This is a genomic window from Bacillus sp. AFS055030, assembly GCF_002574545.1.
GTDB lineage: Bacteria > Bacillota > Bacilli > Bacillales > Bacillaceae_G > Gottfriedia.
Genome location: NZ_NUGT01000077.1, coordinates 1 through 115,343 on the forward strand (window position 1 = coordinate 1; position 115,343 = coordinate 115,343).

108 protein-coding genes, 3 pseudogenes, 3 riboswitches and 3 other annotated features (1 of these 117 running past the window's edge) are annotated in these 115,343 nt (G+C 33.0%); of the genes and pseudogenes, 75 read left to right on the forward strand and 36 right to left on the reverse strand.

Annotated elements, in window-relative coordinates:
- Nucleotides 1-120: 120 nt before the first annotated feature.
- Nucleotides 121-1,707: a phosphoenolpyruvate carboxykinase (ATP) gene (gene pckA / locus CN925_RS16035; RefSeq protein ID WP_098847369.1), complete on the reverse strand. Its 1,587-nt coding sequence runs from the start codon at nucleotides 1,705-1,707 to the stop codon at nucleotides 121-123.
- A 312-nt stretch (nucleotides 1,708-2,019) separates the two neighbouring features.
- Nucleotides 2,020-2,134: riboswitch (SAM riboswitch) on the forward strand.
- A 209-nt stretch (nucleotides 2,135-2,343) separates the two neighbouring features.
- Between pckA and metK the strand changes: the two genes are divergently transcribed.
- Together metK and CN925_RS16045 are read left to right on the forward strand one after the other, a co-directional pair.
- Nucleotides 2,344-3,540 (forward strand): methionine adenosyltransferase, encoded by a 1,197-nt coding sequence (gene metK / locus CN925_RS16040; RefSeq protein ID WP_098847372.1) that lies wholly within the window; start codon nucleotides 2,344-2,346, stop codon nucleotides 3,538-3,540.
- A 151-nt stretch (nucleotides 3,541-3,691) separates the two neighbouring features.
- A complete protein-coding gene (locus CN925_RS16045; RefSeq protein WP_098847374.1) occupies nucleotides 3,692-4,672 on the forward strand; it encodes an NAD(P)-dependent alcohol dehydrogenase in 981 nt (326 codons plus the stop codon).
- A 74-nt stretch (nucleotides 4,673-4,746) separates the two neighbouring features.
- Here CN925_RS16045 and CN925_RS21370 read toward each other — a convergent pair whose 3' ends face one another.
- Nucleotides 4,747-4,911 carry a hypothetical protein gene (locus CN925_RS21370; RefSeq protein ID WP_180232989.1) on the reverse strand — a complete coding sequence of 55 codons (165 nt, stop codon included), beginning with the start codon at nucleotides 4,909-4,911 and terminating at the stop codon, nucleotides 4,747-4,749.
- Between the two features lie 102 nt (nucleotides 4,912-5,013).
- A complete protein-coding gene (locus CN925_RS16050; RefSeq protein ID WP_098847376.1) occupies nucleotides 5,014-5,988 on the reverse strand; it encodes a glycoside hydrolase family protein in 975 nt (324 codons plus the stop codon).
- Nucleotides 5,989-6,146: 158 nt separating this feature from the next.
- Here CN925_RS16050 and CN925_RS16055 point away from each other — a divergent pair, with 158 nt between their 5' ends.
- Together CN925_RS16055 and CN925_RS16060 are read left to right on the forward strand one after the other, a co-directional pair.
- Nucleotides 6,147-6,602 (forward strand): MarR family winged helix-turn-helix transcriptional regulator, encoded by a 456-nt coding sequence (locus CN925_RS16055; RefSeq protein WP_098847377.1) that lies wholly within the window; start codon nucleotides 6,147-6,149, stop codon nucleotides 6,600-6,602.
- A gap of 70 nt (nucleotides 6,603-6,672) precedes the next feature.
- Nucleotides 6,673-6,772, forward strand: a riboswitch (purine riboswitch).
- Between the two features lie 97 nt (nucleotides 6,773-6,869).
- Entirely contained in the window at nucleotides 6,870-8,177 is a 1,308-nt protein-coding gene (locus CN925_RS16060) for an amidohydrolase family protein (RefSeq protein ID WP_098847380.1), read from the forward strand.
- 49 nt (nucleotides 8,178-8,226) lie between these two features.
- Here CN925_RS16060 and CN925_RS16065 read toward each other — a convergent pair whose 3' ends face one another.
- On the reverse strand, nucleotides 8,227-8,736 hold the full coding sequence (locus tag CN925_RS16065) for a DinB family protein (RefSeq protein WP_286138420.1): 510 nt from the start codon (nucleotides 8,734-8,736) through the stop codon (nucleotides 8,227-8,229).
- Between the two features lie 172 nt (nucleotides 8,737-8,908).
- Here CN925_RS16065 and fosM point away from each other — a divergent pair, with 172 nt between their 5' ends.
- From fosM to CN925_RS16080, 3 genes are all read left to right on the forward strand, one after another.
- Nucleotides 8,909-9,331 carry a FosM family fosfomycin resistance protein gene (fosM, locus tag CN925_RS16070; protein ID WP_098847385.1) on the forward strand — a complete coding sequence of 141 codons (423 nt, stop codon included), beginning with the start codon at nucleotides 8,909-8,911 and terminating at the stop codon, nucleotides 9,329-9,331.
- Nucleotides 9,332-9,518: 187 nt separating this feature from the next.
- Nucleotides 9,519-10,214: a pirin family protein gene (locus CN925_RS16075; protein ID WP_098847387.1), complete on the forward strand. Its 696-nt coding sequence runs from the start codon at nucleotides 9,519-9,521 to the stop codon at nucleotides 10,212-10,214.
- Between the two features lie 35 nt (nucleotides 10,215-10,249).
- Entirely contained in the window at nucleotides 10,250-10,675 is a 426-nt protein-coding gene (locus tag CN925_RS16080; RefSeq protein WP_098847389.1) for an OsmC family protein, read from the forward strand.
- 91 nt (nucleotides 10,676-10,766) lie between these two features.
- Here the strand turns inward: CN925_RS16080 and speE are convergent, their stop codons facing one another.
- The 4 genes from speE to CN925_RS16105 all read right to left on the reverse strand — a co-directional run bounded on the left by speE (nucleotide 10,767) and on the right by CN925_RS16105 (nucleotide 15,427).
- A complete protein-coding gene (gene speE, locus CN925_RS21475) occupies nucleotides 10,767-13,097 on the reverse strand; it encodes a polyamine aminopropyltransferase (protein ID WP_218937235.1) in 2,331 nt (776 codons plus the stop codon).
- Complete coding sequence (gene speD, locus CN925_RS16095; RefSeq protein ID WP_098847391.1) at nucleotides 13,094-13,930, reverse strand: adenosylmethionine decarboxylase; 837 nt, start codon at nucleotides 13,928-13,930, stop codon at nucleotides 13,094-13,096. Before speD ends, speE begins: the two co-directional genes overlap by 4 nt.
- Before the next feature lie 216 nt (nucleotides 13,931-14,146).
- Nucleotides 14,147-14,680, reverse strand: coding sequence for a phosphatase PAP2 family protein (locus CN925_RS16100; RefSeq protein ID WP_098847393.1), 534 nt, complete (start codon nucleotides 14,678-14,680; stop codon nucleotides 14,147-14,149).
- A 219-nt stretch (nucleotides 14,681-14,899) separates the two neighbouring features.
- Nucleotides 14,900-15,427, reverse strand: coding sequence for a gamma carbonic anhydrase (locus CN925_RS16105; RefSeq protein WP_098847395.1), 528 nt, complete (start codon nucleotides 15,425-15,427; stop codon nucleotides 14,900-14,902).
- Nucleotides 15,428-15,584: 157 nt separating this feature from the next.
- Between CN925_RS16105 and CN925_RS16110 the strand changes: the two genes are divergently transcribed.
- Nucleotides 15,585-16,679, forward strand: coding sequence for a tetraprenyl-beta-curcumene synthase family protein (locus CN925_RS16110; protein WP_098847397.1), 1,095 nt, complete (start codon nucleotides 15,585-15,587; stop codon nucleotides 16,677-16,679).
- Nucleotides 16,680-16,750: 71 nt separating this feature from the next.
- Here CN925_RS16110 and CN925_RS16115 read toward each other — a convergent pair whose 3' ends face one another.
- The 4 genes from CN925_RS16115 to mnmL all read right to left on the reverse strand — a co-directional run bounded on the left by CN925_RS16115 (nucleotide 16,751) and on the right by mnmL (nucleotide 20,905).
- On the reverse strand, nucleotides 16,751-17,893 hold the full coding sequence (locus CN925_RS16115; protein ID WP_098847399.1) for a cation:proton antiporter: 1,143 nt from the start codon (nucleotides 17,891-17,893) through the stop codon (nucleotides 16,751-16,753).
- Nucleotides 17,894-18,715: 822 nt separating this feature from the next.
- Nucleotides 18,716-19,192 (reverse strand): hypothetical protein, encoded by a 477-nt coding sequence (locus CN925_RS16125; protein ID WP_098847403.1) that lies wholly within the window; start codon nucleotides 19,190-19,192, stop codon nucleotides 18,716-18,718.
- A 178-nt stretch (nucleotides 19,193-19,370) separates the two neighbouring features.
- Complete coding sequence (mnmM, locus tag CN925_RS16130) at nucleotides 19,371-19,946, reverse strand: tRNA 5-(aminomethyl)-2-thiouridylate-methyltransferase MnmM (RefSeq protein ID WP_098847405.1); 576 nt, start codon at nucleotides 19,944-19,946, stop codon at nucleotides 19,371-19,373.
- Nucleotides 19,943-20,905 (reverse strand): tRNA modification radical SAM protein MnmL/YtqA, encoded by a 963-nt coding sequence (gene mnmL, locus CN925_RS16135; RefSeq protein WP_098847407.1) that lies wholly within the window; start codon nucleotides 20,903-20,905, stop codon nucleotides 19,943-19,945. The genes mnmM and mnmL overlap by 4 nt, the downstream gene beginning before the upstream one ends.
- A 192-nt stretch (nucleotides 20,906-21,097) precedes the next feature.
- On the opposite strand from mnmL, the gene CN925_RS16140 reads away from it, so the two are divergent.
- From CN925_RS16140 to CN925_RS16165, 6 genes are all read left to right on the forward strand, one after another.
- On the forward strand, nucleotides 21,098-21,361 hold the full coding sequence (locus CN925_RS16140) for a DUF2524 family protein (RefSeq protein WP_098847809.1): 264 nt from the start codon (nucleotides 21,098-21,100) through the stop codon (nucleotides 21,359-21,361).
- Nucleotides 21,362-21,423: 62 nt separating this feature from the next.
- The gene (locus CN925_RS16145; protein ID WP_098847811.1) at nucleotides 21,424-21,573 is read left to right on the forward strand and encodes a glycogen biosynthesis protein GlgD; all 150 of its coding nucleotides are present in this window, start codon (nucleotides 21,424-21,426) and stop codon (nucleotides 21,571-21,573) included.
- 209 nt (nucleotides 21,574-21,782) lie between these two features.
- Nucleotides 21,783-22,982, forward strand: coding sequence for an MDR family MFS transporter (locus CN925_RS16150; RefSeq protein ID WP_098847410.1), 1,200 nt, complete (start codon nucleotides 21,783-21,785; stop codon nucleotides 22,980-22,982).
- A gap of 65 nt (nucleotides 22,983-23,047) precedes the next feature.
- Nucleotides 23,048-23,264, forward strand: a binding site (T-box leader).
- Nucleotides 23,265-23,343: 79 nt separating this feature from the next.
- Complete coding sequence (leuS, locus tag CN925_RS16155) at nucleotides 23,344-25,761, forward strand: leucine--tRNA ligase (RefSeq protein WP_098847412.1); 2,418 nt, start codon at nucleotides 23,344-23,346, stop codon at nucleotides 25,759-25,761.
- A 276-nt stretch (nucleotides 25,762-26,037) separates the two neighbouring features.
- Nucleotides 26,038-26,334, forward strand: coding sequence for a rhodanese-like domain-containing protein (locus tag CN925_RS16160; RefSeq protein WP_098847415.1), 297 nt, complete (start codon nucleotides 26,038-26,040; stop codon nucleotides 26,332-26,334).
- Between the two features lie 194 nt (nucleotides 26,335-26,528).
- A complete protein-coding gene (locus tag CN925_RS16165) occupies nucleotides 26,529-26,744 on the forward strand; it encodes a DUF2553 family protein (protein ID WP_069034724.1) in 216 nt (71 codons plus the stop codon).
- Nucleotides 26,745-26,979: 235 nt separating this feature from the next.
- On the opposite strand, the gene CN925_RS16170 is transcribed toward CN925_RS16165, so the two are convergent.
- Nucleotides 26,980-28,251, reverse strand: coding sequence for a BaiN/RdsA family NAD(P)/FAD-dependent oxidoreductase (locus CN925_RS16170; protein ID WP_098847417.1), 1,272 nt, complete (start codon nucleotides 28,249-28,251; stop codon nucleotides 26,980-26,982).
- Nucleotides 28,252-28,400: 149 nt separating this feature from the next.
- Here CN925_RS16170 and CN925_RS16175 point away from each other — a divergent pair, with 149 nt between their 5' ends.
- Together CN925_RS16175 and CN925_RS16180 are read left to right on the forward strand one after the other, a co-directional pair.
- The gene (locus tag CN925_RS16175) at nucleotides 28,401-30,020 is read left to right on the forward strand and encodes a putative polysaccharide biosynthesis protein (RefSeq protein ID WP_098847420.1); all 1,620 of its coding nucleotides are present in this window, start codon (nucleotides 28,401-28,403) and stop codon (nucleotides 30,018-30,020) included.
- Nucleotides 30,021-30,173: 153 nt separating this feature from the next.
- A complete protein-coding gene (locus CN925_RS16180) occupies nucleotides 30,174-30,896 on the forward strand; it encodes a pseudouridine synthase (RefSeq protein WP_098847423.1) in 723 nt (240 codons plus the stop codon).
- Nucleotides 30,897-30,988: 92 nt separating this feature from the next.
- On the opposite strand, the gene CN925_RS16185 is transcribed toward CN925_RS16180, so the two are convergent.
- The gene (locus CN925_RS16185) at nucleotides 30,989-31,189 is read right to left on the reverse strand and encodes a DeoR family transcriptional regulator (RefSeq protein WP_056473526.1); all 201 of its coding nucleotides are present in this window, start codon (nucleotides 31,187-31,189) and stop codon (nucleotides 30,989-30,991) included.
- Between the two features lie 307 nt (nucleotides 31,190-31,496).
- On the opposite strand from CN925_RS16185, the gene pepV reads away from it, so the two are divergent.
- The 5 genes from pepV (at nucleotide 31,497) to CN925_RS16210 (ending at nucleotide 38,069) form a co-directional block, all read left to right on the forward strand.
- Complete coding sequence (pepV, locus tag CN925_RS16190; RefSeq protein WP_098847426.1) at nucleotides 31,497-32,900, forward strand: dipeptidase PepV; 1,404 nt, start codon at nucleotides 31,497-31,499, stop codon at nucleotides 32,898-32,900.
- A gap of 127 nt (nucleotides 32,901-33,027) precedes the next feature.
- The gene (locus CN925_RS16195; RefSeq protein ID WP_180232990.1) at nucleotides 33,028-34,215 is read left to right on the forward strand and encodes an MFS transporter; all 1,188 of its coding nucleotides are present in this window, start codon (nucleotides 33,028-33,030) and stop codon (nucleotides 34,213-34,215) included.
- Between the two features lies 1 nt (nucleotide 34,216).
- Nucleotides 34,217-34,768, forward strand: coding sequence for an RNA 2',3'-cyclic phosphodiesterase (gene thpR / locus CN925_RS16200; protein WP_180232991.1), 552 nt, complete (start codon nucleotides 34,217-34,219; stop codon nucleotides 34,766-34,768).
- A gap of 206 nt (nucleotides 34,769-34,974) precedes the next feature.
- Nucleotides 34,975-37,140 (forward strand): type I pullulanase, encoded by a 2,166-nt coding sequence (gene pulA, locus CN925_RS16205; RefSeq protein ID WP_098847431.1) that lies wholly within the window; start codon nucleotides 34,975-34,977, stop codon nucleotides 37,138-37,140.
- 140 nt (nucleotides 37,141-37,280) lie between these two features.
- Nucleotides 37,281-38,069: a phosphotransferase family protein gene (locus CN925_RS16210; protein ID WP_286138422.1), complete on the forward strand. Its 789-nt coding sequence runs from the start codon at nucleotides 37,281-37,283 to the stop codon at nucleotides 38,067-38,069.
- 31 nt (nucleotides 38,070-38,100) lie between these two features.
- On the opposite strand, the gene CN925_RS16215 is transcribed toward CN925_RS16210, so the two are convergent.
- Entirely contained in the window at nucleotides 38,101-38,379 is a 279-nt protein-coding gene (locus tag CN925_RS16215; protein ID WP_056473344.1) for a YtzH-like family protein, read from the reverse strand.
- Nucleotides 38,380-38,529: 150 nt separating this feature from the next.
- On the opposite strand from CN925_RS16215, the gene trmB reads away from it, so the two are divergent.
- Together trmB and CN925_RS16225 are read left to right on the forward strand one after the other, a co-directional pair.
- Nucleotides 38,530-39,171 (forward strand): tRNA (guanosine(46)-N7)-methyltransferase TrmB, encoded by a 642-nt coding sequence (gene trmB, locus CN925_RS16220; protein WP_098847432.1) that lies wholly within the window; start codon nucleotides 38,530-38,532, stop codon nucleotides 39,169-39,171.
- A 185-nt stretch (nucleotides 39,172-39,356) separates the two neighbouring features.
- A complete protein-coding gene (locus CN925_RS16225) occupies nucleotides 39,357-40,199 on the forward strand; it encodes a YtnP family quorum-quenching lactonase (protein ID WP_098847435.1) in 843 nt (280 codons plus the stop codon).
- A gap of 14 nt (nucleotides 40,200-40,213) precedes the next feature.
- Here CN925_RS16225 and CN925_RS16230 read toward each other — a convergent pair whose 3' ends face one another.
- Nucleotides 40,214-40,525 (reverse strand): PepSY domain-containing protein, encoded by a 312-nt coding sequence (locus CN925_RS16230; RefSeq protein ID WP_098847438.1) that lies wholly within the window; start codon nucleotides 40,523-40,525, stop codon nucleotides 40,214-40,216.
- Between the two features lie 161 nt (nucleotides 40,526-40,686).
- Between CN925_RS16230 and CN925_RS16235 the strand changes: the two genes are divergently transcribed.
- The 8 genes and pseudogenes from CN925_RS16235 (at nucleotide 40,687) to murC (ending at nucleotide 50,456) form a co-directional block, all read left to right on the forward strand.
- Nucleotides 40,687-41,757 (forward strand): M42 family metallopeptidase, encoded by a 1,071-nt coding sequence (locus CN925_RS16235; protein ID WP_098847441.1) that lies wholly within the window; start codon nucleotides 40,687-40,689, stop codon nucleotides 41,755-41,757.
- A gap of 96 nt (nucleotides 41,758-41,853) precedes the next feature.
- A complete protein-coding gene (locus tag CN925_RS16240) occupies nucleotides 41,854-42,369 on the forward strand; it encodes a DUF84 family protein (protein ID WP_098847444.1) in 516 nt (171 codons plus the stop codon).
- Nucleotides 42,370-42,439: 70 nt separating this feature from the next.
- Nucleotides 42,440-42,757, forward strand: a complete 318-nt coding sequence (locus CN925_RS16245) for a thioredoxin family protein (RefSeq protein WP_098847447.1) — start codon at nucleotides 42,440-42,442, stop codon at nucleotides 42,755-42,757.
- A gap of 17 nt (nucleotides 42,758-42,774) precedes the next feature.
- Complete coding sequence (locus CN925_RS16250) at nucleotides 42,775-43,590, forward strand: DUF1444 family protein (protein ID WP_286138424.1); 816 nt, start codon at nucleotides 42,775-42,777, stop codon at nucleotides 43,588-43,590.
- Nucleotides 43,587-44,192: a YtpR family tRNA-binding protein gene (gene ytpR, locus CN925_RS16255; protein ID WP_098847450.1), complete on the forward strand. Its 606-nt coding sequence runs from the start codon at nucleotides 43,587-43,589 to the stop codon at nucleotides 44,190-44,192. Before CN925_RS16250 ends, ytpR begins: the two co-directional genes overlap by 4 nt.
- A gap of 1,637 nt (nucleotides 44,193-45,829) precedes the next feature.
- A pseudogene (locus tag CN925_RS16265) lies at nucleotides 45,830-47,647 on the forward strand (DNA translocase FtsK); the annotation flags it as partial.
- Between the two features lie 97 nt (nucleotides 47,648-47,744).
- On the forward strand, nucleotides 47,745-48,860 hold the full coding sequence (locus CN925_RS16270) for a nicotinate phosphoribosyltransferase (protein ID WP_098847459.1): 1,116 nt from the start codon (nucleotides 47,745-47,747) through the stop codon (nucleotides 48,858-48,860).
- Nucleotides 48,861-49,163: 303 nt separating this feature from the next.
- Complete coding sequence (gene murC / locus CN925_RS16275) at nucleotides 49,164-50,456, forward strand: UDP-N-acetylmuramate--L-alanine ligase (protein WP_098847462.1); 1,293 nt, start codon at nucleotides 49,164-49,166, stop codon at nucleotides 50,454-50,456.
- Nucleotides 50,457-51,075: 619 nt separating this feature from the next.
- Here murC and CN925_RS16280 read toward each other — a convergent pair.
- Nucleotides 51,076-51,849: an SDR family NAD(P)-dependent oxidoreductase gene (locus tag CN925_RS16280; RefSeq protein WP_098847465.1), complete on the reverse strand. Its 774-nt coding sequence runs from the start codon at nucleotides 51,847-51,849 to the stop codon at nucleotides 51,076-51,078.
- A 118-nt stretch (nucleotides 51,850-51,967) separates the two neighbouring features.
- Between CN925_RS16280 and CN925_RS16285 the strand changes: the two genes are divergently transcribed.
- Nucleotides 51,968-52,342, forward strand: coding sequence for a MerR family transcriptional regulator (locus tag CN925_RS16285; protein WP_098847468.1), 375 nt, complete (start codon nucleotides 51,968-51,970; stop codon nucleotides 52,340-52,342).
- A gap of 40 nt (nucleotides 52,343-52,382) precedes the next feature.
- On the opposite strand, the gene CN925_RS21620 is transcribed toward CN925_RS16285, so the two are convergent.
- The 3 genes from CN925_RS21620 to CN925_RS16300 all read right to left on the reverse strand — a co-directional run bounded on the left by CN925_RS21620 (nucleotide 52,383) and on the right by CN925_RS16300 (nucleotide 54,156).
- Nucleotides 52,383-52,850, reverse strand: coding sequence for a WGxxGxxG family protein (locus tag CN925_RS21620; protein ID WP_286138426.1), 468 nt, complete (start codon nucleotides 52,848-52,850; stop codon nucleotides 52,383-52,385).
- A gap of 72 nt (nucleotides 52,851-52,922) precedes the next feature.
- On the reverse strand, nucleotides 52,923-53,696 hold the full coding sequence (locus CN925_RS16295) for a cytochrome c oxidase assembly protein (RefSeq protein ID WP_098847471.1): 774 nt from the start codon (nucleotides 53,694-53,696) through the stop codon (nucleotides 52,923-52,925).
- Nucleotides 53,686-54,156: a DUF2243 domain-containing protein gene (locus CN925_RS16300; protein WP_098847817.1), complete on the reverse strand. Its 471-nt coding sequence runs from the start codon at nucleotides 54,154-54,156 to the stop codon at nucleotides 53,686-53,688. Before CN925_RS16300 ends, CN925_RS16295 begins: the two co-directional genes overlap by 11 nt.
- Nucleotides 54,157-54,312: 156 nt before the next feature.
- Between CN925_RS16300 and CN925_RS16305 the strand changes: the two genes are divergently transcribed.
- From CN925_RS16305 to ligD (CN925_RS16320), 4 genes are all read left to right on the forward strand, one after another.
- Complete coding sequence (locus tag CN925_RS16305; RefSeq protein ID WP_098847473.1) at nucleotides 54,313-55,557, forward strand: MFS transporter; 1,245 nt, start codon at nucleotides 54,313-54,315, stop codon at nucleotides 55,555-55,557.
- A gap of 117 nt (nucleotides 55,558-55,674) precedes the next feature.
- Nucleotides 55,675-56,511 carry a non-homologous end joining protein Ku gene (gene ku / locus CN925_RS16310; protein WP_098847476.1) on the forward strand — a complete coding sequence of 279 codons (837 nt, stop codon included), beginning with the start codon at nucleotides 55,675-55,677 and terminating at the stop codon, nucleotides 56,509-56,511.
- Between the two features lie 13 nt (nucleotides 56,512-56,524).
- Nucleotides 56,525-57,469 carry a non-homologous end-joining DNA ligase gene (gene ligD, locus CN925_RS16315; protein ID WP_098847479.1) on the forward strand — a complete coding sequence of 315 codons (945 nt, stop codon included), beginning with the start codon at nucleotides 56,525-56,527 and terminating at the stop codon, nucleotides 57,467-57,469.
- Between the two features lie 11 nt (nucleotides 57,470-57,480).
- Nucleotides 57,481-58,722 (forward strand): DNA ligase D, encoded by a 1,242-nt coding sequence (ligD, locus tag CN925_RS16320; RefSeq protein WP_098847482.1) that lies wholly within the window; start codon nucleotides 57,481-57,483, stop codon nucleotides 58,720-58,722.
- Nucleotides 58,723-58,760: 38 nt separating this feature from the next.
- Here ligD (CN925_RS16320) and CN925_RS16325 read toward each other — a convergent pair whose 3' ends face one another.
- From CN925_RS16325 to CN925_RS21380, 3 genes are all read right to left on the reverse strand, one after another.
- Nucleotides 58,761-60,434, reverse strand: coding sequence for a ribonuclease J (locus CN925_RS16325; protein ID WP_142339245.1), 1,674 nt, complete (start codon nucleotides 60,432-60,434; stop codon nucleotides 58,761-58,763).
- 141 nt (nucleotides 60,435-60,575) lie between these two features.
- Nucleotides 60,576-60,782 carry a hypothetical protein gene (locus CN925_RS16330; RefSeq protein ID WP_098847488.1) on the reverse strand — a complete coding sequence of 69 codons (207 nt, stop codon included), beginning with the start codon at nucleotides 60,780-60,782 and terminating at the stop codon, nucleotides 60,576-60,578.
- 425 nt (nucleotides 60,783-61,207) lie between these two features.
- Nucleotides 61,208-61,384: a hypothetical protein gene (locus CN925_RS21380; protein ID WP_180232993.1), complete on the reverse strand. Its 177-nt coding sequence runs from the start codon at nucleotides 61,382-61,384 to the stop codon at nucleotides 61,208-61,210.
- Nucleotides 61,385-61,867: 483 nt separating this feature from the next.
- Here CN925_RS21380 and CN925_RS16335 point away from each other — a divergent pair, with 483 nt between their 5' ends.
- From CN925_RS16335 to CN925_RS16360, 6 genes are all read left to right on the forward strand, one after another.
- The gene (locus tag CN925_RS16335; protein ID WP_098847490.1) at nucleotides 61,868-62,485 is read left to right on the forward strand and encodes a DUF6944 family repetitive protein; all 618 of its coding nucleotides are present in this window, start codon (nucleotides 61,868-61,870) and stop codon (nucleotides 62,483-62,485) included.
- 282 nt (nucleotides 62,486-62,767) lie between these two features.
- Nucleotides 62,768-63,484 carry a sigma-70 family RNA polymerase sigma factor gene (locus CN925_RS16340; RefSeq protein ID WP_098847493.1) on the forward strand — a complete coding sequence of 239 codons (717 nt, stop codon included), beginning with the start codon at nucleotides 62,768-62,770 and terminating at the stop codon, nucleotides 63,482-63,484.
- A gap of 30 nt (nucleotides 63,485-63,514) precedes the next feature.
- Nucleotides 63,515-64,099, forward strand: a complete 585-nt coding sequence (gene clpP, locus CN925_RS16345; RefSeq protein ID WP_098847495.1) for an ATP-dependent Clp endopeptidase proteolytic subunit ClpP — start codon at nucleotides 63,515-63,517, stop codon at nucleotides 64,097-64,099.
- 153 nt (nucleotides 64,100-64,252) lie between these two features.
- The gene (locus CN925_RS16350) at nucleotides 64,253-64,744 is read left to right on the forward strand and encodes a quercetin 2,3-dioxygenase (RefSeq protein WP_098847498.1); all 492 of its coding nucleotides are present in this window, start codon (nucleotides 64,253-64,255) and stop codon (nucleotides 64,742-64,744) included.
- Nucleotides 64,745-64,825: 81 nt separating this feature from the next.
- Nucleotides 64,826-65,545 (forward strand): nucleotidyltransferase domain-containing protein, encoded by a 720-nt coding sequence (locus tag CN925_RS16355; protein WP_098847501.1) that lies wholly within the window; start codon nucleotides 64,826-64,828, stop codon nucleotides 65,543-65,545.
- A 543-nt stretch (nucleotides 65,546-66,088) separates the two neighbouring features.
- On the forward strand, nucleotides 66,089-69,619 hold the full coding sequence (locus tag CN925_RS16360) for a S8 family serine peptidase (protein ID WP_098847504.1): 3,531 nt from the start codon (nucleotides 66,089-66,091) through the stop codon (nucleotides 69,617-69,619).
- Nucleotides 69,620-69,703: 84 nt separating this feature from the next.
- On the opposite strand, the gene CN925_RS16365 is transcribed toward CN925_RS16360, so the two are convergent.
- On the reverse strand, nucleotides 69,704-70,822 hold the full coding sequence (locus tag CN925_RS16365; protein WP_098847507.1) for a GerAB/ArcD/ProY family transporter: 1,119 nt from the start codon (nucleotides 70,820-70,822) through the stop codon (nucleotides 69,704-69,706).
- 168 nt (nucleotides 70,823-70,990) lie between these two features.
- On the opposite strand from CN925_RS16365, the gene CN925_RS16370 reads away from it, so the two are divergent.
- The 3 genes and pseudogenes from CN925_RS16370 to CN925_RS16380 all read left to right on the forward strand — a co-directional run.
- Nucleotides 70,991-71,446 (forward strand): GNAT family N-acetyltransferase, encoded by a 456-nt coding sequence (locus CN925_RS16370; RefSeq protein ID WP_098847510.1) that lies wholly within the window; start codon nucleotides 70,991-70,993, stop codon nucleotides 71,444-71,446.
- 165 nt (nucleotides 71,447-71,611) lie between these two features.
- The gene (locus tag CN925_RS16375; RefSeq protein WP_180232994.1) at nucleotides 71,612-72,595 is read left to right on the forward strand and encodes a ketoacyl-ACP synthase III; all 984 of its coding nucleotides are present in this window, start codon (nucleotides 71,612-71,614) and stop codon (nucleotides 72,593-72,595) included.
- A 423-nt stretch (nucleotides 72,596-73,018) separates the two neighbouring features.
- Nucleotides 73,019-73,122: riboswitch (purine riboswitch) on the forward strand.
- 272 nt (nucleotides 73,123-73,394) lie between these two features.
- Nucleotides 73,395-74,153: pseudogene (locus CN925_RS16380) on the forward strand (5'-methylthioadenosine/S-adenosylhomocysteine nucleosidase); the annotation flags it as partial.
- Nucleotides 74,154-74,205: 52 nt separating this feature from the next.
- Here CN925_RS16380 and CN925_RS16385 read toward each other — a convergent pair.
- Nucleotides 74,206-74,784 (reverse strand): DUF2087 domain-containing protein, encoded by a 579-nt coding sequence (locus CN925_RS16385; protein WP_098847516.1) that lies wholly within the window; start codon nucleotides 74,782-74,784, stop codon nucleotides 74,206-74,208.
- Nucleotides 74,785-75,261: 477 nt separating this feature from the next.
- Here CN925_RS16385 and CN925_RS16390 point away from each other — a divergent pair, with 477 nt between their 5' ends.
- Nucleotides 75,262-76,539, forward strand: coding sequence for an MDR family MFS transporter (locus CN925_RS16390; RefSeq protein ID WP_098847519.1), 1,278 nt, complete (start codon nucleotides 75,262-75,264; stop codon nucleotides 76,537-76,539).
- Nucleotides 76,540-76,638: 99 nt separating this feature from the next.
- Here CN925_RS16390 and CN925_RS16395 read toward each other — a convergent pair whose 3' ends face one another.
- Nucleotides 76,639-77,124: a GNAT family N-acetyltransferase gene (locus CN925_RS16395; RefSeq protein WP_098847522.1), complete on the reverse strand. Its 486-nt coding sequence runs from the start codon at nucleotides 77,122-77,124 to the stop codon at nucleotides 76,639-76,641.
- Nucleotides 77,125-77,313: 189 nt separating this feature from the next.
- Nucleotides 77,314-77,544: a binding site (T-box leader), on the forward strand.
- A gap of 45 nt (nucleotides 77,545-77,589) precedes the next feature.
- Nucleotides 77,590-77,816: a binding site (T-box leader), on the forward strand.
- Between the two features lie 57 nt (nucleotides 77,817-77,873).
- On the opposite strand from CN925_RS16395, the gene CN925_RS16400 reads away from it, so the two are divergent.
- Nucleotides 77,874-79,202, forward strand: coding sequence for an amino acid permease (locus tag CN925_RS16400; RefSeq protein WP_098847524.1), 1,329 nt, complete (start codon nucleotides 77,874-77,876; stop codon nucleotides 79,200-79,202).
- 233 nt (nucleotides 79,203-79,435) lie between these two features.
- A complete protein-coding gene (locus CN925_RS16405; RefSeq protein ID WP_098847527.1) occupies nucleotides 79,436-80,308 on the forward strand; it encodes an AraC family transcriptional regulator in 873 nt (290 codons plus the stop codon).
- A gap of 489 nt (nucleotides 80,309-80,797) precedes the next feature.
- Here CN925_RS16405 and CN925_RS16410 read toward each other — a convergent pair whose 3' ends face one another.
- Nucleotides 80,798-81,298, reverse strand: a complete 501-nt coding sequence (locus CN925_RS16410) for a GNAT family N-acetyltransferase (RefSeq protein ID WP_098847530.1) — start codon at nucleotides 81,296-81,298, stop codon at nucleotides 80,798-80,800.
- Nucleotides 81,299-81,795: 497 nt separating this feature from the next.
- On the opposite strand from CN925_RS16410, the gene CN925_RS16420 reads away from it, so the two are divergent.
- The 4 genes and pseudogenes from CN925_RS16420 to CN925_RS21625 all read left to right on the forward strand — a co-directional run.
- Complete coding sequence (locus CN925_RS16420; RefSeq protein ID WP_098847536.1) at nucleotides 81,796-82,212, forward strand: GNAT family N-acetyltransferase; 417 nt, start codon at nucleotides 81,796-81,798, stop codon at nucleotides 82,210-82,212.
- A gap of 106 nt (nucleotides 82,213-82,318) precedes the next feature.
- Nucleotides 82,319-83,101 carry an arylamine N-acetyltransferase family protein gene (locus CN925_RS16425; RefSeq protein ID WP_098847539.1) on the forward strand — a complete coding sequence of 261 codons (783 nt, stop codon included), beginning with the start codon at nucleotides 82,319-82,321 and terminating at the stop codon, nucleotides 83,099-83,101.
- A 98-nt stretch (nucleotides 83,102-83,199) separates the two neighbouring features.
- Nucleotides 83,200-83,574 carry a DoxX family protein gene (locus tag CN925_RS16430; RefSeq protein WP_098847541.1) on the forward strand — a complete coding sequence of 125 codons (375 nt, stop codon included), beginning with the start codon at nucleotides 83,200-83,202 and terminating at the stop codon, nucleotides 83,572-83,574.
- A 74-nt stretch (nucleotides 83,575-83,648) separates the two neighbouring features.
- Nucleotides 83,649-83,760: pseudogene (locus CN925_RS21625) on the forward strand (pyridine nucleotide-disulfide oxidoreductase); the annotation flags it as partial.
- On the opposite strand, the gene CN925_RS21805 reads toward CN925_RS21625, so the two are convergent.
- A complete protein-coding gene (locus CN925_RS21805; protein ID WP_180232995.1) occupies nucleotides 83,708-83,869 on the reverse strand; it encodes a hypothetical protein in 162 nt (53 codons plus the stop codon). The pseudogene CN925_RS21625 and the gene CN925_RS21805 overlap by 53 nt on opposite strands.
- Before the next feature lie 34 nt (nucleotides 83,870-83,903).
- Here CN925_RS21805 and CN925_RS16435 point away from each other — a divergent pair, with 34 nt between their 5' ends.
- The gene (locus tag CN925_RS16435; protein WP_098847544.1) at nucleotides 83,904-84,740 is read left to right on the forward strand and encodes a DUF2935 domain-containing protein; all 837 of its coding nucleotides are present in this window, start codon (nucleotides 83,904-83,906) and stop codon (nucleotides 84,738-84,740) included.
- A 99-nt stretch (nucleotides 84,741-84,839) separates the two neighbouring features.
- On the opposite strand, the gene CN925_RS16440 is transcribed toward CN925_RS16435, so the two are convergent.
- Nucleotides 84,840-85,313, reverse strand: a complete 474-nt coding sequence (locus tag CN925_RS16440; protein ID WP_098847547.1) for a pentapeptide repeat-containing protein — start codon at nucleotides 85,311-85,313, stop codon at nucleotides 84,840-84,842.
- Nucleotides 85,314-85,558: 245 nt separating this feature from the next.
- Here CN925_RS16440 and CN925_RS16445 point away from each other — a divergent pair, with 245 nt between their 5' ends.
- From CN925_RS16445 to CN925_RS16455, 3 genes are all read left to right on the forward strand, one after another.
- Nucleotides 85,559-86,449, forward strand: coding sequence for a PhzF family phenazine biosynthesis protein (locus CN925_RS16445; protein ID WP_098847549.1), 891 nt, complete (start codon nucleotides 85,559-85,561; stop codon nucleotides 86,447-86,449).
- A 139-nt stretch (nucleotides 86,450-86,588) separates the two neighbouring features.
- A complete protein-coding gene (locus CN925_RS16450) occupies nucleotides 86,589-87,263 on the forward strand; it encodes a GNAT family N-acetyltransferase (protein ID WP_098847552.1) in 675 nt (224 codons plus the stop codon).
- Between the two features lie 156 nt (nucleotides 87,264-87,419).
- Nucleotides 87,420-88,745 (forward strand): Na+/H+ antiporter NhaC family protein, encoded by a 1,326-nt coding sequence (locus tag CN925_RS16455; protein ID WP_098847555.1) that lies wholly within the window; start codon nucleotides 87,420-87,422, stop codon nucleotides 88,743-88,745.
- Nucleotides 88,746-88,792: 47 nt separating this feature from the next.
- Here the strand turns inward: CN925_RS16455 and CN925_RS16460 are convergent, their stop codons facing one another.
- Nucleotides 88,793-89,086, reverse strand: a complete 294-nt coding sequence (locus tag CN925_RS16460) for a hypothetical protein (RefSeq protein ID WP_098847558.1) — start codon at nucleotides 89,084-89,086, stop codon at nucleotides 88,793-88,795.
- Nucleotides 89,087-89,403: 317 nt separating this feature from the next.
- Here CN925_RS16460 and CN925_RS16465 point away from each other — a divergent pair, with 317 nt between their 5' ends.
- Nucleotides 89,404-89,664 carry a DUF1292 domain-containing protein gene (locus CN925_RS16465; RefSeq protein ID WP_098847560.1) on the forward strand — a complete coding sequence of 87 codons (261 nt, stop codon included), beginning with the start codon at nucleotides 89,404-89,406 and terminating at the stop codon, nucleotides 89,662-89,664.
- 214 nt (nucleotides 89,665-89,878) lie between these two features.
- A complete protein-coding gene (locus CN925_RS16470; protein WP_098847562.1) occupies nucleotides 89,879-91,087 on the forward strand; it encodes a dicarboxylate/amino acid:cation symporter in 1,209 nt (402 codons plus the stop codon).
- A gap of 132 nt (nucleotides 91,088-91,219) precedes the next feature.
- Here the strand turns inward: CN925_RS16470 and CN925_RS16475 are convergent, their stop codons facing one another.
- Nucleotides 91,220-92,335 carry an aminopeptidase gene (locus tag CN925_RS16475; RefSeq protein WP_098847564.1) on the reverse strand — a complete coding sequence of 372 codons (1,116 nt, stop codon included), beginning with the start codon at nucleotides 92,333-92,335 and terminating at the stop codon, nucleotides 91,220-91,222.
- 199 nt (nucleotides 92,336-92,534) lie between these two features.
- Here CN925_RS16475 and CN925_RS16480 point away from each other — a divergent pair, with 199 nt between their 5' ends.
- The 12 genes from CN925_RS16480 (at nucleotide 92,535) to CN925_RS16535 (ending at nucleotide 105,756) form a co-directional block, all read left to right on the forward strand.
- On the forward strand, nucleotides 92,535-93,032 hold the full coding sequence (locus tag CN925_RS16480; RefSeq protein ID WP_098847567.1) for a DUF948 domain-containing protein: 498 nt from the start codon (nucleotides 92,535-92,537) through the stop codon (nucleotides 93,030-93,032).
- Nucleotides 92,998-93,327 (forward strand): bacillithiol system redox-active protein YtxJ, encoded by a 330-nt coding sequence (ytxJ, locus tag CN925_RS16485; protein ID WP_098847570.1) that lies wholly within the window; start codon nucleotides 92,998-93,000, stop codon nucleotides 93,325-93,327. The genes CN925_RS16480 and ytxJ overlap by 35 nt, the downstream gene beginning before the upstream one ends.
- A gap of 329 nt (nucleotides 93,328-93,656) precedes the next feature.
- Nucleotides 93,657-94,937 (forward strand): type 2 periplasmic-binding domain-containing protein, encoded by a 1,281-nt coding sequence (locus CN925_RS16490; protein ID WP_098847572.1) that lies wholly within the window; start codon nucleotides 93,657-93,659, stop codon nucleotides 94,935-94,937.
- 137 nt (nucleotides 94,938-95,074) lie between these two features.
- Nucleotides 95,075-95,971, forward strand: coding sequence for a carbohydrate ABC transporter permease (locus tag CN925_RS16495; RefSeq protein WP_098847575.1), 897 nt, complete (start codon nucleotides 95,075-95,077; stop codon nucleotides 95,969-95,971).
- Between the two features lie 16 nt (nucleotides 95,972-95,987).
- Nucleotides 95,988-96,818: a carbohydrate ABC transporter permease gene (locus CN925_RS16500; RefSeq protein WP_098847578.1), complete on the forward strand. Its 831-nt coding sequence runs from the start codon at nucleotides 95,988-95,990 to the stop codon at nucleotides 96,816-96,818.
- A 48-nt stretch (nucleotides 96,819-96,866) separates the two neighbouring features.
- A complete protein-coding gene (locus tag CN925_RS16505) occupies nucleotides 96,867-97,811 on the forward strand; it encodes a glycoside hydrolase family 43 protein (RefSeq protein ID WP_098847581.1) in 945 nt (314 codons plus the stop codon).
- A gap of 56 nt (nucleotides 97,812-97,867) precedes the next feature.
- Nucleotides 97,868-98,851, forward strand: coding sequence for a LacI family DNA-binding transcriptional regulator (locus CN925_RS16510; protein ID WP_098847584.1), 984 nt, complete (start codon nucleotides 97,868-97,870; stop codon nucleotides 98,849-98,851).
- Between the two features lie 205 nt (nucleotides 98,852-99,056).
- Entirely contained in the window at nucleotides 99,057-100,853 is a 1,797-nt protein-coding gene (locus CN925_RS16515) for a glycoside hydrolase family 2 protein (protein ID WP_098847587.1), read from the forward strand.
- 145 nt (nucleotides 100,854-100,998) lie between these two features.
- The gene (locus tag CN925_RS16520) at nucleotides 100,999-102,180 is read left to right on the forward strand and encodes a galactokinase (RefSeq protein ID WP_098847590.1); all 1,182 of its coding nucleotides are present in this window, start codon (nucleotides 100,999-101,001) and stop codon (nucleotides 102,178-102,180) included.
- A complete protein-coding gene (galE, locus tag CN925_RS16525; RefSeq protein WP_098847593.1) occupies nucleotides 102,177-103,166 on the forward strand; it encodes a UDP-glucose 4-epimerase GalE in 990 nt (329 codons plus the stop codon). Before CN925_RS16520 ends, galE begins: the two co-directional genes overlap by 4 nt.
- Nucleotides 103,167-103,178: 12 nt before the next feature.
- A complete protein-coding gene (locus CN925_RS16530) occupies nucleotides 103,179-104,672 on the forward strand; it encodes a UDP-glucose--hexose-1-phosphate uridylyltransferase (protein ID WP_098847596.1) in 1,494 nt (497 codons plus the stop codon).
- Between the two features lie 13 nt (nucleotides 104,673-104,685).
- Nucleotides 104,686-105,756, forward strand: a complete 1,071-nt coding sequence (locus tag CN925_RS16535) for an aldose epimerase family protein (protein ID WP_098847599.1) — start codon at nucleotides 104,686-104,688, stop codon at nucleotides 105,754-105,756.
- Nucleotides 105,757-105,799: 43 nt separating this feature from the next.
- Here CN925_RS16535 and CN925_RS16540 read toward each other — a convergent pair whose 3' ends face one another.
- Nucleotides 105,800-106,189, reverse strand: a complete 390-nt coding sequence (locus tag CN925_RS16540) for a rhodanese-like domain-containing protein (RefSeq protein ID WP_098847602.1) — start codon at nucleotides 106,187-106,189, stop codon at nucleotides 105,800-105,802.
- A 231-nt stretch (nucleotides 106,190-106,420) separates the two neighbouring features.
- Here CN925_RS16540 and CN925_RS16545 point away from each other — a divergent pair, with 231 nt between their 5' ends.
- The 4 genes from CN925_RS16545 to ccpA all read left to right on the forward strand — a co-directional run bounded on the left by CN925_RS16545 (nucleotide 106,421) and on the right by ccpA (nucleotide 110,741).
- The gene (locus CN925_RS16545) at nucleotides 106,421-107,377 is read left to right on the forward strand and encodes an acetamidase/formamidase family protein (protein WP_098847605.1); all 957 of its coding nucleotides are present in this window, start codon (nucleotides 106,421-106,423) and stop codon (nucleotides 107,375-107,377) included.
- Between the two features lie 24 nt (nucleotides 107,378-107,401).
- Nucleotides 107,402-108,226, forward strand: coding sequence for an alpha/beta fold hydrolase (locus CN925_RS16550; RefSeq protein WP_098847608.1), 825 nt, complete (start codon nucleotides 107,402-107,404; stop codon nucleotides 108,224-108,226).
- A 186-nt stretch (nucleotides 108,227-108,412) separates the two neighbouring features.
- Nucleotides 108,413-109,483 carry a bifunctional 3-deoxy-7-phosphoheptulonate synthase/chorismate mutase gene (locus CN925_RS16555; protein WP_098847610.1) on the forward strand — a complete coding sequence of 357 codons (1,071 nt, stop codon included), beginning with the start codon at nucleotides 108,413-108,415 and terminating at the stop codon, nucleotides 109,481-109,483.
- Between the two features lie 259 nt (nucleotides 109,484-109,742).
- The gene (ccpA, locus tag CN925_RS16560) at nucleotides 109,743-110,741 is read left to right on the forward strand and encodes a catabolite control protein A (RefSeq protein WP_098847613.1); all 999 of its coding nucleotides are present in this window, start codon (nucleotides 109,743-109,745) and stop codon (nucleotides 110,739-110,741) included.
- A gap of 132 nt (nucleotides 110,742-110,873) precedes the next feature.
- Here the strand turns inward: ccpA and CN925_RS16565 are convergent, their stop codons facing one another.
- Genes CN925_RS16565 through CN925_RS16575 form a run of 3 tightly spaced genes read right to left on the reverse strand, consistent with a single transcriptional unit; the run spans nucleotide 110,874 to nucleotide 113,355 of the window.
- Nucleotides 110,874-112,046: an acetoin utilization protein AcuC gene (locus CN925_RS16565; protein WP_098847616.1), complete on the reverse strand. Its 1,173-nt coding sequence runs from the start codon at nucleotides 112,044-112,046 to the stop codon at nucleotides 110,874-110,876.
- Nucleotides 112,046-112,687, reverse strand: coding sequence for an acetoin utilization AcuB family protein (locus tag CN925_RS16570; RefSeq protein WP_098847619.1), 642 nt, complete (start codon nucleotides 112,685-112,687; stop codon nucleotides 112,046-112,048). The genes CN925_RS16565 and CN925_RS16570 overlap by 1 nt, the downstream gene beginning before the upstream one ends.
- A gap of 35 nt (nucleotides 112,688-112,722) precedes the next feature.
- Nucleotides 112,723-113,355: a GNAT family N-acetyltransferase gene (locus CN925_RS16575; protein WP_098847622.1), complete on the reverse strand. Its 633-nt coding sequence runs from the start codon at nucleotides 113,353-113,355 to the stop codon at nucleotides 112,723-112,725.
- Between the two features lie 181 nt (nucleotides 113,356-113,536).
- On the opposite strand from CN925_RS16575, the gene acsA reads away from it, so the two are divergent.
- Nucleotides 113,537-115,255, forward strand: a complete 1,719-nt coding sequence (gene acsA / locus CN925_RS16580) for an acetate--CoA ligase (protein ID WP_098847624.1) — start codon at nucleotides 113,537-113,539, stop codon at nucleotides 115,253-115,255.
- Between the two features lie 47 nt (nucleotides 115,256-115,302).
- Here acsA and CN925_RS16585 read toward each other — a convergent pair whose 3' ends face one another.
- Nucleotides 115,303-115,343: the 3' end of a TPM domain-containing protein gene (locus tag CN925_RS16585; protein ID WP_098847627.1), read on the reverse strand. It continues 685 nt past the right edge of the window; 41 of the gene's 726 nt are visible here — the last part of the coding sequence; its start codon lies beyond the right edge, outside the window; the stop codon is at nucleotides 115,303-115,305.

The window sequence follows — 115,343 nt, forward strand, 5'->3', positions numbered from 1 at the left end:
CTCTATAGGGTACATTTTATAATCGGCTCATTCTTTTTATTTTTTACTAAATAGAAAAAAGGCTGCCAAAAAGTCATTGATTCCGACTTTTAGGACAGCCCTTACATTTTTCTTTTTAGATTATTTTAAAGGTCCACCAAGTTCAGCTAATTTAGCATCAAAGCCTTCAAATTTTTTGAAGTTTTCTTTGAATTTGTTTACTAATTCAAGAGCTTTTTGATCATAAGCTGATTTATCTTCCCATGTTGTTGATGGAACTAATACGCTATCAGGTACACCAGGTACATGAGTAGGAATTGCTAAACCGAAAAACTCATCTTGTGTAGTTTCAATATTGTTTAACTCACCTTCAAGTGCAGCGTGAACCATTGCTCTTGTGTAAGATAAGTTCATACGTTTACCTACACCGTATTCTCCACCAGTCCAACCAGTGTTTACTAAGAATACATTTACATTATGTTTTTCAATTTTTTCACCAAGCATTTTTGCATATTCTACAGCTGGAAGCGGTAAGAATGGTGATCCGAAACATGTAGAGAATGTTACTTGTGGAGAAGTAACGCCACGCTCAGTACCAGCTAATTTGCTTGTAAATCCGCTTAAGAAATGATACATTGCTTGCTCTTTTGTTAATTTACTGATTGGAGGTAATACTCCAAATGCATCAGCAGTTAAAAAGATAATCGCTTGTGGATGTCCAGCAACACTTGGCTCAATGATATTTTGAATTGCTTGCATTGGGTATGCAGCACGAGTATTTTCTGTTAAAGTTGTATCATCATAGTCAGCTAAACGGCTATCAGATTTAACAACAACATTTTCTAACACTGTACCAAATTTAATTGCAGAGAAAATTTGTGGCTCTTTTTCAAATGTTAAATTGATACATTTAGCGTAGCAACCGCCTTCAATATTAAATACACCATTATCTGACCAGCCGTGCTCATCGTCACCGATTAACTTACGGTCTGCATCTGCAGATAATGTTGTTTTACCAGTTCCTGATAATCCAAAGAATAATGCCACATCACCTTCACTACCAACGTTAGCAGAACAGTGCATTGGTAAAACATTATTTTGTGGTAATAGGAAATTCATAATTGAGAAGATCGATTTTTTCATTTCACCAGCATATTCCGTACCACCGATTAAGATTATTTTCTTCTCAAATGATATAATAACAAATGCCTCAGAATTTGTTCCATCTACCACTGGGTCTGCTTTAAATGTAGGAGCAGAAATAATTGTAAATTCTGATTCATGAGTTTGAAGCTCTTGCTCAGTTGGGCGAATAAATAATTGGTGAGCAAATAAGTTGTGCCATGCAAATTCGTTAATTACTTGGATTGGTAAACGATACTCAGTATCAGCGCCAGCAAATCCTTTAAATAAGAATAATTCGTTACGATCTTTTAAGTAGTTAAGTACTTTGCTATACAATTTTTCAAATACGTCAGCAGAGATTGGTTGGTTTACTGAACCCCAATCGATTAAATTTTCAACAGATGCCTCTTTAACAATAAATTTATCTTTAGGTGAACGTCCAGTATATTTACCTGTTGAAACGCTAACTGCTCCTGTTGACGTTAAAATGCCTTCTTGTCTTGTTAAAACTTTTTCAACTAATTCAGAAACGCTTAGTTGGTTATACATTTGATTACTAGTAAGTAATTCGTTTAATTCAAAGTTTACATCAACTGTCTTCATATACTAATACCATCCTTTAAATATAATTTGTCTGCCATGTAGGTATCTCGATAAATAGTATAACACATTTATTTTAATAGTGTATACTATTAGTTCGCAAAATGTGTTATGAATTTGATTAAAAAATTAATTTGAGTAAAATATACTTAATCTAAAGAAGAAATTTAGTAAATTGTAAGATAATAATTAGTAATTTCCCTTTAAATAGAAATGAATGTAGAAATTAAATTATTGTAGAATTATGTCTAAGTAAGTATGAAAATTGTTGACAAGAAAGTGAAATTTTAATATGATACTTTTCATACGGATACTCTCTTATCCCGAGTAGGTGGAGGGATACAGGCCCTACGAAGCCCAGCAACCTCACTTTTAGTGAAAGGTGCTGAACCTGATGCAAGACATTTTTTTATGTCTTGGACGATAAGAGCGAAAGGCAAATAACCAAGAACCCTTTCCTCATGTAATATTTGATAAGAGGAAGGCTTTTTTTTTGCTCAAAACTTAAATACAGTGGCAATTTCGTAATTTACACTGAGTTATCTTTATCTTAAATGGGAAACATAGGAATAGGAACAAACTTTTTATTCTTATGTTGAGAAAAAAGAGATCCGTCAATTCAATTTAGGAGGGGACTCAATGTCACAACGTCGTTTATTTACTTCAGAATCAGTTACAGAAGGACATCCAGATAAAATCTGTGACCAAATTTCAGATTCTATTCTTGATGCAATTTTAGCAAATGATCCGAATGCTCGTGTAGCAGCGGAAACTTCAGTTACAACAGGTTTAGTACTTGTTGCAGGTGAAATTACAACTTCTACTTATGTAGATATCCCAAAAATCGTTCGCGAAACTATCCGTGAAATCGGTTATGACCGTGCAAAATACGGATTTGATGCAGATACATGTGCAGTTTTAACTTCTATCGATGAGCAATCAGCAGATATCGCTCTAGGTGTAGACCAAGCGTTAGAAGCTCGTGAAGGTAGTATGACAGATGAAGAAATTGAAGCAATCGGTGCAGGAGACCAAGGTTTAATGTTCGGTTTTGCTGTAAATGAAACACCTGAATTAATGCCACTTCCAATTTCATTATCACACAAAATTGCTCGCCGCTTAACTGAAGTTAGAAAAAATGAAACAGTTTCTTACTTACGTCCAGACGGTAAAACTCAAGTAACAGTTGAGTATGATGAAAACAACAAACCAGTTCGTATTGATGCAATTGTTGTATCAACACAACATGGTCCAGAAGCTACTCAAGAACAAATTGAAAATGATATTAAAGAACTTGTAATTAAACCAGTAGTACCAGCTGAGTTAATTGATGAAAACACAAAATTCTTTATCAACCCAACAGGTCGTTTCGTAATCGGTGGACCTCAAGGGGATGCTGGTTTAACAGGTCGTAAAATTATTGTTGATACTTACGGTGGATATGCTCGTCACGGTGGTGGCGCATTCTCTGGTAAAGATGCAACTAAAGTTGACCGTTCTGCTGCTTATGCTGCACGTTACGTTGCGAAAAACATCGTAGCTGCTGGCTTAGCTGATAAAGCTGAAGTTCAATTAGCATATGCAATTGGTGTAGCTAAACCAGTTTCGATCGCGATTGATACTTTTGGTACAGGTAAAGTTTCAGAAGAAAAATTAGTTGAAGTAATTCGCAACAACTTCGATCTACGTCCAGCAGGAATTATTAAAATGCTTGACCTACGTCGTCCGATTTACAAACAAACTGCTGCTTATGGTCACTTTGGCCGTACAGATATCGATCTTCCTTGGGAGCGTACTGATAAAGCAGAAGTTTTAAAAACTGAAGCAGGTCTATAATAAAATGATTAAGGCTGAATATGGCATTTGCTATATTCAGTCTTTTTTGTTTTAGTTAGAATCACGCTGTTTTATTCTACATATAGGTATACTTAAAAATCATTTTTCATAGGTTTAAATGACTAAATTAAAGTTAGTAATGGAGGAACCTATGAAAGCGATTATATGTACAAAATATGGTCCACCAGAAGTTCTTCAAATAGCAGAAGTTGAAAAACCAAAAATAAAAGATAATGAAGTATTAATTAAAATACACGCAACAACTGTAACCGCGGGAGATGTAAAACTTAGAAGTTCCGATTTTCCATTTATGTATTGGCTGCTTTCACGTCTTATGTTTGGTCTTTCTAAGCCAAAAAATAAAATACCAGGTTGTGAGCTTGCTGGAGAAATAGTGACTGTTGGCAAAAATGTAAGAAAGTTTAAACCAGGTGATCAAGTTTTTGGTTATAGTGGATTTACTTTTGGGGCTAATGCCGAATATATAGCTTTACATGAGGAAAGTGTTCTAGCTAAAAAACCAATAAATATGTCGTTTGAGCAAGCGGCAGCAGTACCGGTTGGGGCGCTTACTGCATTACACTTCTTAAGAAGAAGTATTATACAAAATGGACAAAAAGTACTTATTTATGGTGCTTCAGGAAGTGTTGGAACATATGCAATTCAGCTAGCTAAATATTTTGGTACTGAAGTTACCGCATTATGTAGTACATCTAATTTAGAAATGGTAAAGACTTTAGGCGCAAATGAAGTAATTGATTATACAAATGAAGATCTTTCTAAAAGTAAGAAGACATATGATATTATTTTTGATACAGTAGGCAAAAGTTCGTTTTCTAATTGTAGAACATTGCTAAACAAAGATGGCGTCTATTTATTAAGTGCAGTTTGGAAGCTTTCGGTGTATTTTCAAGCATTATGGAGTAATTTGATTAGCCATAAAAAAACGATACTTGGTGTGGCAAATATGAACAAAGAAGATTTAAACTATATAAAAGCACTTATTGAAGCGGATAAGTTAAAAGCGGTTATTGACCGACAGTACACACTTGATCAAATTGTTGAGGCCCATCGTTACGTAGAAAAAGGGCATAAGAAGGGGAATGTCGTTATTAACATTCGGGGGAACTGAGTCAGTTATCGTCTTTGTAAACATCCTGGGTCATACAAAGAAACCCCTCAAAATGACCTTTTGAGGGATTTCTTTTATAGATTTTCATTTTGCTGTCTGATTTCTTCTCCAGCTAAAATTATATTGGCTGTTTCAATTTTACGGTGCTCATCCACGGAATGCCCTGGATCGAGATTATTAAGGTCTGCTTGTATTTTCATTTGCTCTTTTTTAATGAGGGGCTTATTTTTTTCGCTCAATTTTATTACCTCCATATTATATAGTAGAAAGTCGATGAAACTCACCTTTTTTTAGTCTTAACGAATTGACTAACTTCATACAACAATTTAGGAGTTGGATTTTTACTTGCTTAATTCATTCACCAATTTTTGAAAGGTGAAATAAGCAGGCTTAGGAGTATAATCGTCCTTCATTATTCCAAATTGATGAAATAAATCGTCTTTTGAACTATCAGCATCCCTTAAACCAAAAAATTCATAATGAGTAATATTTAGTTCCTGACAAAGTGAATAAACCGTTCGTACAATTTTCTCAAGCACATTTGATTGTTGCTCATATGATCTTTCAATTTGTATAAAAGGATTTTTCCCGGTTGGCCATCCGTTCTCTGTAATGTGGATTGGTAGAGTAGAAGGGAAACCATTACGATTTAAAGTTTCTCGAAATTTACGTAGTATATTTTCTACGGAAACAGCAACTTCCTCGATTTTTAATGGTTCCTCAAATACATCCACATAAAAATTATGACCTACATAATCAATTGAACGAATTAATTCGTCCCCACCAATTTTTATTAAATTTTCCCAAAAATGTGGAAGTGTCTTTTCTCCCTCAGGAACCGAGCCGAATCCAATTTTAATAGGCAAATTGCTTTTTTGGATTTCTTCTTTAGCAGTTAGAACGCCTTGTACTAGAGCTTCTAATACATATGGTTTAGAACCATCCATAAACAATAAGTTAGGCTCATTCGTGATTTGAATTGAATCAAGGAAGGTGCCATACTCTTTAATTACTTTACGAACAAAATTTAACCAATAATCAAGTGATAAACTTGGATCCATAAGGCAGCCAATTGTTAAATCACCTAATAAACCTGCGTTTTTATATCGATTTAGTGCGTTAAATACTTTTTCTTCTGTTTCAGGTCCCATATAAACAGCATACATTCTTGGCAAAAGCTGATTTGCATTACCTTTTAGCTCTTTAAGAGCAGAAGATATTTTTTCATAATTATCTTCAGGACCTATAGCTAATCCTATAGGTGTACCTGCTACGCTAAGGGGATAGATACCAAAAGTTAATCCAGTTGAATTCATCAAAAACACTCCTTTGTTAAATAGTAAATATATGTTTACTTATTAAGTTGATTTAACTAATTGATTTATGATATTATCAAATTGTAACGTGTAAATGATAAACTTTTATTTACTATATGTCAAATCAGAATTTTTTTCCTAGAAAGGTTCGTAATAAAATGAAAACAAATCCAAATCAAATAGCAGAGAAGTTTATCCAACTACTTCCTCTAGTTTTTAATAAGTTTAACAAGTCGGGTTCAAAAAATTCTTTAAAGAAAAAGCAGTCCGAGTTAACTCACTTACAAAGTCACATATTAGAAGAGTTGTTTCAAACAGTAGATGGAATTTCAATCACAGAGCTAGCTCAAAATATAAGCATTTCTAAACAGCAAATGACCCCATTAATTATGAAATTAGAAGAAAAAGAATATGTATCTAAAATTCAAGACCCGAATGATAAACGTAGTGTAAAAATTATTCTTACTGAAAAAGGGAAAAAAGTTGTCACAAAACGCTGGGAAGATTTTTATCATATTTTCTGTGAACGGATTGGTCAGCTTGATGAGGAAGACTTGCTTGATTTAGACTACTCAATGCACAAAATCATAAAAATCCTTGGGAAATTAGATTAGAGGTTGAGCACTTGTTATTGTTAAATCATGGAAATACTTGAACATTACTTACTAATCATTTATTATCTTTTTATATAACAACATAAAAAAATGTATAACCTCATTGATATGGTATGAGGGTCTCTACCAGGAACCGTAAAATCCTGATTACGAAAAAGAATGTAATTTTATTTACATCCTTCTTCGTAATCAGGATTTTTTTTATTTTACTTTCAATAACGAGGTTTCTTTACTACAAAAATTAGAATTGACTTAGGAGGAAAAAGAATGAAAACAGTCTATATAAATGCAACTTTTTTTACAATGGATCAAGATAATAATATCTTTGAAGAAGGTATGATGATTGTACAAGATCAAACGATTACCTATGTTGGAAATCATTCTGAAGAGCTAATGAAAAATGCAGATCAAGTAGTTAATCTTCAAGGAAAATGGGTAATGCCAGGATTTGTAAATACACATACTCATATTCTTATGACGCTTTTACGTGGTATTGGCGATGACATGCTGCTGAAGCCTTGGTTAGAAACTAAAATATGGCCAATCGAAAGACAATATACAACAGAAATTGCTTCAGTAAGTGCACAACTAGGTATTTTAGAAATGGTTAAGTCAGGAACGACAACATTTTCAGATATGTTTAACCCGAATGGACTCGATCCAAATGTTGTCATGGAGACGATTGGTGAAACTGGAATTAGAGGAGCATTTTCATATTCAATATTTAGCTTTGGAACGGAAGAAGAACAAAGATTGAATCTGAAAGGTGCTGAGCAATTTTCAAAAGACTATAAACTGTTTGCTGACGGCCGTTTAACAACGATGGTTGCACCTCATAGTCCTTACGCTTGTACACCAAAAGCACTAATCGAAAGTTCACGTATTGCAAAAGAAAATGATTTAATGATGCATATACATGTATCTGAAACAGACTATGAAATTCAAGATATAAAAGCTCGTTATTCAAACCGTCCTGTAGAACATCTTTGCAAATTAGGAGTATTTGATCAGCCGACAGTAATGGCTCACGGTGTAGTTCTAAATGATGAAGAAAGAGCGATCCTAAAAGAATATGATGTACGAGTTGCTCATAATCCAATAAGTAATTTGAAGTTAGGTTCTGGAGTTGCTGATGTGGTTAGTTTATTAGACGCAGGAGTAAAAGTAGGGATCGCAACGGATAGCACAGCATCTAATAACAATCTTGACATGTTTGAAGAAGTAAGAATAGCAGCATTGCTACAAAAGGGAATGTATAAAGATGCTACAAAATTCTCAGCGCAAACTGCATTAACTTTAGCTACACGAGGTGGCGCAGAAGCAATAGGAATGGGGCATACTGGCTCACTAGAAGCCAATAAAAAGGCAGACTTTATTACAATTTATCCATTTGATAAAGAGCATTTACAACCATTAAGTAATGCTTATTCACACTTACTATACGCTGCACGTGGAAGCGATGTATGTGATGTTTATATTGATGGGAAACAAATCGTAAAAGACCGCATTAGTCTAACAATTGACGAAGAAAAAGTAATCGCAGAAGTAAATCGATTACAAAGTAGATTTGCTTAAGAAACAGGAACAAAGAAGAGCAGGAAAGGATTGGCCTGCTCTTTCTAATTTAGAAGTATCGTTCATTAATGATTTTTAAGTGATGTAATTCATGGCCTGCGATAATATAAGCAATAGCACGAGGTGTCGTTGGGTGATTTAGGACAATTCCTTCATTTACTAATGTGTCAATTGATAAATTTTCAAGCATTGATAAAGTTGCTTGTCGAACTGTTTGAAATTCATTTATAAGTTGCTCTAGCTCAAGTCGGTTAAAATTTGCATAATCATTATAGGCATTCTCATCAAATGATGGTAAAGGAGTTTGATCTCCTCTTGCAATTGCCAATAGACGATAGCACATTATTCTCTCAGTATCTACTAAATGGCCAAGTACTTCCTTAATACTCCATTTTCCTTTTGCATATCGGTAGTCAGATTTTTCTTTCGGGATGGCTTTAAAAAAACTGATTGATTCCTCTAATTGCCTCCTCAAAATAGTTTGTAAGTCACCTTCAGGAACTAGTTCAATATAACCTCTAAAGTGTGGGTTATATTCGTTTGAATAGGGTCTTGCCATCATCATTAATCACCTCAAAGTTTTTTTAAAGATTAAAAAAGCATAGTACAATAAGAAAATTATATATTATGGTAAAATTAAGTAAATAGAAGTTTGAAAAATAAAAATATTATGGATGATCCGATGTGGATGATTTAGTAAAATTGATTAGCTATGAAATGAGGGAGTAATAATGGAGATTAAAGGAATCAATCATTTGTTATTTTCAGTATCTAATCTTGAAACAGCAATTAATTTTTATAGAAACGTATTTGATGCAACGCTCCTAGTAAAAGGCAGAACAACAGCCTATTTTGATTTAAATGGAATTTGGCTTGCTTTAAATGAAGAAAAGGATATTCCTAGAAATGAAATTCACCATTCATATACTCATATGGCTTTTACGATAGACGAAGACTCCTTTGAAAAAATGTATGATAAATTAGTTCAACTTAAGGTGAATATATTAAATGGACGAGAAAGAGATAAACGAGATAAAAATTCAATTTATTTTACTGATCCAGATGGACATAAATTCGAATTTCATAATGGTACCATGCGAGATCGAATTGAATATTATAAGCAAACAAAGCCCTATATGGATTTTTATAGTTAGTTGCAGGGTAGAAAGTTTTTATAAAAAATATCTTGAAATAGAGATATTTTTTGATACAATATACTTAAGAGATCGGTAAAATGAATGATAAAAATATTAATTTACAGTTAAAATAATAAGATATCTAGATGAGGTATTCTTTGTATAATATCTCGAATTAAAGATAAAATAAAAGGAGCGATATACTATGTTCGAAAAAATCAATAGTAAACAATTAGGTCACGCTGATCACGGTTGGTTAAAAACAAATTACCATTTTTCATTTGCAAATTATTATGATCCAAGTAATACGAACTTTGGCGTATTAAGAGTATTAAATGATGATTTAATTAAACCATACAGAGGGTTCGGTACTCATCCACATAGTGATATGGAAATTATAACATATGTAATTAATGGGAAATTAACTCACGCTGATAGTATGGGAAATAAACATGAAATTGGACGTGGTGATGTACAGTACATGAGTGCAGGTACTGGTGTGTATCATAGTGAACATAATATGGGTAGGGATTTATTAAGATTAATTCAATTATGGATTATTCCTGATAAAGCAGGTCATACCCCAAATTACGGTGATTTACTATCAGATTGGGAAAAAAGAGAAGGAAAATGGTATCATATGGTATCTCCAGTTGAAGGGAGTGCCCCAATTAAAATTCACCAAGATGCAAATATTTACTCGCTTGCATTAAATGATAATGATGAAATTACTTTTGAAATGAACGAGGGTCGACAAGCGTATTTAGTCCTATTGGAAGGAAATGCGATTGTGAATGGAGAACGATTGGAAGCTAGTGATGCTGCAAAAATAATTGAAGAAGATATTAAAATACAATCAAAAGATTTTTCACATTATTTAGTAGTAGAAATGAAAAAATAATAGATGAAATTATCTATTTATTGGAGGATTAAGGAATGAAAACAAGTATTAAATGGGATGGCAAGTTAGCTTTTTCAGGAATTGCACCATCTGGCCATGAGATAAAAATGGATACTGCCGAGTCTTTAGGTGGAGAGAATAGCGCACCCACGCCAGTTGAACTTTTATTAAATGCAGTCGCTGGATGTACAGCGATTGATATCGTATTAATCCTTGAAAAAATGAGATTAAAACTAACCTCATTTGAAATTGAAGTAAATGGTGAACGAGCTGAGGAGCACCCTAAGCGATTTACTGACATTCATTTGCATTATATTTTAGGTGGAGAGTTAGATACAGAAAAAGTTCGAAAAGCGATTAAATTATCAAAGGATAAATATTGCTCAGTAGCTCATTCTTTAAACGCTAACATAACAGCAAGTTTCACTTTAAATGGATCAAAGGATGATGAAGTACTGTAATTAAAATAGCTGTCTCTTGAGGTGAAATTACTTTTTGAGGCAGCTTTTTTTATTGCAAATCAAAAAACCAGCACAATGCTGGTTTTATGACTTACTCTTCATTATCTAATTGTTTTTTTACATAAGTAGGGAGCATAAAGCACCCAACATGTAGGTCTGTATTATAATATTTTGTTTCGATTCCTAACTTATTCCATTCATCGGCTTTAATGTCTTTAATTGGGTCGTATTTTTTTGAAGCAAAACCGAATAACCAATGTCCAGATGGATAAGTTGGCATATGGAATTGATAAACTCTTGAGATCGGAAAAGTTTCTTTAATTTTGGAATGAGCACGTTTCATTTCATGTGCGTAACTAGCGTAATATGGACTTTCATGCTGGTTAATTAATATACCTTCTTCACTTAATACTCGTTTGCAATTGTTATAAAAAGCAACTGTAAAAAGTCCTTCACCAGGTCCAATCGGATCAGTTGAATCTACCAAAATTAGATCGTAATAACCTTCATCAGCTTCTTGTACGAACTTTAGTCCATCTTCAAAATATAATGTTAATCGATTATCTTGATCTAATTTAGAAGCTGTTAAAGGTAAGTATTGTTGGCATAGTCTAACTACTCGCTCATCAATTTCTACCATATCAACAACTTCCACACCTGGATAACGTAGTACTTCACGAGCAGTACCACCATCACCCCCACCGATAATTAGCACTTTTTTTATGGTTGGATTAACAGCCATTGATACATGCGTTATCATATCGTGGTAGATAAACTCATCCTTTTCAGTCACCATCATATAACCATCAAGAGTAAAGAATGTTCCAAATGTTTCACTTCTAAAGAAATCGATTTGTTGAAACTCACTTTTTTCAGAATGAATATGTTCTTGAACCTTTATGGAAAACTTCGTATCTTCTTGGTGATTCTCCGTATACCATAAATCCATTAAATTTTCCTCCAAACTTCGATCGACGACTTTTATTATATAAGGATCGTCATCATCGTTGATTGTGATCGTTCCTTCTTCTTTTAAATAAAGATAATGCTGAATCAATTCTGTAGAAATTAGTTCACCAGGTATACAAAGAGGGATACCAGGAGGGTAAATCATGATTGATTCACCACTAATTAATCCACTAGCATCATGAATTGAAATAATACGTTTTGGATGATAGTACGCCTCTCTAGGAGTCATGACCATTTTAGGGTTTTTTAATGCAACACTTATATCTGTATCAAGTTTTGGAAGTTTACCGTAATATCGGTCACTAATATCTCTTAAGGCATCAATTAATGTTTGAATGGTCTGTTCATTATCACCTAGCGAGATAATTGCTAAAATGACATTCGGTTCGGCAAGTTCGATTTGAATTTTATATTCTTCTGCAAGCATGTCGTATACTTTAAAACCAGACATTCCTAATTCTGAAACTTTAACAACGAGTTTTAACTCATCGTAATCGAATACCCCAACTCCATTTTGATATGAATCTCGCGTAATACATTTTAATCCTTTTATGGAATTAATTTCTTTTTTAGCTTTTCTCGTTAAATTGAGTAATTTTTCGAATCGCTCATGTCCTTCTAAAACTAATTTCTTTCTTGCAACATCAATAGAACACATAAGTAAATAGGAAGCAGATGTTGTTTGAAATAAATTAATGGTAGATCGGACCCTATTTTTAGTAATGATCCCATCATTATGTAGTAGAACGGATGCTTGTGTTAAGGCACCACCAGTTTTATGCAAACTAAGGGTAACAAGGTCAGCACCAAGAAGGGCAGCATTAGTTGGTAAATCAGGGTGAAACGAAAAGTGAGCACCATGGGCTTGGTCTACTAAAACAGGAATCCCCCTAGAATGACCGATGTCGATAATTTGTTTTAAATCTGAAGTTGCTCCAAAATAAGTTGGATTTATAATAAGGATGGCTTTAACATCCGAATTTAAATCTAGGGCATGGAGAACAGATTTTACTGAAACGCCATTTACAATTCCATACTCATAATCGATTTCTGGTTCGATAAATACTGGTTTAGCACCCGCTAAGATTAATGCATTGATTGCGGATTTATGTACATTCCTTGGCAGGAGAATTTTATCTCCTTGTTCAAGTGCGCTCATAATCATATATTGAACACCAGAAGTCGAACCATTTACTAACATATAAGCGTTATCTGAATGAAAGGCATCGGCTAATAAAGTTTCGGCTTCTTGGATGACACCAGTTGGATGCGATAAGTTATCAACACGCTTTGAAGAATTGACATCCATTTTAAGAGCCATATCACTCCAAAGCTCTCTTAATTCCTCGAGTGAATTACCTCTTTTATGCCCGGGAACATCAAAGCTTGTAATATCTTCCTTAGCATAACGGACTAATTCAGTTAAAAGCGGTGTTTTACTATGATCCATCATCCATCAATATCCTCCGCATCAGGACCATTCCATAAATTTTTACCGTAAAAGATTTCATCCATCTCATACTTCACTTTTTCTTCTATTTGTGAAATTTCATCCGCGTCTAATTTATCTTTTGTGTAGCCAAAAAGATAATTATCTAAATTAAATTGTTTCAACTTACATTTCGTATGAAAAATATTTTCTTGAAACACATTCACATCAATCATTTGATACATATCCTTTATTTTTTGAGGAATGTAATTTTGAATTGAGTTTATATCATGATCAATAAATAATTTATAACCACTAACATCACGAGTAAATCCGCGAACACGATAATCAATTGTCATTATATCGGCATCAAATTGATGAATTAAATAATTTAAAGCTTTTAAAGGAGAAATTTCTCCACAAGTAGATACGTCGATGTCTGCTCTGAACGTACTAATTCCATCATCCGGATGATATTCTGGGTAAGTATGGACAGTAATATGACTTTTATCTAATGCTGCAACTACTAGTTCCGGTAATGGACCAGGTGATTCGGAAAAAGTTTCAGATGAAGGGTTATCAACCGGACCTTCTGAAACGAGAATTGTAACGCTTGCTCCTTGAGGATCGTAATCTTGTTTTGCAATATTTAAAATGTGAGCTCCAATGATATGTGTAACCTCGGTTAAAATTTTTGTTAAACGATCAGCATTATATTGTTCATCGATGTACTGAATATAAGCTTCACGTTCTTCTTTCGTTTTTGTAAAGCAAATATCATACATATTAAAACTTAAAGATTTCGTTAAGTTATTAAAACCATAGAGTTGAAAATTATTTGACGATGAAATATTCATCTAATGTCCTCCTAATTTTACAAAGTAAAAAAGTACGTACGAAAAAGTAAAAGCGACCGTACAATAGTCGCTAGTGTAACTACTCAATATATATTGTTTGTTTTTGAATTATGCATTATTCACATAAGTTGATGAATGAGGAATTACTGATTGATAATGTTTTTTTTATATTGTTTTAAATGTTCAGAAGAAACAAATCGTTAAACCTTCTCCTCCTTACAAATGATAGATAAAAAATTTTGAAAAAAATGTAGTAAATATACCAAGTAAAATTCCGAAAAACACATCTGTTGGATAATGCAAGCCAAGATATATTCGAGAGAAAGAAACAAACAAAACTAAAGGAAGTAAAATAAATGTTGTAAATGGTATATAAATGATAATAGGAAGTGCGACAGAAATAATTGCCGTTGTATGACCTGAAGGGAAGGAGTGATCTTTTAAAGGATTTTTTAGCACAAAAGTACCTTCTAGTCTAAGATAAGGTCTTTTACGTGGATAAAAACGTTTAAGAAAATGAACAGGAATATGGCTAAGGCAAAGGGTACAGCAACATAAGATTGATGCTTCATGCAATTCACCTTTGGAATATAGTAATAAAATAAAAGCTGATGCAATTGTAAAAGTAGCACCACCAAGATGGGTAATCGTACGAAAGAAAAAATTTAAGTAACGCCTATGGAATAATGAATTGACACGATAAAACAGTTGGCATTCATATGTGTGTATCTTTTGAAGAATTGCGCTCATTTTTCATCCTCCATTTTGGTGATATTTGTAATTTCATTATAAAAAGGGTTTATGAATTTAAATAGAAGCTTATGTAAATGAATAATTTAGATATGTAAATTTTAATTAAACGAATCGGAATGATGAAGATTAAGGTATTAGTACAATCAGTTCTATACAAAGTGCAATAAAAAAAGAGAAGGCTCGGATTCCTTCTCAGTTTCAAACAAAGCTAAAAATTTATTTAGACAGATTTTCTTCTTCTACTTTTTTATAGTATTGTCCTTTTTCGACATATTCTCTACGAATTCGATCCATATCAGCGATGTCTTCCTCTGTTAATTCACGTACTACTTTAGCAGGCCTACCAAAAGCTAATGTGTTAGGAGGTATTACTTTTCCGCCTGGAACTAAGCTGCCTGCACCAATCATTGCACCTTCACCAATTACTGCACCGTCTAAAACGATCGAACCCATGCCAACTAATGCATTCTTTTTAACTGTACAACTATGTAAAATAACACTATGTCCAATTGTTACGCCATCTTCTAAAATTAGAGGGCATTTTGGACTTTGATGAAGAACAGATAAATCTTGAACATTTACATCATTTCCAATGATTGTATCATTAACATCGCCACGAATGACTGCACCAAAAAACACACTACTATTTGCTCCAATTGTGACAGAACCAGTAACAGTTGCAGTTGAAGCGATAAAAGCTGATGGTTCGATTTTGGGTTGTTTCCCTTTGTATGGTAATATCATACTATACCGTTGCCAAGTATATAAAAATGGTGATTGTTTAGCTAAAATTGTCTATACAACAAGGCAACATAGTTCACCTCCATAATATTTACTTCAATATGAGTATAACTTATTTTAACAATATGGTAATTAATGAAAAATAGGGAGGAGTGAAAAAATGTCACTACCTAAAAATCCGATACAATTAATGCCGAAAGTTTATAAAGCTGTTTTTCCTTTAGTGCATCAGGAATTAGACTATTGGAGAAATTTTGCAACGACAATCCCAGATCCAGAACTTAGAAAACAAGCATTAATGAGTATTGATACAAAAACATTCCATTGTGAAGGTGGTGCAATTTTAGCATTACTTTCTGAAAAAAATTTAAAACCAGTAATAGAGTTTATCGTTGCATATCAAACAATTAGTGATTACTTAGATAATTTATGCGATCGTAGTACTTCGCTTGATCCAGTTGATTTTGAAGCACTACATGAGTCAATGATTGATGCAGTAAAATGTCAAAAATCAGACCAAATGTATTATCGCTTCCGTGAAGAACAAGATGATGGTGGATATTTACGTGCACTAGTTTCAAAGTGTCATAGTAGTTTAAATCAATCAAAGCATTATGAGGGAATTAAAGAGTACTTAGTTCAGCTTGCTGATTATTATTGTAAGTTACAAATACATAAGCATGTAAAAAAAGAAGAGCGAGTTCCTAGATTAACAAATTGGTTTGAAAAATATCAACCAGAGCTTTCTGATTTAGAATGGTATGAATTCTCTGCATGCGCAGGTTCAACTCTTGGGATTTTTTGTTTAGTTTCTTATTCATTTAACGAAGAAATTTCTGAAAATTTATTTCAACAAGTATATAAGAGTTATTTCCCATATGTACAAGGACTTCATATACTACTAGATTATGTAATAGATCAAAAGGAAGACGAAGAAGGCGGGGATTTAAATTTCTGCAGTTATTACCCTTCAAAAGATGTTATGTTAAATAGGATTAAGTATTTTTCAGCTAAAAGTGATCAGGCCTTAAAAGATTTAAAAGACTATCGCTTTCATCGAATGATCTGTCAAGGATTGCTAGGCATTTACTTGGCCGATAAAAAAATGGCAGGACCAGACGAGATGAAAAAAATCAGAAGAGGGATAGTTAAGAACGGTGGCTTAACATCATTCTTTTTTTACGGAAATGCTAAGTTATACTTTAAATTAAAAGAGTTAAAGGCGAGCAATAGAAGAGTGAAGGAATCAGTTTAAAAAAGAATATGTAGGTAATCACGAAAAAAAGGGATGCCCCAAGAAGTTTATACTTTTTGGGACATCCTCTTTTAATTTACAGCTTTACTTTTCTCAGTGAAAAATAACTTCATTAGTGGAGGCGTTACAATAGTTGTGACTAGTACGACTAGAACAAGGATCGCAAACAATTCCTTGCTTAAAAGATTATTTGCTAAACCAGTTGATGCCATAATCAGTGCGACTTCTCCGCGTGATACCATTGCGGAACCAATTCCTAGTGAATTTTTAGTTGGAAATCCCGCCAGTTTTGCGCCTAATGCTCCACCAATTAGTTTCGTTAAGATTGCGATTATACTTAATATAATAATCGTCGGAAACGAATGACTTAGCCCCGTAAATTGAACTGATACACCTATTAAAGTGAAAAACACAGGTACAAATACAGAGTAAGCAATCGTTTCGACCTTTTCAAAAACCTCTTGTTTAAATTTAGTGACGGATATCGAAATTCCTGCGATATAAGCACCAATGATTGCAGCAATACCTGTTTGGTCTGCAAAGGCTGAGAATAAAAAGCAAATGATTAAAGCTGCAGAGATTAGTGTTTCTGAAACGTTTAGTTTTATAAACTTTTTTAGGAACCAAGGTACAATCTTCCATCCGATTAGTATGGCAAAAGTAAAAAAGATAAACTTTTTAAATAAAAGTATTGGTAAACTAACGGCGCTACCACTCAAACTCATAACAAATGCTAATGCTATGATGACAACAATATCATCAATTACCGCAGCTCCTAAAATTGTGGCCCCATCTTTAGTTTTAAGTTTCCCCATTTCTTTTAATGTAGCAACAGAAATACTTACACTAGTTGCAGAGAGAATCAGCCCTAAAAAAATAGCTTCATATTGACTTAAGTTTATGGAGATTCCATAAAGATAACCCGAGAATAATGGGAAGAGGATCCCCAGTACTCCTACATAAGAAGAAGCTTTACCAGTTCGTTTAAATTCATTTAAATCAGTCTCTAAACCTGCAATAAACATAAGTAAAATGACACCAATTTCACTCATTTCTTGTAAAGTTTCTGTTTCAGTAATGATTCCAAGTACTGCTGGACCTAGGATGATCCCTATTAATAACTTCCCTAAAACAGCAGGTTGACCAAGTTTTGTACTTAAATCCCCAAAAATTTTAGAGGCAATTAAAATAATCACAAGTTGTACATAAAGCATAAGTTCATCTCCCATCAGAATGCATAAAAAAAGAGCCTGTAACGATAGGGTAAGTAAATAATTACATACTTATCCCTATGTGACAGGCTCCTCCGAACAATGCATTAAATTTATTTTAAGTATAAACTAAAAATGAATTAGAAAACAAGGTTAAGTTTAATTTGGTAATAGATCAATAGAAACTTAGTTTAATAGAATTAATAAAGTAAGCGAAATAAAATAAGCGAAATGAATAAGTATAAACGAAATAGCACTTTTAATTTTTCGAAAAAACAGCAAATATTTTATGAAAAATGAGTGTGCATAAATTAATAGCATACTCCCGAAGAAACCATAAAAATACCCATAAATTACCCAAAGAGTCATCTGATTTACTTGTGAAGTTTCTGTATGAAATACTCTATATAATGATACAAGGTAAAAAACTGACCAGAAATTGATGAACGCAATGAATCCAATTAATAATAATATCCAATTCGAATTTCGTAAAATGAACTGAAAAACTTTACGAAATAGTTTATTCAAATTGTTTAGGTTTGTAGTCAACTCTTCACGCCCCTAAAGTTGGTTTATCTCAATCAACTACAAATTGGTTTGTATAAACAAATCAATTAAGTGGTTATATCTTTACATAATATTCAATTAATTCCATGAATACGCCGTAATTAGATATTATTAATAATTTTTTGTGGATTTTTATAGATTCAGTTATTAGGTAAGGAAATTTAACTTTGGTCTGTTTATAGAACTTCTTAAGAAAACATGTAATTTAAACAAAAAAAAGCCCCACTAAGTAAAGTTACTTAAGGGGCGCTTGTTATGTTAATTTTTAGTTGGTTCAATTTGAGTAAATATATCTCGATGAACTTTTTTCATTTCTTCAAAAAATTGCTCACGTTTAATATTATTATTGTCTAATATTTCTTTAAATGAATTTGTTTTATTTTTTTGAGCGATGATATTTTCCAATGGTTTATTTGAAAGTTTTGATACCACTGCAATAAATATTAATTTCTTCATTTTCAATTTATGTTGCTCAACAATTTTATTTAATTTAGCTTCAGGTTGGTTTAAGTATTTGGATAGATACTTAACAACCTCTTTTTTGTGCTTTTCTAACATTTTATGTGCCTTGTGGTGATGATGATGTCTATGATGTTCACCATGATCTGTTGTAGCATCATGGTCATGATGTGGATGAACATAATAATTTGCTGCTGCGTTTGTTTCGGCATTTACAGCAATTGTGTTTAGTGTAAAGAGACTAACTACTGCACCCGCAAAAATAGCTTTTTTCATTTTGAAAACCTTCTTTCTTTTTTTTGATTTTTTTATCTTTACCAATTTTCCAAGAAAAATTTACCATTAATTAATTTTTAATGATTTTTTAAGGTATTTATAATTATTAAGAAGAGGCAATTGTACTGTTGATAAAATTGAGGACAAAAAAAACTGTCTTTAAATAGACAGTTTTTTCTTAAGCTCTTTTTTCAATAGCTAATATAAAAGGAGGGTTATTTGCTTGATTAATAAATCGATAAGTTAATACATGTGCCAAGTCTTGAGGGATGTTTTGAGCAAAGTTCATTAATGCATCTTTTTCAATTTCTCCGCCTTCATGACCATGGTATATCACAACTACGATAATCCCTTCTGGGGCCATCATTTCAAGTATTTGTTCTATTGCTGAGATGGTTGACTCGGGTACTGTGACAACTGATTTATCACTACCAGGTAAATAACCAAGATTAAAAATAGCACCTTTTAATTTCTCGTGTAATGAAGCTGGAATTACTTTGTTTACTTCTGCATGACTTTTTTGAAAAAGTGTAACTCGCTTGCTTAAATTTTCATTATTTATTTTTTCAGTCGTCTTTTGAATAGCTAATTCTTGGATATCGAATCCATATACATGACCAGTTTCTCCAACCAATTTTGCTAAAAATACTGTATCATGACCATTACCTATTGTGGCATCGATGGTAATATCGCCTTCTTTAACTGTTGACTGAAGAAGCTTTCTAGCATACGGTAAAATACGATCTAGTATCATGTTAATTGTACTCGATTTTTTGCGAATTTACCTTGCCAGCTATTTCTACGTTCGAATTCACGATCAATTGCGTTTAATACTTCCCATTTTTTTAAGCTCCACATTGGTCCGATTAATAAGTCAGGTGGACCGTCTCCAGTAATACGGTGTACGATTACATCACTTGGAATGATTTCAAGCTGATCAACGACTAAGTTAATATAAGCGTCAAAATCCATGAATTCAACTAGTCCTTTTTCATATTGCTTCATCATTGCAGTACCTTTTAAAAGGTGAAGTAAGTGAATTTTAATTCCTTGAATATCAAGCTTTGCAACTTCCATCGCCGTTTCCATCATCATTTCTGGCGTTTCAAGAGGTAATCCGTTAATTATATGTGAACAAATACGGATGTTGTGCTTCCTTAATTTTTCTACGCCTTCTACGTAAGTTTTATAATCGTGTGCACGATTAATAATATTAGCAGTTTTTTCGTGAACGGTTTGTAATCCTAATTCAACCCATAAATAAGTTCGTTTATTTAAATCAGCAAGATATTCAACAACATCATCTGGTAAACAATCCGGTCTTGTTGCGATTGATAAACCGACTACGCCTTCTTGCTCTAATATTGGTTCGAACTTTTGTTTTAATACTTCAACTGGTGCGTGAGTATTTGTGTAAGCTTGGAAATAGCCTAAGTATTTTCCGTTTTGCCATTTCTCATGCATTTTATCTTTTATTTTATGAAATTGAGTTACAACATCCTCAGCTCGATCACCTGCAAAGTCGCCCGAACCAGATGCGCTACAAAAAGTACAACCTCCAAACGCAACTGTACCATCCCTATTTGGACAATCAAATCCAGCATCAATCGAAACTTTAAATACTTTTTCGCCAAATTGTTGTCTTAAATGATAATTCCATGAATGATATCTTTTATGATCTATTGTATATGGAAAAGGATTGTTTTTTGTCATTCCTCATCCCTCCCTTAATTTAAGTCAATATTATCGATTTTATCATGACCTAAAAAGAAATCCAAATGGAAAAACCTTTCTTATTTGTAAAGAAATAATTGTACTCTGATTAAAAGGTTCGGAAATACTATCCTTGAGGTAACCTACATATCGGATACTTCATTAAGTCTCAAAGGAGGTATTTTCTTGGGAATAACAGATCGTAACTTCGGACAAGAACAAGTACAAAAAGCGAAACAAGCATATGATTATGCAGTAGAGCAACTAGAGATTGGTATGAGACAAGAGCATTATAATGATATTGAATATTCACAAGCACAAGCAGGGATTGAAGAAGCACTAATTGAGCTTGAAAAAGTTGCAAACCTTGCAAATGCAGAAAATAAGGATGAATTTTATCGTTTACGCAGACAATTAACACAGCTACAACATCAAATGATTATTACTCCGCACTAGAAGGAGATTAAAATATGCAAGAATACGTTAAAGAATATGCGATCCTTGGGAGGAAACCAAAAATGGTTAAAAAGAAATCAAAAAGTAATAACCCTGAACAAAAAACAAAAAATAAAACCATAACAGAATTCTCAGGTGAACTTTCAGCAGTCGATCAAGTCAAAATGAAAAATGCTAAAAAAGGTCAACCACAAAGATCAAAGCAAGGGTAATGTAAGGAAAAAGGAAGGGGTGCCTTCCTTTTTCTTTTGGTAATTTTAGGGTAAACTTGATGGTTTTCTAATACATTCTAGATTTTTGATTTTTCTATCTCTTCTTACTTAATTCGTGCCTCTTGAAACTAGGAAGATTCTCCTCTACAATTAATGAGTTAACGAGATAAAAATAGATAAAAAGGGACAGCTTTTGAGGGGAGTACGGGATGCCAAAAAAACTATGGTTTTTGTTAATCGGTATGATTTTAAATGTAACAGGTAATTCTTTTTTATGGCCATTCAATACAGTATATATCCATACGTATTTAGGAAAGTCCTTGTCTGTTGCGGGGCTTATTTTAATGTTTAATTCATTGGCTGGTGTATTTGGTAATATGCTCGGTGGCTGGCTTTTTGATAAGTTTGGGGGATATAGATCAATCCTAACTGGCATTAGTATTACGTTTTTGTCGATTCTAGGTTTGGTTATTAATCATACTTGGACATTTTACAGTTGTTTCTTTGTCATATTAGGATTTGGTGTCGGTATTGTATTTCCATCAATGTACGCGATGGTTGGAGCGGCATGGCCAGAGGGCGGTCGTAAAGCTTTTAATGCAATTTATGTAGCGCAAAATCTTGGTGTTGCAATTGGTACGGCTTTAGGTGGAATTGTTGCAGATTTTAATATTAATTATATTTTCATTGCTAATTTGCTCTTATATATTATTTTCTTCTTAGTAGCTTTATTTGGATTTAAGGGTATAGGGGAAACTAAGCAAATAAAAGAAGCTCATATAGAAAATGTAGAAAAACAAAAATTTTCATTTACTCCTTCAATGAAGGCTCTGATGATTGTTTGTGTTGCGTATGTTTTATGCTGGTTAGTTTATGTACAATGGCAAACTACAATTGCTTCAGAAATGCAAAATCTACACATTGGCTTAAAAAAATATAGTCTCTTATGGACTATAAATGGTGCGCTAATCGTCTTAGCTCAGCCAATCGTATCAACTGCGATCCGTAAATTAGAGTTAAGTATGAGAAAGCAAATGTTGTTTGGAATTGGATTCTTTATCGCTTCGACTATTCTTGTGAGTACTGCTCATCAGTTCTCGATGTTTATGACAGGTATGATCATATTAACGATTGGAGAAATGTTCGTCTGGCCTGCAGTCCCAACTATTGCAAATATGCTTGCTCCAAAAGATCGAATCGGTATGTATCAAGGGATTGTAAATAGTGCAGCGACAGTTGGAAGAATGCTTGGACCTGTAATTGGAGGGGCACTTGTTGATACGTTTAACATGAAGGTATTATTTATGATATTAATTGTCTTTTTAGGAATTAGTATGGTTTTCTCTGTACTTTATGAGAGATTAGCAAAAAAAGTAGTAAAAGTTGAAAATCAAACATTTGCTTCTTAAAAATAGGCTAGGTATAATTGACCTTTTTCTTTGGTTATAATAAAATAGTATAAATTGAATCTAAATGATCGGCTATGATTGGGAATAGTAGTGAATATGAAGAGGTTTAGAGAGTTGACGGTTGGTGAAAGTCAATCCATTCTATTCATGAACTCGCCCATAAGCCACATTTGTGAACGGTTTTAACCAAGTAATAAATGTCGTGTTCCACGTTACGGAAACAAGTGAATGTATTTTTACATTAATTTGGGTGGTACCGCGGGAAATCCTCTCGTCCCTTTTGGGATGGGAGGATTTTTTTTATTGTAGACCGTTAGGACCACAGCCGAGCCATTTATATATGAAAAAAGGAGGCAATAAAATGAGTTTTAATCATCGTACTATTGAACAGAAATGGCAGAAGTATTGGTTAGAAAATAAAACATTTAAAACAACTGACGATACAAGCAAGCCGAAATTTTATGCACTTGATATGTTCCCTTATCCATCTGGAGCGGGATTACATGTTGGGCATCCAGAAGGGTACACAGCTACAGATATTCTTTCAAGAATGAAAAGAATGCAGGGCTATAATGTACTTCATCCAATGGGGTGGGATGCATTTGGTCTTCCAGCAGAACAATATGCATTAGATACAGGTAATGATCCAGCTGAGTTTACTGAAAAGAATATTAATACTTTCCGTAATCAAATTCAGGCACTTGGATTCTCATACGATTGGGATCGTGAAGTAAATACAACTGATCCTAATTATTACAAATGGACTCAATGGATTTTCCTAAGAATGGTTGAAAAAGGATTAGCTTATGTAGATGAAATTCCAGTAAACTGGTGCCCAGCACTTGGTACAGTTTTAGCTAATGAAGAAGTAATCGATGGTAAAAGTGAGCGTGGAGGACATCCAGTTGAGCGTCGTCCGATGAAGCAATGGATCTTAAAAATCACGGCTTATGCGGATAGATTATTAGAAGATCTAGAAGAATTAGATTGGCCTGAAAGCTTAAAAGAAATGCAACGTAACTGGATCGGCCGTTCGGAAGGTGCTGAAGTTTACTTTAATGTTGATGGATTCGATGAAAAAGTTACAGTATTTACAACGCGTCCAGATACATTATTCGGTGCAACTTATGTTGTATTAGCTCCAGAACATGCTTTAGTTAATAAAATTACAACAGCTAATCAAAAAGATGCAGTTGATGCTTATATCGATTCAGTTAAATCGAAAAGTGATTTAGAAAGAACTGATTTAGCGAAGGATAAAACAGGTGTTTTCACAGGAGCATATGCAATTAATCCTGTAAATAATGAAAAGCTTCCAATTTGGATTGCTGATTATGTTCTTGCAAGCTATGGAACTGGTGCAGTTATGGCAGTACCAGGACATGATGAGCGCGACCATGAATTTGCAGTTAAATTTAATTTACCAATCATTGAGGTTGTTGAAGGTGGAGACGTTCAAAAAGAGGCTTACGCTGGAGATGGCAAACATGTTAACTCTGATTTCTTAAACGGTTTAAATAAAGAAGAAGCACTTGAAAAAATTATCGAATGGTTAGAATCTTCAAATGCAGGTGAGAAAAAAGTTACGTATCGTCTACGTGATTGGTTATTCTCTCGCCAAAGATATTGGGGAGAGCCAATTCCAGTAATTTTCTGGGAAGATGGTACAATGACAGTTGTTCCTGATGAGGAATTACCATTAATTCTTCCGAAAACAGAAGATATTCGTCCAAGTGGTACTGGAGAGTCACCATTAGCGAATATTGATGATTGGGTTAATGTAGTTGATCCAGTAACAGGTAAAAAAGGAAGACGTGAAACAAATACAATGCCACAATGGGGCGGAAGCTGTTGGTATTACTTACGTTATATTGATCCAAATAATAACGAAGCAATCGCAGATTCTGAATTATTAAAGCATTGGTTACCAGTAGATGTTTATATTGGAGGAGCAGAGCATGCAGTTCTTCACTTACTATACGCTCGTTTCTGGCATAAATTCCTTTATGATTTAGGTGTAGTTCCTACAAAAGAGCCATTCCAAAAGCTTTTCAACCAAGGAATGATCTTAGGGGAAAATAATGAAAAAATGTCTAAGTCTAAAGGAAACGTTGTAAATCCTGATGATATCGTTAATAGCCACGGTGCTGATACATTACGTTTATATGAAATGTTCATGGGTCCATTAGATGCATCTATCGCTTGGTCAGAAAATGGATTAGATGGTTCTCGTCGATTCTTAGACCGAGTATGGCGTTTATTTGTAACTGATAATGGAGAGCTTTCAGATAAAATTGTTGAAGGCATTACTTCTAGCAGTCTTGAAAAAACATATCACCAAACGGTAAAGAAAGTAACAGAGGACTTTGAAGGTTTACGTTTTAACACTGCAATTTCACAAATGATGGTGTTTATTAACGAAGCATATAAAGCTGACCAATTACCAAAAGAAATGGTTGAAGGTTTCGTAAAATTAATCGCACCAGTTGCACCTCATATCGGTGAAGAACTTTGGAGTAAACTTGGGGCTAGTGATTCAATTGCATATGCTACATGGCCAGCATACGATGAAGCTAAACTTGTAGAAGACGAAATTGAAATTGTAGTACAAATTAATGGTAAAGTAAAAGCAAAATTACGTGTTGCAAAAGATGCTTCTCGTGAGCAAATGGAGCAAATTGCATTATCAGACGACGCAGTTAAGGAACAAGTTGAAGGCAAAACTGTTCGAAAAATCATTGCTGTACCAGGTAAATTAGTCAATATCGTTGCGAACTAAATAGATCATTCGAAAAAACCTCTTTTGAGGTTTTTTCTTTGTTTATTTTTTTTTTCTAATGCTCTCTTTATAAATAAGTCAATTTAAAGATTTAGCATACTAACACGTTGACTTTTTAGAAAAACTATAGTTGGCCAGGTAATGGTGTCCACTTCGCCTTAAAGAATTTTAAAAATAAAACTATTTATGTTTAGCAAATATATCCGATCAAACTTACTTTTTGCATAGAAAATAATTAGTTGTTAAGATGTTGCTATAAAGAAAGGATGAGCATTGATGAATACGATTTCTGCAAATGAAGTGAAAGAGCGTTTAGAAACAGGAGAAACGCTATTTTTAGTAGATGTACGAGAGGATTATGAGGTTGAGTATGGGAAAATTCCAGAAGCAGTTCATATTCCAATGGGACAAATTCCTAGCAAGTTAGATGTTTTTAATAAAGAATTTGAATACATTTTTATTTGTAAGGCAGGCGTTCGTAGTGAGAATGTTTGTGAATATTTAAATGAGCTAGGCTATAAGGCGATTAATATGGAAGGCGGTATGATGGCCTGGGAAGGCGAGATCGAATAAAAAATAAGTCTTTATCAATAGTTTGATTAACTACTGAAATCCAACGTTTATGTTGGATTTTTTTATATAGATTAAATTAGGCTAATGTTTTTTAGTATAAGGTATATTAACGATGGAGTTGTGACATATATTAAAGTAGAACCTCATATATTTTTTCATTGAGGTCTTTGCTTGTTAGAAAGGAGGGGGTTGATTTGCCTAAAACATTGAAAATTGATATTACGGATAAAATAATTGGTAAATTTAAAGATGGGCATATGGAGTTGTATTCTTCAAAGTATTTAATTGGAAAGTTTTACTTTAAAGATTTAAAACAATCTTTCCAATTGGCAGATGGGTATGTTGAAGAGGATGGACGATTCTATTTATTAGTGAACTTGCAACACGAACAATCGAACGCTCGCCTTTGACCTTAAATTAGGGACGGTGGATTTGTGCCAAAGAAAAATATAATAATTGAAAAGCATAAGGAAAAACTAGAAAATCAGTTTGATTGTTTTACGAGTAAAACGATGGCAATAACCTTGGGTACTAAATGTTTAGCTTTTCTTAAGTTTTACATGAATCAATTCTTATGCTTTTCGATCAGTAAAGATTATAGGACCTAGCGAAAAAATGTATTCGTTTAGGTCCTTTGTTTATTTGTTAAAAATTTGTTTGAGCGTATTCCGCAGCTGATGCACCTGCTAATCTACCAGTTACTAAAGCAGCGGTTATGTTATAGCCACCAGTGTAACCATGAATATCTAATATTTCTCCACAAAAATAAAGCCCATTCATGATTTTAGATGACATTTCTTTTGGATGAACTTCCTTAGTAGAGACGCCACCACCTGTTACGAATGCTTTTTCGATCGAAAGAGTTCCGTTTACTACAAATGAAAAACCTTTAAATAATTGGACAAGCTCTCTTAACTTCATAGTAGCAATTTCATTACAAGGTGTTGCCTCATCAATCCCACATTTTGAAAGTAAAAATAGTAAATATCTTTCAGGTACATAACCTTTAAGAACATTCTTAATCGCTTTTTTTGGTTCTTCTTTTAGAATACTGTGTATGTCTTGAAATAGTGATTCCTCGTTTTGGTCTGGGAAACAATCAATCGCCATCGTTACATTTTTTGTTTTAAACTTTTGTTGTACTTTATATACAAATTGGCTACAGCGTAGTGCGGCTGGGCCCGAAATTCCAAAATGAGTAAAGAGCATGTCCATTTTATGGGCTATCACTTTTTTGCCTTTTGGATTTAATACGCTTAATTCTATGTCTCTTAAAGCAAGGCCTTGCAATGATTTATTTTGAATGAAATCTTCACTTGAAGTAATAGGTACTTCTGTAGGAAAGAGTTCCGTAATTGTATGACCAGCTTTTTTTGCCCACGCATATCCATCACCAGTCGAACCTGTGTGTGGAACAGATTTACCGCCTACCGCTAGGACAACGCTTTTTGAGTGAATGACAGTTCGATCATCCAATATGATTCCTACTACTTTACCATCTTCATAGAGTACGTCTTTAACAGCTCTATTGGTCTGAATATCTACATGATGTTTTTTTAGTTTTTGCATTAATGCATTTAATACTGATTTAGAGTCATTTGATACAGGAAACATCCTCCCGTGATCTTCTTCTTTTAACGCAACTCCCATGTTTTCAAAAAACTGTATGATATCTTCGTTATTATATATTGAGAATGCGCTATATAAAAAACGGCCATTTCCAGGTATATGTTTAATCACTTCCTCTATAGGTAAGCGATTTGTCACGTTACAACGACCACCGCCTGATATAAGAAGTTTTTGTCCTAATTTAGTTCCTTTTTCAAGTAAAAGTACTTTAGCTTTGTTTTCAGCAGCGCTAATTGCAGCCATCAGACCGGAAGTTCCGCCACCAATTACAATCACGTCATAAACCATTATTTCACTACTTTCGTTACAAATTTCTTTTAGTCAGTTTACCATTATTTCAAGTAAGCTCCAACTTCTTATCATTTTTTAATTTTTTCTTTTTATATGATATGGTAAGATAGATTAGTTAGTTTGATCGAAATGGTAGGAGGCAGTTTATGTCAGATTCAAAGTTGCTACGGGGTACCTTCATATTAACTGCTGGTACGTTTTTAATAAAATTTCTAGGAATGATTTATACATTTCCTTTTTATGCATTAGTTGGTTCACAAGGGTCTGCATTATATAATTATGGCTACGTTCCATATACTTTGTTCATCAGTATAGCTACTGCAGGTGTACCGTTAGCTGTAGCAAAGTTCGTTTCGAAGTATAATGCGATTGAAGAATATGAAACAAGTAGAAGGCTTTTTCATGCAAGTCAATTACTCTTAATATGTACAGGTATTTTTTCGTTTTTAACGTTATACATGATTGCACCTTATATTGCACCCCTTATGATTCCAAAGGATGCAAAAGGTAATAGTGTAGAAGATGTTGTTACTGTTATGCGAATAGTAAGTACTGCATTAATATTAGTACCTTCTCAAAGTTTATATAGAGGTTTTTTCCAGGGGCATCAATCAACTGGCCCAACAACTGTTTCTCAGCTAATTGAACAAATTGTTCGTATCGTATTTACATTAGTTGGTAGTTATATCATTTTAAAAGTGCTAGGTGGAACGATTACTCAAGCAGTCGGATTATCGACATTTGCAGCAACAATTGGTGCTGTAGGTGGTATCTTAAATTTACTATGGTATTGGAAAAAGCGAAAAGTTCATTTAGATGAACTTCTTCCAAAATCAAAAGGATTAATACATCCTTCTAAAAGAGAAATGTTTAAAGAGTTATTTTCTTATTCAATTCCATATGTTTTTGTTGGACTTGCAATCCCGTTATATCAGTTAGTGGATCAGTTTACATACAATAGAGCAATGGAATCAATTGGATTAAAAGATATTGCAGAGAATACTTATGTAATGTTTTCATACACAAGTCACAAACTAGTAATGATTCCAGTTTCATTAGCAACGGCATTTGGTTTAACGCTTGTTCCTGCTATAACTGAAGCATTCGTAAATAACAATCATAAAAAACTACAAAGTCAAATTACTCAAACCTATCAGGTGGTATTCTTCTTAACTCTACCTGCTGTAGTAGGAATATCTGTTTTGGCTGAACCAATTTATAGTGCTTTTTATCAAGAAAGTACTCTAGGTGGAAGAATACTAGGCTTTTATGCTCCAGTAGCTTTATTGTATTCACTTTTCACAGTAAATGTAGCCATTTTACAAGGTTTAGATAAGCAAAAATATGCGATTATCGGATTAATAGGCGGAGTAATTTTAAAAATTGTATTAAATGTTCCATTAATTTATTTATTTAAAACATATGGTGCGGTATTAGCAACTGCATTAGGCTATTTATTTTCAATCGTATATAATTTCTATTATATTCGTAAAAATGCCCAGTTCTCTTTCAATAAAGTGTTTAGAAGGATCATCTTTATGATTATCTTAGCTGTGGTAATGGCCGGAGCGGTTTATGCTGTAGAATACTTATTAGGATTCTTTTGGACTTATAAAGATGGCCGACTGATTTCAATGCTGCTTGTCATCATTGGAGCAATTGTGGGGGCTATTGTTTATTTAGGAGTTGCATATAAATTAAACTTAATTGAAGTTATTTTAGGAGCTCGTTTAAAGAATCGTTTTAAGTTTGGAAAAAGAGGATAAAAATATAGGGTGAACCTTCTTTTGTAGTGGTTCACCTTTTTTTACATACAATGAATGTGAAGAAGCGACGTAGTAGACATTTAAATAAATGCTACAAAGCTCGCTAAATGGCGAGTTTTCTTAAACTTATTTAGAAAGAAAAGGTGTAAATTAATGAGAATTGATAAAATTTTGTCCAATATGGGATATGGCAGTAGGAAAGAAGTAAAGTCTCTTCTAAAACAAGGTATTGTAAAAGTTGGAGATAATATTGTAAAAAGCCCAAAAGAACATGTTGATATAAATCAGCAAGTTGTAACGGTAAATGGTGAAGTAGTGGAGTATAAAGAGTTTGTTTATTTAATGATGAACAAACCACCAGGTGTTATCTCTGCTACAGAAGATTCTGAGCATGAAACTGTCATCGGATTATTAGAATATGAAGATATCATTTTCGAGCCGTTTCCAGTTGGACGTTTAGATAAAGATACTGAAGGATTGTTATTAATTACGAATGATGGTCATTTAGCTCATCAATTACTTTCTCCTAAAAAACATGTACCAAAGAAATATTATGCACAAATTGATGGAGAAGTAACTGAAGCTGACATTAAAGCATTTGAAAAGGGCGTAACATTAGAGGATGGTTATTTAACGAAACCTGGGTATTTAACGATTCTTAATTCAGGAGAAAAATCTGAGATTGAATTAGTTATTATGGAAGGTAAATTCCATCAAGTTAAAAGAATGTTTGAAGCAGTAGGAAAGAAAGTTACTTACTTAAAAAGACTAGAGATGGGTCCTTTAAAGTTAGATGAAGATTTAGAGTTAGGAGAATACCGTGAACTAACTGATGAAGAGATTGACCTATTAAAGTCGGTTAACGAAGAGAAATAACGCTAGTATATACTTAACTGAGAGCCAAAAGAAAAACAAAAACCCTTGATTAGACGTCAGACATGACAACCATAGGTTTTTGTTTTCTTTTTTTACGAAGAAGCTTTTACTTTTTTCCCTGTTACGGCCCATTTTCCCCTACTTGGACTATAAACTAGATTATTAAACTCTAAAATGTTTAAATCTCGTTGGATTGTTCTAGGTGTAATACCAAACTCCTCCACTAGGTCTTTTGTAGAAACGGTGCCATTTTCACTAATATACATGTAAATGGCTTTAATTCGAGTCAGCATTCGAGAAGTTCCAGAATTCAAAAAACCACTCCTTTACCTACCGCATTGTTTCATAACAGGTTAGTTAAGTATTTTACTAGTTAAGCTTATATTTTCATTTTACTCTTTTTCAGTAGTTTCATAACGAAATTTATGAAAATAATACAAAAAATTAATGAAAATTTGCGCAAACGTAATCATTTTGCAAGTTTAAGGTAATATATTCTACAAAGAGTGTCATATTCCTTCTTTTTTCGTTCCATTTATTAATAAATTATGTTTAAATTTTAAAAGATGATAAACTATTTATATTAAAGGAGGTATTTCAATGACACAAATTAATTGGATGGAAGAAGTTTTAAAACGTAAAGACGATTATTTAAAGCAAACGATTGAACTGCTTAATATTGAAAGCGTTTATGATGAAACGACAATTACAAAAGAAGCACCTATGGGCAAAGGGATTAATGAAGCACTTACATACATGTTAAATTTAGGTGAAAAAGACGGTTTTATTCCAAAAAATGTTGATGGATATGCTGGCCACTTAGAAATGGGAAGCGGTGAAGAACTAGTAGGAATTCTTTGTCACTTAGATGTTGTTCCTGCTGGTGATGGCTGGTCTCATGATCCATTTGATGCAATTATTAAAGATGGAAATATTTATGCACGAGGCGCAATTGATGATAAGGGCCCTACAATGGCTGCTTATTATGCAATGAAGATTGTCAAAGAATTAGGATTGCCTATTAATAAACGTGTACGTATGATTCTTGGAACAGATGAAGAAAGCCAATGGCGTTGTGTTGATCACTACTTTGAAAAAGAAGAAATGCCAACAATGGGCTTTGCACCTGATGCAGATTTCCCGATTATTTATGCTGAAAAGGGAATATTAGATATTAATTTCAAACAAGTACAGCTAAATGAAGATAAAGAGAGTACATATAAATTAGTATCATTCTCTTCAGGTAGGAGAGTAAATATGGTACCTGATTATGCAAAAGCTATCGTTTCAGGACCTAATTTTGATCATGAAGCATTTACAAAACATATTAGTGAACTAGGCTGTAAAGCTCAAGTTTCAAGCGAAAATGGACATCAAGTTCTAGAAGTAGAAGGCGTTTCAGTACATGGAATGGAACCTGATAAAGGTAAGAATGCAGGTATTGCATTAGCAAGCTTCTTAAATCAATTTGAATTTAATGTTAATGCTGATCGATTCTTAACATTTATCGTTGATAACTTCAAAGGTGACTCTCGTGGTAAAAACATGGGTGTTGCATTTAATGATGATATTACTGGAGACTTAACAATTAATTTAGGAATTATGCAATACGAAGAAAATAAAGGTGGTTCATTTGGTTTAACTTTACGTTATCCAGTGACAACTGATATTGACTTTGTTATTTCAACGCTTACTGAACGTGGACGTAAATATAGCTTTGAATATAATGAAATCAAAAATTCGAAGCCTCACCATGTTCCAAAAGATCATCCATTAATTCAAACTTTACAAAAAGTATATGAAGAACAAACGGGTGAGGAAGCAACATTATTAACAATCGGTGGTGGCACATACGCACGTTCATTAAGTGCAGGTGTAGCTTTTGGACCATTATTCTTAGGAAAACCAGAAGTAGCTCACCAAAAAGACGAATATGCTGAAATTGATGATTTATTAAAAGCAATTGCAATTTATGCACAATCTATTGCCGAATTAGTTAAGTAATCAACGTTTTAGACTGATTAAACGACTCGATTTTTTAAAGAATAACGAAAAGCGAGCGTTTATCGTTAAGTAAGGGGAGAAATTTTCCTCCCCTTTTTTATGTAATTTTTAGGAGTTGAGAATAAGTTTGAACACATTACAAGCACATAAAAATAGCATCTTACTTATTTTTAAGGGCTATTATTTTTGTTTATTTTTTGCAATAGGATCGCTAGGACCATTACTTTCTTCGTACTTTAAAAATGTGTTGGATTTATCTACTTCACAAATTGGAATATTAATGTCTCTAACACCAATCGTTGCTATTTTTTCACAGCCATTATGGGGTATGGTTAGTGACATGACGCTTAATCCTAAAAAAATGTTGCTTATAGCGCAAATCTCCACAATCGTAATTGCACTTTTCTATTCCACAATCACTTCGTATGGCATGCTTTTATTTGTTGTCATCATATTATCAATGACACAAAGTGCTTTAATTCCTCTTTCAGATAGTATTGCACTGAATTATGTCCAAAAAATTGGTGGGAATTACGGAGCTATTCGATTATATGGCTCAATTGGTTTTGCATTTGCTGTATTAGTTTCGGGAAGATTAGCTGAAGTTTTCGGTTTAGTCATTATATTTTTCGTATTTGCATTTTGTATTTTAGTCGGTTTAGGTATTTCAATCTTTATTCCTAATGCTATGACAATTAGTAAAAGGGAGCCAATCTTAAAAGGAGTTCCGATTTTGCTATCTAATAAAAGATTTTTATTATTTTTAATTTGTGCCTTTTTAGTTTTTGGACCAATTAGTGCAAATAATACTTACTTCGGTTTATATATTCAATCATTAGGTGGAACATTAACAGGTGTTGGTATTGCATTCTTAATTTCTGCAGGTAGTGAAGCACCATTTTTGCAAGTAGCTAAGCGATTAATTAATCGTTTTGGGATCTATAATATATTAATGATAACCGCCTTAGTATCGGCATTAAGATGGTATTTTTATTTTACAAATCCTCCGATTTCAATTCTTTTTTTATCCTGTCTTACACAAGGACTATCGGTTGGATTATTTATTCCTGCAGCTCTTCAATTTGTAAGAGATCAAGCACCGGATTCATTAAAAGCAACGGCTGTAACCATGTATTCTGGTTTAGGCTTAGGGATGGGAGAATGGTTCTGTACTTTTATAAGTGGATTTATATCAGAGGCATTTTCAATTAAAGCAATTTATATTTTATTTGGTTCTCTTAGTATAGTTGCAGTTGGAATCATGCAATACTTAAAAAAGGATTCTAACATAAAAGATAAAAAGGAGATTGCATAAATTGAGTGAACATTATTTTCTTGCTGTTCCTTTGCCAATACAAATAAAAGAAATTTTGGATGATTATTCGAAAAGATGGTTTACAAAGTTACCTTTAAAGAAATGGACTTTTAAAGATGATTTTCATATTACTTTAGCATTTTTAGGTCCAGTTACATATACAAAAAGTGAAGAGCTTATGGATCAAATACAAAAAGAACTTAACGATTTTAAAAGTTTCGATTTGTCGATTCATCAGTTGGGTATCTTTGGTAGTAACTTACAGCCTCGTGTATGGTGGTTTGGTTTAGAGAATAGTGTTGAATTAATGGAGTTACAAAATAGAATTCGTAAGATCTGTGAAGAAATCGGTTTTTCGATTGATAAACGTCCATATAATCCGCATATTACAATTGCAAAGAAATATAATGATAAGTTCGATAAAGAATTTGAAATCCCACTTAGTTGGGAAGGCGAACCTTTAAAGTTTAAAGTGGATGAAGTAGTTTTATATAAGATTGAGCCATCTGAAAAACCAAGTTACCATATAGCAAATTCAATAAAATTAAAATAAATAGTAGTTGATATCTTGAACAACTTGATGAATTAATAGAAATATTTTAAAAGATTAACGAATACTTTCTAAAGCGGAATATGAATTGACATTCAAATTAAGTGGGTAGCATGAATCCAATTGGTCTCATTGTGAATATACTAATCATATCGATTTAATAAATAACTCTGAAAGTTTTAAATTTATAGTCTGGACGGTGAATAGCGTTGTTTCATATTAAAAGGGCTTTTGAAGCTTATATAGATGGATTTCAAGAAATAACAATGATTATTCCCAAATCGAACAAACATACAGTGCAGTCATATTTTGAACTAATTGAAGAGGATGGAGGGAGAACTAAGCTTCCTGTCGTATCTAGAATCGAGTTTGATCGATTTTTTAAATATACTGTTTTGACTTCTGAAGTCCTTTTGTTAGAAAAAAAATATGAGATTGAAGATGAATTTGGAATTCGCACAGATTTACAAGTAGGTGGAGTTATTCGTTCAAAGGACTTTGATGAAAAATATGCTTATGATGGAGAGGATTTAGGTGCAGTTTACACAAGTGAATCTACACAATTTAAATTATGGGCACCTACTGCTTCGAAGGTTAAATTAAGAATTTATAAAGAATACGGTGAAGTAGAAAAGTTTACGGAAATATCTATGGATCGAGATGGAAAAGGGACATGGAAAGCAGTAATCGAGCGTGATTGTGAAGGTTTAGTTTATAATTTTTTAGTGTGTGTGAATCTGATTTGGCGAGAAGCTGTCGATCCTTATGCAAAAGCAGTTACTGTAAATGGTAAACATAGTGTAGTAATTGATTTATCGAAGAGTAGCAAAGTTAGTAAAGTAAATAGCGATCCTCCAAGTAAGTATACTGATTGTATAATTTACGAAGCTAGTATTCGAGATTTTACTTCTCATCCTTTAAGTGGGATTCAAAAAAAGGGTTCTTATCAAGGATTTCATGAAAAAGATACGAGTTACAATGGTTTTTCAACAGGTTTAGATTATCTATGCAATCTAGGCGTTACACATATTGAATTATTACCATTTTTTGATTTTGAAGGAATAGATGAAAATAATCCTTTCCAAAGCTATAATTGGGGCTACAATCCATTGAATTTCAATGCACCAGAAGGTAGTTATAGTTTAAAACCGGATGAACCAATCGAAAGAATAAATGAATTAAAGAAACTTATTTCAGTTTATCATGAACATGGTCTACGGATTATTATGGATGTTGTTTACAATCATGTTTATGAATTACAAACTAGCCAATTTGAAAAAATTGTTCCAGGATATTATTTTAGGCAAGATGAACGTGGTTTACCATCAAATGGTACGGGTGTAGGGAATGATTTTGCATCTGAAAGATTGATGGCTAGACGTTTTATACTGCAATCCATAAAATATTGGACGAAAGAATATGACATTGATGGGTTTAGGTTTGATTTAATGGGAATTTTGGATACGGATACAATGAATGAAATTGTAACTGAACTGAAAATGTTAAAACCAGAAATAATCATTTTTGGAGAGGGTTGGGATTTAAATACATCATTAAGTCCATCTTCTCGAAAAGCAACAATAAACCAAAGTCACCAACTACCAATGGTCGGGTTTTTTAATGATAAATTTCGTGATGGAATAAAAGGAAGTACGTTTTCATTTCAAGAAATAGGGTTTATACAAGGTAATAATATTCATAATGATTACTTGTCCGATTTGCTATTAGGAAGTGTAGGGATTAATAAACAAGTAAATTTATTTAAAGAACCATATCAATCAATCAATTATGTTGAATCACATGATAATCACACTATGTGGGATCGATTAAAGCTTTCCAATCAAAAAGAGAATGAGGAAATACTAAAGAAAAGGCATTTACTTGCAACTAGTATTGTATTATTTTCGTTTGGTGTACCGTTTCTTCATAGTGGCCAGGAGTTTTTTCGAACAAAAAATGGAATCGAAAACAGCTATAATTCAGGCGATACGATAAATAGTATTGATTGGGCAAGGGCAGAACGTGAAGCGTTATCAGTTAAAACTGTGAAAGAATTTATCAAAATTCGAAAGCGCTTTAAAAGTCTCCGTTTCTCTTTAAAAGAAGAAATAGAAAAGTATGTAACGACAGTCAATATTCACCGAAATCTAATCGGGTACCGAATAAGCAACTTAGAAGAAATAGACCAAGTTAGAGAAATCATGGTGTTATTTCATAATGGTCTTACTGATATTCATGTTGATATAGGAAATGAAGAAGACAATTGGGAATTTATATGGGATGGTCATAATCATTATGTTAATAAAGGGATAAAAGTGAAATGTAATAAATTACCAATACCTACCCTTTCGACTGTTGTATTAGTAAAATACTAGCAACTACTTGCAGATTCTAATTAAACGATGTAAACTTGTAAAAGATGGCTTATTACAGCTGATTGTAATAGGCTATCTTTCTTTTTGTAATAAAATAATATTAATTACAAACATATATAACAACAAGGAACGGAAGAACAATGGATAATCATATACAAGAAATACTCGGAAAAGAATGGACAATCTCGCCAGCCGGTGGATTTACTGGTGAAGCGTATATAGCTGAAAATCATGATAAGAGATTATTTCTAAAACGAAATTCTTCTCCTTTTTTAGCAGTTTTATCAGCAGCTGGCTTTGTTCCAAAATTAGTTTGGACTAGAAGACTAGAAAATGGTGATGTACTTACTGCTCAAGAGTGGGTGATTGCACGTAGTTTAGAACCTTATGAGCTTTCAGCGAAAGGGGTTGCACAATTTTTATATCGTATCCATTCTTCCAAAGAATTGTTATATATGTTAACGAAGCTAGGAATTAATCCTCTAGAACCTCAGGATTTGCTGCAAACAATAGTAGGTAATCTTACTGAGGAGTTTACACAAAGCAAGATTATTGTAAAAGGTATCGAATATTTAGAGGAAAATATGCCATCTTTTGATTCAGAGGATTTAGTCGTTTGTCATAGTGATTTAAATCATCATAATTGGTTACTAACCGAGACGAATAATTTATATTTAATCGATTGGGATGAGGCAATTATTGCTGATAAAGCTTTTGATTTGGGCATGTTTTTATTCACTTATGTAGAGCAGAACGATTGGGAAAAATGGCTTCGAAATTATGGAATAAAATTAACTGAAGACCTCTTAAATCGAATGACTTGGTATGTAGTCGCTCAAACAATCATTTGGATTAAATGGTATACTCTTCGTGAAAATGAAAAGCAGACCCAAAAAATGAAGAGCCTGCTTGAGAATATATTAAATTAAATAAAAATTTCCTCGGAAATTGTCATATACATTAAGAATACGTATTAAAATCAGTCACCCATTGAGAGAGTTGATTTTGGTGGTTTGTAATGTGCTGATCTAAATCAGCAGAATACTTTCCAGACTGACTATAGTAATAAACGTCATTTAACATGCTTTTTACATCATCTGTTATTTGGTCGTTCGTTAATAAGGATTGAACAAGTCTTTCTAATTGCTCACATTCTGAGATAGTTCCACAACAGTCAGATTGATGATTCATTAAAATATCACGTAAAATTGTTAATTGATGTTCATGGTTTAAAGGCATAAATTCACATCCTTTTTTTATTGAGTACACTTGAAATAGTTTGTGTTACAATGAATGATTTTATACTATACATGAATAACCGAGTGCCAAAGTGCTTGGTTTTTTCTTTGAAAAAATATAAATTGCAAAATCGAGAGGGAGTAAAATCTTATGAGATTAAGACATAAGCCAGGTGCGGCAGATCAAGTTAAACAAAATGCTCATTATGTAATTCCAAATCCGACTGAACAAAAAGGAAAATGGAAAGAAGTTTTCCAAAATGATCAACCAATTCATATCGAGGTTGGTACTGGTAGAGGTCGTTTTATGGTCGGTATGGCTAAAGCCAATCCTCATATTAATTATATTGGTATTGAGAAATATACAAGTGTCATTTCTGATGCATTAGATAAATTAATTGAAGCTGATGTACCGAACTTAAAGCTGTTAAATGTAGATGCTCAAAAATTAACAGATTTCTTTGAGGACGGAGAAATAGATCGAGTTTATTTAAACTTTTCTGATCCATGGCCAAAAGCTCGTCATGAAAAACGTCGATTAACATATAAAACATTTTTAGAAATGTATCAACAAATCATGAAAAATGATGGGGAAATTCATTTTAAAACAGATAATCAAGATTTATTCGAGTTTTCAATTATGAGTATGGCGAACTACGGAATGACAATGCATTTTCTAAGCTTAGACCTTCATAATAGTGATTTTGAAGGAAATATTATGACTGAATACGAAGAAAAGTTTTCTTCAAAAGGTAACCGTATTTACCGAGTTGAAGCTGCTTATAGAAACTAAACCTAATTTAAAAGACTATCGTGATCGATTGATCATGATGGTCTTTTTTTATTTTTTTACATACAATAAAAATTATTTTTAAGTAAGTAGAAATCCTTTCTTTCTCGCTGCAGACCTTAAAATATTCAGTAAATTCGTAAAAGTGGTATAATATTTAAGGCAACTAAATAAGAAGGAGGATAAGTATGGAACAGTTAAAAATTGGAACCTGTACAATTCAGTGGCTTACTGGTGGAAATACCCATTTAGATGGTGGAGCAATGTTTGGAGTTGTTCCAAAAGCACTTTGGTCAAAAAAATATATAGTTAATGAGAAAAACCAAATTCCATTACGTACTGATCCGGTATTTATTCAAACAAATGGTTTAAACATACTAATCGATAGTGGAATTGGTGTTAACAAACTAAATGAGAAGCAAAAAAGAAATTTCGGCGTTACTGAGGATTCAATGGTAGAAGAATCATTAGCGAAGCACGGATTAAAACTAGACGATATTGATTATGTCATTATGACACATTTGCATTTTGATCATGCAAGCGGATTAACGAGATTTGAAAATGAAGGATTCAAACCTGTATTTGCTAATGCAAAAATTATTACTTCTCAAATTGAATGGGATGAGATGAGAAATCCAAATATTCGTTCAAGCAATACATACTGGAAAGAAAATTGGGAAGCAATTCAGCACCAAGTAATTACGTTTGAAAAAGAATATTCACTAACAGATGAAATAACGATTATTCACACTGGTGGACATAGTGAAGGTCACAGTATTATAAAAATTGAAACTGAAGATGAGCAATTACTGCATATGGGGGATTTAATGCCTACACATGCACATAGGTCACCATTATGGGTTATGGCATATGATGATTACCCAATGACATCTATTTACGCAAAAGAAAAATGGGTTAATTTAGGGATGCAAAAAAAATCTTGGTTTACGTTCTATCATGACGATGTATTTAGAGCAATAAAATGGAGCGCTGAAGGACAAGTATTACAGTCGATCGAACGCTCCAAATAATTTGATGATTGTCGTTAAACAATTTGAGCAGAAATTAGCTCGCCATTTACAGCATTAATGATGAATGAATAGTTTGTAGTATCATTATCTGATTCTACTACTGTAAAACCACCTTCATATACATCACCTTCATAATCAGGTAAATCTGCCCACTTCGGTTCTGAGTGAATCCAAGTTCCAGTTACATTACCATATGAAAGAAATACTGGTTTAATTGCTTTTAATGCTTTTTCTGCTGGAATATACTGTGAAGATAATTTTTTTTGTAAATATAGTCCACCAGCAACACCTAAACCTAAGCCAATTAAGACGCGTTTAAGTTTCAATTGTACCACCTCTATTTATGTATTATGTGCTTTTAAAAATATTCTACTACTTATCTTAGTCAAACCGGGGCAACATTTCAATGATTAGCATTGGTATTATATGTTATTTTTAGATAAAATAAAAAAAGAAGATATGATTTGTACAGAGAGGAACTTTAATTATGAATCAAGACACTCTACAGCTTTTTAAATTTTTAACAGAATTACAAGGTGCACCAGGATTTGAGCATGAAGTGCGTCACTTCATGAGAAAAGAACTTGAAAAATATACGAATGAAATTGTACAAGATCGTTTAGGAAGTATTTTTGGAGTTAAACGTGGAACTGAAGATGGACCTACTGTTATGGTGGCAGGTCATATGGATGAAGTTGGTTTCATGGTTACTCAAATTACAGACAATGGGATGTTAAGATTTCAACCACTAGGTGGCTGGTGGAGCCAAGTATTGCTTGCTCAAAGAGTTCAAGTAATGACAGATCAAGGACCAGTTATTGGAGTTATCGGTTCAATTCCACCACATTTATTAAGTGATGAGTTAAGAGCTAGACCAATGGATATGAAAAATATGCTAATCGATATCGGTGCAGATAACAAAGAAGATGCACTAAAAATTGGCGTTCGTCCAGGTCAACAAATTGTACCGGTATGTCCGTTCACTCCTATGGCTAATGAGAAAAAAATCATGGCAAAAGCCTGGGATAACCGTTACGGTTGTGGACTTGCGATTGAATTATTAAAAGAAGTTCAAAACGAGACATTACCAAATATTTTATATTCTGGTGCTACTGTTCAAGAAGAAGTTGGACTAAGAGGGGCACAAACAGCAGCAAATATGATTAAACCAGATATCTTTTATGCATTAGATGCAAGCCCAGCAAATGATATGTCAGGAGCAAAATCTGAGTTCGGTCAATTAGGTAAAGGTGTCTTATTACGAATTTTAGACCGTACGATGGTTACTCATAAAGGAATCCGTGAATTTATTCTAGATACTGCAGAAACGAATAAAATTCCTTACCAATATTTTGTGTCACAAGGTGGAACAGATGCTGGACGAGTACATGTTTCAAATGATGGCGTACCATCTGCTGTAATTGGTATTTGTTCTCGTTATATTCACACTGCCGCATCGATTATTCATGTTGATGATTATTTAGCTGCAAAAGAATTACTTGTTAAGTTGGTTAAAGCGACTGATAAAACGACTGTTGATACATTACGTAATTATTAAGTTAGGGAGCCCTCTAAAAAGGGCTTCTTTTTACGTTTGAGTCATAAAGGATTCGTGAAAAATAGTAATAGATTCAAAATGAACGGAGTAGTTGTAATGAAAATAACAATTGGTTCTTTAAATCCAACTAAGGTAGGAGCGGTGGAAAATGTATTTAAACATTTTTCGATTTTAGGGTTAAATGTTCCCTCAAATGTTTCGAATCAACCTTTGACTGATCAAGAAACTATGCAAGGTGCTATAAATAGAGCTCATAATGCAAGGATCGCAGGTGACTCGGAAATTGGCATTGGATTAGAAGGTGGGGTCATTATAGAAAATGATCGACTTTTTCTTTGTAACTGGGGAGCACTTGTATATGAAGATGAAGTAATATTAGCCAGTGGAGCAAAAATATTATTACCTAGCGAATTTATTAATGAGCTGCGAAATGGAACTGAGCTAGCTGTATTAATGGAACGATATACAAATGAAAAAGATATCCGTAGTAAAGAAGGGGCAGTAGGGGTATTTACAAATGGCCGAATTACTAGGACAGAAATCTTTGAACATATTTGTGAATTACTATTTGGACAATATGAATTCAAGAAACGAAAAGAAGAAATCAATTGAGAGCCGTCCTTTTTGCATATCGATAAAAATAAGATAAAATAAAAGAAAACGAATTAAGTGAGGGAAAAGAATGGAAAAAATTACATCAGTTGAACAATTCGAACAAGCGAAACAAGGAGAAAAAGTGGTTTTCCAATTTTCTGCAAATTGGTGTCCGGATTGCAGATTTTTAGATATGTTCTTCCAAGAAATAATTGATGAAAATAAAGATTTTACGTTTTATTATGTAGATCGTGACCAATTTATTGAGTTATGCCAAAATCTAGATATCTTTGGAATACCAAGTTTTGTAGCGTTTAATAATGGTGAAGAAATTGGTCGTTATGTTAATAAAGATCGTAAAACAAAAGAACAAGTAGAAGAGTTTCTTGAAGGATTAAGAGGCTAATAAGGTAGGTAAAACAATTGGCTAAAAAAACAACACTAGACTTAAAAAAAATGATCGAAAACCGCCTTGGAAATGAGGAATGGCGCTTTATCTACGATCGCGAAAAAGAAGACCTTCGAATTGAAGGGATTGAAAGTAAAAAAGGGATGAGTGTCTCTTTAAATAGTGCAGTAGCAAAGTATGAAACAGAAGGTGAAGAGGCATTTAATGAATTAATTTATTATATAAAAGAAGCACTTTCTGCAATGCACTCTGAAACTGTATTTCTTGAAGAACAAATTCGACCTGTTATTCGTGCTACATCGTTTCCGACAGAGAAGGAAGAAGGAAACTTATTTGTAACGGATGAGCATACTGCAGAAACTAGAATTTACTATGCGATTGATTCAGAAAAAACGTATCAACTAATTGATGAAAAATTATTAGTAAAATCAGGATATACAAAAGAGCAGCTACATTCGATCGCTTTATTTAATTTAAGAAAGATGCCTGTTCAAGTAAAAGAAGATCTTGTTGCAGATAATACTTTTTATTTTGTCCGTACAAATGATGGATACGATGCGAGTAGAGTGCTAAATAGTACTTTTCTAAAAGAAATTCAATCAAAAGTAAAAGGTGAATTATTAATAGGAATTCCTCATGGAGATGTACTAATCCTTGCTGACATTCGAAATAACATAGGTTATGATATAATGGCGCAAATGAATATGAGCTTTTTTGCAAGTGGGAAAATACCAATTACATCATTGTCATTTGCTTACGAAAATGAGAAGCTAATGCCAGTATTTATTTTAGGGAAACAAAAGAAGCAAGAGAGAGGAAGAAATCAGTGAATATTTTTTATAACAAAGAAGGAATCGGCGATACTCTTTTAATTACATTAAAACAAATTCCATCAGAAGATCGTCAAGTTGAACGAAAAGGGAATATTGCACGTGTATATAGTGTAGTTACGAATGAAACGGTTGCTATTAATGTGTTTGAGGCATCTACTTATGTAGATGTTCAAGAAAATGGTGTAGTTACAATTACTGAACACATTGTAAATACGGTTAATGAACTACTTGCAAAAGAAGGATTTGAAGATAAGTTAGTATTAGATCTTTCACCTAAATTCGTTATTGGTTATGTGATTGAAAAAGAAAAACATCCAAATGCTGATAAATTAAATATTTGTAAAGTAGATGTTGGAACAGAGACATTACAAATTGTTTGTGGTGCTCCAAATGTGGAACAAGGTCAAAAGGTTGTTGTAGCAAAAGTTGGTGCGGTTATGCCATCAGGATTAGTTATTAAAGATGCTAATTTACGTGGTGTGGATTCATTCGGTATGATCTGCTCTGCACGTGAACTTGATTTACCTGATGCTCCTCAAGAAAAGGGAATCTTAGTTCTAGAAGCTGATGCTGAAGTTGGAAAAGCTTTTTTTAACTAAATAATATGTTGTATGAATACTAGGCCATTAATAGGTCTAGTATTTTTTATGTTTTTCATAAAAGAATCATTATTTTAATAATAATTTGATTAAGTTACATAATTGATATCGAAATATGAATGAACTAGCGTAATTTGTAATAATAATGTGTTTTTTGTCATTATGTCACATGGTAAAATAGAAGGTATGAAAAGAAATAGAGAGAGTGAGAAAAATGAAAAAATGGTTAAAAAGCCTTTTTAAGACGAATAGCCTTAATGAGATTGAAGATGAGTTTGAAGAAAAGCCCGTTGAGGAGAAAGTAGATCAATCACACTCTATCGAAAAAAAGAGAAACGCTTTAAATGAGCGTCCTAATTTTAGATTTCCAATTGAATTAGATGAAGAAATACCGCCACCAAAACCGATAAAGGAAACAAAAGTTGAACCAGTCTTTAAACAAGAAAAAATTGACGACATTTGGCAAAAGTCATCAAAAAATTTAAATAAAGAATTTAAACCTACATATAACGAGAGTACTAATTTGGTAAGGAATACTATTCAAAGTAATCTATTCGATAAAAGTAATTTATCTAGTCGACTTGAAACAAAACAAGACTCAAAAAGTGAGAAAGAACAAACAAAAGTAGAAAAGGAAGAAAAGGTTGATATTGTCTTTCGTCCGAAAAGAAAAACACCATTTCGACCAAGTGAATATATTTCACCGATTTATGGTTATCAAAGGCCTCCGAAAAGAGAAGAAAGTAATACTCATTCTAAACATACTTCAATTATAGAAGAGAGTGTTGAGGCTTCTCAGATTAGTAATGTACTTGAAAATTCGTTCAAACAAGTTAAAATCGACAATTTTGAAAAAGAGAGTTTCAATAATCAAAATCATAAAAGTATTGAAGTATTAAATCTAGTTGAAAAAGAAGAAAGTAAAACTGAAGCTACTCAAGTTGGGAATATAGAACTTCTAGTTAAAGAACATCAAAATGAAATAAAACATGCGTTGAAAGTTGAAGATGTACAACTTGAAACCCATGAAATTAAAGTTGAAGAGACNNGTAGAAGCGGAAGTTGAAGAGGCGAATGAAGAATTAGAACCTGAAGTTCATCAAGTAGAAGCGGAAGTTGAAAACATGAATGAAAATTTAGTTTCTGAAACTCATCAAGTAGAACTGGAAGATAAAGAAACGAATGAAGTTGTACTGCTTGAGGAACTACCAATTGAAGCTGATATAAAAGAGAAAGAAGTACAGTCTGAAGTGAAGTCAAATTTTGTATCCATTAAAGAAGATAGCGAAGAAGATGACCATTCTCTCGAAAGTCTAAATATGGAAGACAACACTGTACAAATTGAGTCGAATGATTACAAAGTTGAGACTTTGGTCCAATATGATGTTAACGAAGACAAAGTTATTTCGCTCGTTCAACATAATGAAGTGCTTGATGTAGAGTCGGAATTAACAGATGAGTCAGATGTGGATATTAAAGAGTTTAAAGAAGAAGCGGTTCATCAAGAAAGTTCTAGTGTAGAATCTCAAGTAGAAGGAAATGTTGAAATTAATCAACAGTCTGTTACAAATTCGAATGAAGAGATCATGACTGAAATTGAAACTACAAAAGAAGAGACTGAACCTAAACCAATCGAGAAACGTCAGAAAAAACGTCATTTTCCTTTTAATGTAATGATGCTTAGAAGTGACGTTGAGGCGTCAAGAAAAGCAAATATAATGAGACAACTTCGAGAATTACAAAATGAATCTGCTGCAACAGTAGAAAAGGTAAATGAAAAAGTTGAGTCAAAACAAAATGAACAGATGATCGAGAATGCTAGTTTATCTGAACAAAGTGAAAATTTATCGTCAGAGAAAATTCAACAAAGTGAAATGATTGGTGAAGCAAATAATCATGAACACGAACAGACTTTTGAAGTAATTCAAAATCAGCCAATTCTTGAAATAGAAGAAAGTAAAACAGAAACGAATTTAACTCAAGAGACTAAAAATCAGTTTGTTTTGACTGATGAACCTCAAAGTGTAGATGAATTGCCACCTGTACTATATGAATTACCAGAATTAGATTTATTAGTTGAACCTCCGATTGAGCAATTTAATGATGGCGATTGGGTTGAAGATCAAAAGCAGCTATTACAAGAGACATTACTTAATTTTAATGTGGGAGCTAAAGTAATTGCCGCTACTCAAGGTCCAACAGTAACTCGTTTCGAAGTACAGCCTGATCCTGGGGTGAAAGTAAATAAAATAACGAACTTACAAGACGATATTAAATTGAGCTTAGCAGCTAGAGATATTCGAATTGAAGCACCGATTCCCGGCCGAAGTGCAATAGGCATAGAAGTACCAAATAAAGAAAGTAAGCCTGTGTACTTAAGAGAATTAGTTAGTCAGGATAAGTTTTTGCAAAGTGAGTCACCTTTAACTGTTGCGCTAGGACTTGATATTGGTGGGGAGCCTGTCTATGCAGATATTTCCAAAATGCCACACGGGTTAATTGCCGGGGCAACAGGATCTGGAAAGAGTGTATGTATTAATTCAATTTTAGTTAGCATTTTATATAAAGCGAAACCTCATGAAGTGAAATTGATTTTAATTGATCCAAAGATGGTTGAGCTTGCACCGTACAATCATATTCCACATCTTATTTCTCCAGTCATCACCGACGCTAGAGCTGCGACTGCTGCTTTAAAGTGGGCATGCGAGGAGATGGATCGACGTTATGATTTATTTGCTCATGCTGGGGCAAGGGATATTAAGCGGTTCAATGATTTAGCGAAGAAAAAAGGTGCTTATAATGATGAATTACCATACTTAGTCATTATTATCGATGAATTAGCGGATTTAATGATGGTATCTCCTGGGGATGTAGAAACTTATATTTGTCGTATTGCCCAAAAAGCAAGAGCATGCGGAATCCATTTATTAGTTGCAACCCAAAGACCTTCCGTTGATGTCATTACAGGTATCATTAAATCAAATATACCGACACGTATTGCGTTTACTGTATCATCACAAGTAGATTCAAGAACAATTATTGATATTGGCGGAGCTGAAAAGTTACTTGGACGAGGAGATATGTTATTCTTAGATAATGGAAAATCTCAAGCAATTCGATTACAAGGGGTTTATGTTTCGGACGATGAAATCGAACATGTTGTTGAGATTGTTAAAGACCAACAAAAACCGAATTACTTATTTAATCAAGAGGAACTTGTAGCAAAAGCGGATGCACAAGATGTTGATGATGAACTTTTTGAAGAAGCAGTGGAGTTTGTCATTGATCAAAAAGGTGCTTCTGTTTCCATGTTGCAAAGACGTTTTCGAATTGGATACAACCGGGCAGCTAGATTAATGGACCTAATGTTTGATCACGGAATTGTATCAAATCAAAATGGAAGTAAACCTCGTGATGTACTGATTACATCAATGGAGGAGTTTCGTTCTGAGTGATAAAATAGAAATTCGATAAAAATTAAGCAACGAATGTTAAAGTTTTTTTAACCCATACTAGAAAAAAAGAACGATACTTTTCAGCAGGTGAAGATTCATGGAAAAAGAATTAGATTTAAAATTACAAGGTAAAATAAGCCGATTAACGAACCAAACATTTAAATTTGATGAGAGAATCGGAGAAGGCTGGTTTTCAGCTGTATATTTTTTAAAAACTAGAGAAATTATCCGAAAAAAGAAGCCAGATACTGAAGTAACAATGCAATTTTTCCAAAGAGAAAGTGCAGTATTATGTGGCACGGATGAAGCAATTGCGATTTTACAAACTTTTGCTGATCATCCAGAAAATCTTATTGTTCATTCATTAAAGGACGGAGATATGATTGAACCATTTGAAACTGTATTAACAATTAAAGGGAAATATGCTGATTTTGGTTATTTAGAAGGAATTATTGACGGTATTTTGGCTAGACGTACTTCTGTTGCAACAAATGTGTACAATGTAAAACATTCTGCAAAATCCGCTGGCATTAAAAAGCCTGTTATTTTCATGGGTGATCGTGATGATCATTTCACGACACAAGCGGGTGACGGTTATGCTGCTTTTATTGGTGGTGCAACTGCACAAGCGACTCATGCAATGAATGAGTGGTGGGGCAATGAAGGTATGGGGACAATGCCTCATGCATTGATTCAAATGTATAATGGTGATGTCGTGGAAGCTGCGCGTGCGTACACAGAAGTTTATCCACAAGACGATTTAATTGTCTTAGTAGATTATAATAATGATGTTATTACTGACGCTTTAAAGGTTGCACGAGAATTTGGTAGTAAATTAAAGGCTGTACGTGTAGATACATCAAAAACAATGATTGATCAATATTTTATTGGTAATCCTGAATTATTAGGAAGTTTTGATCCTAGAGGTGTTAACCCTCCATTAATTTTTGCTTTACGAAGTGCACTAGATCAAGAAGGTTATCATCATGTGCAAATTGTAGTAAGCGGTGGATTTACTGTAGAAAGAATCTTAGCTTTTGAGAAACAAGGTGTGCCAGTAGATTTATATGGTGTTGGCGGAAGTTTATTAAAAGTTAATGTAGGCTTTACAGGAGATAATGTCGAGTTAAACGGAGTGCCACAAGCGAAAGCTGGAAGAAAGCTTCGTGAAAATCCTCGATTAGAAAGAGTAGAAATGAGTCCTAGACAATAAAGGGACAAGAAAATCAATTTAAAGATTGATAGTATTTTATTATTAGCAAATAACTTAAAGTATTTATCTTTCCATCTATTTCCTAATAGTAGGACTTAAAATAATTAGTCCTATTGGAGTTAAAGTGATATAATACTAATTGCGTAAAAATTTAAGTTAGTTATCACTTGAAAAATAACTAGACTCGGCAAAGTAACAATGCATCAAATTTATAAAATAATGATGCCATTTCTTTTATTCACACATATACTGTCTAAGAGATAGGCCGTTGTATTAGTGATCGATTTTGGAGGTTCTTTTAATATGACAGTTTACCATTTTGTAGGGATTAAAGGTACTGGAATGAGTGCTTTGGCACAAATATTACATGATTCTGGGTTGACCGTGCAAGGATCAGATTATGAAAAGCACTTTTTCACTGAAAATGAATTACGGAAAAAAAATATTACGATTTTACCATTCGATAAAGCAAATATTAAAGAAGGCCAATTCGTTATAGCAGGTAATGCATTTCCTGATACTCATGAAGAAATTGCAGCTGCTATTGAAAAAGGAATACCGATGGCACGCTATCATAAATTCCTAGGGGAATATATGAATAAATTTACTAGCGTTGCAATTACTGGAGCACACGGTAAAACCTCTACGACAGGTTTATTAGCCCATGTAGTTTCAGGCGCGCGTCCAACTTCTTTTCTAATTGGAGATGGTACTGGAAAAGGTGAAAAAGACAGCGAGTATTTCGTATTCGAAGCTTGTGAATACCGTCGTCATTTTCTTTCATACCATCCAGATTATTGCATCATGACTAATATTGATTTTGATCATCCGGATTATTATAAGAGCGTAGATGATGTATTCGATGCGTTCCAACAAATGGCTGATCAAGTGAAGAAAGGTATTATTGCATGTGGAGATGACGAACATCTTCAACGAATATATGCAAAAGTACCTGTAATGTATTATGGATTTAACGAGGACAATGATTTCCAAGCTCGTAATATCGAAAAACATACAAATGGTACAACATTTGATGTATTCGTCCGTAATACGTATTACGCTACTTTCGATATTACAGGATATGGTGATCATAGTATTTTAAATGCTTTAGCAGTAATTGCGCTTTGCCATTATGAAGAAATCGATGTTAATATTATTAAATCTAGATTATTAACATATGGCGGGGTAAAGCGTCGTTTCAGTGAAAAACGCTTTGGTGATCAAATGTTAATTGATGATTATGCTCATCATCCAACTGAAATCCAAGCGACGATTCAAGCAGCGCGTCAAAAATATCCTGATCGTGAAATCGTAGCAGTTTTCCAACCGCATACATTTACACGCACAAGTAAATTTTTAGATGAATTTGCTGGTACATTAGAAAAAGCAGATAAAGTTTACTTATGTGATATTTTTGGTTCTGCAAGAGAAGATAAAGGTACTTTAACAATTGAAGACCTTTCTTGTAAAATTGCAGGTGCTGAACTATTGACTGATAACAATATCAGCAATTTACAAAATCATAAAAATAGCGTATTAATTTTTATGGGTGCTGGAGATATTCAAAAATATCAAGCAGCATACGAAAAACTATAAAAAACTGTAAAACCCGTCATAATAGACGGGTTTTTACATGCTGTTGAAAAAAGAATTTGTCAATTAAATTATAGGAATATCTAATCATTGATAAATAAGTTATGTCTTAGATTTCCACTACAGGTTGCTCGCTTTCCATGGGGGGAGATTCTTTAGCCCCCTCGGCGTGCGCCTGTGGGGTCTCAGCCTTCCCGCATCTCCCATAGGAGCCTGGCAACCTTTCGTTCCAATCAAGTTCTTTATGAAAATAATAATCTTTAAAACAATAGAAATGTCAATTGAACGAATAAATTACACTTTTTTCATCAAAACTAAATCGAAACTCATGATGAAGACATTCACTTCTTTAGAAATATTCATTGTCAAAAAGATAATCTATTAAATTTTAGTCAGTTAGTTAAAACATTTATATTTCAACCAATACCAATTGTATATCAATAAAAGGACAAATAAATAATAAATAGACTATTATTCCTTAAAATTAAGTTAATGTTCCTATTGACTACAATATATTTCAACACTTTGCTAAAACCCGTTATAATAGACGGGTTTTTATGTTGTTTATTTTATTATTTTTTTAAGGAACTAATCTATAGGACTCTAAAGTTTTTCATTTCACTTAATCTTGTCGTTCTAATCTTGTTGCATAAGGGTAAAGTGGATCTAATAATTGGAATTCATAAGTAATTCCATCAACTTTTCCTACTACTTTTTCACTGTCATATAGCTCCAACATGAAACCTGCCATTTCTTTTGCAGTATGATATTTTGGTAGAACGCCTTCATATTTAATGTTTTCTTCTAAATTATATGATACTCTTGCAAATTCTGTTTCAGTAGCAGCAGGTGCTAATACTTTTGCTTGCATTTTTGCACCTTTTTCTTTTAATTCATGAGCTAGCCCTTCAGTAAAGGCACTCACATAGAATTTAGTCGCACAATAAGTGATGGCATTACCGATAATGGTATACCCTCCACCAGATGAAACATTTATAACTTGTGTACCTTCAACTGTAGAATAATCGCGTACGTAAAGTGAAGTTAAAATTGTTAAAGCTTCAATATTCAAATTAAGCATACTTTCAATTTTTGTTAAATTTTGTTCACCAACAGAAGCGAAATTACCAAATCCTGCGTTATTAATCCATGTTTCAATATCATATTCTTTCAGTTCCTCATATAAACTAAAAGCATTTTTAACAACAGATAAGTCAGCTGTTTTTATGACTACATTAAGTTCGGGATTTAATTTAGCAATTTCAGATTTTAATTTTTCAAGTTCTTCCGTTCTACGAGCAACGATGATTAGATTTTTTCCACGTGCAGCAAACGCAAGAGCAGATTCATAACCAATTCCTGAACTAGCACCTGTAATGACAGTATATTTTTTCATCTAAAATTCCTCCTAATTTGGTTTATACTAAAATTAAATTATTTGTAATCAATTACGGATTCATTATACTGGTTAGAGTAAACTCTAAGTCAAATAGTTTTTATTTTTGGAGGTACTTATGTATTCAATTGGTGAAGTTGCTCGGATGTTAAGAATAAGCACACATACATTACGTTATTATGAAAAAGAGCAAATCATTTTTCCTGATCGGAATGTAAATGGAGAAAGACTGTATACAAAATCACATATTCAGTGGTTAAAGTTTGTCTTAAAGCTAAAAGAAACACAAATGCCAGTAAATAAAATAAAAGAATATGCAAAATTATATACAGAAGGTGAGCATACATCTTTGGCAAGGTTAGATCTATTAGTTGAGCATAAACAGTCTATTGAAAATCAGCTTAAAACATTAGAAGAAACGAATAAAATGTTAGAGCAAAAAATTAATTTTTATAAAGAGGTCATTCATAATAAAAAAATAGTTCATAAATAAAACCTTATTGAGGAAAGCCCCAATAAGGTTTTTATTATGATTAATCAACTTTTTCTTTTCTTCGAAGACCTGCAAATCCTAATAATCCAAGAAGTCCAAGCCATCCGTAATTGAAACCATTTCGATCATTGTCAGTCGTATTTAAATTGTTAGCAACTGGAGTAGGTGTAACATTTCTTCGATAATAATTCCCGTCATTACTTACTCCGTTGTTTAACATGTCATTTGTTGTATTTTTTATATTGTTCTTAGTATTATAATACCCTTCCTTAACTGTATTTTTTGTATCATAATAGCCTTCTTTAACCGCATTCTTTGTGTCATTTACAACGTGGTTTGGATCATTAAAATCATTGTCGAAATCTCTATTGATATGCTTACCGTTGTGAGTATAGCTAGGATCTAATTGCGTAGCGTCAGGTCCTGCTGTTGTTGAAGCAGCATGTACATTAGCTGAAATAATAAATGATAATGATACTGTGCATAATGTAAGACAAATTTTATTCATCTTTAGCCCTCCTTCTTTATGCATTCATATTTTGTGCATCTTTAGAAGGAATATATGTGGGAAAAAAGTCCATTAAAAAAAAGCGCTTGTTTTCTTAGCATTTGCTGAATTGTACCAGAAATAACAAAGTGCCGTAATCAATAACAAATCAACGAAATCGCCTCCATAATACATTAAGACTGCACCAGATTGGACATCATTAAAACCGAGATTGTCTAATTGATTTGAAAAAAGCAACTTTGATAAAATATCATGACTTGCTAATGCAATAATCATAATTGATGAGCGAAACAAAAAACTGAATTTATGAGGGAACGGTTCAATCGCAATGATTGAGCTAGTAAAAAGATATCCCGAAACAAACAAATGGATATGTACAAAAATTAACCAGAAGGTACTCTCATGAATGAAATTAAATACGGTGGGGTTGTACAATACATAAAGTCCTCCTATATTTAAAAGTAATGTAGTAATAGGATGAGCTAATAATCGAAAAGGAGCACTTCTTAAAAGACGTGTCACACGTCTTGCATGGTGTGTTTTTAATGATGTTAATAATAATGTAATCGGCCTAGATAACGCGATTAAAAATGGAGCGAGCATTCCTAGTAACAAGTGCATAATCATATGGAAGACAAAAAAGTGATGACTTAGTTTTGCAATTGGTCCAATAATAGAAATTAAAATACAAACAAAACCAGTTATCCATAATATAGAGCGTAAATTTGGCCAAGACTTTTTTTGATGCTTCATCGCAGCAACCAAATAGCCAACAATAAAAAGGAAAATTAATAAAGTAATAAGTAGATCAAACGAATCGAAGTAATTTATCAGATTATCTCTCAAAGTGACCACCTTTATTTCGCGTTTTAAGAATTAAAATGAACCCAATTAAAGTCAAAATTGAAGCAGTAATATTCCAAGTTAAATCATAAGGCATAATATCGACGTTATATCTAATTTGATGAAGCTTCATCCATTTATGTTGAACTGTCCCATCATAAAGTTGAAACAAGCCTGCTCCGAGTAAAACTCCGCCGATCCATCTTTTAAGATAAAGTGATTTTTTTCTCCTTATATTCGCAAGCATAAATAAAGAGGCAATTGTCGCAAACCAACTAAAAGCATGAAAAAGACCATCAGAGATAAGACCTATATTTGTTGTAGACTTATCGTAAAAATGATGCCAATGAAGAAGTTGATGAAAAACTGTTTCGTCGAAAAATGCCACCAATCCAAGTCCAAATAAAAATCCAGACCATAAATTTAAATGAAAATAATTAGTTGTATTCACTTGGGTAGTCATAAACACTCTTCCTTTCAAAATTGGTATTTCTTTCATTTTGCCCCCACTTTTACTAATCAAATCTAATTTAGTAAAAATTACAACTCAATCCAAAACGATACTTGGGGAAATATAAAGACTGTGATTGTTTTTAGTTACACAAAACTCGGAGGTAATATGGATAAAAAACAAACGCGGAGTTTATGGGCGCTATCTACAGTACCTCTAGTAATGACTTTAGGTAATTCAATGTTGATTCCCGTACTTCCAAAATTAGAAGAACAACTAAATATATCTGGCCTTAAAGTTTCAATGATCATAACTGTTTATTCAGTTTTTGCGATCATTCTTATTCCGATAGCAGGCTATTTGTCAGATTTATTTGGAAGAAAAAAAGTAATCATACCAAGTTTAATTATTGCGGGAATTGGAGGTGCCTTAGCCGGCTTTGTTTGTTGGAAATTAGAAAATCCATACGCGTGGTTAATTGTTGGGAGAATCATTCAAGGAATTGGTTCTGCTGGGGCAATGCCTGTTGTTATTCCGTGTGTGGGGGATATGTTTATAGATGAAAATGAAGTAAGTAAAGGATTAGGATTAGTTGAGACATCAAACACTTTTGGAAAAGTACTTAGTCCGATACTAGGTTCTGCATTAGCAGCAGTAGTTTGGTTTTTACCATTTTTATCAGTACCATTCCTTTGCTTACTATCAATTATTTTAATTTTAATTTTTGTAAAACCACCAAAACAACCAATGAGATCAAAAAGAAAAGATAAAAGAAAGAAAAAGTTTAAACTGTTTATCAGATCAATTCGGAAAATATTTCGAAATAATGGCAAATGGCTTTTTACCATCTTTATACTAGGGGCCATTATCATGTTCATCTTATTTGGTATGCTTTTTTATTTATCAAAAATATTAGAAAAGCGCTATCACATAATCGGAATATGGAAAGGATGTGTGTTAGCAATTCCACTCGCTGCTTTATCTTACACCTCTTATAAGACTGGTAAAAAGATTGGAAATAAAAAAGGTGCAATGAAAAAGTTCATTGTAATTGGATTTATCTTAATAAGTCTTTCTTTTGTCATGCCGATTATCAACAAAGAAATTTATATGATTATCACGAGTTTATTGATTAGTGGGATCGGAATCGGAATGTCGTTACCAAGCTTAGATGCCTTAATAACTGAGGGAATTGAGAAAGAACAAAGAGGGACTATTACGTCTATTTATAGTTCTTTAAGGTTTGTTGGGGTTGCAGCAGGTCCACCTACTTTTGCATACTTAATGAAAAAACCAGATAATTATATGATGTATTTTTCCATCTTTTTAGCAGTAATCGGACTCTTTTTATCCATAAAGTATATTAAGCCTAAACAAGAACCCATGCTTAAAGTAAAGAAAAAGTTCACTTAACCTTGAGTGAACTTTTTTATTTGAAAATTATGTTTAAACATTCGAGTAAAGCAAATTGAATTAAACCCTTTCTTTTAACAAAAGCTATTCATAAAAACTAATAAAGGTAGTGAATAGATGCATACAGTTTGGAAAGGAACAATTAGTATGGGATTAGTTACAATCCCTGTAAAGTTGTTTTCGGCAGTTGAAGATAAGGATATAAAGTTTCGTCAATATCATAAAGATTGTAAAACGCCGATTTCTTATAAAAAGGTTGCTAGTTGTGATGATGAAGTTACTCCCGAAGAAATTATTAAAGTATTTGAAACACCCAATGGTAGAGTTGTCGAAATAACGGAAGAAGAAATGAATAAATTAAAAGAAGAATTTGAACTAAAAACTGTATCAATCATTGACTTTGTCAAACTTTCGGAAATCGATCCAGTGTATTTTGATCGCACATATTATATTGGACCGGACTCTGGTGGCACAAAGGCATATGCATTACTTTCAGAAATATTGAAGAAAAGTAAGAAAATCGGTATTGCCAAAATTACTATTCGTAGCAAACAGCGTTTAGCTGCTATTCGTCCATATAAAAACGCGATTATTCTTGAAACATTACATTTTCCAGATGAGATTCGAGCAATTGAAAATCTGCCAGGAGGCGTTCCTGAAAAAGCTGGATTGGCGGAGCGTGAATTACAGGCCGGTATGATGCTAGTTGAACAATTAACGACAACATTTAATCCTGAAAATTATACAGATACATATCGTACTGCTTTAGAGCAATTAATTTCGGAAAAAGTAAATAAAAATGATTATATCGTGACAGGGCAGGAGAAACCGGCAGAACAAAAGAATGTCGTGGATTTAATGTCTGCTTTACAAGCGAGTATTGATCGGACTAAAGGACAAGCAACACCTCCGAAAAAGCCTAAAACAAAAGCACCTAAAAAAGCAACGAGTTAAATAGGAGGTAGGTATGGAGCTAAATCCTATATATCCTTTTGAACCTATTTCTTCAGATATTGTACCAACTGGTCCAGAGTGGATTTCGCAAATTAAATGGGACGGTGTTAGAATCCTAACTTATTTTGATGGGACAGAAGTAAAATTATTTAACCGTAAGTTAAATGATCGTACAAATATTTTTCCAGAGCTAACGAATATAAAAACCTATACGACTGCTCAATCAATCATTTTAGATGGGGAAGTCATCGCCCTTGATCAAAATGGTAATCCTTCGTTTCATGAGGTCATGCGAAGGGATGGAATTAGGCGAATGGATCGGATTGATTCAGCTATACAAGCCGTACCTATTTTCTATATGATTTTCGATATTCTTTTTTACAATGGAGAATGGGTTACGCCATTACCACTCCAGCAGAGACAAAATTTATTATTTGAAGCAATCCAACCAAATCAGCAAATTCAGTTAGTTCCAAATCATACTGATGGAGTTGGCTTATTTGAAGTTGCAAAACAACATAATTTAGAAGGTATCGTATGTAAAAACTTAAATAGTAAATATTTAATCAATGGAAAGCACAATGCGTGGCAAAAAGTGAAAAATTATAAGGATGTTATTGCTGTAATCGGTGGGGTAACGTATCGATCTGGGATTGTTAATTCGATTTTAGTAGGGCTTTATAACGAAGAGCATCAACTCGTGTTTATAGGGCATGTTGGAACAGGGAAATTAACGAAAACAGAATGGAAAGACCTTACTACAGTCATTGATACGATAAAAATAGAAAACAATCCATTTAGTAGCCAACCGAAAAGAATAAAGGAAATCCAGTGGATTGAGCCATTGTTAACTGTTAAAGTTCAATTCATTGAATGGACTGAAGGTCATTCATTAAGACAACCAAGTATCCAAGCTTTTATCGAAAAAGATCCTAAAGAATGTACGCTTACAGATTAGGGGATTTTAATATGAATTATTTTTTTCAAAAACGTCATAAAATTTATACAGGCTTTTTCTTTATTTTAGGTTTCAATGTAAAAGAGGAAACTTTTTTAGTGGGTCTTAAAAAAGAAAATGATATTTTGCAAATGGGGTCCTTCTCAAATGGACTTAGTGAAGAGGAGAGGGAAATTTTAATAAAAGCAATCGAAGTAAATAAAAAAAGCAAAAAAGGTAATATAAAATTTGTAGATCCTGGAATCTGTATTGAACTTGAATTTCAAAGTATCGAAAACAACCAATTAACAAATGCAAAATTTTTGTCATTTCAATTAAAACAAGCATGGAATGAATGTACTTGGGATGGTTTACTTTTAGGTAATCTTAATTTGGAAGAAGAATTAACACTTACCAACCCTGAAAAAATAATATGGAAGGATCCATCTATAAATAAAGAGAGCTATGTTTCGTATTTAGCTCAAATATCTACTTATATGCTTCCATTTCTAAAAAATCGTTTATTAACGACGATTCGTTTTCCAAACGGAATAGGTGGTGAATCTTTTTTTCAAAAAAATAGTCCAGATTATGCTCCTAGTTTTATTAAAACCGAGGAACATGAGGGAAATAATTTTATTATCTGTAATGATGTATCAACATTGCTATGGTTAGGAAATCAATTAGCGATCGAATACCATATCCCTTTTCAAACATATAAAGCCAATAACCCGATTGAAATCGTATTTGATTTGGATCCACCTAATACAGATGCATTTCCTTTAGCAATAAAAGCCGCATTAGAAATGAAATTAATCTTTGATTCTTTTCAAATAAAAAGCTATCCAAAGGTGTCTGGAAGTAAAGGAATTCAAATTCATATTCCAATTAAAGAAAATTCGCTTTCTTATGATGATACAAGAGTATTTACATCATTTATTGCACATTACTTAATTGAAAAATTTCCAGATGATTTTACGGTCGAAAGATTTAAAAAAAATCGAGGGAATCGACTTTATATTGATTATGTTCAGCATGCTAAAGGAAAAACGATTATTTGCCCATACTCTACAAGGGGAAAGGAAAAACCAACTGTTGCAGTGCCTCTATTTTGGGATGAGGTAAATGACGAATTAAAAATCGAAACCTACACAATCCCGTTTGTACTAAAACGATTAGAAAATAGTTCTTGTCCAATGAACGACTATTTTGATCAAGAAAATACTTCTTTGATCGATTTAATTTCTAAAATTAAAGATAACGATCCAAAGTAAAAACTCCCTCATTCAATTGAAAAGGGAGCTTTTTGTTTCTATATTTCAATGATTATTGGTAAAATCATCGGTTTTCTCTTCGTTTTTGTAAATAAAAATTGTCCTAAGGACTTTTTAATATTTTGCTTCATAACTCCCCATTGGAGCTTGTTTTCATCAAGTAATTCGTTTATGGATGATGTGACGATTTGATTTACTTCCTTCAGTAAACTTTCAGAATCACGCGCATAGACAAATCCTCTTGAAATGGTATCAGGTCCAGAGATAATCTTTCTTTCCATTTTATTAATGGTGATGACGATTACAAGCATTCCATCTTCAGCAAGTTGCTTTCGATCTCTTAGGACAATGTTACCGACATCTCCTATGCCCATTCCATCTACATAAATATTTCCTGCTGGTATTCTTCGGCTTTGAATCGCTTCTGATTGTAAAATATCGACAACATCACCATTTTTAATAATAAAAATATTATTTCGTTTGACGCCAACGGATTCAGCAAGAGAACGATGATGATGAAGCATTCTATACTCACCATGAATCGGAATAAAATATTCTGGCTTCATTAAAGTAAGCATGAGTTTAAGTTCTTCTTGATAAGCATGACCAGAAACATGCATTCCTGTCGAGCTTCCCGAACCATAAATGACATTTGCTCCGAGATTGTAAAAATTATCGATAATTTTTGATACGTTGCGCTCATTTCCAGGAATTGGTGAAGCAGCTAAAATGACAGTGTCACCAGGATAAACATCAACACCTCTAAAGCTTGAACTAGCTAGTCGAGCAAGAGCGGCAAGAGGTTCTCCTTGACTACCTGTACATAAAATTGTAATTGATTCTGGTGCGAAACTATTAATTTCATCTGCATCAATCAACATACCTTCAGGAATTGATAAGTATCCTTGCTCCATTGCAACTTGAACAACATTCACCATGCTTCTACCCAAAAGAGCTAACTTTCGATTTGTGATAATCGATGCATCAACAATTTGTTGCACCCTGTGAACATTAGAAGCAAATGTTGAAATAATGACTCTTTGTTTTGCCTTCATAAAAGCATCTACTATATGCTCTCCAACAATCCGTTCAGATGGAGTTGAACCTGGCCGTTCAGCGTTTGTGCTCTCTGATAAAAGTAATAAAACTCCTTTACTACCTATTTCGGCCATTCTATGAATATCTGGATATTGATTATTAACAGGCGTTAAATCAAATTTAAAATCGCCAGTATGTACGACAGTTCCTTCAGGGGTTTCAAATACGATACCTAAGCAATCGGGAATACTATGATTTGTTTTAAAAAATGAAATCGAAAAATGTTCAAATTTAATCACCGAATCAGAGTCTATTAAAATGAGTTCAGTTTCTCCTAATAGACCATGCTCTTTTAATTTAAGCTCAATTAATCCAAGCGTTAATCTCGATGCATATACTGGAATATTCAATTGCTTCAAAAGATAAGGAATTCCACCAATATGGTCTTCATGACCGTGTGTAACAAATAAGCCCTTAATCTTTTCTTGATTTTCTTTTAAATATGTAATATCAGGAATGATTAAATCAACACCTAATAAACTCTCATCTGGAAACTTTGAACCACAGTCAATTAAAATGATTTCTTTTAAGTATTGAATAGCATACATATTCTTTCCAATTTCATTAATTCCACCTAAGGCAAAGACGGATAGCATACTTTTTGTTGGACTCAAATTCTTATTCCTCCTAGTACATTGAAAAGTATAAACAGTTTCCTTTTTAGAAATTGCCATATATTTCTTAGTATGTACGTAAGCGTTAAAATCATTCTTGTATAAAAAAATGAGCCGGTAGAAACCGAGCTCATTTTACTATTACTCTTCAAAATAGTTTCTAAATGGTTTTTTTGGTGTGTGCGTTTCATTACGATAATAAGGATTATCCACAGTAGAATCTTTCGGATCCAAATTTGTTTTAATAACTAAAGACGGTCCCGTTGTACCATGCTCAGCAATAATCCGATCGTTTAATTCATTAAAATCAGGAAGTTTCTTATTCCCTGGTTGTAATGGTTCAGACATAAAACCACCTCCTGACAATAGGATGCTTTCTTCAAGGAAAATTATGTATTTAATAAGAATAGAACGTTAATAAAACATTAGACTCAATAAGTATCAAAGAACGGGTACAAGCTTTTGTCAATGTACATACTGATTATATTGTTATTTTTAATGAAAAGCTGGAAGCATGAACAAGTACGACGTTATCAATTAAATTCTGGATCCATTACAATCACTTCTTTCCAGCGATGTGATCAATCGTTTCGAAAAATAATTCGTTACTGATCGTTATCTAAAAATTTCCGAATATGATCTTGTCTTGCTGCAAAACTTGCTTTTGCTTTTGTCGCCAAATTTTCACCAGTAGTCCAATTCATTTCTTTACGATTGCCATATAATTTTTCAACTTGAACTTGTTCTAATGCATGCTACATTGTCTAAATAATCTAATAGAGATTTAAGATCCCAGCTGTTTGGTTTCGATCTAGAATTTCAAGCACAGCATGATTTTCTAAATCTTGACGCCATTTTGTTGATCTTCCTAGCTGAGTAACGCCAATACGACTTCCCATGTTAAAACCACGTCGGATTTTTTCTATATTCTTCGATGTCTCAATTGTCATGTACTTCACCACCTTTTTATCCCTCATTTAATTTCACCTTCTTTGTACTATCAATGTCACGAAAAAATGTTAATGAAGGAATATTTGTTAGACAGAGAATGCTTATATAATATGGACTCCAACTGCTGACATGCCTGCTGGACAATATAAAGTGACATGTGAGATGAAACAGGACTAAAAATCTCTGCAAAAACACGATATATGACAGTTGTAAAACCTTAATACCATACTACACGAATAAAAACTCAATCTGCTATTAATCTTAGCTAGATTGAGTTTTTTTCGTGTTAGTTCGATTAGCTGCTTCACATTAATCAAAAAAAGCTAGCAATCTCTAAAATAAGGATGATAGATTTTCGTTTGAAGACAGGACTGTGATTGCTAGGGAATAATAGGAGCTTTTGTTACAGTAAGCAGACACACTTTTTGATATTCCTTCATAATACTACGATAAAGGTTACTTTGATCAGGTTGGTGGAAAAAATGGGAGGCGAATCAAAAGCAATAGTGGGATCTGTGATCGTTTCAATTGGAACAATTACTGCTGCAATTGGTTCCACACCATCCAACTACATAAAAAGTAGTGTTCGAGATGATTTATCTTTAATTGGAAATGTTTTGCAGGCTACAGGAAATGGTATCGATGCTGAAGCAGAAGGGACAGTACTTAGAGCAGTTGGAAAAGAAATAACAGCTAGTGGGAATATTACGGTTGTTTCAGGGCTGATTTTTGACAGTCGAAAAGAAGCATATTATAAATTATTCGTTGCAGGTAATTTGTTACAAGCTCTAGGATTAGGCGTTAATGTTGGGGAGGCGATTGAGCTTACTCCATTTCCTGGTCAATCAGAAAATATTGTAGGAAGCATAACACAAATTATAGGAAATACTTTGCAGGCAATTGGATGGTCAGAGGCACTATTTGAAATTAGAGAAGAAGTAAATAAGCAAAAAAATATTGGCTATTATGAAGAATACCTTAATAAAAATAATGTACAGACCGAATCTGAAACATTAGTAGCAACAGGAAGTTGGATTCAAGCAATTGGTTCTGTTATTTCAGTGATTGGTTCCATAAAAGAAGCTGCTGGGAGAGAGTAAGAGCAAAGAAATGTATCAATGTCTCCTTTTCTCTAAGAATCAAGCGTTTTAACAAAAATAAACATATATAAATAGAAGTGGAGATAGAAAATTCACGCTTTTTTGTGCTGTTCGTTATTTTCTTAAATGTGTTAAAATGCATTAAAATAGAAACTAAGGATAAATATAGAAGAATTTTTATTTAAATTACATAAATTAAATAAAAAACTTTTTGACCCCGTATCTTTTTATACTTCTTTTACGTTTATAGGGTAGAGAGTGTTATTAAAGGAGTGGAATTCAATGTCTAGTAAGCTTAGGGTGCACAGTATAGAAAAGGAAAATCAGGAAGTAAAGTCTGATGAATTCTATTGGAAGGAGTACTATCCAAAACTGCAACGGTATTGTCGTTTTCTAGCTCAAAATGATTGGGATGGTGACGATATCGCTCAGGAAGCTTTTTTTAAAGCTGTAAAATACTATAATAACGAAAAAATGAATTCAGCTTTATTAAATAAAATAGCTTACAATCATTGGATTGATACTTTGCGAAAAAGGAAAGAGGAACTGGTTATTTCTGATTTTGAACTTTCCCAATATGCTGCTAATAATCCACTTGATCATAAACTAAATACTGTAGAACTCTTACTGAAACATTTTACTCCGAAACAAGCGATTATCTTTTTCTTAAAAGAAGCATTTCAATATAAATCGAAGGAAATTGCAGATATGCTAGGGACAACAGAAATAGCCATAAAATCTAGCCTACATCGAGCGAAAAGGCGTTTAGATAAAATGAACAAAGAAGAATCCCCTTCTGTTGAGTATTTTTGGAATGAGGAAGAACGTGAGAAACTTGAAGAAGTTTTTCATATCGCGTTAGAGGTTCAAGATCCTACAATACTAATTCAGGCACTCCCTTCCTTAGATCGTATTGTTGAAAGTCCTAAAATGTTATTTTGTAATTTCCAGTCAGCTCGAACTCAATCTCCTTCAAGCACTCTCTGTATGGCTGCATAGCCAATTAACGCTTTTAAGGAGGATTTTTAAATGACGACAGTTCCTTATGTAATTGAACAATCCAATCGTGGTGAACGTTCATATGATATTTATTCCCGTTTGTTAAAAGATCGAATTATTATAATAGGTGATGAAATAAATGATCATGTAGCAAATAGTGTAGTTGCACAATTATTATTTTTAGCTGCAGATGCACCTGATAAAGAAATTTCACTTTATATCAATAGCCCTGGTGGGTCGACTTCAGCGGGATTTGCAATTTATGATACGATGCAATATATAAAGCCTGATGTTAGAACAATTTGTACTGGAATGGCAGCGTCCTTTGGTGCGATGCTTTTGCTGGCGGGAACAAAAGGTAAGCGGTTCGCACTTCCGAACAGCGAAATCATGATCCATCAACCATTAGGTGGAGCTAAAGGCCAAGCAACAGAAATTGAAATATCTGCTCGCCGAATCTTAAAATTACGTGAGCATATAAATCAAATAATTGCTGAGCGAACAGGACAGCCAGTTGAAAAAGTAGCAAAGGATACAGATCGAGATTATTTTATGAGTGCAGAAGAAGCGAAAGAATATGGAATAATTGATGAGATTTTGTATCCAAATCATTAACTTTATAATGAAAAGGTTAGCGGTGCTAACCTTTTTTTGCATTGAGGGACCTAATTTCTTTTACTTCTGAAATTAGTTATTTAGAACGAATAAGCTAAGTTTCTATGAATAGCATTAATTAGTAAGTTAAAAAGTTGCTAGAGGGGGATAATAATGACTTTCGAACAAAAAAGTATTGCAGGCTTTATGCACCGAGGAATTACAGAAGAGAATACTTACTTCTTTTTAAATGATGTTACCACTATCTTAGTAAGTGGAGAAGATACAAACGGTGCTTTTTGCGTCTTGCACTGCAACGGTAAAAAGAATGGTGGACCTCCTCTTCATATACATGAATTAGAAGATGAAACGTTTTATGTATTAGAAGGAGAAATTACTTTTTATATTGGGGATCAGACAATATTAGCAAAGGCTGGAGATTATCTATTTGCTCCTCGAGGAATTCCTCATACATTTAAAGTGAAATCAGAAGAAACTAGTTTCATAGTTACTGCTTATCCATCAGGTTTTGACCAATTTGTAAAAGAACTTTCTATTCCATTTGAGAAAGGGTTTAAAAAACTTGAAACTCCACCTTCTGCTGAAAAAATTCAGAAGTTGATAGAGGTGTCAAAAAAATATAAGATTTCTTACCCAAGTTTATAAATTGAATGAAAGACTTTGTTCTCCCTGGAATCTAATGTATTCTTTCATTAAATGGTTATCTTAGGAAAAGAGGATACGAGTATGAATGATTTAAATAAGCTAAATCCAATTGAAGCAGCAAAACATTTTATTGAAAAATACTTTCCAAAGTGTCAGGGAGCATTACTAGCAGGCAGCGTGGTACGCAAGGAGGCAACAGAAACATCTGATCTTGATATTGTTATTTTCGATAAAAGCCTTATCTCTTCATATAGAGAGTCTTTAAAGGAATTTGGATGGGAAATAGAAGTTTTTGTACATAATTTATCATCTTATAAACAATTTTTTAAAAGTGATTTTGAGAGGGCTAGACCCTCGCTTCCAAGGATGGTTTCTGAGGGAATCATCTTAAAGGACGCAGGAATAATTGAGGAAATTAAAAAAGAAGCAAATGATCTTTTAGATAAAGGTCCAGAAAAATGGTCAGAGGAAACAATTAAAATAAAGCGATATTTTATGACGGATGCACTAAATGATTTTATAGGTTCCACTAGTAGAGCGGAAGAATTATTTATAGCAAATACACTGGCCGAACTAGTAAGTGAATTCGTTTTAAGAACAAATGGTAAATGGATTGGTTCTTCAAAATGGACTGTACGTGCATTAAGACAATATAACGAAGAGTTTGCAAATATTCTTGTAGAGGCCTTTGATTTATATTATAAAACTGGTGAAAAGAGTTTAATCATCAAATTAGTTGATGAAGTTTTGCAACCGTATGGTGGGCAGTTGTTTGAAGGTTTTTCTTTAGGGAAAATGTAGAAGTTTAATTTAAATATAAGATTGTTAAGGAAAAGGGGTCATTTTTATGGCTCTTTTTTATTTTTGAAAGGAGTTTATTCTACATAATAAAAATTTTTAATATAGTAACGAAATGTTCAGTAAAATTAGGATTTTCCCCTTCCGATATGATAGGACATTTCTCCTGTTTTTTCGTCAAGGTTATAGAGTTTCAGATAAAAAATAACTTTTTTTGTTGAATTCACCCAATTTTCAGTCTTATTTTTCTGATCAAAAAATAAAAAATCCGACAAAAAGATATGTTTTTTTCCATGATATAACATATTTCTGTTTAAATTTGACATTTATTTGTGCGTATTTGATAAAAAAATTTGTTCATAAACAAAGTAGAATTCCCCCAATATACGCTCATATATGACAGATGTACAATTTAACTGTATTTAATTAACAGCCACGAAAATCAGATAAATAGGAAAACATAAGTTTCTCATTATATTTAACTATTACTCTATAGATCCAAGGTGGATTTTAATAAATACAGAATAAAATTGTAGGAGTGTTGTTATGAAAAACGGAAAATTTAAAGCGTTTAAAGTTATGTCTACCACTGCCTTAGTATCATTACTTTTTACATCATTAGCTTTTGCGGACAATGATAACGTTACACCTCAAACTGGATCAACTGATGTAACTTTTGACGAAGGTACATCTTTATTTGCAAAGAATAAGCTAAATTTAACACAAGAAAACTCCTTGTATAAAGAAGACAACCGAGTTTCTATGAAAACATTTAAACCAGATGAAGAAGTTCATTTAATCGTTCAAGTGGAACAACCAACTGATAGCGAACAAGCAACACCTAAGCATAAAAAAGCAATGTTTAAAGAAAAACAAGACAATGTAATTGGTGAAATCTCAAAACAAAAAAATTCAAAATCAAATGTGGATTTTAAGGTAAAACATCGTTATTTTGAAGGATTTAACGGTTTTAGTGTTGAAACACAATATAAAAATTTAAAAGATATCCAGTCGATCCCTGGAGTTACGCATGTTTCTATTGCTAGAACATTCCAAGAAAATATGGCAGCAAGTAAAGAATTAGTACAAGCTCAAAAAGTATGGGAGCAATATGGTTACAAAGGTGAAGGTTTATTAGTAGGTGTTGTAGATTCGGGTATTGATTGGTCTCATAAAGATATGAAACTATCAGATGCAGCTAAAGCGAAAGAAAAATGGACAAAGGATAAATTCGACCAGTTTGCAACAACAACAGATGTTAATGAAACTTGGTATTCAGATAAAGTACCATCTGGATATGACTGGGCAGATAACGATACTGATGTTATTCCTGGAACAAAAGGTAGTCTACACGGGACACACGTTGCTGGAACAATTGGAGCAAATGGTGATGATGCAACTGGCGGAGTAGCCGGTATTGCCCCAGGTGTTCAACTATTAGCAGAAAAGGTATTTTCTGATAATGGTGGCGGTGCTTATGAGGATGATATTATTGCAGGTATTGAGCATGCTGTTACTATGGGTGCAGATGTAATTAATATGAGCTTAGGTAGTGATGCAGGCTATGTAGACGAAAACTACGATCCGATTCAAAAAGCAATCAGAAATGCGACAGAAAAAGGCACATTAGTTGTTGTGGCTGCTGGAAATTCAGCATTCAGTTCGCAAGCCTTGCTAACACCTGCAACAGTAAAACCATTTGCGGAAAATCCTGATATTGGAACGGTTGGCTCACCTGGTGTAAGCCCATTTGCTTTATCAGTTGCTTCCTTTGAAAATGCTAAAATTCATATGAACGCAATTTCAGATGGAAGCTTAGCAGTTCCATTCAAAGACCATTCTCAATATGGACAAGCTTTCAATGTATCTAATAATCTATTACCAAATACAAACTATGATTTGGTATATGTAAATGAAGGAAAAACGGCAGCTGATTATCCAAAAGGAAAAACAAATTATATTGCCGTAGTTAAACTTTTAAATTCATATAGTTCTGTTTCAAGTATTCAATTTACTGCAAAGTCAGCAGGAGCGAAGGCTATTATTATGATACCTCCTTCAAACTGGTCAGATTATAAAACTCTACCAGTTACTGGATCTGCAACACCGACTGCTTCAACTAGTAAATCAATCGGTCAAGCATTATTAGATAAAATGAGTAAAATGCCTAGTGGCCAATATTTAAGTATGCAAAATATCGGTGATTACTGGGTAGATAACCCTGATAAAGATACGATGTCTTATTTTTCATCAATGGGTACAACTCCTACATTAGATTTTAAACCTGAAATGTCGGCTCCAGGCGGAAATATTTATTCAACAATTCCAGGGAACAAATATCAAGTATTGAGTGGTACATCAATGGCTACACCGCACGTTGCAGGTGGTTCAACTTTAGTATTACAGTCACTTTATGAAAAAGGACTACAACATTCAGAAGATACAGTTTTAAAAGCGAAAATTGCATTAATGAATACATCTAAAGTCATTATGGATCCAAGAATAAATAGTGAAGTTCCATATTCACCACGTATTCAAGGTTCTGGTTTAATGCAAATTCAAAATGCGATTAATACGCCAGTTATTGTAACAAATCGAAACGCATCTTTAGAACAGGCTGGTTCGGTAGCACTAAAGGAAATCGGTCAAAATACAAGCTTTAAATTAAACGTAGAAGCTTTTGATGTACCTAAAGGTAAAAATAATAGCGCTGATATTGAATACAATGTATATGTTGATTTATTAAAAGATAAGACAGAAACAAAGCAATTTGATTTTGATCATGATGGACAATTAGATTCAAAAGATTATTTAACTTTATCAAGTGAACAAATTAAGGGAGCAAAAGTCACTGTTAATGATAATATCGTAACAGATAAAAAAGGATCTACATTGAAAATCAAACCAGGGCAAACAAAAATGTTAACGGTTAATGTATCTTTACCAGATTCATTAAAGAAAAATAGTTTTGTAGAAGGATATGTTCGTCTTGTACCAGTGGCAGAAGACCAAGATAAAGCTGTACCAATCACAGTTCCTTATATGGGCTTTTATGGAAAATGGGATGAGCCACGTAACATCGATGCGCCAGCTTGGGAAAAAGATTCTTTTGCAGGTCGTACAGCACTTTGGAATGATACTACAGAAGGAGGAGCACCATTAGGGTACAATGGAGCAGGCTTTGATTTAAACCATATTGCTTTCTCTTCAAACTATTTTGATAAGGGAATTTTTGGTGGAATGGGCGTTTTACGTAATTTAGAAAAAGCTGAGATCTCTATTGAAGATGCTTCTGGAAAGCAGCTTAGATATTTAGGTGACTACAGTGAATATACTGGAACTGGAGAAGCTTGGAAGTTTAGAAAGAACATAATGTTTAACGGCGACTATGGTTATTCTTTATATCAATGGGATATGAAAGACGAATCAGGAAAGTTTGTTCCTGATGGGACGTATTATTACGTAATTAAAACAACTTTAGCTTATTCAAATGCTAGACCTCAAACTGTTAAAATGCCAATGATTGTAGATACAGTTTTACCAACAGTTTCCGACATCAAGGTAACTCCAAAAGATGGAAAATATGTCATTACATTTGATGCGACAGATAATGCAACTGATTTTTATTTTACTGATATTTATGTAAATGGTAAATATTATTCACTACAGCCTGGTGTAAAAACTCTTACAGTTAATTCCGAACCAAAAGGTATGGTATTTAGAGCGGTTGATTATGCAGGAAACATTTCTTGGACTAAATGGGGAGATCAAAGCTATAATACACAAGGAATAGCAATGCAAACTTGGGGAGTTTCTCCAACTACAGGAATTAACGAGTCTAAACCAGCAAAAATTTCTGTTTTTGGTTATAATCGAGCAGACTGGACGATTAATGTGAAAGATGCTAATGGAAAACTTGTAGATTCAGCAACGTTTGAAAATGAACACACATTTAGAACGTCATGGGCACCTGAAAAAGATCTTCCAAATGGCACATATTCGATTACAGTAGATGTTGTAACAAAAGACGGCTTTAAAGTAACAACAACGCCTAAAACGATAACAGTTACTCAATAATACGATAGTTTTTAAGTTCACATATAAAAAGGTTCTAGTAGAAACTAGAGCCTTTTTGTATTGGCATTTTTTGCTTCAGGAGTTTTATTCACTATAATTCAAGTCTTTATTGTTTTTTAGTTTCCCTTGGATTAGAACAATGAATAATAAACTAACCGGAATAATTATTTGAAGTGGAAAATGAAGCAAATAAGGTATTAAATGGGTCACTTCTAAATGATGCTCAAGAAAACTAGAAGCTACCCATAATGAACATAAAACAGTAATAATGCCAAGAGGGTAAACTAGCTGGTCACTTTTCTTTATATTAAATAAGTCTGCTGCCCCAGATACCGCACAATAAAAGTAAATTGTAATTTTTACAAAGGCATTACATACTGCAATGATAACAATGAAAGTGTCCAATCTTTGGATGAAATCCGCAATATTAATATAACTAACTGATGTTAGAAGTGGGTAGATTGTTCTTTCAATAACGGCTGGACCTAGTATGGCAATATTTAAAAATGCAAATAAGATTAGTATAAGTCCCGAAAATATAAAGGCTGGAATTCCTACTTTTATTGCTAATTCTTGTTTTTTTAAATGAGGCATAATCATTGTAAATGTCAAGATTTCACTAAAAGGTACTGTAAAGGAAATCGGAAAAGCTTTAAATACTGGTTTCCATCCATGTTCTAAAACAGGTCTTAAATTATCAATTTGTATTAATTTTGAAATGATTTCAAATCCAATAAATATGAAGACAAGAATCATGATAATAATAAAGATAAACTCACATGAGCGGGCGAAAGTTTCTAGCCCTTTAGAAATTGCATACATGATTAATAACATCATAATTAATCCAATTGAAATTAGAGAAGAAGCATTATATAGAGTGATTGTTAATAAATCCTCAAAATCACGTAAAGTGCTTGCAGTAATATAAAGAAAATATAAAATGTAGATTAATGCAAATATTTTTCCAATATATTTCCCTAAAATAATTTGAATATATTTTGTTAAAGGAATATCAGGGAATAATTCATATAACTTAATATAAACTACAAAGATTAAACAAGCAGCAAAAAGTCCTAGTAATAAACTAATCCATCCATCTTGTTTAGCTCTAGCATATATTTCAACAGGTGGTGAAGTACCGACCCCAAACATAAAAATCATACAAAAGAATTGAAAACCACTTATATTTAATTTACGATTCATTAAGATTCCTTCTTTTGACTTCTTATTTTTCTTCTAGAACATTATTTTTTCCATAAAATTCTATTTTATTTAAGAGTTCATTAAGTAATTTTTTGTGACTAAAAAAGAGTTAGACAAATTTAGTATAATAGTAACAGTCATTAAAAATAGGAATAAGGTGGTCATTACGTGGAAATTAAGGTTGATGATTTAACTGGAACTGAAGTTGCTAAGCTAATTAGTGAACATCTACAAGGGATGGCACAGAATTCCCCACTTGAAAGCATCCATGCGCTAAATCTTGAAGGATTAAAGAAACCGGAAATTACGTTTTGGAGTGTATGGGAACAAAGTGAATTAGTTGGATGTGGGGCTCTAAAAGAACTTGACTCTATACATGGAGAAGTAAAATCAATGAGAACTTCTTCAGCTCATTTAAGAAAAGGTGTGGCAAGACGCATGCTCCAACACATAATCGAAGAAGCGAAAAGCAGAGGGTATAAGAGAATCAGTTTAGAAACTGGTTCGATGGAAGCATTTAATCCAGCAAAAAAACTATATGAGCTTTTTGGTTTTAAGTATTGTAAGCCTTTTGCTGATTATAAAGACGATCCTAATAGTGTTTTTATGACGTTAGAATTGTAATCTATTTGAAAGTATAGTTGCTGTCGTAGCAACTTTTTCTTTATTCACACGCCCAAATTTAAATAAATTAAACAAAAAAATTTTAAAATAAAATTAGTACCTAGTATTAATATCTGGTGTTATAATATTGGGAAGAAATAAAAAAATATGACTGAGGTGACCATAATGCAAAATTCGAAAGCACGTATCACTGCAATAGGTTCATATGTACCAGAAAAAGTATTAACAAATAAGGATTTAGAAAAAATAGTTGAAACAAATGATGAATGGATTGTAAAGCGAACTGGCATAAAAGAGAGACGAATTGCAAATACAAATGAATATACAAGTGACCTAAGCTTTAAGGCAATAAAGGATTTGATGGATAAATACAACAAGAATGTTGAAGATGTTGATATGATTATCGTTTGTACTTTAACACCTGATTTTAAAACCCCAAGTGTCGCTTCAATCGTTCAAGCAAAGTTAGGGATAAAAAATGCGGGGGCAATTGATTTAAACGCTGCTTGTGCTGGATTTACTTATGGTTTGTATATAGCAAATGGATTAATAACAGCAGGTTTAAATCGAAAAATTTTAGTTGTAGGTGCAGAAACATTATCTAAAATTACAGATTTCGAAGATCGAACAACATGTATTTTATTTGGTGATGGAGCCGGAGCAGCTTTAGTAGAGTACGATGAAATACAACCTAGTTTCATTTCTTCTCATTTAGGATCAGAAGGAGAAAAAGGGAAGCATTTATACTGTTCGCATTTATCGAATCAAATGTTTGAAGAGGAAATTTCAAATAGCAATTATATAGTCCAAAATGGTCGAGAGGTATACAAATGGGCTGTTACAACTGTGCCAAAAGGTATGCAAGCTGTTCTAGATAATGGAGCAACTTCATTAACTGAAGTTGATTGGTTTGTTCCTCACAGTGCTAACTTAAGAATGATCGAATCGATTTGTGAAAGAAGTAAGTTTCCAATCGATAAAACATTATATAGCTTAGTTGATTGCGGAAATACATCATCAGCCACGATCCCATTATCTTTAGTTAAGGGAGTTAAGGAAGGTAAACTTAAAGATGGAGATAAGGTTTTACTATATGGTTTTGGTGGTGGATTAACCCATGCTGGATTACTTATTAATTGGACTTTGTAAATAAGAATTGGATACTCAAAAGTGGATTGTGAGAGAGTAAATCAAGCAAAAGATGATGAAATATCCCGTAAAAGAGGTTCATGAGGAAGTAATATAGCAAGAAAAAGAAAATAAGTTCCTCATAACGGGCTGCTTCGAGGTTTATTCTTATTCCAGTTACTCGATCATAAATTTTGTATGCATGGGTCTGTTTTGGCTTTTTGTAGATGGGAAAGTATTATTATGAAAAATAAATATAAATTCTAAAAAGTGAAATTATGTTTCGGTTGTTATAGCGAAAGATAGTAAATACATTTGTTTTTTAACTATTTATTCAAATTAAACCGATTACCTCCTCTAAAACACGAACGTTATTATTGATTTTTCAAAAAAAGTTCATGTTTTGTGTTGAAAATATATTTCGGAGATGATATATTAGCAGTGTAATCATTCTTAAACATTACTCGTATATGCTCAGTAATATGGTCTGAGCGTTTCTACCTGGTTCCCAATGAAAGAACTAGACTACGGGTTAAAGTATAATTGGTTTCATTTTTTGTAACCAATCATGATGGTTAGCATTAAATTTTATTTATTGCTGATCTATACTTTAACTTTCGTGGTCTAGAAGGTAGAGATTGTTCTACTTGTTCTAGACCATTTTTTTTGACAAACATCGAGTGTAAATATCATCTAGGGGGAAAAGAAATTGTTAAAAAAATACGGTTTAGTAGGAATTATTTCTGCACTATTAATCTCTGTATCTGTAGGTTATAACTTTAAATCGAACACTGCAGAAGCAAAAACGAAACATCTTAAACCAATCATTATTGAAGGACCAATGCCAATTGAGGCTGAAAAGTTTGCTAGTAAGTTAAAAAATGTAAAAATTGAAAAATCAGGTAGTTTCGTATTTTACAAAGGTACTTTAAATAATTATCCAGTGATTGTAGCAAAAACAGGTAAAGGTATGGAAAATACTGCTGCTGCTACAGCGATTGCAATTGAAAAATATAAACCAATCGCAATTATTAACCAAGGTACATCTGGTGGCCATGATCCAAATTTAAATGTTTTTGATATCGTTTTAGGTAAAAATACAACGAATATTGGTTCATTAAAAACAGCTTCTAAAGAGGAAAACGAAGGAATTGACCCAACAATCTGGAAACCAATGGATTTAATGGCTTCAGAAGGTAGTGCGGGTGAAGATCCAAATGCTGAAAAACCACGTTTCTACGAAGGTAATAAAGATTTATTAGCAGCTGCAAATGCGGTGAAAAATAAATACACTAAAGGTAAAGTTGTAGAAGGTACGATCGGATCTGCGGACGTTTGGAACAATGAAGTTGATCGCATTAAATGGTTCCATACTAAATATGGAACTTCAGTAGAAGAAATGGAAGGCGCTGCTGCAGCTCAAATTTCTCAAGCATATAATGTAGCTTTCTTAGGAATTCGTGTACTATCAAACAATAAAACAAATGGCGGAAAATATGATCCAACTACAGCTACTGCTTGTCAAGAGTATGTAATGGAAGTAGTTAAGAAATATATTTCTACAAATCCAAGTAAATAATAATTTTAGAAAAAGAGATATTTTTAAAGTATCTCTTTTTCTTTTTTTCTAGTTATTTCAACCACCATAATTCAACTGGATTTAATTCATACTGATTATTTTCACGATACATATATTGACACATAATGAGCTCACGTCTCAATGTAGCGTAATCTTCATGAAATTCCTTCAAATATTCATTGATTTCATTTTCTAGATAAATTCTACCAAATTCTAAGCCTTTAATCATATGCGCTAAAACGACAAGCTTTTTCTTTCGCTGAGCGGGATAAATTTTAAGTTTACCTTCTTTTGTAAAGAAGTTATTGATAATGCTTGAGCGTTCACTTTCAGTAACTGACATTTCCATATTAGAATCTCCTCCTGTTCCCACTGTGAAAATTGCTTTCGCACTCATTTCTAAAATTTTAGTATTTAAAGAGAAATAGATGGTGTTTTTTTCTCGGCGCTCTTTTATTAGGCCAACTTCTCTAAGCTTTGACATATGATGGGTAATCGTTGGGGGTTTAAGATTTAATTTATTGGCAATTTCTTGTCCACTTAAATGTCCTTGCTGAAGTAAAGCAATAATGCGTACACGGGTAAGATCACCTAAAGCTTTATGGAAATCTACAATTTTACTTATTTGCAATTAATACACACCTACTTTTATATTTATCTAATTAGATAATAGTCTAATTGCAGTTTCGTTTCAATAAGTAGTTCATTCCGTAAGTAAAATTAGTTATTTTTTACTAAAAATTAATTGGAAAAATAATCAACGTGTGAAAGAATTTGGAATCTTAATATTTTACTTCAAAGGCCCAAAGAAAAAAGAAATGTGGTGCGAAAATAGTGATACTGTTATTTTTTATGGACTAGGAGACCTACCAAAAAATACCATACATTTTTTTTAGCAAGTAAATTTGGTTTATTTTTGATATTCCAATTTTTCTCATTTATATAGGGAAAAAGTATTAGTAATGATATTGGCATAATTGAAAATAACTGCTATGCTAATTTAGTGAAAAATTTAAAAAGGGGGAATTTTCATGCAAATGTTAGGTTTATCTAATAGTAGGGTAAAACGAAGGGGATTATTTAACAGATAAAGAGAGGTAGAAAGAGCGTGGGGATACTAAAATTTCATAAAAATATTAAAATTCGATTACTTGAATCGTTCTTAAGTTCGTCAATTGGAAGTATGATTTTTCCTTTTATGGCGATTTATTTATCTAAGCACTTTGGGGTAAAACAAGCAGGATTACTTTTGCTTGTTAATGTATTTATCGGAATTATTATGAACTTTTTTGGAGGGTATTTTTCGGATCAGTTTGGTCGGAAAAAGACGATTGTATTTGCTGAAACGATTCGCTTACTAGCGTTTACTACGATGATGCTTTGTAATTCACCTTGGTTTTCATCCCCTCTTATTACATTCTTTATGATGTCTTTAAATAGTATTTGTTGGGGATTAGCAGGGCCAGCAAATCAGGCAATGTTAATAGATGTGAGTAAGCCAGAGGAACGAAAGCTAATGTACTCAATCATGTATTGGTCAAACAATTTATCGATTGCAATTGGTGGTATGCTTGGAGGATTTTTATTTAAATCATATTTATTTGAATTATTATTAGCTCTCTCAGTTGCTTCACTTGTTACATGGATCTTAATTGCATTTTTTGTTGAAGAAAGCTTAGTTACGGAAAAGACGGAAACAAAGAAGATTGCTCATCACGCTCAAAAAATGATTTCAAATTATCGTGACGTTTTTCAAGATAAGCTTTTTATTCTTTATGTACTGGCAGGTTTGCTAGTGCTTTCAATGGAATTCCAATTAACAAATTATATCAGTATTCGATTAGCAAATGATTTCCACACACAACATTTATTGGACTGGACATTTGGTGGAATCGAGATGAATGGTTTCCTGCGTACAGAAAATACGATACTTGTAGTAGTAATGGCACTTTTCGCTTCTAAAATAGTAGGGAAGTTGGATGATCGAAAAACGTTAATTTGGAGTTGTGTTGCATTTGTTGGAGGGTATGCAGTAATTTCATATAGTAACTCTATTTGGCTATTATTTATTGCAATGTTCATAGCAACAGTTGCTGAAGTATTAAGAGTACCAGTTCAACAAAACTATATGGCTAACTTACCAGCAGAAGAAACAAGGAGTTCCTATATGGCGGTTGCAGGTTTAACATTTAATTTAGCGATGTTTATCTGTTCAATAACGGTTTCACTAAGTGCATACTTATCCAATTTCGCGACATCCTTCTTTTTAACAAGTTTAGGTGTAATCGGTATTCTTATATTTGTTCGAATTACGCCTGCATTGGAAAGAAGAATGAAGGGAGAAATATTGCATGAGCAAGAAAAGACTGTCGGAATAAATTCTTAATTTACAAGAGTTGCATTTTGTGACTATTTTTTATTGAAATAGTAAGGTGAATAGAGGTTTAGTGGCAGACACAAAAAACTGTAATAAGCTAAAGCCTTATTACAGTTTTTTAATCATGTTATACCATTTTACTCCACCGTGTGTTGAGCTAGAAATACCGTTATTGATGAAGCCATGATTTTCGTAAAAACGAATTAAGTTTTCTTTACATGTAAGAGTGATTGAATCACGATTATTTTCTTTTGAAACTTTTTCAATATGAGAAAGTAATTTAGATGCGATTCCTTTATTTTGATTTTGTGGAGAAACTGCTATGCCTAAGATACTTTGATGACCACCTGTAGATGGATTTTTTTTAATTTCGCTAAATAAATCATCTGTAATGAAAGCCTCATTTATAACAGGACCGTTAACTAAACCAACTAATTTACCATCTTCCTCAGCTACAAAAAAACTATCGGGAATTAATTTAATGCGTTTTTCGAATGCCTGTTTTGTTGCTGCCTCTTCTTTTGAAAAACAAAGATTTTCAATTTCTACAAGTTCAGATAAATCTTCTAATCTTACATTTCGTATGTTTAGCATGATGTACCCCTCTCCATTTTTCTTAATTATATTATATTAATTTCATAGCTCACAAACTATTTAAACTAGTATTTTGTAAAGTAGTAAAACTAAATATAATAAATAGATGTTGACAGAATTATGAAATAACCTCTATAATACAAAACATATTAAAAAAAGAAACAATCTACTAATGTTAGATTAATATAGTTTTAAGCAATGAAGGGAATTTAAGTAGTGCTTATCTCAATGTAATAGAGAGCTGATGGTTGGTGGAAATCAGTACAAAGATAAGGATGAATTTCGGTCCTGGAGCTTTTTTTTTCGAAGTAAAGTGTAATCTTTACTGAGGGGAAAACGGTCAATTATGATCGTTATCAAATTTTAAGAGGCAGAATATTTCTGCAACTAGGGTGGTACCGCGAATAATTCGTCCCTACTGATACAATCAGTAGGGACTTTTTTATTAGTTTAAAATTGAATATAGGAAATGCAATGAAGGGAATACAGTAATGTTTGTTTCACTGTTTAAGAGAGCTGGTGGATGGTGTGAACCAGTACAAAAACAAGCGTGAATTTCAATCTTGGAGCATCTTTTTCGAAGTAAAGGTCGACATTTAATTTGAAAAAGACGGTCATCGATCGTTAAATAAAACAAGTGGCAGATTTAATTCTGCAATTAGGGTGGTACCACGGTGTAAATCGTCCCTGTCGTTAGTGGCAGGGGCGATTTTTTTATAAAATTATAAGTTAGGAAGAGGAGATAGAAAATGGAATTACAAAAAAATTTACTACCTAGACATATCCGTTTCATGGCACTTGGTGGTGCAATTGGTACAGGTATTTTTAAAGGAACATCAGAAACTGTATCGATTGCAGGACCTGCAGTTATTTTTTCATATTTGTTTGCGGGATTATTACTTCTTGTTGTAATGAGTGCAATTGCAGAAATGGCAATTGCATTTCCAGGTTTGAATATGAAAGGATTTATTCGTAAAGCGTTTGGTACAAGAGTTTCTTTCGTCATTGGCTGGTTGTACTGTTTTATGTGGTTAGTTGTTTGTGTTATTGAAGTAATCGCAGCTGGTAGCTTTCTACAATATTGGTTTCCTTCAATGTCTTTATGGTCTTTAAGTTTTATTAGTGCAATTTTTATTGTGGCTGTTAATTTTATGAATGTAAAACGATATGGTGAAATAGAGTTCTGGTTTGCAGGAATTAAAATTACAATGATTGTTTTATTTATTGCGTTAGGCGCTGGAATATTATTTGGCATTATTCCAAGTGATCATACCGATTATGTACAAAATTATGTTCAGCATAAAGGTTTCTTCCCACACGGCTGGTCAGGCGTATTTTCTGCTTTATTAATCGTTATTTTTTCTTACGGTGGTTCAGAGCTAATTGGATTGACTTTAACAGAAACAAAAGACGCAGAAAAGGTAATACCAAAAGTAATAAAAGGGGTTATTTGGAGAATTGTTTTATTCTACACGCTTCCGATTTTAATTATTTGCGGATTAATTCCATGGAATGAAATTGGTAATCAAGAAAGTCCATTTGTTCAAGTTTTATCAACAGTAGGTTTTCAAGGTTCAGCTCATATTATGAACTTTGTATTAATTACGGCGGTATTATCTGCAGCAAATTCAGGTATTTACGGCTGTACACGTATGATGTATTCATTAGCAACTGAAGGAGAAGCGCCAAAGGTTTTTGCAAAAATTTCTAAAAATGGTGTACCTATTTATACGGTTATTGTAAGTGCAATTATTTTAATTGGGGGCACTTTTGTAGCTTATTTTTCACCAGATCGCGTTTTTGGTTATTTAATGGCAATCCCAGGATTTACAGTATCATTAGTATGGATCAGTATTTGTTTAGCACAAATTAAACTTCGAAAAACTTATACTAAGATGCCGCATTATAAAGTATGGGGATTTCCGTACGTAACATCTTTTACAGTAATTGCATTAAGTGTGAGTTGTATAGCATTTGCATTCAGTGAACAGAACAGGTTAAGTATTTTTGTATGCTTAGGTATGTTAGTTGTATTAGTTTTATGTTCATTTATAAATGGAAGAAAACAAACGCATTAAAAATTTGGGCACCTTAATTGGTGCCCAATTTTTTAATGAATGATAGCTAGATATTTAGGTGCGAAATACGTGTTTATGTTAAAGTTAATATGAAATTGAATGTAAAACGTTATAATTTTTGGGAGCTACTTAATGTGGCTCCCTTTCACAAATAGTACCCTACATAACTTAGCATGAAATGTCGGATTGGTTTAATTCGTTCTTGTTATTCTATTGATGAAGGAGGTCATCAAATGGATTTGTTGAAGAATATGAATGAGGCGCTAGTATATATTGAAGAAAATTTGACAGATGAGATTGATTATAAAGAGCTATCTAAACGGGCTTTTTGTTCTGAGTATCACTTTAAAAGAATGTTTTCGTTTCTTGCTGGAATTTCTCTTTCAGAGTATATACGTCGCCGCCGTCTTACTATTGCAGCGTTTGAACTTAAAGATCATAACAAGAAAATAATTGATATTGCTTTAAAATACGGATACAATTCCCCGGATTCCTTTACGAGAGCCTTTCAAAACTTACATGGAATTACTCCGTCAGAAGCTAGAAATAACGGCAATTCGCTTAAAGCATTTCCACGAATGACCTTCCAATTATCAATTAAAGGGGGAAATGAAATGAACTACCGTATTGAAGAAAAAGAAGCATTTCGAATTGTAGGGATAAAAAAGAGAGTGCCAATTATTTTTAATGGAGTTAATCCGGAAATTGCATCCATGTGGAAAACTTTAACGATGGAAAAAATAACGAAACTAAAAGAACTCTCCAATGTTGAACCTCTTGGCATAATAAGTGCTTCAACAAATTTTTCTGAAGGTAGAATGGAAGAAAAAGGAGAGCTTGATCATTATATTGGTGTTGCCACTACAAATGACTGTCCAAATGAATTCATTCAACTTGAAGTCCCTGCCTCTACATGGGCAGTATTTGAAGCAATTGGAAAATTCCCAGATGCATTGCAAGAAGTGTGGGGACGAATATATTCAGAATGGTTTCCGTCTTCTAATTACCAACAAGTAGAAGGTCCCGAAATACTATGGAATGAACACAAAGACATCACGTCACCAACGTTTAAGAGCGAAATTTGGATCCCAATCTCTAAAAAATAGGCTTTGTTAAAGTAAATTGTTCATTTTTAAATAAAAAATAAGACCACAAAAAAAATTGTGGTCTTTGTTTTTTCTTATGCAACTAAAACAACAGTTAGTTCAATAAGAAATTTAATTCATTAATTCAATTGCCTTAGCTATTATAATAATAATGAAGTAAATAATATGTAACCAGATCATGAACTTTATTATCCATACAGCCCAGGCTTTTTTACGTAAACCAAAGCCTCATAACAATGAAATAGATTAAAAGATTACTTGTTCCACGAAGAAGTTCTCTATCCATAAAAAATAAAACTAAATTTATTAATGCACTAACACTAAATAAAATTACGTACGTCTTAAATATTTTTTCTTTTCTCTTTATCTCATGTTCGAATTCATACATTGCGTTATCCTCAGTTTCTAGATGTAATACACTAATAAATTTTATAACTATTTTAGCTATGCTATTGAACTAACGCACTGCTTTAGTTGCATAAGAACTCATTATAATAATTTAGCCATATAATACTCATCAAAGCTTTTATCATCTATTATTAAGGAATTTCTTTTTGTTCCTTCTATTTCATAACCCATCTTTTTGTATAAGCCTACACCTGCTTCATTTTGCTTTACAACGGTTAGTTCCAATCTGGAAATATCCAGATTAATTGCCCATTCCTCTATGCTTTGAAATAATTTAGTACCAATACCTTTACCTGTGTATTCTTCTAAGATTCCAATTGCAAGGTAGACTGAGTGTTTTTTTCTTGGAGCACTATTTCCAATCGCAAACGCATACCCGACTAATATTCCAGAAGTATCTTCAGCAACAAATATAGTTGAAGTAGGTGATTTCTCAATAACTTCTAACTGTTTACGTTGTTTCTCGCCCGTTATATTTCTTTCTCCAGCCCCATAAAGCATGAAATCAGCCTGTTTTTCAACTTCTTTAATTAGTTCTACAAAGTTTTCTGCATCATCTAGTTTGATCTTTCTAATGTTCATTTAATTCCCGCCTTATGTAATGATTATTAATCAAAAACTATATTCTATAAAGGAAATTGTATTCCCTTTCTTGTTCAACTAACCTGCCATTTACTTTTAAAAGAAAATCAACAATCTTTTATAACAGACCCAAAAATAAAAAAAGAAAGAGACATAAGCTCTTTCAAGTGTCTGAATGATTATTATTAAAGTGATCTAATTTATCTGAAATTCTTTTAAGAATTTGATTTTTCTCTTGTTGAATTTTAAGGAATTTTAAAAGAAACCAAATTATAAAAACTAAAGGTGCTAAGTAAAACAAAATTGGTATAATTGATAATAGAGGAAAAAACACATTATGCATATTCATTTCACTCCCTTTTGGAAGATTATACCATATGATTAAAATAAAACCTTCATATTTTTGAAGGTTTTTTTTGTTTTAATATCAAAAAGGATTATAGGTTTATTTAGAGAATTTAATAGTAATTAAGTCGAATAGAATAGTGGGAGAAAAAATGAAAATAGTAAAACAATGGGTACAGGAAGATAGTGATTTTATTAGAAAAAAAGTAATTGAATTTAATGCTAATAAACTTCCTAATGAGAGGAAAGTACCGTCAGAAAATATAAGTTTTGTTGTTAGAAATGATCAAGAGGAAATAGTAGGTGGAATTACAGGAAGGATGTATTGGCACCATTTATCAATCGACTTCTTATGGGTGGCAGAGGAGTATAGACATGAAGGATTTGGTAGTCAGCTAATCAATAAAATGGAAGAATTTGCAATCGAAAATGGATGTCGCCTTATTAAAGTAGATACGTTTAGTTTTCAAGCACCAAAATTTTATAAGAAGCATGGTTTTAAAGTATTTGGAGTAATTGAGAATCATCCAAAAGGGTATAATCAATATTACTTTGAAAAAAGATTATAAGAGATTTTTGACCACATGAAGTTGCTTTTGCAGCTTATTTTTTTTAGCTTATAAACTTAAATGTTATGATTAATTTAAAGGTTTGATGAGGTAGGAGGAATCGGTAATGAGTGAACTTAATTTATTGTTTCGAAAAAGAATCGGATTAAAAGATAATGAAGTGATTAACTTTCATAATTTAAATGATGTTCTTGAAAAAACAGCAAAAAATATACCTTTTGAAAATCTTTGTATTATAGGAAATAAAACGAATGAGATCACCAAAGAAAATTTAATTAGTAAATTACTAGTAAAAAATGAAGGTGGTCTCTGTTATGAATTGAATTCTTTACTTTATTTATTTCTTCTTGAAAATGGGTTTAACGTGAGGGTAGCAAGAGGAGTGGTTTATGATCAGATAGCTCAAAAATATCCTACGTTTGGAAGAACACATGTCACTATCCTATTAACAGAAAATGGAGAAACATACTTAATTGATACAGGATTTGGAGCGAATCTTCCATTAAAAGCAGTTCCCTTTACAGGTGAGAAGATAACGTCTAGTAATGGTGAGTTTCGAATAAAAAAAGAGGACACAGAATTCGGGGATTATGTATTGCTGTTAAAACTAAAACATAAAGATCCCGATTGGAGAATTGGATATGCATTTGATTCACGCGACGTGATTTCAGATGTGTCAGAATTTAATGAGATTCAAACAATTATTGCAAATCACGAGGAATCTCCATTTAATAAAAATCCTTTAATGACTCAACTGACAAATGAGGGAAATAAAACGTTAACGAATACTTCTTTTACCCAATGGAGTAACGGTGTAGTATCGAAAGAGGATATTGATGAAAAGAGATATAGGGAATTAGCGAAGGAACATTTTGGACTTTTAAAATAATGGTTTTACGAATTTACAAATTTGTTGTTGAATCGTTCCTTTTATAGTAATATGTGCTTTTTTCAATTGCATATATATTAGTAAAGGGGTGATAAAAAATGGATATTTTATCAATTATCTTGCAAATTTTATTAGCTCTTATGTTTTTAATTGCTGGGTTAGGTAAAGTTTTTGGTTCAAAAACAAGTGTTGAAAGTTTTAATCATTTGAAATTAGCACAATGGTTTAGAGTAATTACTGGATTAGTTGAATTGGTTGGAGCAGTATCATTGATTATTGGGTTTTGGGAAGAAAGTTGGGTTCCAGCGGGTGGTTTATTATTAGGAGTTGTAGCAATTGGTGGAATAATTGCACATATCCGTGTTAAAGATTCGTTTAAACAAACTTTTACAATATTATTATTAGGTATAATGGCGTTTGTACTTTTATGGATCAATTATTCTGATCTCTCAAATTTCCCGGGATTTAATTAATTTAAAAATCTATTGATGCAGGGATTAATAAGGTGACGATAATAATGACAGTACTATATGGGCAGCGGGGTTGAGGAAAAAAAGTTCATACCATTATTACAGCAGGTGTGAGTAAAAGTTGCGATTAAGGTTATTAGCCAATTAGATGGGAAACAGTATGTTGATCACGATGTTTTGAAATCATAATTTTATTATATCCTAGCATTACTTCTTTTGAAGTAATGCTTTTTATTTTTTCAATTTTAGTAGTCTGATAGATAACTTTACTGATAAAGATGTATCTGTAATAATTCATTTTTTCATCAATATATTAGAGAGTGAAATGAATTATGTTAGGAGGGGTCCGATTGTCGGATGCATTTATAGCACGGTCCTTAGATGAAATTCAGTTTTGGTCGAGAATAATGAAAGAGCATTCCCTTTTTCTTAAATTGGGCTTTAGTTGTGATGATACTGAATTAATTCAGGAAGCAGATCAGTTTTACCAGATCTTTGAAGCTATTGGAAATAAAGCACAATCATTTTCGCTTCAAACGGATCCCCAGCAAATTAAACAGTTTAACAATGAGGTTCACCAAGCAGCGTCTATGATTTGGGCATATAAGCGGAAAATCCTTAATCTACTCCTAACTTGTAAAATAACTGGCAATAACTTTCCTTTATTAGTTGACCATACAAGTCGAGAAGCAGCCTATTTTGCAAATCGCTTAACTGAATTAAATAATGGTCAACTCCAACCACTACCTGCTGCAATTATCCAGGAAAATGTGTTCTTTTTAAGAATTATGGCAGACCATGCAAAATTTATCGGACATTTATTAGATCCGTCAGAAAGAAAACTAGTTGATCAGGCAAGGGAATTTAGCCATGATTTTGATCAACTTTTATATCAAGCCGTCGATTTAGAATCAATGAGACCACAATCAGAAACAGTTCCGATCCTTGACCAATTCCTTGATGAAAATCGAGTATCAGTAAAATCACTTAGAGACTTTAAAAAAACAGCCAGAGACCTAATAGAAGCTTGTAGAATCAAAAGTATCATTCACCCACTACTAGCAGACCATGTATTTAGAGAAGCAGATCGATTTTTGCATATAATTGACGCATTCGAAGCACAGTTAACAGGAACTGGAAATAGGAATGTTGTACTGGACGACCATTAAGTAATGACTATATAAATAAGAAAAAGAATCTGATAATAGATTCTTTTTTTCTATGTTGAAATGTATATGTTACTCATGAGAAAAAATCAATAAGAGAAATTATTTTCGTTCACTATAACTTTTTAACAAGTCCTCGATTAAAATGCCATTAATTTTCAGTCCTGATAAATTGCAATTATTCATTTCAACATGACTTAAATCACAGTCCGTGAACTGACTATTTGTTAAATTGCATTTTTCAAATTTAATAGAATTAGAGGGATCGTCTAGATTTAGATCTTCCGGAATGACAATATTGCGGAAGCTAGTACCAACTAAATGAACATGATCAATTTCTAAGTCTCTTAAATGACCATTTGTTATTTTTGTATTTGATAAATTAACATCTGAAATTCGGGTTCCAAATAAATTTACGTCATATAATACGAGATTACTCATATTTGCATTTGTAAATTTTGAATTCGCCAAGCTTACGTTATTAAAGTCTAAGTGTTCAGCTCTTACTTCTTTAAATGTTGAAAAGGACATATCTGTTTTTTGTAACTCAAACAATGCAGACTTCCAATTTGACATTTCTTATCCTCCTAAAGCTTTGATAATTGAATATATTTAACTTTCTTCTTAAGAATGCCTTTACTCTTATTCATTTTTAATTTCGACAAAAAAGCTTTATATGTAAACGATTTATTTGATCTACTTATTAATATAAAATTATTAGATAATTAATAATCATTACTACTCTAACAATCTCATAAAACTAGTACGTGTTTGATTAGTTAGTGGAGAATAAAATATAAAAACTAAATGAGGTGAGAAAAATGAAAAATATTACCGTATATCATTACGATGCTTTTAGTAAAGAGCCCAATAAAGGTAATCCAGCTGGTGTCGTTTTAGATTGCGATTTTTTGACTGATTATGAAATGCAGGATGTCGCGAAACAAGTTGGATTTAATGAAACTTCATTTTTATTAAATTCGAAAGTTGCTGATTATCAAATTCGTTATTTTACACCAGGTCATGAAATGGATTTATGTGGTCACGGAACAATGGCAGTCATATATGCATTGGTCACTAGAGGGTTACTTGAGTTCACAAGTGAGTTAACAATTGAAACAAAGGCTGGGATTTTGCCAATCAAGATTCATCATTCGAATAATGAAATCTACATAACGATGAAGCAAAAAACACCAGAATTTGTAGAGTTTAAAGGCTCGATTGATGAAGTAGCTTCCTCGATTGGTCTTAGTGTAGAGGAAATCGATAAAAGTCTACCAACTCTTTATGGGAGTACAGGTGCCTGGAATTTACTTTTACCGGTAAAAAAATTATCTTCATTCGAGAAAATGAAACCTAATAATCTACTTTTTCCAAGTATTTTAACCGAAATTCCAAAAGCGTCTGTTCATCCTTTCTGCTTAGAAACATACGATTCAAATGCAAATATTCATGCTCGCCATTTTTCTTCGGCATTTTCGGGAACGATTGAAGATCCAGTAACAGGTACTGCCTCTGGGGTTTTGGGAGCTTATTATGCTAAATATATTCAAAAAGATGTTAACGACGCAATTGAATTAGTTATTGAACAAGGAACTGAAATTCAGAAAGACGGACGTGTGAAAGTACATGTAAAAAAAGTAAATTCGACTTATGACATTGAAATTACTGGAAATGCTGTTTACGTTAAGGAGATGGCATTTCAAATATAACTTGAAAAGATGTTAGTAGGTGATGCATTTAGTAGGAATCTCCAAATCAATTTCCAATAAAATGTTGATCTACTGTACCGGCTTGATGAATTTTTTAACCGTTGAATTGGCCATTTGTTTGTAGCAAGGGGGGGTCCTTTTGAAAACAGAGTTAGAGTTAATGGAAATGCATATTAACGTATTATTTAAACAGAATGAAGTTGGTAAGTTAACACAAATAAATGAACCACCATATACAAAAGCACCACGATTTTATTTAGGAAGCACCAAAATGGGAAATATAAAAAGGTTTTCAGAGTGTCTTAAAAAAGAGGAGCTAATTGAATTAGAGAAAGCTTTAGACATTAACTCTAGTATATCAATAGTAAATATCATGCAGATTTTAAGTAAAACTCATCAGATAGATCGTTTATGGATGGGTCCTGCCTATGTATTTCAATCAGTAGCCAAAGCGTCATCGAAAGCAATAAAAATTACCCAGGCAAATAAACAATATTTATTACCAAATTTTCCTTATACATTTGAGGAGCTAGAATTTAAAGAACCTTGTTATGCTATTATTGAAAATGACATAGCTGTATCGATTTGCTGTAGTGCCAGACAATCAGCTGAAGCTGCTGAGGCAAGCGTATATACACTCGAGGATTTTCGTGGAAAAGAGTATGGTCTCATCGTTTCCAATGCATGGGCAGCGGACATTCAAAGCCAAGGACGAACTGCTTTGTATAGTACCTCATGGGACAATTATGCATCGCAGGCAGTCGCACGAAAGTTAAAATTAGTACAATATGGAACAGATTTACATTTCAGTTAAATACAACTATTTATTAGTACAAATGCATTACTTCTCAAAGTGAAGTAGTGCTTTTTAATTAAAAATTAAGTGTATTATTATTTGAAAGCCTATATAATGAATGAATGATATTTAATCATTTTAGTGTAATAAATCTGCTTGAAAGAAGGCGCATTGATGGACCAATATTCAGTTAAACAGGCAAGTTTCCTAATATTAGTAACATTGACTGGAATTATTTGTTCCGTCATATTAAATATCTCTCTTATTTTTGGAATTTTACCAGGATTAATTTTTTTGATCGTATTAAGTTTGAAAAGAGGATCTGAAGTTAGAAATATTATGAAGTTAAGCTATCTTGGGATAGGAAAAGTTAAAATTGTACTTTTTATCTTATTTTTAATTAGTTTTTTACTTCCATCTTGGTATTTATCGGGAACGATAACTTCTATGGTTTCGATTACGTTACAGGCGATAAATCCACATCATTTTTTTGTGTTTTGTTTTTTAACGACGATGATTTTTTCAATGATTTTGGGTTCGTCGATTGGAACATTAAGTGCCTTAGGAATTCCTCTTATTAGTAGTGCTATATTACTGCATATACCGGTGGAAATATCAGCGGGAGCGGTTATTTCAGGTGCATTTGTCGGCGATCGTACGTCACCATTTTCAAGCGCACATCAGCTTTTAGCTAGTATTGTTGAAACAACTGTGAAAAAACAAGGTAAAGCGATGCTCTTTACATCAATTACTGCTGTACTCGTTACAGTCTTATTTTTTAGTATAATGGACCTGCAATTTGCCAAAGGAATTACTGGGGCTCATCATGCAGCCGTCAGTAGTAAGGACATAACATTTATACAATTTATTCCACCAATCTTATTAGTTGCACTTGTATTATTCCGAATCAATATTATTTATTCGTATGTTATAAGTATTTTGTCTGGGAGTTTAATAGCTTTGTTTAATGGTATTTCTTTTAGTAAAATTGTGAATTCTTTTTGGTATGGAATTAATGGACTTGGTGGTGGGCTAAGTCATATGTATAGCTTGTTATTGTTTATTGCTGTAGCAGGCATTTACAATGCGTTATTAGAAGAGTTAAATATTATTCAGCCTATGTTAGATAAATGGCTACAAACCTCAACTTCAATGTTATCTGATTCTTTGAAAACAATTGGTGCGACCGCAATTATATGTGTAATAGCCGGTAACCAAACAATGCCGATTATTTTAACAGGAAGATCGTTTTTAACGCATTGGTCAGATAAATATAACAAAGAAGAATTGGCTCGTTTAATGGCGGATACAACTCTATTATTTCCAGCGATGATCCCTTGGAATGTTCTTGCAATCATGAGTAGTACAGTTATTAATATGAAGTTACATGAGTATTTACCTTATGCAATATTCTTATGGCTTCTTCCATGCTTAACGATATTCATTAATGTGTTTAAAAAAGTGAAGACGTATGAAACGAAGTATGAGGTCAGTTCATAATTAGGAAACATGAAAAAAGAGATAAATAGNNCTATTTATCTCTTTTTTCATACAACACTAGTAGATTGTAGTTCCTTTAATTGTCTAACAGTAATACTGTATTTTGTGCGTATAGCTTCTAATTCCATAATAGCAACATCAATGTATTCAGGATCGGCATAAATAAAATTAATTTCTTTTAGCTCTAATAGTTTTTGTAAACTTCTTAACTCATTATGTAAAATTTGTGATGGCGTTTCATTAATTAGTTGGTTTTTAGTAAAACGTTGAAAGAATGATTTAAAATGAACAGATTTTTTTCTAGTTACTATTTGTTCTTGACCCGTTATTAATTTTGACATTCAGTAATCCTCCCTAAATATAGAAATTCTCTACTATTTGAAGACATTGAGCTTGTCCAACTTAATAAACTTGAAAGAAACATAAGAATTGGTTGTTCTAAATCTTATTACAACATTGGTAAAAATATTCATGAAATTGTTTAAAAAATTTTTTACTAAAATTGATTCTCCAGAAATAGATGGTTTAAAAGTAGAACGATTTAGAAATGCTTTAAGTGTGTTTACAATTTAACGTTTTGCATCTTTCTGTTACACTAAGGGAACATAAGGGTTTGTCTTTATGCAAAATGAATTTGAAATAAGTGAGGTAAAGAGTTATGGAAAAGATTGAAGTAGGCGAAATTCTTACACTTAGCTATGATGAAGGGGACGAGCAAGATTACGAAGTACTAGGCTCAATTACGATTGAAGGTCATGAATACATAGCAGTAGGTTTACTAGAAGAAGTTGAAAAAGAGAGTGAAGAGGATATTGACGTTTTCTTCCTAAAAGTCGAAGAAGATGGCGAGTTTTATGATATAGAAACAGAAGAAGAGTTTGAAAAAGTTTCAGCTGCTTTTGATGAAGTCTTACGATAATAAGATTAGAAAAAGTAGGATTAAAGGATTGGTATAAGGACAAAAGGTATAGGAAGTATTTCGTAATTTTAATACAAAAAGAACACTTGTAGATACTACAAAGTGTTCTTTTTGTATGTTTATGTAGTAATATGTAGGTTTTATAAAAAAATTGGAGTACAAACTATAAAATTTTCGGTATACTACAAATAGCAATTATTTTAGGAGGAAGCTTATGAAATTTTCATTTAGAAATTACGCTTTCCCTTTGATTTTACTAAGTAGTATCATCATAGGTTCAGTCATCGGTTATAATAATGAAGGCGTAGGATTGGCCCTTAAACCAATAGGGGATTTATTTTTAAATTTATTATTCGTAGTAGTTGTACCGCTTGTGTTTTTCTCTGTAGCCTCAAGCTTTGCAAATGGTGGGGGAGAAAAATTCGGTAAGATTATGCGAAATATGTCAGGGGTATTTTTATTCACAGGTATTATTGCAGCGATCATCATGCTTGTTGTTATGAAAATGTATCCACCTGCACTAGGGGTTCACATCCCAATTGTTAAACCGGATGCAGCTGAAAAAGTTTCAGTGGCAGAGCAAATTGTAAATACGTTTACGGTTAATGACTTCTCTGGTTTATTTACTAGAAGCAATATGTTAGCAATCATCGTTTTTGCCGTGTTAGTTGGTTTAGCTACTAATAAAGCTGGCGATAAAGCAGACATCGTCAAAAAATTATTATCAAGTGCTAATGTAGTCATCATGAATATGGTTAACTATATTATGTATCTTGCACCAGTTGGTCTTGGAGCTTACTTTGCTTATCTTGTTCCAACATACGGTAAGGAATTAATAGGTTCATATGAACGAGTTTTTGTTTTATATTATGTAACTGCTATTCTATTTTATTTTATAGTTTATAGTATTATTGCTTATATGGCCGGTGGTAGTTATGGATTTAAAATTTATTGGAAAAATGTATTGCCTTCAACGTTAACTTCTTTAGGAACTTGTAGCAGTGCAGCAACGATTCCAACAAATTTTGAATCAGCAGAAAAAATGGGCGTATCTAAAAATATTAGAGAGACTGTTATTCCTTTAGCTAGTGCACTTCACAAAGATGGTTCTGTTCTAGGTGGAGTTGTAAAAATTGCTTTTGCTTTTGGTGTATTTGGAATGAATTTCTCTGGTTTGAATATTTATCTTGTTACAATTGGTATTGCATTACTAGTTGGTATGGTAATGGGAGCAATTCCGAATGGTGGAATGATCGGGGAAATGTTAATTCTTTCTCTGTTTGGTTTACCAGTAGAATCTTTACCAATTCTTGCTGCAATTAGTACGATTATTGACCCACCTGCAACAATGTTAAATGCAACAGGTGATTTATCTGTAAGTATGTTAGTTGAGAGATTGACTAACGGGAAAAAGGCTGCATAAAAACAAAACGAAGACTGGGAATCTCCCAGTCTTTTATTTTTTACGGTTCAGTCATATACGTTTGACCAATTTATATTTCAACACTCTAAAAAAGAACACATAGCTAAATATGTGTTCTCTTTTTTCTAAAAATTATTTTAAATTTTCAGGGTTTAAACCTTTTAATTCTTCGATTACGAAAAGACCATCTTTACGGATTAAAACGTCATCGAAATAGATTTCTCCTCCACCGTATTCAGGGCGTTGGATACAAACCATATCCCAGTGGATGTTTGAGTTGTTGCCGTTGTATGCTTCATCATAAGCTTGACCTGGTGTAAAGTGGAAGCTTCCGTCGATTTTTTCATCGAATAAGATGTCTCCCATTGGGTGTAAGATGTAAGGATTTACACCAATTGCGAATTCACCGATATAACGTGCACCTTCATCTGTATCAAAGATTTTGTTGATACGCTCAGTGTCATTAGCAGTTGCTTCAACAATTTTACCATCTTTGAATTTAAGTTGAACATTTTCAAAAGTAAATCCATTGTTAGGAGATGGCGTATTATAAGAAAGTGTACCATTTACTGAATTACGAACAGGCGCTGTGAATACTTCACCATCTGGAATATTCATTTCACCAGCACATTTAATAGCTGGGATATCTTTAATTGAGAATGTAAGATCAGTTCCTGGACCTTTAATTTGAACTTTATCTGTACGGTTCATTAATTCAACAAGAGCATCCATTGCTTTGTCCATTTTACCGTAATCTAAATTACATACATCAAAATAGAAATCTTCAAATGCTTCAGTGCTCATTTTTGCTGATTGAGCCATTGAATCAGTTGGGTAACGTAGTACAACCCACTTTGTTTTTGGAACACGGATTGCTCTATGTACTTTTTGACCTACAGTTTTACCATGGATCTTAGTTTTTTCATCTGGTACATCAGAAAGTTCATTAATATTAACACCTGAACGTAAACCGATATAAGCGTCCATATCTTTCATTACATTTGCTTCATATTCCGCTATTTTATTAAAGTGTTCTTCAGTAGCACCCATTAATAATGCACGATCTACTTTATGATCCTTGATTGATACGAATGGAAAACCACCAGCAGCATAAGCTTCTTTAACTAAAGCTGTAACTAATTCTGTTTCTAGCTTAAAGTTTTCAATTAAGATTTTTTCTCCTGGTTGCAATTTTACAGAGTAATTGATTAAGTTTTTAGCTAATTTTGAAATACGTGGATCTTTCATTGAAAATTCCCTCCAATAATTATAACTATATACCTATTGTAAACTATTTAGTCTATTTTGTTTACTAAAGTATTCTTTTTTTACTAAAGAATTTGAAAACTTGTTTTACGACAAGTTTAGTGTTTGGTAAAATTTGTAGTATAATACGAAATAAGTGATTAAATTTGTGGAAGGCTATTAATGAAAGGGGTTTTTTCGAATGGATTTAATTTCTATTAGTGCATTAATTGCAGCAGTTGCATTTGTGATCTTAGTAGTATTTATTAGTCGTACTTTATTCCGACTAGAAAGGGTATTTAGAGGTGTAGAGTCTACTATTGCTGAAACACAAAAAGATTTACATAATGTTTGTGTTGAAGCCGTTCAATTAGTACATACTTCGAATCATTTAGCAAACGAGGCTAAAATTTTTGTGAATAATTCGAATGAACTTACGAAAGATATGCGTGAACGAGCAAAATCCCTTGATGTATTAGCTAAATCAGTCGAAGAAGTCGGAGTTACAATCTCAGAAATGAATGAAATAGTAAGAGATACTGCTAATAATGTATCGAATACCGTAAAAGTTAGCACTGAAAAAATGTCCCAATGGGCTAATTGGGGAAATACAGCAATGGATTTATGGGAAAAGTACAAAACGAGACGTGAGGGAAAAAAGCGAAATGGTAAATCGAATATCAACGATTCAACAGTTTGATGAACTAATTAACAACGAAGAGAAATTTGTATTTTTAAAGCATAGTACAACATGCCCAATTAGTCATGCAGCTTATACTGAATTTTTAGCATTTGCATCTGCATATGAGAATGTACCATTATATTTTTTACAAGTTCAAGATGACCGAGAATTGTCTAATTATATTGCTGAGAAAACAGCCATTAAACATGAATCTCCTCAATTATTTATTTTTGAAAATGGAGAAGCGGTTTATAATATTTCTCATTTTTCAATTAAGAAAGATGAAATTGAAAAAGCATTTTCAAAAAAATAATTCTCATTCATTTTATTACAAAAAGAACTCCGATTGGTAATTGGGGTTCTTTTTGTTTGGCTCTTTTTATGACGAGTAAGATAAATAGAAATAGTAGATGTTCTTATGAGGAAATTTTAATAAACTTCTTCAATTTAATAGCTGTAAGTCCTAAACTGCCTTTAAGAACCGAACTCATTATTCAAAAAACAGATAAATTATTTACTAAAAGTGGGATAAAAATTTTAGTTAAAATTTTAGTAAAATATATTGACTGTAAATTGAGAATATACTATCCTTACCTTGAAGGCGCTTTCAGAATTGTGCTAATAAAAGGAAGGAGAAACAAAATGAAAATCTCAAAGATATTTGCTTTAGTAGTTTCAATATTTTTAGTGCTTGCTGGTTGCTCTGGCGGTAAATCTACAAGTACAGATGCAAACACAAATGGTGATGGTAAAGTAAAGATTTCCTTTATTAATGGATTTACTGGTGGAGATGGTATTTATATGAAAAAAATTACTGACGCCTTCAACGCCTCTCAAGATAAGTATGTTGTTACAGAGTTACAAGAAAAAGATCATTATACTAAGTTTAAATCAGGTGATTATGACCTTGTTGTAATCCACGGAAATAACCTTAAAACATATATACAAGATGGACTAATTCAAGATATTATGCCAGTTCTGGATAAAGCTGGAATAAAAGAAACAGACTTCCATAAAGCCGGAATAGATATTGTAAAAATAGATGGTGAAATTATGGCAGTACCGCTGGATATTCATCCGTTAACAATGTTCTACAATAAAGAGTTGGTTAAAGAAGCTCCAAAAACATATCAAGATTTACTAAAAATAAATACAACACTTCAAGCAGAGAATAAAGATCTTTATGCTCTTGGAGTTCCTTCAAGTGGATTAGTTGAATTCTACATGCATATGATTGCTGTTCAAAATGGTATTGAATTAAAAGAAGGGAATCAATTAAATTTTGCTCAGTCTAAGTATGCAGATGCACTAATGAAGTTTCATGATATGGTTTGGCAAGATAAAGTGTCTCCATCTGGTTTAGGAACAGACGGTGAATTCCAAACTTTCATGAAGGAAGCAAAGGGTGGGAAAGCTTATCAAACGGCTGTAGCACTTACTGGTCCTTGGTTCTATGGTGCAGCTAAAGAAAAGTATGGAGAAAACTTAGGAGTGGCTCCAATTCCTCAGATTGGCACAAAATTAGCTGCTTATGGAAATGCACATACAATTGCTTTATCTTCAAAAGTAAAAGACGAAAAGGTTTTAGCTGGTATTTCCGAATACTTGAAATTTATGTTTACTCCTGAAAACTTAATTCATTGGGCTGAAGGTGGACAAGCTCCAGTACATCTTGCTACGCTAGAAAAAATTAAGGCTGAGCCAGATAAGTATGAAATTGCTTATCAAAATTCTCAACAATTTGATAACTATGTGAGTCCACCAGCAGTATATCAATTTGGTGAACAAATGAGATATATGAATGAAACAGTATTTAGTAAACTAGTAAAAACTAAAGATCTTACAAAGGAAGATTTAATGAAAGAATTAAAAAAAGCAACAAAAAAGGCTAAACAGATCGCAGATACAGCACCAAAAAAGTAAAACTGTACGAAGAATGACTCTTGTATAAAAACGGGGTCATTCTTTCTGCTAATCTGATAAATTCATTATACGGTGGTATTTAACATTGATCATTTAATAGAATGAGTGAATATTAGGGTTCACATTGGAGGGCAAATATGTATAAAGGAGCATCTTATAGGATTTGGTCATTGCTAATGGTTTCCCCTTTTGTAATTTTATTTTTACTATTTTGGGCGATTCCGTTGGTTTTTGGAGTTTGGATAAGCTTACACAATTGGAATATATCTTCAGGGAACTTGGGGTTTAATGGCCTAGAAAACTATATTGCTATTCTTACACCGGATACAATTTATAATGAATTATTTATAAAAGGTTTAAAGAACACTCTTTATTTTGTAGTACTTAGTGTTCCGCCGCTAGTTATCATTAGTTTAGGGCTCGCGCTTATTATTGATAAACTCCCAAAAAAATTTAAAGGGATTTACCGTACAATCTTTTTTATTTCATACTCAGTTTCTGTTACAGCAGTATCGTCGATATTTCTTTGGTTACTCAATAATAACGGAGGCTATGTAAATAATGTACTTTTGAATATTGGTGTAATAAAGGAGCCAATCAATTGGTTAGGTGCCCAGCCATTTGCGTGGATTGGAGTATTAATCGCTACCATTTGGTGGTCAATTGGATTTAATATGATGCTATTTATTAATGCATTAGACGAAGTTGATTCTTCATTATATGAGGCAGCAGATTTAGATGGTGCGGGTAATTGGGCGAAATTCATCTATATTACTTTACCACAAATAAAAAATGTTGCTTTCTTTATTCTAATAATGACAGTGATTGCTTCCTTTAATCTATATGGACAAACAAAGTTAATTACTGCCGGTGGTCCTGAACAATCAACGAATACACTGATCATGAATATTCAAACATCGGTATTTGGTATGAATCAACTTGGTATCGGTTCATCAATGGCAATTCTCATGGGATTAATTATGATGGTTATTACTGGAATTCAATATTGGGTTTCTTATCGAAAGAAAGATTAAAAAGGAAGTGATAAAAATGAGTAAAACTACAAAGAAAGCACTCCCAATTCTTATTATAGCGACTATAATAGCTATTTTATTTCTTTTACCACTAGTATGGATGATTTTTACATCTTTTAAAACGTTAAGCGAGTCAATGTCAAGTTCTAGTATTTTACCAACGACTTGGACAATTGAAAATTATACAAGTATTTTTAGTACGGTATCAGATACGCCAATCTTAAAATGGTTGTTCAATACAGCTTTTATTACAATTATTGGCACAATTTTAGTAGTATTCGTGGATATTCTAGCGGCCTATGCACTAGCAAGATTAAATGTTCCTGGTAAAAAGCTTATTATGGGAATGATCTTTTTTTCGCTAGCAGTTCCTGGAATTGTCACTCTTTTTCCTGCATTTTATATGTTTAAGTCTTTCAATCTATTAGATTCGTTTATCCCTTTAATTCTTCCATATTCCGCAAGCACAATGGGAGTATTTTTAATATATAATTTTCTAATTTCATTTCCAAAAGATTTAGAAGAAGCAGCTCATATTGATGGAGCAACTCAGTGGCAAATTCTTTTTCATGTAATATTTCCTACGATTAAACCTGTTGCGATGACGTTAGGTGTTATTACGTTCTTAGCAATTTATAATGACTTCCTATGGCCTTCTTTAGTAACAAGCTCAAATGAAATGAAAACTATTACACTAGGGGTCGCAACACTAATTCAAGGATCGAATTTTGTTAATCCTGCCAAAATGATGGCATCGACCGTAATCGCAACAATCCCTGGGATAATTGTTTTCTTAATTGCGAATAAATACATTGTAAAAAGCGTTACAAATACCGGTATTAAATAGAAGAATGAGATAATAGTAGTAGTTTATTAAAATCAAAAGGAGAAGAATATGAAAACAGGATTTCGAACAATTAATAAATATAAAACTGATATGATTCATATGAGAGATCCTTTTATCTTTACATATCCTAAAGAGCAAAAGTATTATCTATATGGAACAACCTTTGCAGATGGCTGTGGTGATAAAGATCCAGTTTTTGAAGTATTTGTCAGTGATGATCTAGAAGAATGGGAAGGTCCATATGTGGCATTTAATCCACCAAAGGGTTTTTGGGGAGTTAGACATTACTGGGCTCCTGAAGTTTTTGAAATAGATGGTTTATTTTATATGTTTGCATCGTTTAAAGGTGGCATTGGTGAGCATCGTGGTACTGGTATTCTAGTAGCAGAACATCCAGCAGGTCCTTATATTCCTCATAGTGAAGGGTCTATTACTCCAAAAGACTGGGAATGCTTAGATGGAACGTATTATGAAGATGATCATGGTGAACATTGGATGGTTTTTTGTCACGAATGGACCCAATTATATGAAGGTAGAATAAAAGCGGTAAGATTGTCCGAGGATTTAAAAAAATCGGTTGGTGAGCCAATTGAAATATTAAATGCTGCAGATATGCCGTGGATTCGTCATTTTGGCGATCCAAGAATTGAAAAAGAGGGATATTTAACCGACGCACCTTTTATGTATAAAGCTAATAATGGAGAACTAATAATGATGTGGTCTAGTTATTCCATTCCTAACTATGGTGATGTTGGGATGGGGGGATATACAGTAGCGATTGCAAGATCAAAGAATGGTAAGATAATTGGTGAATGGGAACATGACACTAAACTGCTTTTAGATCGAAATGCAGGACATTCTAGTCTTTTTCGTGATTTACAAGGTCAATTATATATTTGCACACATTATCCTGATACTCCTCACGGTGATGAAAGACCTTTGTTTATAAAAATGGTTGAAACAGAAGACGGGATAATGATCGCTGAAAAATGAGAGGATTCTTAATAAGAGAGATCTTTTAAATAGACAAAATTAATAAGGGGTATAATATGGCAACGATTAAAGATATTGCTGAACGCATAGGTGTATCTATTGCTACAGTTTCAAGAGTACTTAATTATGATACAACATTATCAGTAAGTGACGAAACAAAACAAAGAGTATTTGAAGTGGCTGAAGAGCTTTCCTATCGAAAGAAAAATGGAAGACGTCCTACATCTTATAAAATTGCAATTGTACACTGGTATACTGAAAAAGAAGAGTTAGATGATATGTATTATATGTCAATTCGACATGGTGTGGAAACTCAGTGTGATTTACAGAATATCCAAACAACAAAGATGTACATGGATGTTCAAAATACTAATGAAGAATTTCATGGGATTATAGCAATTGGAAAATTTAGTACGAAGCAAGCAGAAGAATTAAGTAAACGAACTGAAAACATTGTATTTGTAGATTCTTCACCTGATGAAGATCGATTTGATTCAGTAGTAAGTAATTTTACTAAGGCTACAGAAAATGTACTTCAATATTTTATTGATCATGGTCATACTAATATTGGGTATATTGGGGGAAAAGAAACATACAAGGATCAGACTTCTGATATCGATGATCCAAGAAGAGTTACTTTCGAGAAGTTCCTATCAGAAAAAGGACTGTATAACGATTCTTCAGTCTATATTGGAACATTCTCTGTAAATGATGGATATAAACTTATGAAGCAAGCAATACAGCAACAAAAAGAAAATTTACCTACTGCGTTTTTTGTTGGTAATGACCCAATTGCAATTGGTGCATTAAAGGCTCTTCATGAGGAAAATATTAAAGTACCTGATAGGGTAAGTATTATTGGGGTAAATGATATAAGTGTTTCCAAATATGTACATCCTCCATTAAGTACAGTTAAAGTTTTTACTGAAATTATGGGGGCAACTGCTGTTGATTTATTATTAGAAAAACTGGCAGATCGACAAGTCGCAAAAAAGGTTTGTATTTCTACTAAATTAGTGATCAGAGAAAGTTGTAACTAGTAAAAAGCACATGATTAGGCCATTATTAGCCAAGTATCATGTGTTTTTTTATTTGCTTCATAATGAAGTTAAAAATTTTAGTTAAATTTTTAGTAAAAACATTGACTGGTTTTTACTTTTTTAATAAAATTAGTTAAAAGCGCTTTCAATAATCTGTAAATAGAAAAATATATTTTTACTAAATGATGATAAGGAGAGATCGTTTATGACCTATCGCTGTGAATATCCAAGACCGCAGTTAGTTCGTAAAGAATGGCTAAACTTAAATGGAACGTGGGGCTTTGCATTTGATGATGATAATGTAGGTTCTAAACAGAAATGGTACAAAAATAATTGTGTTTTCGATAAAGAGATTGAAGTACCATTTGCTTATCAAACGAAACTTAGTGGAATAAATGACAGTGCTTTCCATGATGTTGTTTGGTATAAGAGAGAATTTGAAGTACCCGAAAACTGGAATGGTAAAAATGTCATTTTACATTTTGGTGCGGTAGATTATCGTGCTTGGGTTTACGTAAATGAACAATTCGTTGGGTTCCACGAAGGTGGGAATAAAGCATTCCAGTTTGATATTACAAACTCTTTAAAGATTGGTAAACAAACAGTAGTTGTTAAAGTAGAGGATCCTTCAACAGATGAAACGATTCCACGTGGAAAACAATATTGGTTAGAACAATCTGACAGTATCTGGTACACACGTACAACAGGGATTTGGCAAACGGTCTGGCTTGAAACGCTAAATCCCACCCATATTTCAAAGCTACGTTTTACACCAGATGTAGATAAAGGTGAAATTAGTGTTGAATTTGAGATTGAAGGTAATAGTTTAGATAAAGAAGTTCAATTTGAGATTGAATTTAAAGGTCAAAGAGTACTGAAAGATAAAATATTAATTCATGAAAAGTATAATAGGAGATCATTTAGCTTATATAATCAAAAGATTTTTCGTACAAGTTTTCACCATGATGGGTGGAACTGGACACCTGAAAACCCTAACTTATTTGATGTGAAAATTACATTATTTGAAGGGAATAATGAAATAGACGAAATCAAAACTTATTTTGGAATGAGAAAAATTCATACGGAAAACAAAATGATCTATTTGAATAATCGTCCATATTACCAAAAATTAGTTTTAGACCAAGGTTACTGGCCAGATGGATTATTGACTGCACCAACTGATGAAGATTTTAAAAAGGATATTATTCTTTCAAAAGAAATGGGCTTTAATGGTTGTCGTAAGCATCAAAAGGTAGAAGATCCGCGATTTTTATACTGGGCAGATAAACTAGGGTTCCTAGTTTGGGGAGAATGCGCTGCGAGCCCATCTTATAGCGAGGATGCAGCTGCACGGTTAATGAAGGAATGGGTTGAAATAGTTGAAAGAGACTTTAATCACCCATCAATAATTGCTTGGGTACCACTAAATGAAAGCTGGGGCATACCTAATGTTAGAGATAACCGTCAGCAGCAACATCATTCACAGGCAATGTACCATTTAATTCATTCAATTGATCCAACTAGACTTGTTATTTCAAATGATGGCTGGGAACTAACTAAATCAGATATAGTAGCAGTTCATAATTATAATCATGGAAATAAAGACGAAGGTTTCAAATACGAAAGATTTGTAGAGGACCTAGCTAAGGAAGAAACTATTCTTTCTTCAATGCCAGCCAAAAGATCCATATTTGCAAACGGGTTCAATTATGAAGGTGAACCGATATTATTAACAGAGTTTGGAGGAATCGGATACAAAGTTGGTGCTGATGCGGGATGGGGATACACATCAGTAGGAAATGAAGAGGATTTTATTAATGATTATTCAAGAGTTATGAAAGCTGTCTATAGTTCTAACATTTTGCATGGGTATTGCTATACACAATTAACCGATGTTGAACAAGAGATTAATGGATTACTAACTTATACGCGTGAACCAAAATGCAATTTAAAAGAAATTAAAAAAATAAATGATATGTGGCATTCAGAAATTGTTAAGTAATCGATTTTCTGAGATTAATAATTATCTAAAGATCACCCTAATATTACAGGGCTAAAAAGTAAAGAAATTAATAAAAAATAAGTTTAATAGTAAACAAGATAAGAGAATCAATAGAAATTTCGAAGTAAACTTTGGAGGAATTCGTATGGATTTATCATCTTTAAGTAAAAAATTCTCTGATATTTTTGTTATTAGTCATACACGATATTTCTTTGCCCCTGGTCGTATAAATTTAATTGGAGAACATACCGATTATAACGGTGGGAATGTATTTCCATGTGCAATTACATTTGGGACATATGGGCTGGCAAGAAAAAGAGAAGATCGTTTGATAAGGTTGTATTCAATGAACTTCCCAGAAAGTGGAATTATTGAATTCAGCCTCCAAGATTTAAATTACAATAAAGAGCACAATTGGGCGAACTATCCTAAAGGAATAATTAAGTTTCTTTTGGAGGATAACTCCGAGATTAATTCGGGTGTAGACATTTTATTTTACGGTAATATACCGAGTGGAGCTGGATTGTCTTCATCTGCATCAATTGAACTAGTAACTGGTGTGATCATAGATTCTTTGTTTGAGCTAAATATGAATCGCTTAGATTTGGTGAAACTAGGTAAAAAGGTTGAAAATGAATTCATAGGTGTAAACAGCGGGATCATGGATCAATTTGCTATAGGAATGGGCTCAAAAGGTTGTGGAATATTACTAGATTGCCAAACACTAAAATATGAGTATGCACCCGTTCTTCTAGAAAATCACCATCTTATTATTATGAATTCGAATAAAAGGCGAGAATTAGTAAGCTCTAAGTATAATGAGCGTAGAGAAGAGTGTCAGCAGGCACTCTCTGATATACAAAAGCATATTAAGGTCGAATCATTAGGACAATTGTCAGAACAAGAGTTTGAATTAGTTAAAGATACGATCAAAAATGAAACGGTTAGAAAAAGAGCAAAACATGCTGTTTATGAAAATCACCGAACATTAAAGGCTTTAAAAGAATTAAAGAATAACAATTTAAAAGTATTTGGAGAGTTAATGAACCAATCACATATCTCTTTGCGTGATGATTATGAAGTTACGGGCATAGAACTTGATACTTTAGTAGAAGCTGCTTGGCAACAACCAGGTGTAATAGGTGCTAGAATGACGGGAGCAGGTTTTGGCGGTTGTGCAATTGCGATTGTAGAGAAAGAATATACTGAAGCATTTCTTAAAAAAGTTGGTATGGCTTACACAGAAAAAATAGGCTATGAAGCTTGTTTTTATATCGCTGGTATTGGCGATGGTGCGAAGGAAATTACAATGGAGGTTCTACAATGAGTATTCTAGTTCTTGGAGGTGCTGGTTATATCGGCTCCCACGCTGTGTATCAATTAATTGATCAAAAATATGATGTTGTAGTCGTTGATAATCTTCAAACAGGTCACCGTAAAGCAATCCATCCCAATGCTAAATTCTATTTTGGAGATATTCGTGATAAAAGTTTTTTACAAAAGGTTTTTGAAAATGAGAAAATAGAAGGCGTTTTACATTTCGCTGCTAACTCGTTAGTGGGGGAATCTATGATTTTGCCTATAAAATATTTTGATAATAATGTTTATGGAACTCAAGTATTGCTTGATGTCATGGTCGAGTACGGTGTGAAAAATATTGTATTCTCTTCAACAGCTGCTACATATGGTGAACAAGAAATTATGCCAATTACCGAGGAAATGGAAACAGTTCCTACAAATGCATATGGAGAAACAAAATTAATGATGGAGAAATTAATGAAATGGTGTGATATTGCCCATGGTATTAAATTTGTTTCTCTAAGATATTTTAATGTTGCTGGTGCTCGATTAACTGGAGAGATTGGTGAAGATCATAGACCAGAGACCCATCTAATTCCTTTAGTACTTCAAGTGGCATTAAATCAGCGTGAATTTATTTCAATTTTTGGCGATGATTATGATACAAGCGATGGAACTTGTATTCGAGATTATATCCACGTTGAAGATTTAATTAATGCACATATTCTTTCGTTACGATATTTGCAAAATGGTGGGGCAAGCAATATTTTCAACCTCGGAAGTAGCCAAGGCTATTCAGTATTAGAGATTATTGAGTCTGCAAGAGAAGTCACCGGACATGAAATTCCTACTAAAATAGTTGAACGAAGAAAAGGAGATCCTAGTAAGTTAATTGCATCCTCTACAAAAGCAATTGAAGTATTAGGTTGGCAACCAAAACACACCTCCATCAAACAGATCATTCAAGATGCTTGGAACTGGCATCGATCAAATATTGATGGATACAATGACTAGGGGTGATTAACTATGAATATCTATGCTTCGATCCAGGGACTGCTGCATCGTGTTATTTCAGAAGAATTAATTCATTCAGAGGATGAGATATACTCCAGAAACAAAATTATGAGTCTATTAGCTTTGGATTCATTTCCTAATCAAGTACCGTTTGATCGGAATAAGGATATTCCGGTTTATCTAGAAGAAATTGCTTCTTATGCTATAAAAGAGGGGTTTATTAAGAATCAGTCTGATGAAATAGAGATTTTTTTAAGTAAGTTGATGGATATATTTTTACCGAGACCCTCAGATTTGAATAATAGATTTTATAAAAAGTATTCAAATGATCCAATAGCAGCTACTAATTATTTTTATAAACTTAGCCAAAATAGTAATTACATTAAAACGAAAGATGTCTCCAAAAATATTAGCTATAAAGTCAATACTAATTATGGTGAATTAGATATCACAATAAACTTATCAAAGCCAGAGAAAGATCCAGTGCAAATTGCTTTTGAGCGAAAAATGAAACCTGCAACAACTACCTATCCAAAATGTCTTTTATGTATCGAAAATGAAGGATTTGTTGGAAGAATTGGGCATCCTGCTCGTTCAAACCATCGAATGGTTCGCGTACATATTAACGACGAGAAATGGCTACTACAATACTCACCTTATGTATATTACAATGAACATTGCATCCTTTTAGCGGATACTCACCGTGATATGAAAATAGATCGTGAAACTTTTACTAGATTACTAGACTTCATAGAAAAATTTCCTCATTATTTCATTGGGTCAAATGCCGATTTACCAATCGTAGGAGGGTCTATTCTCTCACACGATCATTATCAAGGTGGGAATTATGAGTTTGCAATGGCAAAAGCAGTAAATAAATATGAATTTAAGATGAAACGTTTTCCGTTAATATCTGCCTCAATTCTTAAATGGCCAGTGTCTGTCATACGTCTTAGAGGAGTAAATAAAAGCGATCTTATCAGTGCATCAGAGTATATTTTAGATAAATGGAAGAATTATAGTGATCTTGATGTTAATCTCGTCGCGTATACAGGTGAAGTTCGTCATAATACAATTACTCCCATTGCTCGTATCAACAGTGATAAAGAATTTGAAATTGACCTAGTATTACGTAATAACAGAACAAGTGAAGAACACCCATTAGGAATCTTTCACCCGCACGAGGATGTTCACCATATTAAAAAAGAAAATATTGGCTTAATAGAAGTGATGGGGTTAGCTGTCCTACCAGCTAGGCTCGATCGAGAAATTACTGAAATCGAGAAATATTTACTTGGACAAGCAAATGAAATAGAGCCATACCACCTAACTTGGGGCGAAGATATGAAAAATCGTTACGCAGGAAACATTTCAACTCAAACTGTGTCTGATATAGTTCGGAATGAAATAGGTATAAAATTTCTAAGAGCACTAGAACATGCCGGAGTATATAAGTGGGATCAAAAAGGATTCGAAGCATTCATACGATTTATTGATATATTATGAGGAGTTTAAAATCATGAGAGTATATAAGGAGAAGTTTGGAGAGCTAAATGGGAATACAATTTTTGCAAATACAATGATAAATTCTCATGGAATGAAAGTAACCTGTTTAGATTATGGATGTATAATAAACAAAATCATCGTACCTGATAAAAATGGTAAGTTTGAAAATGTCGTTCTTGGGTTTGATTCAATTAATGAATATGTTGAACATTCTCCATATTTTGGAGCGGTAATTGGGCGGGTAGCAGGAAGGATTAATAAAGCTAATTTTGAATTGAATAATCAGGTGTATCAGCTTGCAATTAATAATAAGAGTAATCATCTTCATGGTGGTCTCAAAGGATTTGACAAGGTTATTTGGGATACAGAGATCATAGAAAATAAAGATAAGATTAGTTTTGTTTTTACTTATCAAAGTCTAGATGGTGAAGAAGGTTATCCAGGAAATATAGATATGAAGGTTATCTATACTCTAAACAATAAAAATGAGTTAATCATTACGTATGAAGGAAAATCCGATCAAAGAACATTGTTAAATGTAACAAATCATTCTTATTTTAATTTATCTGGAGATTTAAAAAGAGATGTTCTAAATCATTACTTAATACTAAAAAGTAAACGCTTTGTTGAACTTGATCAGGAATTAATTCCAACCGGAAGATTAATAGATGTTGATAATACACCATTTGATTTTACAGAAGGTAGGAAATTAATTGATGGAGTAGAATCTTCTCATCCTCAAAATATTTTAGCAGGAAATGGATACGATCATCCCTTTCTTTTAGAGGAAAATGATACTGAACAGATTACACTTAGTGATGAAGAGAATGGTCGGGTACTAACGATTGAAACGAATCAACCTGGGGTGGTCCTTTATACTGGAACACAACTTTTAAATAATTTTTCAATCAGAAGCATTCAATCTAGAAAGTATCTAGGACTTTGTCTGGAGACTCAAGGACTTCCTGATTCTATTCATCATGATAATTTTCCAAGCTGTATCCTTGAAAAGGATGAGGATTATCGAGCCTTTACTAAGTTAAAGTTTTTAATTAGTAAGAATAAAAATGATGAAAACGTGTAGGTTATCTACACGTTTTTTTGAAATTGTTTACTTATGTAGTTCGTTATTCTACGTCAAAACCAGCAGCTTTCCACGCAGCAGTACCGCCATCAATATAAGCAACATCAGTGAATCCCATTTTTTTAAGTAAATATGCTCCTAATGATGCTTGGCCACCTGCACCACATGTCACAAGTACTGGGCGATTTCGATCTGCTAATTTAGGCTCGCGTAAATGTTCAGGTAATTCTAAATCAGCACGGATTGGTAGCATGCCAAGTGAGATATTTAGACTGCTTGGTATTAATCCGCATGCACCTGCATCAGCTGCGTCTTGTACATCAATTACTAATGTTTCAGGGTTTGAATTAATTTTTTCACGTGCTTCAGCTGAACTGATTCCTTTTACATTTTCACGTGCTTCTGCAACCATTTGTTTGAAAGTAATTGCCATGATTACTCCTCCAGTATAATGAAATTGGAAATTCCTAAATTTGGAAATCTCAACTATACAATACACCAGAAGTCATATGCAATTCAAATTGGTGGTGTTAATTATAGAGTTTATAGGAAAAAAGTAATGAAATTATCAAATTAAAACAAGGGATATGAACTTATATGCAGAAATTAATTATGGTTATATCATTTTACATACAGAATTTGAGCGTTGAAAGAAGGAGTAAATATGCCAGAAACATATAAATTTAAAACATCAGATCAGCATTTGCATGCATCTTTTAGTAACGAATATGAACCTATTCAAATCATTCGTTCTGGTGATTCGATTGAATTTGATACGATTGATATCGGATGGGGTTATTCGCATAAAAATGGAGAAAGAGTAAGGTTTGTGTCAAGGGAAAAGGAAAAAGAATGGGGCCATCCTATGATTGGTCCAATTTTTGTAGAAGGCGCTAAACCGGGGATGACGCTTGAAGTTAAAATTAACGAATTAAAAGCTGGTTGGTACGGTTGGAATTGTGCAGGTGGTCAAAAGAATTGGCAAAATAACGCATTAGGCATTTCAGAAGAACTAGAAGTGACATTAAATTGGCTAATCAATGAGAAAAACAATACAGCGAAGACTAAAATCAGGGATAAGGAAGTTTCCGTACCTTTAGTACCGTTTTTAGGAGTCCTAGGTACAGCGCCTTCTGAATCTGGTGTTCATTCGACTATTCCACCGAGATATTGTGGGGGAAATATCGATTGTAAGGAGTTAGTAGAAGGTAGTACATTGTATTTACCTATAGCCGTTGAAGGAGCGCTTTTTTCAGCTGGTGATGGACACGCTGCTCAAGGAGATGGGGAAGTATCCGGTCAAGCGATTGAATCCCCTTTTGATAAAGTGAATCTAGCACTTACAATAAGAGAGGACATGCAGATTAATATGCCACGTGCTAATACACCAGTAGGATGGCTAACTTTTGGTTTTGATGAAGATTTAAATCTAGCCACTGAAATTGCTTTAAATGGCATGGTCGAGTTAATACAAGAGTTATATGATATTGAAAAAACAGAGGCGGTTGCTTTAGCTAGTGTTTGCGTTGATTTGAGGATCACTCAAATTGTTAACCATGTTAAGGGTGTCCATGCTGTTTTGCCTCATCATATAAATATCACTTCAAATAAAAATGATTAGATTTGAAAATTGGAGGTTAATTAAATGCCTTTTTGTACTTTAAATAATGTTGACATAAAATATGAAATAATTGGAGAAGGAAAACCAATCGTTATGATTCATGGGTTTACTCCAGACTCTAGGTTAATGAAAGGTTGCATGGAACCGATTTTTACTAAGAAAGACGCCTATAAAAGGATTTACTTTGACCTCCCAGGTATGGGTAAAACAAAGGGCGGAACGAGCATTAATACGACTGATGATATGCTTAATATCGTCTTAAAATTTATTGATGCAATCATACCGGATCAATCATTTTTATTAGTTGGGGAATCTTACGGGGGATATTTAGCAAGAGGAATTATTGCTAAACGATCTGAAAAAGTCAAAGGTGCTGCATTTATTTGCCCGATGATTATTCCACAATTTGAGAAAAGGTCGTTACCAAGTCATAACGTAATAGTTGAAGATAAAACTTTTTTAAATCAATTAAATGAGATTGAAGAAACTGATTTTAGGTCAAATCATGTCATTTTAAATGAGAAAACTTGGGTTCGTTATAAGGATGAAATTGTAAGCGGATGTTCAATCGCTGATCAAGAATTTTTATCTAAAATTAAAAATAACTACGGATTTTCATTTGAAATAGATAAAATTAAGTTTAACGAACCTAGTCTATTTTTATTGGGATTACAAGATTCGGTCGTAGGATATAAAGACGCATTTACTATTCTTGAAAATTTTCCAAGATCAACATTTGCAATTTTAGATAAAGCTGGCCATAATCTTCAAATAGAACAAGAAAATCTTTTCAACTCACTGATTAATGAATGGTTAGATAGAGTAGAAGAAGGATGTACTTCTAATTGATCTTAAAAAGAAGGGTTACTTTGCTAACTCTTCTTTTTATTTCGTTTCACAACAAAAATTCCCAATAAGAATACAAAATATTCACTAAAAAAACATTTTTATAAAATAATGCTCATGTTTTGATTAGCTTTCAATAAAATGTCATAATAACAAATGAGATATTGGTATTTGCAAGGAGGATTTTAATTGACTAAAAATGATTTAGAACAACTTAGAATTGAAATAGACGAGATAAATCATCAAATATTTGAGTTATTAAATAAAAGAGGCGAAATCGCTAAGAAAATTGGGGTAGCAAAAATTGATCAAGGTGTTAAACGTTATGATCCGGTTAGGGAACGTAAGATGCTAGATCATATTGCTGAAATTAATGAAGGTCCTTTTAGTACGGCTACTCTTCAACATATTTTTAAAGAAATTTTTAAAAGTAGCTTAGAGCTTCAAGAAGAAGACGATAAAAAAGTTCTCCTTGTTTCAAGAAAAAGAAAATCAGAAAACACAGTCGTACATGTAAATGGTGTTAATATTGGTGATGGAAGCCCAATTATTATTGCAGGTCCATGTGCAGTTGAAAGCTATGAACAAGTTGATTCTGTAGCGAAAGTGTTAAAGGAGCAAGGAGTAAAAATTATGCGTGGTGGTGCATTTAAACCACGTACTTCTCCATATGACTTCCAAGGACTAGGTGAAGAAGGCTTAAAGATTTTAAAAGAAGTTGCCAAAAACCATGGCTTGGCAATTATTAGTGAAATAGTAAGTCCAGAACATATTGAAATGGCACTAGATTATGTTGATATCATTCAAATCGGCGCAAGAAATATGCAGAACTTTGAATTACTAAAAGCAGCAGGTTCTGTTAATAAACCAATTTTATTAAAAAGAGGTTTAGCAGCGACAATCGAAGAATTCATTTATGCAGCTGAATACATTATGTCAGAAGGCAATCAAGAAATCATTTTATGTGAACGTGGCATAAGAACTTATGAAAAAGCTACGAGAAATACATTAGATATAACAGCTGTTCCAATTTTAAAACAAGAAACACATTTACCAGTATTAGTGGATGTTACACATTCAACAGGTAGAAGAGACTTACTAATACCTGCAGCAAAAGCAGGGTTAGCAATTGGAGCGGATGGAATTATGGCAGAGGTTCATCCGGATCCAGCTACTGCTTTAAGTGACTCATCTCAGCAAATGAACTTTGATCAATTTGACCAATTTATGTCTGAAGTTAATTCGTTCATAAATCGATAATCAACATAAAAGCGCTGGCTGAACAAAATCAGTCGGCGCTTTTTGAATAATTTGTGAACATTTGTTTTAAATTAGCAATAGATAGTAATAAACTACATATTTTTTACATTTTTTTCAAATAGGTGTATTGAACGAAGATTCGTTTCACTATAAGATAGAATGAAGCACTATTTTTGTGGAATATTACGTTTTATGACTATTTTAACTAAATAAAAAACAAACTACATAATAGATAGAATAAAATAGAGGAGTGATGATAATGACGGTTACGATTTATGATGTAGCACGTGAGGCAAACGTTTCCATGGCTACAGTTTCACGAGTAGTTAATGGTAATCCAAATGTTAAGCCAACTACACGAAAAAAAGTAAACGAAGCGATCAGCCGTTTAGGATATAGACCAAATGCAGTAGCAAGAGGGCTAGCAAGTAAAAAAACAACTACAGTTGGAGTAATTATTCCAGACATTTCAAATACTTTTTATGCAGAATTAGCACGTGGTATTGAAGATATTGCTACAATGTATAAATATAATATTATTTTAAGTAACTCGGATGAGAATGTTGAGAAAGAAATTACTTTAATAAATAATATGTTAGCAAAACAAGTTGACGGAATTTTATTTATTGGTGGGACAATTACGGATATTCATAAAGAAGAGTACGAAAAGGCTGGTGTTCCAATCGTATTAGCAACTACATACGATGAAGAAAATAAAATCCCTTCCGTAAATATCGATTATGCTCAGGCAGCATTTGATGCAGTAGATTATTTAATTAAAAAAGGCCATCAAAAGGTAGCATTCGTAAACGGTCCTACTGAAACGAATATTATCGGATTAAGTAAGTTAGAAGGATATAAACGAGCTTTACAAGAAAATGGAATTGAGTTCGATGAAGAGTTAGTAACTTATGGTGATAATACATATGAATCTGGAAGTGAAGCTTTTGAAGCTTTCCATGAACGTAATATTATTCCTAGCGCTATTTTTGTAGCATCTGATGAAATGGCGATTGGTGTAATCCACAGTGCTCAAGACCATGGAATCTTAGTACCGAATAATCTTGAGGTTTTTGGATTTGATAATACAAGATTGGCATTAATGGTGCGTCCAAAATTAACATCTGTTGCTCAACCAATGTATGATATTGGTGCAGTAGCAATGCGATTATTAACGAAGTATATGAATAAAGAGACAGTGGAAGACAATACAGTCATTCTTCCGCATCATCTTCAAATTAGACAATCAACAAAGTAAATGATCAAAGTAGCTTAGAATTTTAGTAATTCTAGGCTTTTTTGTTTTTATGCGGGAATTTTACTAATTAATCATCAAATATCTACACAAAAAAATAGCCGTCCAGATAACCTCTAAAGACGGCGTGTAGTATTAAATAAAAGGCTTCTTTTGTTGAATATGTAGTGGCTCAAGTGCGCGGTATAAGACTTGTTCATTGTATTCTTCTATTTCTCTTTTTCTTGGGATTGGCTTTACGATTGACGGGTTGTCTGTCCAAGTTGTAGGTAACTTAACATTAGCAATTTTCTGCCATTTCTCTAGCCAGCTATCCGGTATTAGGTTTGAATTTGGTTGTTGATTTGTCATAGCTAGCCATACTTGTGACCAAGCTCTTGGTACTACTCTCCAGTAATCGTATCCTCCTCCAGCTACAGCAATCCATTTGCCATCGCAATATTTATGAGCGATTTCGTGTGCAATTTTTGGGATTTCCTCAAATGTTTTCATTGTCGTACAAAGATGTGTTAAAGGATCATAACAATGCGAATCAGAGCCATTTTGGGTGAGGATGACATCTGGTTTGAAATATTGAGCTATATCGTTTATTGCTTTTTTATAGCTTAATAGAAATGATTCATCCTCGGTGAACGCATCAATTGGAATATTAAATGAGTAGCCAAAACCTTTACCTTGTCCTCTTTCGGTTACAGCACCTGTCCCTGGAAATAGATATCTACCAGTTTCATGGATTGAGAGTGTACAAACAGTCGGATCATCATAAAATGCCCACTGTACTCCATCTCCATGGTGTGCGTCCGTATCTACATATAACACCTTTAAACCATACTTCTGTTGAATATATTTTATGGCGATTGCACAGTCATTATAAACACAAAAACCAGAGGCTTTTCGTTTAAAACCGTGATGTAGCCCACCACCTAAATTAAAAGCATGATTTGATTTTCCTTCTAAAACGGCATCTACTGCTGTTAAGGTGCCACCGACAATTAAAGAACTGGCCTCGTGCATATTTTTAAAAATAGGTGTATCTTCCGTTCCAAGTCCAAATTGTTCAGCGATATTTGCACTAACTGGTTCACGACTTGCTTTTTTAACTTGTTCGATAAATTGTAAATCATGAAAAAGGAGTAGTTCCTCATCAGTTGCTAATCTTGGTGGAATAATATCAGTAACATTTAATAGATTACTAGCTTTTAATAGTTCATAAACTAATTGAGAGCGAATCGGATTAAATGGATGCTTTTCGTTGAATTGATAGGCATGGTATTCTTCGCTATATACTAAGTATGCATCCTTTTTCATCATGATTCACTCGTTTCATTTGGCCAAAGAATCTTATATCCTTCAGTTTTTAAAGTTTGAATGATCGTCAGTGGATTCATCGTTTGAATTCTAAATACAAGAACTTTTTGATCTACTTCTTTTGCAGGGTATACAAGGACACTTACAATATTAATGTTTTCTTTTGAAAATACACTAACAACGTCACTTAAAATGCCTGGATGATCATGGACTAAGATTTCAATTTGGGAGCTAGGTTGATAAGCTCCTGTTAAAGTTACTAGAGTGTGCAATACATCAATTTCAGTCACAAGTCCTATTAATTTTCCGCTAGATACGACAGGTAAACAGCCTATTTTATATTGATAGAAATAAGTTGCAACTTCTTCAACAAAGTCAAGTGGACTGCAAGTTATGACATTCGTCGTCATAATTTTTTCAACAGGAACTTCAAGTACAGATGAAAATGCTTGTGGAAATAATGTTGAAGGTAAAGCGTCGCGTACATCTCGATCAGAAATGATTCCAACTACTTGATCATTTTCATTAATGATTGGAATATGTCGAACATCACCCGCTCGAAAAATGGTTACTGCTTCACCAATTGTATTTTCTTTTTTAAAAGTAATGTTTGAACTGCGCATAATATCTTGAATAAGCATAATTTTGAATCCTACCTTTCGAGATTAAAGTTCAATTAGTACATATATCTTTGTAAAAAGCGTAGTGCGTCAAATGCTTGAATTTGCTCATTTGTAACTCGTTTTCCCATTCTTACCATTAAACAGTTTGCTGGGTGAGAACAGATTTCCGGATCATCCGTTGCAAATTGGATGAGTCCACCGGCATTCATCATCTTTTCCATCATCTTTCGATATTCCCATACATTTAAACCAGTACCTTTCAAATCCCAATGCCAATAATACTCAGTTGTGATAATGATATAGTCTTCCATTGCATCATCAAGCATGGAGAGGATTAGCATGTTTTTAGCAACTGAAAATCCTCTGAACTCAGGTATCACTTCAATTGCGCCAAGCTCGATTAAATTTTCTAGCGTTGTTTTTGACCATCTTTCAAGTGGGTCTGGATATAAATAAGTTACGTAACCTACTATTGTTCGATCAAGTCTAGCAATAATAATTCTAGCTTCAGGTAGACTAGCAATTTCAACAATTGCTTTATGTTGTTGTGCTGGTGGTCTAAAAGATGTTAAGTTTTCATGAAATTGATATGTTTCAAGTAAGGCAGATTCAACTGGTCCCTCTATAATTAATTCACCATGCACAGTTTGGATTGTTTTTGAAAAATATTTTTTTGGGTGATCCAATATTGCTCACTCCCTTTAGAAAACACCTTTTTTATTAATCATACTAAAAAATGCAAAAAAGACATACAGGAAAAAAAACAGTATGTGTCTAATACATATAAATGGTCAATTTATTAAAAATACTGAAAATTGAATCTTATCATTGTATAATGATAGTAGAGAAGATCAAGGAGGGATTTATATGAAGGTGGAAGCGCTTCCTGTAAAAAATGGACAATTTAATTTAAAAAACTATGAGGAAACTTATAAAAATTTTAAGTGGGAAGATGTAGAAAAAGAGTTTTCTTGGTATACAACACAAAAGTATAATGTGGCTTTTGAAGCTATAGATCGTCATGCAAATTCTGATCGAAAAGATAAAGTTGCGTTGTACTACAAAGATGATAAGAGAAATGAAAAATATACGTTTGAAGAAATGAAAATTAATTCAAATAAGGCTGCAAATGTTCTAAAACAATTTGGTGACGTTGAAAAAGGTGATCGAGTATTTATTTTCATGCCTCGTCAACCAGAATTGTATTTTGCGCTTTTAGGAGCTTTAAAATTAGGAGCTATTGTTGGACCTTTATTCGAGGCATTTATGGAAGGTGCTGTGAAGGATCGTTTAGAGGATAGTGAGGCAAAAGTATTAGTCACTACGCCAGCATTATTATCACGTGTTCCGGTTAATGATTTACCTGCATTAAAAACAATCTTCCTAATAGGTGATGACGTTGAGGAAGGCGGTAAGTTTGTAGATTTTAAAGCTCATTATAAAGAAGCGAAAACAGATTTTGAGATTACATGGTTAAATCGTCATGATGGTTTAATTTTACATTATACTTCAGGGTCTACTGGAAAACCAAAAGGAGTTCTTCATGTTCAACAGGCGATGATCCAACACTATCAAACTGGTAAATGGGTGACAGATCTTCAAAAAGATGATGTATATTGGTGTACAGCGGATCCAGGTTGGGTAACTGGTACTTCTTATGGTATTTTTGGACCTTGGTTAAATGGTGCTTCTAATGTGATATTAGGAGGTCGTTTCAGTCCTGATGCTTGGTATGAAACAATTCAAGAATTTGGTGTAACGGTTTGGTACAGTGCTCCGACTGCATTCCGTATGCTTATGGGTTCAGGAGAAGAGATCATTAAGAAGTATGATTTAAGTTCACTTCGACATATTTTAAGTGTTGGTGAGCCTTTAAATCCAGAGGTAGTTCGTTGGGGAGCAAAAGTATTTAATTTAAGAATCCATGATAATTGGTGGATGACTGAAACAGGAGCTTCATTAATTTGTAACTATCCATGTATGCCAATTCGCCCAGGTTCAATGGGCAAACCATTCCCTGGAATCCAGGCAGCTATTGTTGATAATAACGGAAATGAAGTTGCTCCATATACGATGGGAAATTTAGCGATTAAAAAGGGTTGGCCATCGATGATGCATACGATTTGGAATAATGAAGCAAAATTCCAATCATATTTCTTAAATGATGAATGGTATGTTTCAGGTGATTCAGCTTATATGGATGAGGATGGATATTTCTGGTTCCAAGGTCGAGTAGACGATGTCATTATGACGTCAGGTGAGAGAGTAGGTCCATTTGAAGTAGAAAGTAAGCTTGTCGAGCATCCTGCGATTGCAGAAGCTGGTGTAATCGGTATACCAGATCCTGTAAGAGGTGAAATTATTAAAGCATTTGTTGCATTAAGAGACGGTTATGTTGCTTCAGATGAATTGAAGGAAGAAATCCGTAACTTTGTAAAACTAGGACTAGCAGCTCATGCAGCACCTAGACAAATCGAATTCCGTGATAAATTACCAAAAACTCGAAGCGGAAAAATTATGCGAAGAGTATTAAAAGCATGGGAGTTAGACCTTCCAACAGGTGATTTATCAACGATGGAAGATTAATATTAACAAAAAACCATTGGAAAAAGTTCCAATGGTTTTTTGTTTTTCTAAAATTTTCGATCGGAGCCGCCGCCGCCAGAGCTTCCCC

What these genes read in the sequence shown, in the direction of transcription:
- pckA (WP_098847369.1), bottom strand. Translation starts at nt 1,707, where the DNA reads ATGAAGACAGTTGATGTAAACTTTGAATTAAACGAATTACTTACTAGT.
- metK (WP_098847372.1), top strand. Translation starts at nt 2,344, where the DNA reads ATGTCACAACGTCGTTTATTTACTTCAGAATCAGTTACAGAAGGACAT.
- CN925_RS16045 (WP_098847374.1), top strand. Translation starts at nt 3,692, where the DNA reads ATGAAAGCGATTATATGTACAAAATATGGTCCACCAGAAGTTCTTCAA.
- CN925_RS16050 (WP_098847376.1), bottom strand. Translation starts at nt 5,988, where the DNA reads ATGAATTCAACTGGATTAACTTTTGGTATCTATCCCCTTAGCGTAGCA.
- CN925_RS16055 (WP_098847377.1), top strand. Translation starts at nt 6,147, where the DNA reads ATGAAAACAAATCCAAATCAAATAGCAGAGAAGTTTATCCAACTACTT.
- CN925_RS16060 (WP_098847380.1), top strand. Translation starts at nt 6,870, where the DNA reads ATGAAAACAGTCTATATAAATGCAACTTTTTTTACAATGGATCAAGAT.
- CN925_RS16065 (WP_286138420.1), bottom strand. Translation starts at nt 8,736, where the DNA reads ATGGCAAGACCCTATTCAAACGAATATAACCCACACTTTAGAGGTTAT.
- fosM (WP_098847385.1), top strand. Translation starts at nt 8,909, where the DNA reads ATGGAGATTAAAGGAATCAATCATTTGTTATTTTCAGTATCTAATCTT.
- CN925_RS16075 (WP_098847387.1), top strand. Translation starts at nt 9,519, where the DNA reads ATGTTCGAAAAAATCAATAGTAAACAATTAGGTCACGCTGATCACGGT.
- CN925_RS16080 (WP_098847389.1), top strand. Translation starts at nt 10,250, where the DNA reads ATGAAAACAAGTATTAAATGGGATGGCAAGTTAGCTTTTTCAGGAATT.
- speE (WP_218937235.1), bottom strand. Translation starts at nt 13,097, where the DNA reads ATGATGGATCATAGTAAAACACCGCTTTTAACTGAATTAGTCCGTTAT.
- speD (WP_098847391.1), bottom strand. Translation starts at nt 13,930, where the DNA reads ATGAATATTTCATCGTCAAATAATTTTCAACTCTATGGTTTTAATAAC.
- CN925_RS16100 (WP_098847393.1), bottom strand. Translation starts at nt 14,680, where the DNA reads ATGAGCGCAATTCTTCAAAAGATACACACATATGAATGCCAACTGTTT.
- CN925_RS16105 (WP_098847395.1), bottom strand. Translation starts at nt 15,427, where the DNA reads ATGATATTACCATACAAAGGGAAACAACCCAAAATCGAACCATCAGCT.
- CN925_RS16110 (WP_098847397.1), top strand. Translation starts at nt 15,585, where the DNA reads ATGTCACTACCTAAAAATCCGATACAATTAATGCCGAAAGTTTATAAA.
- CN925_RS16115 (WP_098847399.1), bottom strand. Translation starts at nt 17,893, where the DNA reads ATGCTTTATGTACAACTTGTGATTATTTTAATTGCCTCTAAAATTTTT.
- CN925_RS16125 (WP_098847403.1), bottom strand. Translation starts at nt 19,192, where the DNA reads ATGAAAAAAGCTATTTTTGCGGGTGCAGTAGTTAGTCTCTTTACACTA.
- mnmM (WP_098847405.1), bottom strand. Translation starts at nt 19,946, where the DNA reads ATGATACTAGATCGTATTTTACCGTATGCTAGAAAGCTTCTTCAGTCA.
- mnmL (WP_098847407.1), bottom strand. Translation starts at nt 20,905, where the DNA reads ATGACAAAAAACAATCCTTTTCCATATACAATAGATCATAAAAGATAT.
- CN925_RS16145 (WP_098847811.1), top strand. Translation starts at nt 21,424, where the DNA reads ATGGTTAAAAAGAAATCAAAAAGTAATAACCCTGAACAAAAAACAAAA.
- CN925_RS16150 (WP_098847410.1), top strand. Translation starts at nt 21,783, where the DNA reads ATGCCAAAAAAACTATGGTTTTTGTTAATCGGTATGATTTTAAATGTA.
- leuS (WP_098847412.1), top strand. Translation starts at nt 23,344, where the DNA reads ATGAGTTTTAATCATCGTACTATTGAACAGAAATGGCAGAAGTATTGG.
- CN925_RS16160 (WP_098847415.1), top strand. Translation starts at nt 26,038, where the DNA reads ATGAATACGATTTCTGCAAATGAAGTGAAAGAGCGTTTAGAAACAGGA.
- CN925_RS16170 (WP_098847417.1), bottom strand. Translation starts at nt 28,251, where the DNA reads ATGGTTTATGACGTGATTGTAATTGGTGGCGGAACTTCCGGTCTGATG.
- CN925_RS16175 (WP_098847420.1), top strand. Translation starts at nt 28,401, where the DNA reads ATGTCAGATTCAAAGTTGCTACGGGGTACCTTCATATTAACTGCTGGT.
- CN925_RS16180 (WP_098847423.1), top strand. Translation starts at nt 30,174, where the DNA reads ATGAGAATTGATAAAATTTTGTCCAATATGGGATATGGCAGTAGGAAA.
- CN925_RS16185 (WP_056473526.1), bottom strand. Translation starts at nt 31,189, where the DNA reads ATGCTGACTCGAATTAAAGCCATTTACATGTATATTAGTGAAAATGGC.
- pepV (WP_098847426.1), top strand. Translation starts at nt 31,497, where the DNA reads ATGACACAAATTAATTGGATGGAAGAAGTTTTAAAACGTAAAGACGAT.
- CN925_RS16210 (WP_286138422.1), top strand. Translation starts at nt 37,281, where the DNA reads ATGGATAATCATATACAAGAAATACTCGGAAAAGAATGGACAATCTCG.
- CN925_RS16215 (WP_056473344.1), bottom strand. Translation starts at nt 38,379, where the DNA reads ATGCCTTTAAACCATGAACATCAATTAACAATTTTACGTGATATTTTA.
- trmB (WP_098847432.1), top strand. Translation starts at nt 38,530, where the DNA reads ATGAGATTAAGACATAAGCCAGGTGCGGCAGATCAAGTTAAACAAAAT.
- CN925_RS16225 (WP_098847435.1), top strand. Translation starts at nt 39,357, where the DNA reads ATGGAACAGTTAAAAATTGGAACCTGTACAATTCAGTGGCTTACTGGT.
- CN925_RS16235 (WP_098847441.1), top strand. Translation starts at nt 40,687, where the DNA reads ATGAATCAAGACACTCTACAGCTTTTTAAATTTTTAACAGAATTACAA.
- CN925_RS16240 (WP_098847444.1), top strand. Translation starts at nt 41,854, where the DNA reads ATGAAAATAACAATTGGTTCTTTAAATCCAACTAAGGTAGGAGCGGTG.
- CN925_RS16245 (WP_098847447.1), top strand. Translation starts at nt 42,440, where the DNA reads ATGGAAAAAATTACATCAGTTGAACAATTCGAACAAGCGAAACAAGGA.
- CN925_RS16270 (WP_098847459.1), top strand. Translation starts at nt 47,745, where the DNA reads ATGGAAAAAGAATTAGATTTAAAATTACAAGGTAAAATAAGCCGATTA.
- murC (WP_098847462.1), top strand. Translation starts at nt 49,164, where the DNA reads ATGACAGTTTACCATTTTGTAGGGATTAAAGGTACTGGAATGAGTGCT.
- CN925_RS16280 (WP_098847465.1), bottom strand. Translation starts at nt 51,849, where the DNA reads ATGAAAAAATATACTGTCATTACAGGTGCTAGTTCAGGAATTGGTTAT.
- CN925_RS16285 (WP_098847468.1), top strand. Translation starts at nt 51,968, where the DNA reads ATGTATTCAATTGGTGAAGTTGCTCGGATGTTAAGAATAAGCACACAT.
- CN925_RS21620 (WP_286138426.1), bottom strand. Translation starts at nt 52,850, where the DNA reads ATGAATAAAATTTGTCTTACATTATGCACAGTATCATTATCATTTATT.
- CN925_RS16300 (WP_098847817.1), bottom strand. Translation starts at nt 54,156, where the DNA reads ATGACTACCCAAGTGAATACAACTAATTATTTTCATTTAAATTTATGG.
- CN925_RS16305 (WP_098847473.1), top strand. Translation starts at nt 54,313, where the DNA reads ATGGATAAAAAACAAACGCGGAGTTTATGGGCGCTATCTACAGTACCT.
- ku (WP_098847476.1), top strand. Translation starts at nt 55,675, where the DNA reads ATGCATACAGTTTGGAAAGGAACAATTAGTATGGGATTAGTTACAATC.
- ligD (WP_098847479.1), top strand. Translation starts at nt 56,525, where the DNA reads ATGGAGCTAAATCCTATATATCCTTTTGAACCTATTTCTTCAGATATT.
- ligD (WP_098847482.1), top strand. Translation starts at nt 57,481, where the DNA reads ATGAATTATTTTTTTCAAAAACGTCATAAAATTTATACAGGCTTTTTC.
- CN925_RS16330 (WP_098847488.1), bottom strand. Translation starts at nt 60,782, where the DNA reads ATGTCTGAACCATTACAACCAGGGAATAAGAAACTTCCTGATTTTAAT.
- CN925_RS21380 (WP_180232993.1), bottom strand. Translation starts at nt 61,384, where the DNA reads ATGACAATTGAGACATCGAAGAATATAGAAAAAATCCGACGTGGTTTT.
- CN925_RS16335 (WP_098847490.1), top strand. Translation starts at nt 61,868, where the DNA reads ATGGGAGGCGAATCAAAAGCAATAGTGGGATCTGTGATCGTTTCAATT.
- CN925_RS16340 (WP_098847493.1), top strand. Translation starts at nt 62,768, where the DNA reads ATGTCTAGTAAGCTTAGGGTGCACAGTATAGAAAAGGAAAATCAGGAA.
- clpP (WP_098847495.1), top strand. Translation starts at nt 63,515, where the DNA reads ATGACGACAGTTCCTTATGTAATTGAACAATCCAATCGTGGTGAACGT.
- CN925_RS16350 (WP_098847498.1), top strand. Translation starts at nt 64,253, where the DNA reads ATGACTTTCGAACAAAAAAGTATTGCAGGCTTTATGCACCGAGGAATT.
- CN925_RS16355 (WP_098847501.1), top strand. Translation starts at nt 64,826, where the DNA reads ATGAATGATTTAAATAAGCTAAATCCAATTGAAGCAGCAAAACATTTT.
- CN925_RS16360 (WP_098847504.1), top strand. Translation starts at nt 66,089, where the DNA reads ATGAAAAACGGAAAATTTAAAGCGTTTAAAGTTATGTCTACCACTGCC.
- CN925_RS16365 (WP_098847507.1), bottom strand. Translation starts at nt 70,822, where the DNA reads ATGAATCGTAAATTAAATATAAGTGGTTTTCAATTCTTTTGTATGATT.
- CN925_RS16375 (WP_180232994.1), top strand. Translation starts at nt 71,612, where the DNA reads ATGCAAAATTCGAAAGCACGTATCACTGCAATAGGTTCATATGTACCA.
- CN925_RS16395 (WP_098847522.1), bottom strand. Translation starts at nt 77,124, where the DNA reads ATGCTAAACATACGAAATGTAAGATTAGAAGATTTATCTGAACTTGTA.
- CN925_RS16400 (WP_098847524.1), top strand. Translation starts at nt 77,874, where the DNA reads ATGGAATTACAAAAAAATTTACTACCTAGACATATCCGTTTCATGGCA.
- CN925_RS16405 (WP_098847527.1), top strand. Translation starts at nt 79,436, where the DNA reads ATGGATTTGTTGAAGAATATGAATGAGGCGCTAGTATATATTGAAGAA.
- CN925_RS16410 (WP_098847530.1), bottom strand. Translation starts at nt 81,298, where the DNA reads ATGAACATTAGAAAGATCAAACTAGATGATGCAGAAAACTTTGTAGAA.
- CN925_RS16420 (WP_098847536.1), top strand. Translation starts at nt 81,796, where the DNA reads ATGAAAATAGTAAAACAATGGGTACAGGAAGATAGTGATTTTATTAGA.
- CN925_RS16425 (WP_098847539.1), top strand. Translation starts at nt 82,319, where the DNA reads ATGAGTGAACTTAATTTATTGTTTCGAAAAAGAATCGGATTAAAAGAT.
- CN925_RS16430 (WP_098847541.1), top strand. Translation starts at nt 83,200, where the DNA reads ATGGATATTTTATCAATTATCTTGCAAATTTTATTAGCTCTTATGTTT.
- CN925_RS21805 (WP_180232995.1), bottom strand. Translation starts at nt 83,869, where the DNA reads ATGAATTATTACAGATACATCTTTATCAGTAAAGTTATCTATCAGACT.
- CN925_RS16435 (WP_098847544.1), top strand. Translation starts at nt 83,904, where the DNA reads ATGTTAGGAGGGGTCCGATTGTCGGATGCATTTATAGCACGGTCCTTA.
- CN925_RS16440 (WP_098847547.1), bottom strand. Translation starts at nt 85,313, where the DNA reads ATGTCAAATTGGAAGTCTGCATTGTTTGAGTTACAAAAAACAGATATG.
- CN925_RS16445 (WP_098847549.1), top strand. Translation starts at nt 85,559, where the DNA reads ATGAAAAATATTACCGTATATCATTACGATGCTTTTAGTAAAGAGCCC.
- CN925_RS16455 (WP_098847555.1), top strand. Translation starts at nt 87,420, where the DNA reads ATGGACCAATATTCAGTTAAACAGGCAAGTTTCCTAATATTAGTAACA.
- CN925_RS16460 (WP_098847558.1), bottom strand. Translation starts at nt 89,086, where the DNA reads ATGTCAAAATTAATAACGGGTCAAGAACAAATAGTAACTAGAAAAAAA.
- CN925_RS16465 (WP_098847560.1), top strand. Translation starts at nt 89,404, where the DNA reads ATGGAAAAGATTGAAGTAGGCGAAATTCTTACACTTAGCTATGATGAA.
- CN925_RS16470 (WP_098847562.1), top strand. Translation starts at nt 89,879, where the DNA reads ATGAAATTTTCATTTAGAAATTACGCTTTCCCTTTGATTTTACTAAGT.
- CN925_RS16475 (WP_098847564.1), bottom strand. Translation starts at nt 92,335, where the DNA reads ATGAAAGATCCACGTATTTCAAAATTAGCTAAAAACTTAATCAATTAC.
- CN925_RS16480 (WP_098847567.1), top strand. Translation starts at nt 92,535, where the DNA reads ATGGATTTAATTTCTATTAGTGCATTAATTGCAGCAGTTGCATTTGTG.
- ytxJ (WP_098847570.1), top strand. Translation starts at nt 92,998, where the DNA reads ATGGTAAATCGAATATCAACGATTCAACAGTTTGATGAACTAATTAAC.
- CN925_RS16490 (WP_098847572.1), top strand. Translation starts at nt 93,657, where the DNA reads ATGAAAATCTCAAAGATATTTGCTTTAGTAGTTTCAATATTTTTAGTG.
- CN925_RS16495 (WP_098847575.1), top strand. Translation starts at nt 95,075, where the DNA reads ATGTATAAAGGAGCATCTTATAGGATTTGGTCATTGCTAATGGTTTCC.
- CN925_RS16500 (WP_098847578.1), top strand. Translation starts at nt 95,988, where the DNA reads ATGAGTAAAACTACAAAGAAAGCACTCCCAATTCTTATTATAGCGACT.
- CN925_RS16505 (WP_098847581.1), top strand. Translation starts at nt 96,867, where the DNA reads ATGAAAACAGGATTTCGAACAATTAATAAATATAAAACTGATATGATT.
- CN925_RS16510 (WP_098847584.1), top strand. Translation starts at nt 97,868, where the DNA reads ATGGCAACGATTAAAGATATTGCTGAACGCATAGGTGTATCTATTGCT.
- CN925_RS16515 (WP_098847587.1), top strand. Translation starts at nt 99,057, where the DNA reads ATGACCTATCGCTGTGAATATCCAAGACCGCAGTTAGTTCGTAAAGAA.
- CN925_RS16520 (WP_098847590.1), top strand. Translation starts at nt 100,999, where the DNA reads ATGGATTTATCATCTTTAAGTAAAAAATTCTCTGATATTTTTGTTATT.
- galE (WP_098847593.1), top strand. Translation starts at nt 102,177, where the DNA reads ATGAGTATTCTAGTTCTTGGAGGTGCTGGTTATATCGGCTCCCACGCT.
- CN925_RS16530 (WP_098847596.1), top strand. Translation starts at nt 103,179, where the DNA reads ATGAATATCTATGCTTCGATCCAGGGACTGCTGCATCGTGTTATTTCA.
- CN925_RS16535 (WP_098847599.1), top strand. Translation starts at nt 104,686, where the DNA reads ATGAGAGTATATAAGGAGAAGTTTGGAGAGCTAAATGGGAATACAATT.
- CN925_RS16540 (WP_098847602.1), bottom strand. Translation starts at nt 106,189, where the DNA reads ATGGCAATTACTTTCAAACAAATGGTTGCAGAAGCACGTGAAAATGTA.
- CN925_RS16545 (WP_098847605.1), top strand. Translation starts at nt 106,421, where the DNA reads ATGCCAGAAACATATAAATTTAAAACATCAGATCAGCATTTGCATGCA.
- CN925_RS16550 (WP_098847608.1), top strand. Translation starts at nt 107,402, where the DNA reads ATGCCTTTTTGTACTTTAAATAATGTTGACATAAAATATGAAATAATT.
- ccpA (WP_098847613.1), top strand. Translation starts at nt 109,743, where the DNA reads ATGACGGTTACGATTTATGATGTAGCACGTGAGGCAAACGTTTCCATG.
- CN925_RS16565 (WP_098847616.1), bottom strand. Translation starts at nt 112,046, where the DNA reads ATGAAAAAGGATGCATACTTAGTATATAGCGAAGAATACCATGCCTAT.
- CN925_RS16570 (WP_098847619.1), bottom strand. Translation starts at nt 112,687, where the DNA reads ATGCTTATTCAAGATATTATGCGCAGTTCAAACATTACTTTTAAAAAA.
- acsA (WP_098847624.1), top strand. Translation starts at nt 113,537, where the DNA reads ATGAAGGTGGAAGCGCTTCCTGTAAAAAATGGACAATTTAATTTAAAA.